Here is a 115,343-nt window from a genome sequence, read left to right on the forward strand (position 1 = left end):
ACATTCTCTTCTTTCTGCAGATGGTTTTCCAGATCTTCAAGCGAAACGCTGACCTGTTCGTACAGCTCGTTCAGTTCCGGATGTCTCTCTCCATGTGCTTTCTTCACTTTTTCTATCAGTTCCAGAAGTACCGGACCATTGTTTCTGATTCCTCGGTGATGTATCTTTAGTACATAGTCAATAAGCAGGTCGATAGGCCAGGAGGCAAACGGAATACCACCTTCCGAAACGGTGTTGTTATCATTTATGGCATTAATGACAGTATCTACGTCCACATTGGCTTTCTTGCACGCTTCATCCAAGGCAACTTGACCATGGCAGCAGAAATCTATTCCAAACTTATAAAACACACTCGCCGTAGCAAATCTTTCGGCTACTATATCTCCAACATTTCTCTTTCTTAAATCCATATTGCTTAGTTTTTTAATTGTTTGCTGCAAAGGTAAGGATAATAAGCCGGGCAAACCGTAACATTTGTTACGTGGCTACATAATAATGGTTAATTGATATTCTGACGTATGTTAATTGTCATTTTGACAAATTGTAATTATGGGTTTCTGTGAATGGCTGTTTTGTGTGTGATGGTTCGATTGAAACTGAAAAAACGTATTTATACGGTTTTGTGAATTGGTAAAATTGTATTTATTGTGCTTGAAATTGTATTATGTGTAAGCAATTTTGGTAGTTGTTGTGATAATAGTTTTTAAATAATGTATTTCTATTGTTATTATGATACTTTGTGCGTCTTCTTTTCTGTTGATGAAATAGAATGAAATTTCCTGTTTTGCAATAGATTTTCAAAGGTTTTGCAAGCCTTTTGAAAATGCTTTGACATTCAAATTAAGACGTCAAGGCGTTTTGGTTGGAATTCCTTGTCGTTTTCTCTTGATTTTTGGGATGGGTGAGTGTTAATTTGTTTTTATGAATTTAAGGATATTATGGATTTTAGTTGATGATTTGTTAAGTATTTGTGTTGGTGGGCTTAACTTTTCTTTCCAGAATGATGATTGTTCTGATTTATAAAGTAAGAGATAATCGTGGATTTATGATAAAAAGTAATATTAAAAGAACTTTGGCTGTCTAAATGTTGAGAAACTGGTATCTCAAAGATAAAGGATGAGTTAAGGAGAAATGGCTCCGGTGCCGTTGTAATTGAGACAAACGAAGAGAAAAGTTACTTTATGATTGAGATACTTTGTAGAGAGGGAAGAAGCATATATTAAGAAGTTGAAATAGTCTATGAAACTAAAAACCTATAATGAGTTATTGTTTTTCAACAAATAATATTATTTTTGCTGTTAAAGGTAGTAATTGTAGAAAAACTAATGGTATGGATTTTAGTTCGATGAATAAAAATCAATTGATGATTTCTTTTTGTAGTCGTTCGAATCGTTTTGGGCTACAAATGTATTTGGATGAAGTGGAAAGAGAACCTCTTTGTTTGCACTGTGATAATATTATACAGGAAAAAGAAGAAATGGATCTTTTTATCATGACGAAAGCTAAAAAAGTTCATTTTATTCAAGAAAATGGTAGGACTATAGATCTTCCTCTTTCAGAATTTGATTATAACCGTGAAGAGGGATATTTGGAACATTCTTCTGAAAATATCGCAATTAATATTTTTAAGCCTCTTAATTGCTCATATACCTATACATATAATAGTCATGGAGAGATTGAAGACAGAAATCCTATTTATGATGTAGTTATTTATTAAGATATGACAAAAGTTGATGCAATAGAACAGGTTATGCTTGCCAATGGTGGTTCTGCAAGTCTTAGCCAAATATATGACCAGATAGAGAAATTTTATCCGACGGCAAAACAATCTGCTACTTGGGATGCAGGTATAAGAGGTGTTTTATATAGAGAATTAAGGCAAGGTTCACGTTTTAAAAAAATAGGATTAAGTATCTATGCTGTAAATGGTTATCAAGAGGAAAAAGTCCCTAAAATGACGGATAAAGTTCGGGCACACTCTTTTATGGAGGGAATATGTCTTGAACTTGGTAATGTACAGAAGTTTAAAACCTATACAGCTGATCCATCGATGCTTTATAGGGATAACACTCATTTATGTGACATAGCAACTTTGAGGCAACTGCCTGAATTCTCGTATCCTGAAATTGTTAAAGAAGCGAAGTTGGTAGATGTTCTTTGGATGAGTGACCGAAAACTCTCATTCCCTCAATATGCATTTGAGGTCGTAGATAGCATCGGTACTTTAGAAGGAGCATTTAAACGCTGTATGCAAATGCATAATTTTAGGACTCGCTTTTTTATCGTAGCTCCAGAGAAGCATAGGAAGAAATTTGAACAGACTATAGATTTGGAGATATATTATAAAGCAAAAGAACTTTTCTCTTTTATTAGTTATGATATGATGCTTGAAACGTATGATCATGTTGTGAATGGTGCAACTTCATTAAGCTGGTTATAATTATCTTTGCAGAATGGTCCCTCTCAAAAAAAATAATAATGAATCTGGCATAAGGTAATCTACAGTGTTGCAAAAATAGCCATCCGAATACGGGTGGCTTCTTTAATATTATTCGCAACAAAAAGCATAATCTTAAAACTTATTGAAAACTTGATTTGGATTGCTTGTATATGAATAATACTCTACTTCTATAAGTGATTTTTACATGTAATTATTATGAAAAAAAATTGAAGTAGTCTGTATATTTTGAAATCGAAGTTTAGTTGGTTCGTTATTTAATTTATCTTCATTTCTTTGTCTCTTTCACTGGTATAACGCAGGTTTATGCCAAAACCCCTATGCGATGAAAAAATATTTTTCAGGATAGTGGTATTAAATATATTGCAAAAACGAAATTCTTTGTCTATTTTGGGCACAGTCATAATCGATTGATTAAAATACCTTGTTTACTGTTTTTCACTTGCTAAACTTGATTAAATAAACTTATATGTTATTACAGTTACTGATTGTTTTGATTGCAATAATTATTGGAGCCAGGCTGGGAGGTATCGGCTTGGGAGTGATGGGTGGTATAGGTCTGGCCTTTCTGATATTTGTGTTTGGTCTTCAGCCTACGGCTCCTCCCATTGACGTAATGCTGATGATTGTGGCGGTTATTTCTGCGGCATCGTGTATGCAGGCAGCCGGTGGGCTGGACTATATGGTAAAGTTGGCCGAGAAGGTTCTGCGTAAAAATCCTTCGCATGTCACTATCTTGAGTCCGATTGTGACTTATCTCTTTACTTTCATTGCCGGGACAGGGCATGTGGCTTATTCTGTTCTTCCTGTAATAGCAGAAGTGGCGCGTGAGACCAAGATTCGTCCGGAACGTCCGTTGGGTATAGCTATCATAGCTTCGCAGCAGGCCATTACTGCCAGTCCTATTTCGGCGGCTACGGTGGCATTGTTGGGACTTTTGCCTGGTGTGACGCTTTTTGACATTATGGTTATTACGGTGCCGGCTACTCTGGTTGGTGTACTGGTAGGGGCGTTCTGCTCGATGAAAGTTGGTAAGGAACTGCTGGATGATCCTGAGTACCAACGTAGGGTGAAAGAGGGCCTTATCGGTGATGATAGCGTTAAGACGGCTGATGTGGCTAATGCGAATAAGGCTAAATGGTCTGTTATCATATTCTTGATGGCCACTTTGCTGATTGTGCTTTTCGGCTCTATCAGCGAGATGCGTCCTACGTTCATGGTAGAAGGAAAGGCGGTGATGATGGATATGCCGGCTATCATCGAAATCCTGATGCTGAGTGCAGCTGCACTGATTCTGCTCTTTTTGCGTATTGATGGTATCGAGGCTGTAAAAGGTAGTGTTTTCCCTGCAGGTATGCAGGCGGTGATTGCTATCTTCGGTATTGCCTGGATGGGTGAACTTTTATTAAAGGTAACATCGAACAGCTTACCGGCTCTATTGAAAGTATTGTTCAGAGTATGCCATGGCTGTTTGGGCTGGCTTTGTTTGTCATGTCTATTCTTCTTTACAGTCAGGCGGCTACTGTGCGTGCTATTGTTCCGTTAGGTTTGGCGTTGGGCATCTCGCCGTATCTTCTTATTGCAATGTTCCCTGCCGTAAACGGATATTTCTTTATTCCGAACTATCCTACTGTAGTGGCTGCCATAAACTTTGACCGTACCGGTACCACGGGCATCGGAAAGTATGTGTTGAACCATTCGTTCATGATGCCGGGACTGGTGGCTACGGGGGTGGCTATTACTACTGGTATGCTACTTGTTTCTGTCTTTTTCTGATAAGTGTCTGTATATCTCATTGCGAGGGTTGTCTATCATGAAACGGTGTATGGTGCAGGAGAGGGATTGTATTCAAATATTGATTAGGTCTTAAAGTTGGATATTAGTTACAGTGTAACGTGATAAAGTGTTTTTATTTTACTACATTTGTAGGAATAATATGTGTTTTTTAAGTAAGACATTATAATTTGAACATCACTGTAAATAATGTAGATTATGTATATACCACCGTTTACCGTTTCTTCAAAGGCCATTAATCTGATTGCTGAGATATCCTCAACTATAGAACGATATGCTATACGTATGGAGCAGTCGGATAGTCTCCGTTTACGGAAAGCCAATCGTATAAAAACAATTCACAGTTCATTGGCTATTGAAGGTAATAATCTGACAGAGAATCAGGTTCGTGATATAATAAACGGGAAGAATGTTGTGGCTCCACTTAAAGAAATTCAGGAAGTTAAGAATGCGATAGCAACATACGAATTATATCCTACGCTAAATCCTTTTTCTGTAGAGGACTTACTTAAAGCTCATGGGGTGATGATGCAGGCGTTAACAGGGGATGCGGGCAGATTTAGAGCAGGAGGTGTAGGTGTTTTCAGCGAAAAAGGATGTGTACACATGGCACCGCCGGCTGATAGGGTGCCAATGCTTGTTAATGATTTGTTTGAATGGCTTACTGAATCAACAGATCATTTGTTGATACGTTCATGTGTGTTTCATTATGAATTTGAGTTTATTCATCCGTTTAGTGATGGTAATGGGTGTATGGGTAGGTTGTGGCAGTCTCTTATTTTGGGCAGGTTGCATCCGTTATTTGAACATCTACCTGTAGAGAATATGGTATATGCAAATCAACAAGCTTATTATGATGCTATTACTGAAAGCTCACGGGTAGCTAATAGCTGTCCTTTTATAGATTTTATGCTGAATGAAATATTAAATGCTTTGAAAGCTCATAAGATTGAGAATGTAGTAGATGTCGGTATAAATGTCGGTATAAACGACGGTATAAATGTCGGTATAAACGAGCGGAACATATTGGCTATAATTGCTAATTCACCTAATGCTACGGTTAGGGATATGGCAGACTCATTGGGACTGTCGTTGAGGCAGTGTGAAAGGATTATTGCAGAAATGAAAAGGAAGAATCTTATCAAGAGAAAAGGGTCAAATAAGTCTGGTTTATGGGAGATAGTATAAAAGTAAAGCCGGTCATTCGGAAAATCCGAATAACCGGCTTATTTTTAAGTAGAGAATGTATGAAAAAACTAACTTTAAATGATTAAAGTAGTCTATCGGTATAACGCAGATATATGGAAAAACCCCTATACGGTGAAGAAAAAAATATCGGTCATGACAATTGTATGATAAAAAGAAGTATTTTTGCGCCCGAAATGATAAAGTGATAGGTAAAAAGTAATAAACTAGACAAAAGATTAAAAAAATAGTTCTTATGATAACATTAGACAGTATTTACAGGGCTTCGTTTGCTCTAAAGGATATAATAAGAAGAACAGATCTTATATATGCACCTCAGATAAATCCGGAAAGCCAGATATATCTTAAACCGGAAAATCTGCAATATACTGGTTCTTTCAAACTGAGGGGTGCTTGCTATAAAATAGCTTGTCTGACTGAAGAGGAGAAGAAGAAGGGGGTGATAGCATGTTCGGCGGGAAACCATGCTCAGGGTGTTGCTCTGGGTGCTACTAAGAATGGTATAGACTCGCTGATATGTCTGCCTGCAGGAGCTCCGATATCAAAGGTTGAGGCTACGAAGAGATATGGCGCGAAGGTTTGTCTTGTGCCGGGAGTGTATGATGACGCTTATCAGAAGGCTCTTGAACTGAAGGAAGAGAAGGGATATACGTTTATTCATCCGTTTGACGATGAGTATGTGATAGCCGGGCAGGGTACTATCGGTCTGGAACTGCTGAACCAGTTGCCTGATGTGGAGGCTGTGATTGTTCCTATTGGCGGTGGAGGTCTTATTTCGGGTGTGGCGTATGCTTTGAAATCTTTGAAGCCGGATGTAAAGGTTTACGGTGTACAGGCTCAGGGGGCGGCAAGTATGCTGCGCTCTATAGAAAAGGCGCATCGTGAGTGTCTGCCTTCTGTTTCGACTGTGGCTGACGGTATAGCGGTGAAGGAACCGGGAGAACATACGTTTGAGATCTGCAGCAAGTATGTTGACGGTATAGTGACTGTGACTGAGGATGAGATTTGCGCTGCCATTCTTGCATTAATGGAGCAGCAGAAACTTATCGCCGAAGGGGCGGGAGCTGTGGCTGTGGCGGCTGCGATGTTTAACAAGGTGCCTGTGGCTGGAAAGAAAACCATTTGTGTGGTGTCGGGAGGAAATATTGATGTTACTATCCTGAGCCGTGTAATCAACAGGGGTCTGGATATGTCTGGACGTACTTATACCGTGACACTTGACTTGCACGACAAACCGGGTGAACTGAAGGGAGTGGCGGAAATTATTGCAAATCTTGGAGGAAATATCATTTCCGTGCTTCATGAGAGAAACAACAATACAAGCAATGTTACTGCATGTTTCCTGCGTCTTGTGATGGAGACACGTAATGCAGAGCATATCGAGCTGATAAGAAGTGCCTTGCAGGAAGCGGGGTATTCTATTGTGGGATAAATGAATATTGGTAATACTGACATGAGCCGGCTATTCGTAAAAAGCGAATGACCGGCTCATGTGTTATAATAGGGGTTGTGAATATTATTCTTCACTCATGAATTTTTCAATGGCATATGCGGCACCGTCTTCTTCATTGGTGAGTGTGATGAAGTCTGCATTGTCTTTCACTACCTGCTGTGCATTGCCCATGGCTACACCCATGCCTGCGTATTTAATCATTGACAGGTCGTTGAAACCGTCGCCTATGGCTATCATCTCGTCTTTAGTCATGCCGAGTTCTTTCAGCAGTACGGCAAGTGACTGTGCCTTGTCTATTCCTTTAGGAACGAGTTCGAGGAAATATGGCTCGGAACGGAATACTCCCATGCGGTCTTTAAGATGTTCGTACATCTCTTTTTCAAGTTCGGCAAGGCGGGTCGGTTCGCCAACGATAAGGCATTTTGCTATCGGGTGTTTTACGGCCTCCAGGAAGTTGTCAACCTTCTTTATCTTCATTACATTGAGGATGGCTTCCTTCAGGACATATTCATCGTCGGGATGTTCGGTGAGGACGTACTCGCCATCGTATGTCACAATTGCGAAATTGTTGTCTTTGGCGCACTGGTAAAGATAGGGGAGGACATCGTGGTCGAGAAGATTCTTATACATGAGTTCGCCTGTTTTCCAGTCGATTATTTCGCCGCCGTTGTATGCCAGAATATAACCTTCGTATTTTGACAGTTGAAGTTTTTCTGCCAGAGGTGCTATGCCGTAGGTGGGGCGTCCTGAGGCAAGTACTATCTTGATTCCTTTCTCCTGGGCGCGAAGCAGGACTTCAAGTGTGTGAGGGGTTATTTCTTTTTTTGTGTTGGTGAGTGTACCGTCAAGGTCTAAAACGATGATTTTGTATTTCATAAAATGTTATTTGGTGTTTTGTTATAATGCTGATGCAAAGGTACTAAATTTGAGGCTAAAACAAAAAAAGCCCCGTACGAACTTTTGTACGGGGCATGGAATTAAGCTTGCTACAGTAGTGTTATATCATCCAATGTAAACATTTACGTTCAGAAATAATGTGTCATGCTGATCGCTGATGTCAAAATCAATCTTGTCTTCTCTGGCCAGCCAGCCAATTGCAGCATTTAAATCTCTGTCTGTTAAACCTGTTGCTGCCTTCAGCTGTTTGTAATCCCAATGTGCATTGTCTTTCAGTTTGTTCCAGACAATACCGGCATTTGCGCCGATTTGATACTTGTCCATTCTTGTTTTGTTTAATTTGTTATTAGATAGTAAGGTCTTGCCTTTGATTACAAATATACTCTTAATAATTATTAATAAAAATTATTGAGACTTTTTTATTGCTGAATGAGTGGGTTTTTAATGTTTTTTAAATGTATAGGGGAAAAGTATTACACAATGGTTTCCGGTCTAATTCGATTTTTACTAACTTTGCATATCATTTCAATATTGAATTATATGGTGAGAAACAAAATAAACTGGAGAGTGCCTAAAGGGGCAGAACTTACTGAACTGGACAAGAAGGTACTGTATTTTCAGAATAAAGGACATCTGGTCCCTTCAAGAAAACTTATAAAAACTCCTGAACAGATTGAGGGAATAAGACGCAGCGGTGTGATAAATACTGCTGTGCTTGATTTGGTGGCAAGTGAAATCAAGGCCGGCATGAGTACGGCTGAGATTGACAAGATGGTGTATGACTTTACGGTGTCGCATGGAGCCATACCTGCACCGCTCAATTATGAGGGATTTCCGAAAAGTGTATGTACTTCTATAAATGAGGTGGTGTGTCACGGTATTCCGTCGGAAGATGAGATATTGGAGGAGGGAGATATTATCAATGTGGATGTATCGACTATTCTCGACGGATATTACTCTGATGCTTCGCGTATGTTTATAATAGGTAAAACTTCGCCTGAAAAGGAGAAGCTTGTGAGGGTGGCAAAGGAGTGTCTGGAGATTGGTATGCAGGCTGCTACTCCTTTCGGTTTCGTGGGTGACATTGGTAACGCTATTGAGAAGCATGCCAAGAAGAACGGTTTCTCGGTGGTAAGGGATCTGTGCGGACACGGTGTGGGACTGGAATTCCACGAGGAACCGGACGTGGAGCATTTCGGTAAAAAAGGTACGGGAATGTTGCTGGTGCCGGGAATGGTGTTTACCATTGAGCCGATGATTAATATGGGTACGTATGAAGTATTTGTGGATGAGGAGGATGACTGGACTGTAGTTACTGAGGATGAACTTCCTTCGGCACAGTGGGAACATACTTTCCTTATGACGGAAAACGGATTGGAGATACTTACTTATTGATTTCAAACTTTATTATTATAGATTACAATGGATAATGTCGTTATATTAGGTATAGAGTCGTCGTGTGACGATACTTCGGCTGCCGTGATACGTGACGGTGTGTTGCTGTCGAGTGTGATTGCCAGCCAGGCTGTGCATGAAGCGTATGGTGGCGTGGTGCCTGAACTTGCTTCGAGAGCTCATCAGCAGAACATAGTGCCTGTGGTGCATGAGGCACTGAAAAGGGCAGGAGTGCAGAAGGAGGATTTGAGTGCGGTGGCTTTCACCCGCGGACCAGGACTTATGGGGTCGCTGTTGGTGGGTGTGTCTTTCGCTAAGGGGCTTGCCAGATCGCTTGACATTCCGATGGTGGAGGTCAATCACTTGCAGGGACATGTGCTGGCACATTTTATAAAGGAGTCCGGCGAGGATAATAATCAGCCTAAGTATCCTTTCCTGTGTCTGCTCGTTTCGGGTGGTAATTCGCAGATTATACGTGTGAATGCATACAATGATATGGAGGTTCTGGGGCAGACTATTGACGATGCTGCAGGCGAGGCTATTGACAAATGTTCGAAGGTTATGGGATTAGGATATCCGGGTGGCCCGATAATAGACAGACTGGCTAGACAGGGTAATGCTTCGGCATATACTTTCAGCAAGCCGCATATCCCGGGATATGATTATAGCTTCAGCGGACTGAAGACTTCTTTCCTGTATTCGTTGAGGGAATGGCTGAAGGATGATCCTGACTTTATAGAACATCATAAAGAGGATCTGGCCGCATCACTGGAAAAAACTATCGTGGATATTCTTATGGACAAGCTTCGTAAGGCTGTGAAGGATACGAGCATAAACGAGGTGGCTGTGGCTGGTGGAGTTTCGGCCAACAACGGATTGAGAAATGCTTTCCGCGAACATGCTGCAAAATATGGATGGAATATCTATATTCCGAAATTCGGCTATACTACGGATAATGCTGCCATGATTGCGATTACAGGATACTATAAATTCTTGGATAAGGATTTCTGCAGCATAGACAAGCCGGCTTATTCGAGAGTGACAATTAAATAGAACAATATAAAATATAAAGAGATTATGTCAGTAGAAGGTAAAATGTTAAGTCGAGATATAAGCGAGATTTTCTGGAGAGAGGAATTTTCGCTTGCAACTGCAGAAAGCTGTACAGCCGGTAATATAGCTGCTATTCTTACTGCTATTCCTGGAAGTTCAAAATTCTATAAAGGTGGAATCGTGGCTTACTCGAACGAGGCAAAACAGAATTTGCTTGGGGTGAGTGCCGAAACTCTGGAACAGTTCGGCGCGGTGAGCGAGGAAACAGTAGTGGAAATGGTGAAGGGAGCAATGAAGGCTTTCAATGCTGATTTTGCTGTAGCTACATCCGGTATTGCAGGACCTACAGGCGGTACTCCTGACAAACCGATTGGTACTGTCTGGATTGCTGCAGGCAACAAGGATAATGTGATAACAGAAAAAATCTGCGAAGACAATGGAAGAGAGCAAAATGTGCATAATGCAAGCATAAAAGCACTGTATTTATTGCGTGAATTGTGTCAAAATCAAGAAAATAACGAGGAAAAGTAGAATTTATTACTTAAAAGTTTGCATGTTTGAAATAAAAACGCTTACTTTGCACTCCGTTTTAAAGAATGAACGAATTGAAACTATAAAAACTAGATAGAAATGTCAAAAATTTGTCAAATTACCGGAAAGAAAGCCATGATTGGCAACAACGTTTCACACTCAAAGAGAAGAACTAAAAGAACTTTTGATGTGAACTTGTTTACAAAGAAATTCTACTATGTAGAACAAGATTGCTGGATTAGCCTGAACATCTGCGCTAACGGCTTGAGAGTTATTAACAAGAAAGGACTGGACGCTGCATTGAACGAAGCTGTAGCTAACGGTTACTGCGATTGGAAGAGTATCAAAATTATTGGTTAATTAAAAGGAGAGAAAGACTATGGCTAAGAAAGCTAAAGGTAACAGAGTACAGGTAATCCTTGAGTGCACAGAAATGAAGGAAAGTGGTTTGCCGGGAACTTCTCGCTATATCACTACAAAGAATAGAAAGAATACAACTGAAAGATTGGAGCTTAAGAAATATAACCCAATCTTGAAGAGAGTAACAGTACATAAAGAAATTAAATAATAAGAGTAAACCATGGCAAAGAAAACAGTCGCAACCCTTCAGACAGGTAAAGAAGGACGTTCTTATACTAAGGTTATCAAAATGGTTAAGTCACCTAAGACTGGTGCTTACATCTTTGACGAACAGATGGTTCCAAACGAAAAAGTTCAGGACTTCTTTAAGAAATAATTGTAGCATTACAGCTATTAAATGATATTTTGAAAGTTCCCGCCAATAATAAACGGCGGGAACTTTTTTTATATCTAAGAAATTAGTTATATCTTTGTGTCATAAATAGATAATTGTATAAGTATGGGAATTTTTAGCTTTTTCTCTAAAGAAAAGAAGGAAACTCTGGACAAGGGATTGTCTAAAACTAAAGAAAGTGTTTTCGGAAAAATAGCAAGGGCTGTTGCCGGAAAATCAAAGGTGGACGATGAAGTATTGGACAACCTTGAAGAAGTGTTGGTAACTTCGGATGTGGGTGTGGAGACTACCTTGAACATCATTAAACGTATAGAAACAAGGGTGGCAAAGGATAAGTACGTAAATACCCAGGAACTTAACAATATTCTTAGGGAGGAAATTGCGGCTCTGCTTACTGAAAACAATACGGTGGATGCTGAGGACTTTACTCTGCCTGCAGGAAAGAAACCATACGTGATAATGGTGGTGGGAGTGAACGGAGTAGGTAAGACTACAACCATCGGAAAACTGGCATATCAATTTAAAAAAGCTGGAAATACTGTGTATCTGGGTGCTGCCGATACCTTCCGTGCTGCTGCTGTTGAACAGCTGGATATTTGGGGCGAACGTGTAGGTGTGCCTGTGGTGAAACAGAAAATGGGAGCCGATCCTGCATCGGTGGCTTTTGATACTTTGAGTTCTGCTGTGGCTAATAATGCTGACGTAGTGATTATTGATACTGCAGGACGTCTGCATAACAAGGTGGGACTGATGAACGAGCTTACCAAGATTAAGAACGTGATGAAGAAGGTTGTGCCTGATGCTCCTCACGAGGTGTTGCTGGTACTTGACGGTTCTACAGGACAAAATGCTTTTGAACAGGCTAAACAGTTTACTTTGGCTACGGAGGTTAATGCGATGGCTATAACCAAACTTGACGGTACTGCCAAAGGTGGTGTGGTGATTGGTATATCTGACCAGTTTAAGATCCCTGTGAAATATATAGGTCTTGGTGAAGGTATTGAGGACTTGCAGGTGTTCCGTCGCCGTGAGTTTGTTGATTCGTTGTTTGGCTCTGAAGGAAAATAAATGAGAAAAAATACTATTGATATAATTACTCTTGGATGTTCCAAGAACCTGGTGGACTCTGAAAAACTGATGCGTCAGCTTGAAGCTAACGGTTACAAGGTGACACATGATGCGGAGAAGCCACATGGGGAGATAGCGGTGATTAATACTTGCGGATTTATCGGTGACGCGAAAGAGGAGTCCATTAATATGATTCTGGAGTTTTGCCAGGCAAAGGAAGAGGGAAAACTCAAAAAGCTTTATGTAATGGGATGCTTGTCTGAACGTTATCTTAGCGAACTGAAAGTGGAAATTCCGCAGGTGGATAAATTTTATGGTAAATTCAACTGGAATGAGTTGCTTGAGGATTTGGGCAAGGCTTATCATTCGGAATTTGCAATAGAAAGACATCTTACTACTCCTAAACATTATGCTTATCTGAAAATTTCCGAAGGTTGTGACAGAAAGTGTTCGTATTGCGCCATACCTATAATAACAGGAAGGCACGTGTCAAGACCGATGGAAGAAATTCTGGACGAGGTGAAATTGCTCGTATCGGAAGGTGTCAAGGAATTTCAGGTTATAGCTCAGGAACTTACTTATTATGGTGTTGATCTTTACAAGAAGCAGATGTTGCCGGAACTGATTGACAGAATGGCAAAAATTCCTGGGGTGGAATGGATACGTCTGCATTATGCATATCCTGCAAAATTCCCAAGAGAGTTGTTCCGCGTAATGAGGGAGAATGATAATGTTTGCAAGTATATGGACATTGCTTTGCAGCATATCAGTGACAATATGTTGTCGCGAATGAGAAGACACGTGACAAAAGAGGAAACTTACAGACTGATTGAGGAGTTCCGTAAAGAAGTGCCGGGAATACACTTGCGTACTACTCTTATGGTGGGACATCCCGGAGAAACTGAAGATGACTTCGAACAGTTGAAAGAATTCGTTAAGGTTGCCAAGTTTGACCGTATGGGAGCTTTTGCCTACTCTGAGGAGGAGGGTACTTTCTCGGCTGAAAATTATGATGATGATATACCGCAGGAGGTAAAACAGAAACGTCTGGATGAGCTGATGGCGTTACAGCAGGAGATTTCCGGAGAGTTGAGTCATCAGAAAATAGGAAAGACTTTCAAGGTTATAATCGACAGAAAAGAAGGTGACTACTATGTGGGAAGAACAGAGTTTGATTCTCCGGAGGTAGATCCAGAGGTTCTTATTAAAGACGATGGCAAGAGATTGAAGGAAGGCCATTTCTATAATGTCCTGATAGAAGATGCCGATGATTTCGACCTGTATGGGAGGATTGCGGAATGAATGAGAAGGAGTTTATAGATGCGTTGTCTGCAAAGACGGGGATTGATGATAAAAGGATTTCAAAACTGATGTCGTCTGTGGCAGACATCGTTTCTTCTAATTTGCAGGAAGGTAAGGATGTGACTATTCAGGGATTCGGCGTTTTTGAGACAAAGAAGAAGATGGAAAAAATTGAAGTCAATGCATCTACAGGCAAACGGATATTGTTCCCGCCAAAACTTCTTGTGGGTTTCAGACCTTCATCATTGTTGAAAGAAAGAATCAATTCGGTGCTAAACGGGTAATCAATGGAAGACAAACTTACGATTGAAAATCTTGCGGCTTTACTCGCTGCAAAAATGAATATGGAACAGTCAGATGCGGATGTATTTGTCTGTAGCTTTTTTGCCTTGATTGAAGAGGGACTGAAAAGAGACAAGTATGTGAAGATTAAGGGTTTGGGGACCTTTAAACTGATAACGGAAGCAGACAATGAGGGTAAGGTGGTTTTTATTCCTGATGCTGCGTTGAAGGAAGCTGTAAACAAACCGTTTTCTCATTTTCAGCCTGTAGAATTGAATAAAGGTGTTCATTTTGATGATATTGATGAAAATGAATCTTCTGAAGTCGGTGAGGTGGTGACGCCAAGTGAGCCGGAACCGGATGTGGCTTCGGAACAGTCGGATATTGCTAATGTGGCAGACCCGGATGCAGAGAATATTCCTTTAAATGTTGCGCCTGAGGCACCGGAACCATGTGAAGAAAAGGAGGAAATTCCTACGGAGAATACAGAAGGTAAACAACGTAGATGGTTTATGTCATGGTATATGTTTGCTGCGGTACTTCTGGCGGGTGTTGTTATTGGTGTAGGTGTGATGTGGGGTGTGTTTGCAGGAAGGAGCAATGACTCTGTGGAACGTAGTAATGACTTGAAGCAGTATGAAGAAAAGCCTGTTTCTGTGGCTCCTGTTGATTCTGTGGATACAGAAATGTCTGACAGCATTGAAACTGCTGAAGAAAATAATGCCGAAGATACAGTAGTTGTGCATAAGAAAGCTATTGACTCGATTATCGGTGTTGCCACAGATGATGTGTCGGAAATAAAATATCTGTCGGATGAGGTGGTTTATAAAATAAGCGGGACTTTGGACACTGTAACCATTGTGAAGGGAAGTACGTTGTCGAAAGTAGCATACAAATATTTCAGAAACAGAAAACTGTGGCCTTATATCGTAATGTATAATAAGGATGTGATAGATGATCCGAATAATGTGCCTATCGGTACTACATTGCGGATACCAAAACTTACTCCTGCGGATTAATCAGAGAATATAACAATTGAGTGGAACAGTATCAGTTGGAAAGTATCCATCATGATGCTGTTCTTTTGTTTTATATTTACGATTTGATTTTAAATTCGGCAGAATAAGATAAAAAAGACTTAAATAGATACATCTGTATGATTTTTTAATAAATATTAGTTGTGGCTGTTAACTTAAAAACGTAATTTTGGGTGCACTAAAAAGGGATTGACCTTGATTGGTGTGTAAAATATAGAGAATGAAATTAATAAAATAAACAAGAAATTATGGCTGAAGCTATTGATATTCGTGCATTGAACGAATTGATTGAACGCCAGAGTGCGTTCGTGACAAACCTGACGACAGGTATGGATCAGGTTATCGTGGGACAAAAACATTTGGTTGAATCATTGCTGATAGGATTGTTGGCTGACGGACATATATTGTTGGAAGGTGTGCCCGGTTTGGCAAAGACATTGGCTATCAAGACTATGGCATCGCTTATTGATTCTAAATACAGTCGTATCCAGTTTACTCCTGACTTGTTGCCTGCCGACGTTATCGGTACAATGATTTATAGTCAGAAGGACGAACAGTTCATCGCTAAAAAGGGACCTATCTTTGCCAACTTCGTATTGGCCGATGAAATTAACCGTGCTCCTGCAAAAGTACAGAGTGCTTTGCTTGAAGCTATGCAGGAACGTCAGGTGACATTGAGTAAGGAAACATTCCGCTTGCCGGAACCTTTCCTGGTTATGGCTACTCAGAACCCAATCGAGCAGGAAGGTACTTATCCGTTGCCTGAAGCACAGGTGGACCGTTTCATGCTGAAGGTTATCATAGATTATCCTAAACTTGAAGAGGAAAAGAAGATTATCCGTCAGAATATCTCGGGCGAGAAAGTGGAAATCAAGCCTCTTCTTAAAGCTGAGGATATAATGGAAGCCCGCAAAGTCGTAAGGCAGGTTTATCTGGATGAAAAGATTGAACAGTATATTGCCGATATCGTTTTTGCAACCCGTTATCCTGAAAAATATGATTTGAAGGAACTCAAGAGCCTTATCGGTTTCGGAGGATCTCCTCGTGCTTCCATCAACCTGGCTCTTGCTGCACGCAGCTATGCGTTTATCAAGCGTAGAGGTTATGTTATTCCTGAAGATGTTCGTGCAGTGGCTCACGATGTATTGCGCCACCGTATCGGTCTGACATACGAGGCTGAAGCTACAAACGTTACTTCGGACGAAATAGTAAGCAAGATACTTAATAAGGTTGAAGTGCCTTAATTAGAAAGAAACCTTTTTTGAAGAATGGAAACTACTGAATTATTAAAGCGTGTACGCCAGATAGAAATTAAGACCCGAGGACTGTCAAGCAATATATTTGCCGGACAGTATCATTCTGCCTTCAAGGGTAGGGGTATGGCTTTCTCCGAAGTGAGAGAGTATCAGTATGGCGATGATGTGCGTGACATCGACTGGAATGTAACAGCACGCTTTGACAAGCCATTCGTAAAGGTATTCGAAGAGGAACGCGAACTGACAGTGATGCTGCTTGTGGATGTATCGAACAGTCTTGATTTCGGTACGTCGAAGCAGATGAAAAAGGATATGGTGACGGAGATTGCTGCTACAATAGCTTTCTCCGCTATCCAGAATAACGATAAAATCGGTGTTATATTCTTTTCTGACAGAATAGAAAAGTTTATACCGCCTAAAAAAGGACGTAAACATATTCTGTATATCATACGCGAGCTGCTGGACTTTAAGCCGGAAAGTTCGCGCACAAATCTGCAATGCGCAATTGAATATCTTACGAATGTATTGAAAAAGCGTTGTACGGCGTTCATGTTGAGCGATTTTATTGATGACAATGATTTCAAGAATGCATTGACCGTGGCAAACAGAAAGCATGACGTGGTGGCTGTGCAAGTGTATGACAAACGTATGGAGGAACTGCCTGACGTAGGTCTGATGCTTGTGCGTGATGCCGAAACGGGGCATGAGGAATGGATTGACACTTCGTCTAAGTCGTTGAGAAAAACTCATCATGACTGGTGGGTGGAACGTCAGAAGAAACTTAACGATACGTTTAATCTGTGTAATGTGGATTCTGTATCTGTACGTACAGACCAGGATTATGTCAGGGCATTGCTGAATTTGTTTGCTAAAAGAAACTGATAATCAGATGAAGAAGATATTGTTTAATTATGGAAAAATGATGCTCGGCTCATTGTGTTTTGCCGCTTTTACCTTGTTCGGTTCGCAGGCAAGCGCACAACAGGTTACTGTAAGGGCCAGCATTGATTCATTGCAGCTGCTGGTGGGCGAACAGACTAAGGTGCATCTGGAAGTAAGTATGGATGCTGATAAAAAATTACGCCTGCCTGTGATAAAAGATACGTTGGTGAGGGGAGTGGAAGTACTTGACATAGCCAAGCCTGACACACAGAAGTTGAATGACGACAAAAGGTGGGTTATCACTCAGGAATATACTATTACTTCCTTTGACTCGGCTTTGTATTATCTTCCTCCATTGGAGGTTATGGTTGACGATGAAAAATATCGTTCTGAATCTTTAGCTCTCAAAGTCTATTCTATACCGGTGGATACTTTGCATCCTGATCAGTTCTTCGGACCGAAAACTGTTGTGGAAGTTCCTATCCAATGGGAGGATATAGATACAATGGTATATGCCTTTATCCTGATGTTGCTGTTCGGATTGGCATGTGTATTCTTTATTATAAGATATAGAGACAACAAACCTATAATAAAGATTATAAAGATTGAACCGAAATTGCCTCCTCATCAGGAAGCCATGAAGCATATCGAGGAAATCAAGGCTAACAAAAATGTGCAAAGGGAGGATCCTAAACAGTATTACACAGAGCTTACTGACGTGATACGTACTTACATAATGGAACGTTTTGGCTTTAATGCAATGGAGATGACATCGTCCGAAATAATTGAAAATCTGTTGCAGGTAAGGGATAAGGAATCGCTCAAAGACTTGAAATATCTTTTCGAAACAGCTGACTTGGTGAAGTTTGCCAAACATGCACCGATGATGAACGAGAATGATATGAACCTGGTAAATGCAGTGGATTTTATCAATGAAACCAAGCTGGAAGAAGATCCTAATGCGAAAAAAGAGCCTACGGAAATAAAAGTGGAAGAGAAACGTTCAAAACAAGGCCGTATAGCATTGATGTGCAGCATAGGACTGACTGGTGTTATTGCGGTAGTTGCTTTGTATGTAGGTGTGAAATGCATTATAGATCTCTTCTTTTAACGTATAAATGAATGAAGATATGATTTTTGCTAATATTGAATATCTGTTTTTACTGATTTTGCTTATACCGTACATAGTATGGTATGTGATGCGCAGGAAACGGACAGAGGCTACTCTTCAGGTATCTACCACACGAATGTATCAGAATGCGCCGAAAAGCTGGAAGGTCTATTTGATTCATGCTCCTTTTCTGCTCAGGCTGTGTACGTTTGTAATGATAGTGCTGGTGCTTGCAAGACCGCAAACTACTGATAATTGGCAGAACACAGAGATTGAAGGTATTGACATCATGCTGGCTGTGGATATTTCTACAAGTATGCTGGCTGAGGATTTGAAGCCTAACAGACTGGAGGCTGCAAAACAGGTGGCTGCCGAATTTATCAACGGAAGACCTAATGACAATATCGGTCTTACGATATTTGCGGGTGAGGCTTTTACGCAGTGTCCTCTTACTGTTGACCATGGAGTTCTGCTTAATTTGTTTCAGAGCGTAAGTTGCGAAATGATTTATCGCGGAATGATAGAAGACGGTACTGCTATCGGTATGGGGCTGGCGAATGCTGTTACAAGATTGAAAGACAGCAAGGCAAAATCAAAAGTCGTGATATTGTTGACGGACGGTGTGAACAACCGCGGTGAACTTTCTCCTCTTACTGCTGCAGAGATAGCCAAACAGTTTGGAGTGAGAGTATATACGATAGGTGTAGGAACCAACGGTACAGCTCCTTATCCTATGCAGACATATGCCGGTGTGCAATATATTCAGACACCTGTAGAAATAGATGAACAGACCTTGACGCAGATTGCAGCCGAAACTAACGGTAATTATTTCAGGGCTACTAGCAATTCCAAACTGAAGGAAGTTTATCAGGAGATAGATAAGTTGGAAAAAACAAAACTTAATGTGAAGGAATTCAGCAAAAGGGAAGAGGAATACGAGATTTTTGCTCTCGTGGCGTTCTTGTGTATCCTGCTTGAGCTGATTTTACGTAATACGGTTTTGAAGAAAATACCTTAAAAATGTTTTGCCATGTTTAGATTTGGAGAACCGATATATTTGTATTTTTTATTGATAATTCCTTTTTTGGTAGTATTTTATATATATACCAATTATAGGAGAAGGAAAAAGTTACGTCAGTACGGAGACCCGGAACTGATGGCACATCTGATGTCGAATGTTTCGAAATACAGACCTGACGTAAAGTTCTGGCTGGTGACAGCTGCGCTGGTTATGGTTATATTCATGCTGGCACGTCCTCAGTTTGGTTCCAAGATGGAGACGGTGAAACGTCAGGGTGTTGAAACTGTGGTTGCGTTGGATATTTCCAACTCAATGCTGGCTCAGGATGTTACACCAAGCCGACTGGAAAAGTCAAAGAAATTAGTGTCCAGACTTGTAGAAACATTCAATAATGATAAGGTCGCTATGATAGTTTTTGCTGGAGAGGCATTTACCCAGCTTCCTATAACAAGCGATTATATATCTGCAAAAATGTTTCTGGAAACAATATCTCCTTCTCTTATTACAACTCAGGGAACTGACATTCGTGGAGCCATCGACTTGGCTATGAAGAGTTTTACTCCGAATGAAGGTGTAGGACGTGCAATAGTTCTTATTACAGATGGTGAAAACCACGAAGGAGGAGCAGTGGAAGCTGCTCAGCAGGCTGCTGAGAAGGGCGTAAGAGTTTTTGTACTTGGAGTTGGTTCGCCTGACGGTTCACCTATTCCAGTAGAAGGAACAAATGATTTTCGTCGTGACAAGGATGGCAATGTGGTAGTGACAAAGCTGAACGAACAGATGTGTCAGGAGATTGCAAAAGCAGGTAATGGTATGTATGTTCGTGTAGATAATACAAACAATGCAGAGAGGGCTCTTAACGCTGAAATCAATAAGCTGGCAAAGGCTGATGTTGAGACTCAGGTATATACCGAATTCGACGAGCAGTTTGACGTACTGGCATGGCTGGCGTTGATTCTGCTTGCCGCAGACGTTATGTTGCTCAATAGGAAAAATCCTCTATTTAAGAATGTAAAACTTTTTAAACAGGATTGATTTATGTGGTGTAATAAAGTATATTTGATAGGGATAATGCTTCTGGGAGTTTCTGCTTCATATGCACAGAAGACTGACAGGGATTATCTTCGTAGCGGAAACAAGTTATATAATGACAGTCTGTTTGTAAAGGCTGAAGTAGATTACAGAAAGGCACTTGAGATTAATCCTAAATCTGCAGATGCAATGTTCAATCTGGGAAACTCGCTACTAATGCAGCAAAAAGGCAAGGAAGCTATGGAACAGTTTGAGGCTGCGGCACGTCTGGAGAAAGATAAGGAAAAGTTGGCTCATATATATCATAATATGGGGGTTATACTTCAATCGTCAAAGCAACTGCCGCAGTGTATAGAAGCTTATAAAGAGTCATTGCGTAATAATCCTAAGGATGATGAAACTCGTTACAATCTGGTACTTGCACAGAAACAGCTGAAAGACCAGCAGCAACAGCAAAATCAGGATCAGCAGAAAGAACAGAAGCAGGATCAGAAACAGGACGAGAAAGAACAGAACAAGGATCAGCAGGATCAACAGCAACAGCAGCAAAATCAAAATCAGCAACAGCAGCAACAGAACAAGGATGAAATGTCGAAAGAAAATGCCGAACAATTGCTGAGAGCTGCTATGCAAGACGAGAAAGACGTACAGGATAAAGTGAAGAAACAGATGCAGGTGAGCGGAAAGAAACTTGAGAAAGACTGGTAATCCTGTAACGAATTTCTATTGATATTTTAATAAGTGGAAAAACAATAATTTATATAATGATGAGAAAATATATTTTCTTGATATTGATGATTACTGCGTCACTCCACGTGTTTGCCAAGGAAGAAGTGACATTAAAAGCTTCTGCTCCTGAAGTAGTGGTAAACGGTGATCAGTTCAGACTTACATACACTGTGAATTCGCAGGATGTAAAGGATTTCCTTGCTCCGCAGGCTAAGGGTTTTGATGTCCTTATGGGACCTAGCCGTTCGCAGCAGAGTAGTACACAGATAATTAACGGCAAGGTGTCTTCCAGTCGTTCCATCACATATACATATATTCTGATGGCAGTGTCGGAAGGTACATTTAATATTCCGTCTGCAAGCATTGAAGTTGATGGTGAGAAGATTTTCTCTAATCCACTTACAATAAAGGTTCTTCCTAAGGATAAGGAAGATGCCAACTCTAACCAGAACCAGGGCAACAGTGGAATTTCATCAAGAAACCAGAAGTCGAACGGAAAGATTTCCGATAAGGATCTGTTTGTTCTGGCAACAGCAAGCAAGACTAAGGTTCACGAGCAGGAAGCCATATTGGTGACATACAAGGCTTATACTACGGTCGATCTTCGCCAGTTGCTTGGAAAGATGCCGGACCAGCAGGGATTTTACGTACAGGAAGTTGAACTTCCTGCACAGAAGACATTCAAGCTGGAACATTACAAAGGCAGAAACTATAATACTGTGGTTTACAGGCAGTATGTGATTTTCCCGCAAAAGTCAGGACGTCTTGAAATACCTGCTGTAACGTTTGACGCAGTCGTTGCTCAGAGAGTGGCTGTATCGGATGATCCTTTCGAAGCATTCTTCAACGGAGGCGGTTATGTGGAGGTTAACAAGAAGATTGTTGCACCGAAGGTGGTTATTAATGTAGATCCGCTTCCTGCCAAACCTGAAGGTTATTCGGGAGGTGTGGGTACTTTCACTATGAAATCGGAAATCAGTGCTACAGAGCTTAAAGCAAACGAAGCTGTTACTGTAAAACTGACAATAGAAGGTACAGGTAATATGAAACTGGTCAGCGCTCCGGAAGTTAAATTTCCGCATGATTTTGAAATATATGATCCGAAGATTGATGATAATTTCCAACTGACTGCAGACGGACTGAGCGGAACAAAGAAAATTGAATATCTGGCAATCCCACGTCATGCCGGAGAGTTTACAATTCCACCTGTAGAATTCAAATATTTTGATGTAAAGTCGGGAACTTATAAGACCTTGAAAACTGAGGCATATAATCTGAAGGTAGCCAAGGGTGAAGGTAATGCAGTCAACCAGCAGGTGATAGCTGACTTTACTAACAAGGAAAATGTCAAGGTATTGGGCACTGACATCTTGTTTATCAAAACAGGCGATTCAGCCTTGAGAGAAAAAGGAAAATATTTCTTCGGAACTACATCATATTATTTGTGGTATATCATACCTTTCGTGCTGTTTGTGGTATTCGTTGTGATATATAGGAAACAGGCTGTCGAGAATGCAAATGTTGCAAAGGTTAAGACAAAGAAGGCTAACAAGGTTGCTACAAAACGTATGAAGCTTGCCGGCAAGCTTCTTGCAGAAAGCAAGGTCAACGAATTCTATGATGAGGTATTGAAGGCTCTGTGGGGTTATATCAGCGATAAGTTGAATATTCCTGTTTCCAAGCTTTCCAGAGACAATATAGAGGCTGAGCTTTCAAGACAAGGTGTATCCGAAGATCTTATAAAGGAATTTATCTATGTCTTGTCGGAATGCGAGTTTGCTAGATATGCTCCGGGAAATCAGAACGAGACAATGGATAAAGTTTATTCGGCATCTGTCGAAGTGATAAGCAAAATGGAAAACAGTATTAAACGTTAAAACATATAGGAGAATTGATTATATGAATAAAGTGTATGTTTTTATATTGCTTCTAATAGGTTTTGTCTTTTCTGCCAACGCTTCGGTTAAGGAAGAAGCCGACAAAGCTTATCAGGAAAATGATTTTAAGACTGCGATTGAAAAGTACGAAGCAATTCTGAATGCCGGACAGGAATCGGCAGATGTGTATTATAATTTGGGAAACAGTTATTATAAGAACAAGAATATAGCAAAGGCAGTACTGAATTATGAACGTGCTTTACTGTTGTCTCCGGGAGACAATGACGTGAGATATAACCTTGAAATGGCCAAGAGCAAGACTATAGATAAGGTTACTCCAAAGAGTGAAGTATTCATAGTCACTTGGATAAACTCTATAAGAAATATTATGAGTGAGTCTGCTTGGAGTGTGTTTGCCATTTCATGTTTCATATTGTTCTTGTTGGGAACTTCAACCTATATTTTCGGTAAAAAAGTTGTCTTGAAGAAAATAGGCTTCTCATTGGCTGTTATATTCCTGCTGTTTACGGTTGCAGGAAATATGTTTGCCGATGCACAGAAGGACAGATTAGTGAACAGAACAGGAGCTATTGTAATGCAACCTACCGTAACAGTGAAAAGTACTCCTAACGAGAGTGGTACCGATCTGTTTGTCCTGCATGAAGGAACAAAGGTTTATATCAACGACAATACCATGAAGGGATGGAAGGAAGTAAGCCTTGAAGACGGTAACAGAGGATGGGTACCTACAGAAAGCATTGAGGTAATATAATGTTATAATATTTTCTAATATGGACATACAGCAATTGATAGATTTGGATAAGTTGATATTGATGAAACTCAATGGCAGTGATTCGATATTCTGGGATGGATTTATGTATATAGTGACAAGTACTAAGACATGGATCCCTGCAGCTGTCGCATTGCTGTATGTCATATTCAAGAACAACAAGTTCAAACACGGAATGCTGATTCTTTTAATGATAGCTTTGGTTATAGCGCTGGCCGACCAGACTTCATCAGGAATCTGCAAACCTTTTTTCGAACGTTTCCGCCCGACAAAGGACCCTGAGTTTATGTATATGGTGGATACGGTGAATAATTACAGGGCAGGCGGACTGTTTGGATTTATATCAAGTCATGCCGCAAATACATTTGCTGTTGCTATGTTCGTGTCCTTGCTTGTAAAGAATATAAAACTTGCGTTTATGATGTTCTTATGGGCTCTGATACCTACTTACTCGCGTGTCTATTTGGGAGTTCATTATCCCGGAGATGTATTTTTCGGTATGTTGGACGGACTGTTGTGTGGAGTTATAATATATTTCCTATATGTATTTATATCAAACAAGTTTATTTTCAAGCCTAAATTGATTTCAGCGCAATATACGGTGAGCGGATACGATGTGAAAAGTGTCGATGTGGTAGTGTTGGTACTGCTCCTTACATATTTTTTCGCTGTGGTTTACGGCATGATTATATCCAAAACGCTCTATTTCTGATATAAATTTGGGAAAGGTGATAAAATATCATGTTATCAAATAAAAAATATACATTTTTCTTGCTTGTCAAGTAAAAAATATATATATTTATCATCGAGATGAAAACCATATTGTCTAATTCTTAAAATATAGATTACTATGACAAGAACTATTACTTTTAATGAACTAAGAAACATTAAAGATTCTTTACCTGAAGGAAGTATGCATCGCATTGCCGATGAATTAAATATATCTGTAGAGACTGTCAGAAACTTTTTCGGAGGACAGAACTTCAAAGACGGTAAATGTGTGGGTATCCATCTGGAACCCGGTCCGGATGGCGGTTTGGTTATGCTTGACGATACTACGGTTCTGGAAAAAGCACTGGCTATCCTTAAAGAAGAGGCTGAAGCATAAATAGAGATAGCTATAATAGTTGTTCGAGATATGTTGAAAATAACTATTATAGCTATTTTTGTTTTTTAGCAGACGTACAATATATATGGGATTATCCGGCTATTAATTTATTTTTAACCTAAATCAGTCTTATTATGGAAGAAGAAAAACTCGTAACGCTTGCTATCTTGACTTATTCTAAAGCTCAGATATTGAAGAATGTACTGGAGAACGAAGGCATAGAGGCATATATACATAATGTAAATCTTATACAGCCTGTCATTTCTTCAGGCGTAAGAATACGAATAAAAGAGAGTGATTTGCCACGTGCCTTGAGTATTATAGAGAGTTCCGCATGGCTGGCAGAAGATGTGGTGAAAGAACATGTAAAGGAAACCGATAAGGAACGTAAAAAACCGGTAATTCTTGTTCCGGTGGATTTCTCTGCCAATTCGCTTAAAGCTTGTAAGTTCGGTCTGAATTTTGCGGCACAGATAAAAGTTGAAGTAGTGCTGATGCACGTTTATTTCAGTCCGGTATATATGCCGAGCCTGCAGTATGCTACTGAAGGATACGGAATGCCATACGAGGCTGAATTGGGAATAAAGAGCATGCTGGACAACGTCCATAACCGTTTGAAGGAGTTGACCGATACTATAGACAAACTTATGGCGGACGGGGAGATACCGGAGGTGAAATACACATGTCTGTTGAGGGAAGGTATTCCGGAAGAAGAAATCCTGGCATACGCACGCGAGGAATCGCCATTGATGATTGTGATGGGAACACGTGGAGAAAATATGACAGAGTACGGACTGATGGGAAGTGTGACGGCAGAAGTTATAGAACGCAGTCCTGTATTTGTATATTCCATTCCTGAGGAAGCCAAACTTATTAATTTCAAGGAAATCAATAAAGTGGCGTTTATTACAAACTTCGATCAGCGTGACTTGATTGCATTCGATTCTTTGATTACCACCTTCAAGGATTATAATTTTGAGATTTATTTCATACATCTCAATTCCAATGAAGAAAGACGTACATGGAATGAGATTAAGCTTTCTGGAATAAAGGAGTATTTCCACAAGCAATATCCTGATTTGAAGATTAATTACAGTCTGGTTACTGAGGACAGTTTCTTCAATAATCTGGATGATTATGTACGGGAAGAGAATATTGATGTGTTATGCGTATCCAACTATAAGAGAAATGTCTTTGCACGTCTGTTCAACCCAAGTATTGCAAAGAAAATGATATTCCACTCACGTACACCGATTTTGATCATCAAATAAATATTTGTAGTATAGAAGAAAGCGGTAGTTCCATTCTGTGTTGTGAAACTACCGCTTATATTATGAAATCATTTTCATAAGCATTTCGCGTTGGATTGAATATGAATTACTGTTTTGTTGCAGATACTTCAGCAGGAATAATCCGTTCTGTTTCAGCCTTGATTTCAGCAACAGCTTGTCATTGGCTGTTTCTTCCGAGAACAGTAAAAGGCTGACAGCTATCAGCTCAATTTTATCCATTCCGTTTTCTGATGTTGAATATTGTGATATAATTTCATCAGTGCTTATGTCCATAAGCTCTTTCGGACTTACTCCTAGCATCTCATGTGTATTGTATTCATATTTTTCCAACTCTTTGTTGTCAAGTCTTTTCTTTTTTATGATGGCAGTGACAATCATAGAGATTATCTCCTGTATCATTCTTATTATATAATCCTGTTTTATCATTTTTATGTGATACGAAAAGCCTTGTCACTTCAGTTTTATTTTCAGAATCTTACCGCTGTTGGCTGGTAAATCTGTTCCCACAGGTTTGGAAGACATGAAGTTTATCTTTTCTTCCTTGCCGCTTATCAGATCCTTTACTTTTATGTTTCCCATCTCAGGCATTCCAAGATAGTTGAATGCATGTTCAGGTATGTTTATTGCCACTCTCATGTTCATATCTCCAAAGTTTACGGCAATAAGCAGTACCTCATCTTCGCATTGTCTGAGGAAAGCATATTGTTTATGCTCGTCCATTTGCCATCCGTTTACGTTGGCATACATCAAATCGAAGAATTTTCCACGGGCGATACACTTTTCCTGATTGCAGATGTTCAGAAGCGTTTTGTAGAAGTTTCTTATACCTTTCTCCTTGGAATTAAGCAGGTGGGTATTAAATCTTCCGTGGTTAGTCCAGCGCCTTATGCTGTCAACGCTCCAATAGTCGAATATTGTTGTTCTTCCGTCTCTGCCGCTAAATCCTTCCGTATCCATTCCGCTTTCGCCAAGCTCCTGTCCGAAGTATATCATGACAGGGTTTGTATTCATGCATGCAGATACTATCATTCCCGGGAATGCTTTGTGCGGGTTTCCTGCAAAATAATCGGATGCAATACGCTGTTCATCGTGGTTTTCCAGGAAATTAAGCATGTGACTTTGAATGTCGTTCACACTTTGCCAGCAACCTGTTATGTTTGTTGCGGATGAGTTGCTGCATATTATGGATCTTAGTGTGTCGTACAGGCCTACCTTGTCGTATAAATAATCAAAGTGTCCGTTGTGTATATAATTTCTGTATTCCTGCGGATTGTAAACTTCGGCTATGAATATTATGTCAGGGAATTGTTCTTTGACTTGAGGAATGGCCCATCCCCAGAATTCGCAAGGGACCATTTCTGCCATGTCGCATCTGAAACCATCGATGTTCTTACCTGCCCAGAACAAAAGAATATCTTTCATTTTGTTCCATGTGTCAGGAATAGGTGAAAAATGGCAACCTGTGTTGTTGTAATAATCAACTCCGTAGTTAAGCTTTACAGTTTCATACCAGTCGTTTCTGTTAGGCCATGCATCAAACTTATTGTTTCCTGTCGCCTTTGCAGGCATTTCTGTATATCTGCCGGCTTCATGATCATAAAGGTCTATATCGCCTTTCAGTTCTTCTCCCGGAATGTAATAGAAATTGTTATTGGGATTGAATGACACAGATGTATCATCGTCCTCGCCAAGGTCTTTTACTCCAGCCGGTTTTGCCAATGATTTATACTGACGTGCCACGTGGTTAGGTACAAAATCAATAATCATTTTCATTCTGGCATTATGTGTACGTTCTACAAGAGCTTCAAACTCTTCCATCCTTTTATCCACATCCACAGCCAGGTCCGGATCAATGTCGTAATAATCCTTTATTGCATATGGCGAGCCGGCTTTTCCTTTTACTACTGCAGGGTGATCCTTGCGTATTCCGTACTTTGTATAGTCAGTTTGTGTGGCATGAGCTATGATGCCTGTGTACCAGATGTGAGTGACCCCAAGTCCTTTTATTTCAGAAAGGGCTTGTTCGGTAAAATAATCCAACTTTCCGCATCCGTTTTCTTCTATGCTTCCGTTGGTCTTGCTTGTTAGGGCCTGGTTGCCGAATAAGCGTGTAAAGACTTGATAAATGATGATTTTTTCTTCTGGATTCATAGAGTTATAGTTTAAATTAAAAAAAGAAGACACGTATCGTTTTCTACGATACGTGTCCGGTTTGTCGTGATATTATTCAATGCCGTGGGCATTAGCTTCTTTGTTGATCTTCTTGATCAATCCCTGAAGCACAGCACCCGGTCCGCATTCGATAAATTCGTCTGCTCCGTCGGCAATCATGTTCTGTACTGTTTGAGTCCATCTTACAGATGCAGTCAGCTGAGCCACAAGATTTGCTTTAATCTTTGCAGGGTCTGTATATGGTTTTGCGTCAACATTCTGGTAAACAGGACATTTTGGAGTGTGGAACTCTGTTGCATTGATTGCAGCTTCAAGTTCAACTTTTGCAGGATCCATGAGAGGAGAATGGAAGGCTCCACCTACTTTCAGTGGAAGTGCGCGTTTAGCTCCAGCTTCTTTCATAAGTTCACATGCCTTGTTGATACCTTCGATAGAACCGGAGATTACTATCTGTCCAGGGCAGTTATAGTTTGCAGCTACGCATACTTCACCTTCAGCAGCCACTTTTGCACATATTTCTTCTACTTTCTCGTCAGGCAAAGCAATGATTGCTGCCATAGTGGAAGGTTGTGCTTCGCATGCTTTCTGCATTGCCATAGCACGTGCATATACAAGTTTCAAACCGTCTTCGAACGAGAGAGCTCCTGCCGCTACGAGTGCAGAGAATTCTCCCAATGAGTGTCCTGCTGTCATTTCCGGCTTGAAATTTTCTCCCATGCATAATGCAGAGATTACTGAATGAAGGAATACGGCAGGCTGTGTAACTTTTGTCTGACGCAAGTCTTCATCTGTTCCGTTGAACATGATATCTGTGATACGATAACCTAAAATATCGTTTGCTTTTTCGAATAGTTCTTTGGCTAAAGCCGAATTTTCGTACAGGTCCTTGCCCATACCAACAAACTGGGCACCCTGTCCTGGAAATACAAATGCTTTCATGATTTTTCTATTTAATAATTAATAATCTTGTCGCAAAGTTAATGATTGTTTTTATATAACTACTCATTTTCAACGAAAATGTGCATAGGAACCGGCTTATGAAGGTGGTTTAATGGGCCGTGCCCTTTACCTATTTGTATGTCTTTTCCGTTCAATATGCCTTGATATACATATTCTTTGGCTTTTTCTACAGCTTCCTGCAATGTGTTTCCCAATGCCAGGTTTGTAGCTATGGCAGAAGATAGTGTGCATCCGGTGCCATGTGTGTTGTGGCTGTCAATCTTTTTGGAAGTGAACATGTATGGGGTATTGTCGTCTTTTATGCATAAAACGTCGCACATGTCGTTTCCGTTCAGATGTCCTCCTTTTATTAATACTGAGTGGCATCCGTAATTGATAATCTTCTTACCGGCTTCCACCATATCATCGGTATTCTCTATTTTATTTCCTGTCAGTACAATAGCCTCACTCAGGTTTGGAGTAATGATTGTTGACAACGGTATGAGTTCGTTTTTTATAGCCTCTATGGCCTCGTCTTCAATAAGCTTGCAGCCACTTGTTGACACCATTACCGGATCGAATACCACGAATTTTGGTTTGTGTTCTTTTATTGATAATGCTATGGCCTTAACAATTTCCACATCATTAATCATTCCAATTTTTATGGCTTCGGGCTTGATGTCGGTCATTACGGCGTCTATCTGTGATTTTACAAAATCGGCCGGTATAGGGTGTATTCCTGTCACTCCACATGTGTTTTGCACTGTTACGGCGGTAATGGCACTTGCGGCATAACACCCCAATGCTGATATTGTTTTTATGTCGGCTTGTATGCCGGCACCGCCACTGCAGTCGGAACCGGCAATCGTGAGTACTGTATGATATTTTTTCATTGTCATAATTTAGTTGTTACAGGAGACAAAGTTAAGAATTATTTCATTCAGTCAAAGAAACAGGTTTTCATTAATAAATATTTATCTGATAAAAAATCAGTAATGATTTTCCAATATGAGTGTTGTATTTTAATAAAAAACAGCTATTTTTGCGGTAATTATAAAAATATGTATTTTATGGATTTGAATGGAAACAATCATATTGTCATAATGGCAGGTGGAATAGGAAGCCGTTTTTGGCCTATGAGTAATAAGGAATTGCCTAAACAGTTCATTGATGTATTGGGTTGTGGACGTACTTTGATACAGCTCACAATGGACAGGTTTAAGGGAATATGTCCGCCCGAAAACGTCTGGGTGGTTACGTCTGCCAATTATGAATCTATCGTAAAGGAGCAATTGCCTGAAATTCCTTCATCACAGATTCTTCTTGAGCCTTGCCGTCGTAATACAGCTCCTTGTATTGCATATGTAAGCTGGAAAATAAAGTCAAAAAATCCGAAGGCGAATATTGTAGTTACACCTAGTGACCATATAGTAATGGATGTAAACGAATTCAGAAGGGTGATAACTTCTGCAATGAAATTTACATTATCATCAGATGCTATAGTTACTCTTGGTATGAAAGCTACACGTCCGGAAACCGGATATGGCTATATCGAGGCCGATCTGACTATGGCTTGCCCGTCTAATAAGGAAATATACAGAGTAGATGCATTCAAGGAAAAACCGGACCTGGAGACAGCCAACAGATATATACAGAAGAAGAATTTCTTCTGGAATGCCGGTATCTTTGTCTGGAATGTAAACACTATAGTAAACGCCATGCGTGTTTATCAGCCTGCACTGGGTAAAATATTCGAAAAGATGCTTCCTTATTATTTTACTGATAAAGAACAGGAAATGATTAATGAACTTTTCCCTATGTGTGAGAACATATCCATCGACTATGCTGTAATGGAAAAGGCTGACGAAATATATGTTTTCCCGGCATCGTTCGGATGGAGCGATCTTGGAACATGGGGCTCGCTGCATGAGAATTCAGCAAAGGATGCTTACGGCAACGTTTGTATAGGCGAAAACATAAAGATGTATGAATCACGTAATTGTGTAGTACATGCCACACAGGAGAAGAAAGTCGTGATACAGGGACTTGACGGATATATCGTGGCAGAGAAAAATGATACACTTCTTGTTTGCCGACTAAGCGAAGAGCAACGAATAAAAGAATTTTCGGAAGATTGACCAGAGCAATAATATAAAATTTGACCGGACTTGATGAAATAATCAAAAAGCCCGGTCTTTTTTGTGGTTATGAGTGATTGGTTATTGTGTTGTTTCTTATTTTATTGCTGCCAAAGCTGCTTCGTAGTTTGGCTCCTGTGTTATTTCAGGTACAAGTTCTGTGTAAACAATTTTGCCTTCAGGGTTAATTACCACTACAGAACGTGTCAGCAGGCCTTTCAGCGGACCGTCTGCAATCAGCACTCCGTATTCAGTGTCAAAATCAGAAGGATTTCTGAAGTCGGAAAGTGGAATAACATTTGCTATACCTTCTGTAGTGCAGAAACGTCCTTGTGCGAAAGGCAAATCTTTTGATATTGCCAGTACTACGGTGTTGTCCATGTTGGCTGCCATTTGGTTGAATTTTCTTACAGAAGTGGCGCAGACACCAGTGTCAAGGCTTGGGAAAATATTTAGAATTACAAACTTACCCTTTGTTTCTGATAGTTTGAATTGGCTTAAATCACCTTTTACCATTGTGAAATCCGGTGCTGTGATGCCGGTCTTTATAAATTCTCCCGCTAAATTAACGGTTGTTCCTTTGAATGCTGTTTTTGACATAATCTTGTTTTTTATATGTTATAACTAAATAACGGTTGCAGGATGGAAATTGTTCATCAAAATGAAAAAAACTTTTTATTTTATATTATTTCGTCTGTGATTGTGGTTATCTAATCATATTTGTCTTTTTTTATTATTCCTATTTTTTATAACTTTGCGCCGGAAATAAAATCATTAATAATTTATTTATGGAACGCAAATTAAAGGATTACGCAACACTTGTCTTGAAGGGGATGGGAATGGGTGCTGCCGATGTCGTGCCTGGAGTGTCAGGTGGTACTATAGCATTTATAGTTGGATTTTATGACGAGCTGATAAATTCTATCAAGAGTATTAACGTAAAAAATCTGAAACTTCTTTTCACGGGAAAGATTTCTGAATTCTGGAAAGGAATAAACGGAAATTTCCTTATTTCTATAATATTGGGTGTCGGAATAAGTATTTTCTCATTGGCAAAGCTTATCACATGGCTGCTCACTGATCATCCTATATTGGTATGGTCGTTTTTCTTTGGTCTGGTACTTGCTTCCACATGGTTTGTTTCAAAGGACATAAAGGAATGGAACTGGAAAACCATTCTTTCTTTTGTGATAGGTGCTGGTATAGCTTACTACATCACTGTTGCAACTCCTGCCGAGACACCAACCAATTATCTTTTCATATTCCTTTGTGGGGCAATTGCCATATGTGCCATGATTTTGCCGGGAATATCCGGAAGCTTTATCCTGGTTCTCCTTGGTAAGTATTTCTACATAATGGAGGCAGTGAAGACATTGGATATCGTTATATTGGCAATTTTCGGTATAGGCGCATTCATCGGTATAACATCTTTCTCCAGAGTTTTATCGTATGCATTGAAAAACTTCAGAAATGTAACCCTTTCAGTTCTTACAGGCTTTATGCTCGGTTCGCTTAATAAAGTATGGCCATGGAAAAGGGTAGTGGAGTTTTATACTGACAGTCATGGAGTGGCTAAACCATTGATAGAGGAGAATATAGCTCCTAATCAGTTCGTAGTAGAGGCTGTGGTTCTTATGATTGTAGGATTCTTCTTGGTGTATTTCCTTGAGAAACTGTCTTCAAAGAAACAGGTTGAGGCATAATGGGAATTTGTTGGAACGCTAGTTCCTGATGAAATTTTTCAGGCATGGTAAATTAATACATACCATGCCTGATTTTTTTATAATTATACAATTTATCATTTTGACAAAATGATAAATTTGTTTTTTGAGAATTGAAATTTAACGTACCAAGGTAAGAGGCAGCTTGAAAAATCGTACTGTAATGCCTTTGATGTGAGTTGAAAAGTCAGCTTTAATGGCGATTATCTTGCGATTTGTACTGCTTTGTTATTTGTACTTATATGATCTGTTCTTTTATAATCGCTAATACATGTCTTTATGATAATCTGAAAATGATGCTGGCTTTTCTTGAAATAGAATTGAATTTATCAAATTTCCGCCGACTGTATATAGCTCTTGGGAAAAATAATAAAACGTTTCGGCGTTTCAGATAATATTTCAAGGCGTTTATATTGAAATGTCCTCATGTTTTTCTGTAGCTTATGACAATATCTAATGTTAAAATGTTGCGGTTGTTTAACTGAGCGTTTGTTTTAACTGTGTATTTTGATAAGTATTAATATGGATAATTTAACATTACACCTCTATTTTAGGCTATTCTTAGGGCGCTTGTGTCGCTTTTTCTGTTAAATCTATGACATTATGAGTTGATGTAGCATGAAATATGATGATATGTGATATTCGTATTAAAGAAAAGGAGTTTATTTTTGATTATGAGTATAATATAAATATGTATTACATATGTAACTTATTATGTTTTATTCAGTATTCAGACAGCTTTCTTTGCAAAAAATGTTTGGATTTTTTGATTTTCTGTTTGTTTTCTCTATCTTTGCATCAAATTAAGTTAAACTTATATGATGATGAAACAGCTTTTAACTCCTGATTGTATTTTTGAGTCTAGTTGGGAAGTGTGTAATAAAGTTGGAGGCATTTACACCGTCTTATCTACAAGAGCCAAGACATTACAGGAAGCATTTGGGGATAAGATTTTTTTCATAGGACCGGATGTATGGTTGGGAAAAGAAAATCCTTTGTTTGTTGAGGATGAAAAACTACTCAAAGACTGGCGTGAACATGCTTTGAGCTTTGATAAATTAAGTTTGAGAATTGGACGATGGAATATTCCTGGAAATCCTATCGCTATTCTAGTCGATTTTGCTCCTTTCTTTGAGCAAAAGAATGAAATCTATACCCAGGCATGGTTTGATTATCAGGTTGACTCCCTGCATGCTTATGGCGATTATGACGAGGCTTCAATGTTTTCGTATGCCGCAGGTAAGGTGGTCGAAAGTTATTACAGATTCTTTCTTGATGATAGCAAGAAAGTGGTATATCAGGCCCATGAATGGATGACAGGTTTGGGAGCATTGTACGTTCAGAAGCATGTTCCGGAAATAGCCACAATTTTTACCACTCATGCCACTTCCATAGGACGTTCTATAGCCGGAAACAATAAACCTTTGTATGACTATCTGTTTGCTTATAATGGTGATCAAATGGCCAGAGAACTTAATATAGAGTCGAAACACTCTATTGAAAAGCAGACTGCACATCATGTGGATTGCTTCACTACTGTAAGCGAAATAACTAATAATGAATGTAAAGAACTGCTTGAAAAACCTGCTGACGTTGTTCTTATGAATGGTTTTGAGGATGATTTTGTGCCTCAGGGACGCTCTTTCACCGCTAAACGAAAAAAAGCAAGACAGGTAATGCTGAACCTTGCAAACAAACTGCTTGGTACTTCACTGGGTGATGATACTCTTATAATAGGTACCAGCGGAAGATATGAATTCAAGAATAAAGGAATCAATGTTTTCCTTGAAACTCTAAATCGTCTGACAAGAGACAAGAATCTTAAAAAGGAAGTCCTGGCCTTTATAAATGTTCCTGGATGGGTTGGCGATGCCAGACAGGATCTTATCGACAGATTAAAAAGCAAGGAAAATTTCAATACTCCGCTTGAAGTTCCATTCGTTACACATTGGTTGCATAATATGAGTCACGACCAGGTGTTGGATATGCTCAAATACCTTAATATGTCGAATTCGGCAGATTCTAAGGTTAAGGTTATTTTCGTACCATGTTATCTTGACGGAAAAGACGGCATACTGAACATGACGTATTATGATCTGATTTTGGGTAATGACCTTAGCGTATATCCTTCATATTACGAACCATGGGGCTATACTCCTCTGGAGAGTGTGGCATTCAAAGTACCTACCATTACTTCCGACCTTGCTGGTTTCGGATTGTGGGTTAATTCGGTAGTGGGGCACAATGGAGAATTAGCCGACGGAGTGAAGGTGATACACCGTACTGATTATAATTATTCTGAAGTGGCCGATGCCATAAAAGATACTATTAGCGAATTCTCGTCTTTGGATCAGAAACAGATAGACAAGATACGCAAGAATGCTGCCGCTATAGCTGAAAAAGCGTTATGGAAGCATTTTATTAAATATTATTATGAAGCATATGATGTAGCTTTGCGAAATGCTTCTGCCAGATTAGAGAGAAATAAATAGAATTAATAATATTAAGTATTTGAGAGATATGAAAATTAAAACAAATTATGCTAATGCTCCTGTATGGAAAGAGGTTACAGTAAAATCTCGTATTCCTGATTCTTTGAAAATGTTACAGGAAATGGCCCGCAACATTTGGTGGTCATGGAATTATGAAGCAACAGATATGTTTAAGTCTCTTGATCCTGAATTATGGAGTGTAGTAGGACAGAACCCTGTTGCCTTTTTGGAACGTTTAAGTTATGAAAAACTCGAAGCTATTTCTACAGACAAGAAGGCTTTGGATAATATAAATAAAGTATATAAGAAATTTACCGACTATATGAGTGTTGCTCCTAACAAGGAACGTCCTTCAGTGGCTTACTTCTGTATGGAGTACGGTATGACACATGTATTGAAAATATATTCTGGCGGTCTTGGTATCTTGGCCGGTGACTATCTGAAAGAAGCATCTGACAGCAATGTTGATATGTGTGCCGTAGGTTTCTTGTACCGTTATGGTTATTTTACGCAGAGCTTGTCAATGGATGGACAGCAGATAGCAAATTATGAAGCACAGAACTTCGGTAGCCTTCCTTTGGATCGTGTAATCGGTGAAGATGGCAAGCCATTGGTTGTTGATGTTCCTTATCTTGACTATTATGTACACGCGTATGTGTGGAGAGTGAATGTCGGCCGTGTGCCATTGTATTTGCTTGATACGGACAATGAAATGAACAGCGAGTTTGACCGTCCTATTACTCATCAGCTTTATGGTGGTGACTGGGAAAACCGTTTGAAACAGGAAATACTTCTTGGTATAGGTGGTGTATTGCTATTGAAGAAACTTGGCATAAAGAAAGATATTTACCATTGCAACGAAGGGCATGCCGCTTTGTGCAACGTACAGCGTCTGTGCGATTTCGTAGAAAGTGGTATGACATTCGAACAGGCACTTGAAGTGGTACGTGCTTCTTCATTATATACAGTACATACTCCGGTTCCTGCAGGCCATGACTATTTCGATGAAGGTTTGTTCGGCAAGTATATGGGAGGATATCCTCAGCGCATGGGTATTACATGGCAGGATTTAATGGACCTCGGTCGTATCAATCCGGGTGACAATAACGAACGCTTCTGCATGTCCACATTTGCATGTAACACATGTCAGGAAGTAAACGGCGTCAGCTGGTTGCACGGAAAAGTATCCCAAGAAATGTTCTCCGGTATATGGAAAGGATATTTCCCCGAAGAAAATCATGTGGGATATGTCACAAACGGTGTACACTTCCCGACATGGTGCGCTTCTGAATGGCAGAAACTTTACAATAAATATTTCGATGCAAACTTCTTGAATGACCAGTCTAATCCTAAGATTTGGGAAACGATATACAATGTTCCTGATGAGGAAATCTGGAATACTCGTGTGGCATTGAAGAATAAACTTATAGATTATATACGTAATCAGTTCCGCGATACATGGTTGAAGAACCAGCGTGATCCTTCACGTGTAGTTTCATTGATGGATAAAATTAATCCTAATGCGTTGTTGATTGGTTTTGCCCGTCGTTTCGCCACTTACAAACGTGCCCACTTGTTGTTTACAGACCTTGACCGTCTGGCTAAGATTGTAAACAATCCTAACTATCCGGTACAGTTCTTGTTCGCAGGAAAAGCCCATCCGCATGATGGTGCAGGTCAGGGATTGATTAAGAAAATCGTGGAAATCTCTAACCGTCCTGAGTTCCTTGGAAAGATTATCTTCCTCGAAAACTATGATATGAAACTTGCGCGCCGTCTTGTTTCAGGTGTCGATATTTGGATGAATACTCCTACGCGTCCTCTTGAAGCATCCGGTACGTCTGGTGAAAAAGCTTTGATGAATGGTGTCGTAAACTTCTCTGTACTCGATGGATGGTGGCTTGAGGGTTACCGTGAAGGTGCAGGATGGGCGTTGACGGAAAAACGTACTTATCAGAATCAGGAACATCAGGATCAGTTGGATGCTGCCACTATATACAGTATTCTTGAAACTGAAATCCTTCCATTGTACTATGCTCGCAACAAGAAAGGATACTCTGAAGGATGGGTTAGGACAATCAAGAACTCTATTGCACAGGTTGCTCCTCACTATACAATGAAACGTCAGCTTGATGATTATTATTCTAAGTTCTATACTAAAGAAGCTAACCGTTACAAGATGCTTGCTGCAAACGATTATGCCAAGGCTAAGGAAATCGCTGCATGGAAAGAAGATGTTGTATCTAAGTGGGATTCAATTCAGGTTGTTTCCTTGAACAAGGAAGAAGAACTTCGCGAAGGCAATGTAGAGAGCGGTAAGGACTATACTATCACTTGCGTTGTTGACGAAAAGGGATTGAAGGATGCGGTAGGTATCGAACTCGTAGTAACTTACAAGAATGCAGAAGGCAAGGAATACATCTATTCTGTAACTCCTATGGAAGTTGTGAAAGTAGAAGGTGACTTGTACACATTCAAGCTTACTCACAGTCTGTCAAACGCAGGAAGCTTCAAGGTTTCATACCGTATGTATCCAAAGAATCCTGATCTGGCACATCGTCAGGATTTGTGCTACGTACGTTGGTTCAATGAATAATTAATACATTATATTAATTAATATCGCCAATCATGTCGGTCTGGAGGTCTTTTATAAGATTTTCAGACCGATTTTTTTATATTTTGTGTTTTTACCCTTATTTTTGTAGAAATACGATATTAATCAGACTGTATATGAAGATACTTGTAGTAGAAGACGATAAAGACTTGATGGAAATAATAACCAAGTCGCTTGAAAAGGAGAGATATGTGGTGTCGCAAGCTCCCGATTACCGGACGGCATTAATGAAGGCGGGTGATTATGATTACGACTGTATCCTGCTTGACATAATGCTTCCTGATGGAAACGGTCTTGATCTTCTGACTGAACTTCAGGAAATGGGTAAGAAAGCCAATGTGATAATACTTTCGGCCAAGGACTCTATAGAGGATAAGGTGAAGGGGCTTGACTTGGGTGCCGACGATTATCTTCCCAAGCCTTTTCATCTGGCAGAGCTTCATGCACGCATCAAGAGTCTGCTAAGGAGAAACATGAGAGAAGGGGAAAAGAAAATTGTCTTCGGCAATATTGAAATCCAGCCTGAAAAGTTTGAAGTCCAGGTAGGAGGTAAGCCTATAGAACTTAATCGCAAGGAATACGACATCCTGGTATATTTCATGCTCCGGCCTAACAGACTGGTGAATAAAAGCACTTTGGCTGAATCCGTTTGGGGAGATCATATTGACCAGGTGGATAATTTCGACTTTATTTATGCTCAGATAAAGAATCTTAGGAAAAGGCTTAAGAATGCCGGTTCCACTCCCGAGCTGAAAGCTGTTTATGGTATAGGATATAAATTCGTATTGGAATGAAACTGTTTCACAATGTGATGCTGCATATTTCAATAGCATCGGCGATTATAATGGCAGCGTGGGCTGTTTTCTTCTACTGGGCCATAGTAGATGAAGTGAATGATGAGGTGGACGATTCGTTAGACGATTATACGGAGAACCTTATCATTAGGGTACTTAATGGCGAGAAAATGCCTTCACTGAATAATGGCTCAAACAATCAGTATTATATGTACGACATCAGCGAGGAGTATGCTAATACTTATCCATGGATTACGTACAGAGACGAAATGGTGTATATTGACGAAAAGCTGGAGTATGAGCCTGCGAGGATATTGGTAACGATATTCAAGACTGATGATGGTTATAAGGAACTAGTAGTATATACGCCTACGATAGACAAGCTAGACCTTCAGAAGGCTATCTTGGGGTGGATAATTGCACTTTATATAGGTATATTTCTGACGCTTCTGCTTCTGAATGTATGGATATTCAGGCGTAATATGAAACCTCTGTATGTACTATTGTCATGGTTCAACAAATATAAGATAGGTAATGACTGTGCTCCGCTGAGGAATAAGTCCGATATTACCGAATTCAAGAAGCTGTATCGTGCGGTGACAATGTCTGTAGAGAGAAACGAGAAACTCTATGAACAGCAAAAAGTTTTTATCGGGAATGCGTCACACGAGATGCAGACACCATTGGCGATATGCCTGAACAGGCTGGAAATGCTTATGGAGGATGATAATCTGACGGAAAAGCAGATGGAAGAGATTGCGAAGACTCACCAGACTTTGGAAAATATTACGCGTATGAACAAATCATTGTTGCTGCTGTGCAAGATAGAGAACGGACAGTATGCAGATGTAAAGGAAATATGCGTCAATTCCCTTCTGGAGCAGTATATTGAAACTTTCGGTGAGATTTACGGGTATAAGAACATAAATGTCGTATATTCTCCCGAATCAACTTTCATGTTAGAGATGAATGAATCTTTGTCTGTAATGATGGTAACGAATCTTCTGAAAAATGCGTTTGTGCATAATGTAGATGGAGGAGATATTGTGGTGAAAGTATCGGGAAGAGGATTTAGTGTGGCCAGCAGTGGTGATATGGCATTGGATTCATCGCAGATATTTACACGTTTCTATCAGGGAAGCAAGAAGGAAGGTTCCACCGGACTTGGCCTGGCATTGGTAAATACTATATGCAAGGCAGCCGGACTCAAAATATCGTACGATTTCAATGAGAAAATGCACATTTTCAGCATTTCAAAATAAAAAAATACACTAAAAGTCGAAAAAAGCTGATTTTTCCAGAATCTTTTCAGTATTGTGTATAATCTTTGCAATATAAAATTAACCACAGTACTAACAATTAAAATTTTAAGGTTATGAAAAAGGTAATATTTTTATTCGTTTGTTTGTTCACAATGTCAATGGTTGTTGTAGCCGATACAGATAAACCTATCCAGATAGGTCAGCTTCCGTTAAAGGCCCAGACTTTTATCTCTAATTATTTCAAAGATTCAAAAGTTGCCATGGCAAAGCAGGAAACAGATTTGTTCTATAAGAGTTTCGATGTGATTTTCACTTCGGGCGACAAATTGGAATTTGATAAGTCTGGCGATTGGACTGAAGTGAAATGTATCAAGAACGGTGTCCCATCACAGATAGTTCCAAAGGAAATCATTGATTACGTCAATACAAACTATCCAAATGAGAAGATCCTTCAGATTGAAAGAAACTCAAGAGAATATGAAATCAAGCTTTCCAACAGATGGGAAATCAAATTCGACAAGCAGTTCAGAGTAATTGATATTGATGATTGATAATATATCAATAAAAACAATAAAAGCAGGGTAATATTCCTGCTTTTATTGTTTTTATAATAAACATTGAAGAAATTTCAGTATTTTTGAGATTATAATAAATACATTTTGAGAAACAGGGACATCAACATTATTTCCATGAATTGTTTGGATATGAAGGACAAAATATTTCACTTTTTAGAAAATAACCTTATTGGCAAAGAACTGGTTACCGATGCGGTTGTATACACACTTGCAAATGGGAAACTGGAAGGAATATACAACGACCAAATGATATTTTCCAATTTGGTAAGAACTGCAAACGGCTTTAAGTTTAATATGACAACCATAACCCATGAACTGATTTATAATTTAGATAAAAAAGGTGTGAGAACCACTATAGCCAAAGACTACACAGGTACAAGTGTTTTTTGCTATGAACTGGCTGTGCGGAAAAGTACAAATCAATTGACAGGTTACATGCATTGTGTTTCTACGACAGTTCAAAACCAAACGATGGAAGCAGTTGTATGTGGTATATTTGATGTCATCTTTAATGGTAAGGAACTCAGTTGGCGAGAAAATCAATTACTGTATAGGGATAATCCTATAGAAGAAGACAAATACAAGCCTGTAGCTTTCGATTCTAAAGTTCGTATTTATCTTAATGAAGGGAAAGTCGTATATGAGTATCTTCCTACACTTTGGGATGTCAATCCGAGAACATTGGAAAAAAGATTATCCAAAGATGATTATCCTCCATATATATCAAAAGAGGTATAAATACAACATAAAAATATTATTCTAAGTAGGTAATTAGGTAACAATCTGCGAATCCATTTTACTGGGAGGCCAACATTGCAAAATGCAAATTGAAATAACAAATAATGGAAATTCATAATTTACTGGATGTCAAATCAAGAACCGAGCTGCGTGAATGGCTAATACAGAACCACAAAACGGAGAAAGAATGCTGGGTAGTCGTGAAACGTGGAAGACCTACAGATGACAATACTTTTTGGTATATCGATGCTGTAGAAGAAGCCCTATGCTTCGGTTGGATAGACAGTACTACAAAGAAAATAGCAGATGATGTAACAGCCCAGAAGCTTTGTCCACGAAAGCCACGAAGCAATTGGTCCGAACTCAACAAAGAGAGATGCCGCAGAATGGAACGGTTAGGACTGATGACCGATGCCGGAAGAGCCGTTTTACCGGATATGTCGCCTAATGGCTTTACCATAGATAAGGATATATTACAGAGGCTGCTATCCGACCCTGTAGTGTGGAACAACTTCTGCCAATTCCCTGATTTATATAAGCGTATCAGGATTGATACTATCCAAATCAAGAGGAATCAGCCCGAACTTTTTGAAAGTCGCCTGAACAAATTCATAGAAAATACCCGAAAAGGACTTCTTTATGGAGAATGGAATGACAATGGAAGATTATAGACGTATTCACTTATAGCTTTTCATTTTAACTTGTATTATTAATGATAGGAAACATATGATATATAAGTGGTGTCAAAAACTGGTGTCAATTTGAATACATTAACACAAATGTAAAAATCTATACCTGATGGCTTGTAGCGTGCTTTTCAATTGTAAATCAACAAAATAGCCCCAACTTTTTTCAAGTTGAGGTTACTCCAAATGCCTTTAGAAAGGCTATAAATAGGGTTTAAATTATTCCCTTCGATTATTTTATTCTTCTTATAGTTAAACATACTACGTTTATTATAAGAGTTTTAACTATATTGCAAAATGCTTATTGGATGAAAAGGTATTAGAGCCCGAATTTCTCATAATCTATATCTCCACCAGGATATTTTCCATGCATCCCATCAGTCATAGCATCCCAACTGTCTTCTTCTGTCCAATATATATCATCTTCTTCATCTTCACTTTTATCAATTATAATTTCTATTTCTTCTAATTTATTACCTAATTTGTCGACTTTTATATATTTATTATTTTGTATAATGTATGCAAAACCATTCTTGAAACATGTTTGGAAATTTCCATTAAATGTAAATTGTTTTTCTCCGTTGAAATTTATAAATCCTTTTTCTGAGTTAAGTTTATATCCTATAAGTCCATCACCTATATATTGTGGAAATAATTGTATTTTTATTGGTAATATTGTAGGTATTAGGATTATTTTTTCACTCATATGATACAATCCAACATGTTCATCTTTTATTATATAGAAATATTCTTTATTAAGCTGAATGATATTTGTATATTCAAAAGGTATTATTGTATTTAGGTAATTATTTCTTAATACTACTCCAACTTTATTGCTTTCATTTTTTGCAATGATAAAATCTCCCTTAAATTCTAATTTTTGATATATAGGCGGTATTATATTTATGCCATTAAAATCTATTGCTGTATATTTGCCCTTATATTTAAGAATAAAAACTTTTTCATAAATATTGTATTCTTCAAATTTATATTCTTTGGTCAATCTTAGCCATAATTTTTTCTTTGGCAGATAAAGAATAATTATTGATTCATTTTCAATTTGTGTATAAATATGAGATTCATTTAAATTTAATCTTATATCATCGTAAACAGCTTCAAGGAAAGTATTTCCATTAGAACTGACAACACCCAATTTCCCATTTTTTGATAATCCAATTGCTAAATTATTTTTGAAATGTGTTATAGCTATATATTCTTCAAATTCTATTATTGTTTGTTTGTTTAATCCGTTTTCTTTGGTGTTTATAATATTTATAGGAACTCCACTATGATTAATTAGAAAATTAAAATATTTTCTATCATCATTGTAAGCTTTTAAAGGGTTTCTTAATGAGACACTGTAAGCCTTATCACTATATGTTGACATGTATGTAAATTGACATTTTATTACCTCCTCAAAATTATTATTTATACATCCATACATATTTTGTCCATTAATACAGCTAATAAATCGTCTAAGACCATAACATTCTTCTTCTATAAATTTAACGTCATATAAGCAATGATTATCTATATCAATTAAATAGTATTTATTATCTATTATATAGATTTTTCTGGTATGTTCTATATTCATAATGCTAAATTTTCTTTATTCTTTTGTACGGTACTAATATCTATATTACATAATGATGCCGTATTACGGATTGAATATTCTTTTTTGAGTAATGTTATAATTTCTTTGTATTCCTCTTTTTTCTGTTCTTTTGTCTTAATACTTTCAACTTTTCTTACCAGTTTATCACCTTTGGCAATGTATTGTGTTCTACCAATAAATTGTTTTTTCTGCATGAATAGGTTATTTTATTATCTATAAGTATTTTCACAACTTCCAGCATTTCTATCTAAACGGCTAAGTTTTTCCAATTTCACGTCTATTTTTTAATTCAGTATTCTTTATTAATAAGTTCACCCGTGTATATGTATGCACGTTCATTATTAATTGTGCAAGATAACTAAATCTGTGATTTTCCACTTTTTATTGGCTTCAAATTGAAGTTAATTCTTAGTTTTGTGTTACTATCTATAGTTAACATGCTTATAGTGTTTTATTGTTATAATGCAAACGTAAATAAAAGAAAATTAAAAAACAAAATCCTGAGATAAAATTTTTTCTTCCACTAAATTACAGGATTATTTCCATCAGGAAAAATATCAATATTAAAGACTGGTGTCAAAAACTGGTGTCAATTTAAATACATTAACATAAGTATAAAAATATGTGTCAGGTGGTTCGTGGCATGCTTTTCAACTGTATATCAACAAAATAGCCCCAACTTTTTTCAAGTTGAGGCTACTCCAAATGCCTTTAGAAAGGCTATAAATAGGGTTTAAATTACTCCCATTCGATTGTTGCAGGTGGTTTTGAAGAGATATCGTAGCAAACGCGGTTTACGCCTTTTACTTTGTTGATGATATCATTTGAAACCTTTGCCATGAACTCGTATGGAAGATGAGCCCAGTCGGCAGTCATCGCATCCGTACTTGTTACGGCACGCAATGCAACGGCACGTTCGTAAGTACGTTCGTCACCCATTACACCTACGCTCTGTACAGGCAACAGGATAACACCTGCCTGCCATACCTGATGGTACAATGATGTTTCGTTTCCTTCTGCATCCTTAGTCTTCCAGTCACGCAATCCCTGAATGAAGATGTCGTCTGCATCCTGAAGGATACGTACTTTCTCGCGAGTGATGTCGCCAAGGATACGTACAGCCAAACCTGGACCAGGGAAAGGATGACGAGTAATAAGATGTTCAGGCATTCCAAGTTCTCTACCAACACGGCGAACTTCGTCCTTGAACAACAGACGCAATGGCTCGCAAAGTTTCAAGTTCATCTTTTCAGGCAGACCACCTACGTTGTGGTGACTCTTGATTACTGTACCTGTGATAGAAAGAGACTCGATGCAGTCAGGATAGATAGTACCCTGAGCCAACCATTTAACGTCCTGTATCTTGTGAGCTTCTTCGTCGAATACGTCGATGAAGCCTTTACCTATAATCTTACGTTTGCGTTCTGGTTCTGTAACACCTGCCAGTTCGCTGAAGAATTTTTCGCTTGCATCAACGCCGATAACGTTAAGACCGAGGCATTCATAGTCGTGAAGTACGTTCTTGAATTCGTTCTTACGCAACATACCGTGGTCAACGAAGATACATGTCAAGTTCTTGCCGATAGCCTTGTTAAGAAGAACAGCTGCTACTGATGAGTCAACACCACCGCTCAAACCAAGTACCACCTTGTCATCGCCAAGCTGTGCCTTGAGTTCGGCTACTGTAGTTTCGATGAATGAAGCTGCGCTCCAGTCCTGCTTACCGCCGCAGATGTCAACTACGAAGTTTTTCAAGAGCAGAGTACCGTCTTCCGAGTGGAATACTTCAGGATGGAACTGTACTCCCCAAAGCTTTTCGTTCTTTGCCTGATAAGCTGCTACTGCTACCTTGTCGGTAGAAGCTATGATTTCGAAGTTTTCAGGTATTGCTGTGATTGTGTCGCCATGACTCATCCATACTTGTGAATTCTCGCGGATTCCTTTGAGAAGAGGATTCTGATGGTCGAACTTAGCCAGGTGTGCACGTCCGTATTCGCGTGTGTTGGCTGGTTCTACCTTACCTCCATTGGTGTATGCCATGAACTGTGCGCCATAGCATATACCCAAGATAGGATATTTGCCACGGATGTCAGTAAGGTCAACCTTAAAGGCCTTTTCATCATAAACAGAGAATGGACTACCTGAAAGGATTACACCAATAACAGACGGGTCATTGTGTGGGAACTTGTTGTAGGGAACAATCTCGCAATACATGTTCAGTTCGCGGACACGGCGACCGATGAGCTGTGTAGTCTGTGAACCGAAGTCGAGAATAATAATCTTTTCCTGCATATAAGTTTATTGGTTAAAATAATAACTTTGCAAAGTTAATAAAAAGTAGGGATATTGTTTTTATAAAAGCACAATAAAATGTTTTTATAGACTGATAATACCCAATTGTTCATCAAACTTTTCCTTCCAGCCACGCGTCTATCATCTGTCTGGCTATACTGAGTTTCTTCGGAATTTCCGGCATATTGTCGCGCGAATAGAATTCTCCGGCGCTGAGCTCCTCGTCCTGAAGCTTTATTGTACCGCTTTCATAGTCGGCAATGAACCCAATCATTATACCGCTCGGATAGGGCCATGGCTGGCTCCCGAAGTATCTCAGATTTTTAATTTTCAGTTCTGTTTCCTCCATTACTTCACGTCGGATACACTCTTCCAGTGTCTCACCTGCCTCAAGAAATCCTGCTACCAGACCTTTGTATTGTCCTCTGAAATTCTTTGCATGTACCAGAAGCACTTTGTCTTCTTTTTTTATGAGAACTATCACTGCTGGTGATATGCGCGGATAGAATTCCTGACGGCATTCAGGGCAACGCTTGGCGATAGGAGAGACCTGTACTGTGGGAACTCCACACATGGGGCAGTAACGGCTGTTCTTGTCCCAATTCAGTATCTGTGATGCTTTGCCTGCTCTGTAATATTCTTCGAATGGAAGTACGTCGTAAGATGCTCTCAAATCTTTCATCATCATTTCGCTGTCTTCGTTGCCCGGAACTGGCGAATATATGGCATATGCTTTTGCTGTGTGTCCATAGATTTCTCCTATGGTATGTACTGTACTGCCTACCGGTACAGCTACGGGTGCTTCCTGTCCGTATGGTATATGGTATTTCCCTTCGGAATCTTTTACTATCAATAATTGTCCTGAGTTGAATACAAACCAACCGAAAATTTCTTTTTCTTCCATGTTCAGCAATCTCCCAAATTAACTTTTTCAAACTTGTAACCCATTCTTTTGAGCTGTATTGCTGCTCCAGTCCTGTACATAACCCTTACGGCACGTGCGAAAACATGAAAAGCCGTAGGACTCTGTGGCTCTATCTGTTCGCGTCTTATAATGTCAATTGCTTTTTGTGCACATCTTCTTATTATTTCCTCAATGTTTTTGGCATCTTCGCTTTCCAGAGGAATACCTATAATGTCTCTTATAAGGTGTTCGTCCATATCGTCAAATCCTTGTTCGCCGTAATAATCCTTGTATTTGGCTTTTGAGATAGTATTCCAATCTATATCCCATCCGAAAGCTACTGCCATTCCCAGATATGCAGCCCAAGCTACCGAAACTGTAGGATAGTCTTGGATTTGTTCTACTGCATCTGCTATATACTCTGAGGCCAATACCTGCCAATAATCGTCTATGTCGTCTGTGGCAAGCAGCGTTCCGTCAAGAAATTTATAGTTGGTACAAAGCCTCAAGATTTCCTGCTGTAGCTTGTCTTCAAAATTGTCTAGATATTCTTTTAATTCCATGATTTATAATTTTTGTACGATATTCGTAAAAACGGACAAATATATGCAATTAAACAGTCAAATGCTTTATTAAAACTACTTTTTTATGTAAAACGTATTTATAAAATTTGTTTTGCACGAAATAAAATGACAACTTTAGGTAATAAAAATCAATATGTAATGTTAGGAGCAGTGATAGGAGATATTGCAGGTTCTGTATATGAATTTGACAATACAAAAGATTATGATTTCGAAATGTTTCCTCCTGGAAGTAATTTTACGGATGATACGGTGATGACCATGGCAGTTGCGGAATGGGCTATGCAGAATGATGTAAATGCTGACAAGGAAATTCAAACCGGGCTGTTGGAGAAAATAATAGTTGACGTGGCAAAAGACGTTCCATGTCCTATGGGGGGATATGGAGCTGGATTTCATACATGGCTTTTTCATCCGGAAAGGTTGATAGATTATCGTACCGGTAAGCGTGCATCCGGACGTTGTCCGTACAATTCATGGGGAAACGGTTCTGCCATGCGAACTTCAGCAATAGGCTGGCTGTATGATGATATGGATACTACATTGAAAGTGGCTGAAACAGGTGCTGCCATAACCCATAATCATCCTGAAGGAATAAAAGGAGCGCAAGTTGTGTCGGCCGCTATTTTTATGGCTAGGAACGGAGCTTCAAAAGATGATATAAAAGAAATTATCAGTGCGAAATTTAATTACAATCTTGATTTGTCATGGGATAGTTTACATCAAAATTACGGTTGGGATTCAAGTTGTCAGGGTACAGTGCCTCAGGCTATCGTCTCCTTTCTTGCAAGTGATGATTTTGAGAGTGCCATACGCAGGGCAATATCAATAGGAGGTGACAGTGACACTTTGGCCTGTATCACCGGCAGTATTGCCGAGGCTTATTATAAGGATATCCCGGAGTATATGGTTTCTAAGGCAAAGAGTTTACTTCCTGTAAGATTTACGAAGGTGTTGGAAATGATGGGAGAGAGGGGATATTATTCCGTTTGGTAGTCATAAAATCCCTGTTGGTGGATTAAGTTTTACTATTGCCAGGCGATTTCATATTTTTGTGAATAGAATAAAATTCAAAAAATATTCACTATGATAAAAAAGAAAATTTTGGCAATAGCATTTGCAATCATGCTGTCTGCATCATGGAATATTTCTGCTGCAGCCTCTGTTTATGATGAGCCGCAGAAAACTGAGCAGAAGAAAGAAATTCCTAATCCGGAGAAAGAGGCAAAGAAAAGAACTGATGAAATGGACAGGCTTTTGAGCCTTTCAGAGAAACAGTACAAAAAGATTTACAAACTTTATTTGAAGGAAGAAAAGGAGAAGGTTGAGAAAATGTTCAGTCGCAGTGGAGGACGGCCACCGATGAATGGTGGAAGACCTCCTATGGGTATGGGACAACCTCCTGTGGGCGGTGGATTTCCTCCTATGAGTGGTAATCATCCAGGCTTTGGAGAAGGCGGTCCGATGATGCCACCTGAGCATATCAAAGAAAAAATGGCTGAAGAGATGAGGAAACGTGAAGAAAAGATGCTTAAAAAGATACGTAAGATTCTTGACGATGAACAATATGAGAAATGGCTTGAGATGAAGCCTAAAGCTCCGGGAAAACCGCTTCCTGGTGCTGACAGACCTAAACCTCAGGATTTATAATCCTGCAGGTTTAGCTCAGCCAATTGTCGGTTTATATCGTTGTCTTTCTTTATGTTCTCATCGTGCATTCCCAGTATGGAATATTTACATTCACCACAGATGTCGATACCGATAATTCTGCCATGCTTGAGCAGTATTGACAGCAGGCGTTTAAGCTCTGTCATTGTTGCTTTTCCCTGATCCCAGTTCGTTACATCTTCCTCTGGATTGAGCACATCCTTGTCTATTGAAATGTATATAGGGAGATCAAAATGCATCTCGTAGAAACGTTGCCATGCATCATGGTCTTCCAGTTGCGATTCCTTGAATTCTATCAGTTTGTCCGTATATCTGCTGTCTATCTTTTTCAGAAGTTCGTCTGAAGTTCCTATCAGGATAACTTTTTTCAGATGTTTATTCGTATCGATAGATGATTTAACCCACGAGCCGCATGTCAGCAGTTCATCGAACAGGGAAGGTTGCATGTCAGGATGATGGTCGAACACTACGAGTATGAAATCTTCCCGAATTTTGTCTGTAAAAAACTTTGATATATAATGGTAATTCCCTGAGTCGATGAAATGAATTCCTTGCGGAGGCAGATCCTTTATCCGATTACATATTTCTTCGGATGCTTCATTGTCGCAAAAGCAGTTTGCCCCGGATATATCTGTGCAGTTTATCCATTTTATTTTTTCATCTTTATAGAATGACTCTTCTGTATATACATTCGAGAAATTTAATATTACAATATCGTGTTCCATATTCATTGATATTTTAATTGTAGCCTTTCTGCAAGTAAATTATTCTTTTATTCTTTGCTTTATCTCCAAAGGTACTGAAAAATCGGCTATGGTGTTCTTCTTTAAGAATAATTGTACAAAAAACAATTATAAAATGTTCTTATGTTTTAAAACATAAGATGTAACTTTGCAGCAGAATTTAAAATATAAGAATATTCATTGATAAATAGATAGAAATAAAATTATGAAGAAGAGTCTTATAGCACTGGCTTTCGGTACTTTGGCATTAGGAATGGCGGAGTTTGCCATGATGGGTATATTGCCGTATGTGGCTTCCGATTTTGGAATAAGCATATCCGAGGCAGGTCATCTTATTTCTGCCTATGCACTTGGTGTGTGCTTCGGTGCACCGGTATTGGTTCTTGCACGGAAGAAGTCACTCAAGCATTTGCTTATGGCATTGGTTTCGCTGATAATAGTTGGAAATCTTTGTGCATCTATGGCACCTAATTACTGGGTTATGATGATTGGGCGTTTCATCTCAGGTTTGCCTCATGGAGCTTATTTCGGAGTGGCTTCTATTGTGGCTTCCAAGCTTGCAGATAAAGGCAAAAGCTCGGAGGCAGTTTCCATAATGATAGCCGGAATGACTGTAGCCAATCTGTTCGGTGTACCGCTTGGTACATCATTGAGCCATCTTATCTCGTGGCGTTCCACATTCCTTTTTGTAGGTCTTTGGGGTATAATCGTTTTCTATTATATATGGCGATGGGTTCCGGTGGTAGAAGGCTTGCAGGATGTAGGTTTTAAGGGACAGTTCCGGTTTCTCCGTACTCCGGCTCCGTGGCTTATTCTAGGTGCTACAGCTCTGGGAAATGGCGGTGTGTTCTGCTGGTACAGCTATATCAGTCCGCTGCTGACTAATGTTTCCGGTTTCTCGGAAAGCAGTATGACGGCTTTGATGGTGCTTGCCGGCTTTGGTATGGTAGTGGGAAATCTCATAAGCGGACGAATGTCCGACCGTTATACACCTGGGCGGGTTCTGATGATTGCTCAAGGTGGTATATGTTTGATATTGCTTGCTATCTTCTTTTTATCACCTAATCCTTGGCTTTCAGTTTCGCTTATGTTTCTATGTACAGCCGGACTGTTTGCAGTATCCAGTCCGGAGCAATTGTTGATAATACGAGTGGCTCCGGGAGGAGAGATGCTTGGAGGTGCATGCATCCAGATAGCATTCAATTTTGGTAATGCCGTGGGAGCATACGCAGGAGGCCTTGCGGTGACTAACGGTTTCCAATATGCGGCTCTTGTAGGAGTGCCGTTTGCTATGGTAGGTTTCATACTGGCTGTGATATTCTACAAGCGGTATCAGGTGAGGTACGAGGTAAAGTGATAATATAAAATTACCAATGTACTAATCTGTTATAATAAAATTTCTTTGGATATTTTTTATCTTTGCGACGATAAAACTGCCGAGGTGACATTAAGCAGGAGCAAATTTGTATTAATCTAATTAACGTATCAACTATGTACACAGTAATTAAAAGGATGGAAATTTCAGCCTCACATTCGCTACAGCTGTCTTACCAGAGCAAATGCGAGAAGCTTCATGGTCACAACTGGATTATAACCGTTTATTGCCGCTCGAAAGAGCTTGACGAAAACGGTATGGTGGTAGATTTTACTCATATCAAGCAGGCTGTGGAAAAGCAGCTGGACCATAATAACTTGAATGACGTACTGTCTTTTAATCCTACGGCAGAAAATATTGCCTTCTGGGTTTGCAATCAGGTTCCACATTGTTTCAGGGTAGAAGTAAAAGAATCGGAAGGTAATACGGCTATCTATGAGAAAGATTAACGAAATTTTCTACAGCTTGCAGGGTGAAGGGTTTCATACGGGAACCCCTGCTGTGTTTGTCCGTTTCTCGGGATGCAATCTGAAGTGCAGCTTTTGCGATACGCATCATGAAGATGGCAGGATGATGTCGGATGATGAAATTATAGCGGAAGTATGCAAATATCCATGCCGGATGGTGATTCTTACTGGTGGAGAACCAGGACTTTGGATTGACGGCAAGCTGACTGCTGCCTTACATGCGGCAGGGAAATATGTTGCGATAGAAACTAATGGCACTTGTATTTTGCCGGAGGATATAGACTGGGTTACCTGTTCTCCTAAGGAGGGAGCCATACTTAAAGTATCACGTATTGATGAAGTGAAAGTGGTATATGTAGGTCAGGATGTGTATGAATATCTGAAACTGCCAGCAAGGCATTTCTTTCTGCAACCATGTTCAGGACAAAATACCAATGATGTAATATCCTACATAAAGGAACATCCACAGTGGCGATTAAGTCTTCAGACACATAAACTGATAGATATTCCATAATATATTATAAAAAAAAGAGGCATTCAAAATAGTGAAAAGTCCCGGCCTGAATACGAATATGAACGAATCGTATAAGGTCGGGACTAATTATATCTGATGATAATGGTTATTCTGAGTAACTTAGTACGAGCATTGTTTCAGAATAGTTAGGCTTGTTTACTTTATCAGGATGTTTGTATTTGATGACTGATATGCGTCCGTTTTCATCTTTCTCGTATGATATTTCTATTGCCTCATAACCGGATTCGGTCGCTCTTGATGCTTTTCCTTCACCATCTGAAATTTCTGTCTCATAGTAATAGTAGTATTTAGTTTGCAGATTTTTTGATTGTTTACCCATTTTCGTGATTATAGCTGTGTAATCAGGTTCAGGATATGAGCCGTCGCACATAAGCTGATTGAGGTCGAATATATCATTATTCAGTTCTTCTCCATATTCTGCTTTCATCCATGACTCTCCGGACTCATCATCCTTCATTTCTGAAAGATTGCCATCATTCCATATGAAGGTACTGTTTGATGGTCCGTCGTTGTTTCCGTCGTTATTCTTTTGGAAGAAATAGTAGGTTGCCAGATGACCTTCGCTGTCATATGTATATTCGTTTGTGACATCGGATGTGTGTTTGTCGTTAATATATATTTCCCCTAATGCAGAGACTACATATCCTTGCTCGTTTGTTTGAATATTCCAATTTTCCAGTCTTTTTGTATTGTTGGATGAGCTACCTTGATGTTCTGACTTTTCGTTTGATTCTATTTTAAGTGTCTTGGTATCGGGGTCGTACGAATAGTCTTGTTTGAATGTGTATGTGGAATAGTTTTCGTAGGAACCTTCTGATATAGTCTTTACTAATATTCCATCTTTGTATTGTAAGGAAGTTTCGTATAATTTTACTTTCTCGTTACTGTTATATTTTATTCCGTAAGCTGTTATTTGTGTTATCATAGCTTTGCCTTGATCGATATTTCCGTCTCCTTCGGTACTGCTGCTTTGCCTTACTGTGATAGTGATAGTTGTGTCTCCACAAGTAATTGTGATTGTGGCAGTACGATCCTCGCCGGTAGCATTTTTGCTCATCGTAATGTTGATTACCTGATTTTTACCTGCTTTTCCTGACTTAGGATTGATGTCAATCCAGCTTTCATCAGCACGGCTTGTTGTAGAGACAGATGCATTCCAGTCGTTTTGTGCCTCAAAGTGTATGGTTCCATTGCTTTCGCCGGAATTAAAAACTTGGTTAAGTTCTTCCGGGTTACTTACGGTAATGTTCGATGGAGTGTTTTCTCCATTCTCACAACTGCTTATCGCAATGCAAATCATAAGCAGATAAAAGATGCTTGTAATTAATTTTTTCATAAATGATAATATTATTGGTTTTTACAAAAATACTACTTTTACGATTGTGCAAACATCACGTAAAACAGTGATTTTTTGTTTTCACATAATGGAATTTTTGTTTTAATGGTCAATAATGAGATAATAACACAAATTTTTTTGGTGCTCTTTTATGTGCCAATTGATTTGCAGAAGTGAAAAACATTACTTCATTCACTATATAAATCACATTTTTTCCGTAAGTTTGTACCTGTTTTTCAAGATTAACGATATGAGAAAATATCTTACACTAATTTTAATATTCATTGCCGGGCTTTCTGTCACGGCGTCAGCACAAAAGAGAAATCAGGCTTACGAGGACTATATAAGGAAGTATAGGGGAATAGCCGTTGATGAAATGAAGAAGTATCATATTCCTGCAAGTATCACTCTGGCCCAGGGATTGCTTGAGTCTGGGGCGGGAAGGAGTACTCTGGCCAGGAAGTCCAACAATCATTTCGGTATAAAATGCGGCCGTTCGTGGGACGGGCGTACGGTGCGTCATGATGACGACCGTCGCAACGAGTGTTTCCGTGCTTACAGGCATGCCAAGGAATCGTATGAAGACCATTCGAAATTCCTGCGAACAGGAGCCAGATATGCTTTCCTTTTCAGATTGAAGATAACAGACTACAAAGGATGGGCGCGCGGATTGAAGAAAGCAGGATATGCAACAGATCCTAAGTATGCCGACAGACTGATTAATATAATTGAACTTTATGATCTTGACCAATACGATCGTAAGGGTGGACTGGAATGGGCTGAGAAGGTAACTAATCCTCATCAACCTTATCTGGCAAACGAAATGCTTTATATTATTGCACGCAGAGGTGATACATTTAAGTCATTGTCCGATGAATTTGATATCAGCAGTCGCAAGCTCCGCAAATATAATGAATTGCCTAAGGACTATACATTCCGTGGTGGTGAAGTTGTTTATCTGGAAGAGAAACGAAAGAAGGCTACTAAGGATCATATAGTATATGTAGTAAAATCTGGCGATTCCATGTATTCCATATCGCAGATGTTCGGTATAAAGCTGAAATATCTTTATAAGATGAACAAGATGGATGAAGATGCTCCTGCGCCTAAGGTGGGCGATATTCTCCGATTGAGATAAAATCTAGACATTAAAGAATAAATCCGCTTCTCTGAGAAAAAATGCAGGGAAGCGGATTTATTCTTTTTATTTGATATATGTTATTCGTGATGATATGGACCATTGTTCAGGATAGTCATAGCCCTGTATAGCTGTTCCACGAATATGAGGCGTATCATCTGATGAGAGAATGTCATTTTCGACAGAGAAATCTTTTCTTGAGCTGCTGCATATACCGATGGAGCAAATCCATAGGGACCACCTATGATGAATACCAGACGTTTGTTCACGGTATGCATTTTCTTCTCAACCCAGTCGGCAAACTCAATTGAGCGGAATTCTTTACCGTGTTCATCCAGCAGTACCACTACGTCGCCCGGCTGTATGGCTTTCAGAATCAGTTCACCTTCTTTCTCCTTTTGTTGCTCCATGCTAAGGCTCTTGGTGTTCTTCAGTTCGGGGATAACTTCCATGTCGAACGAAGTATAGTGTTTGGTTCTCTCCACATAGTCGTTTATGGCAGTGATGTAGTGTTTTTCCACTGTCTTGCCTACTACAAGTAATATAAATTTCATATTCGTTTTCTGTTTTTATAAATTACGGCTTTGCAAAGATACGAATAATCTATACCTTTTCATAAGATAGATGCGTCTCAGCAAAAAAAACAAGTAAACTTGTTTTTCTGCATTCTACTTTCATTATCTTTGCATTATAATTCAATAAATCTGTAACATTATGGACGAAAAAGTAGTAAAAGATCTGATAGATCGCCTTATAGACCTGTCTTTCGCTGAAGATATAGGTGATGGCGACCATACAACACTCTCATGTATCCCTGCTGATGCAATGGGTAAGTCAAAACTTCTTATAAAGGAAGAAGGTATCCTGGCAGGTATTGAAATAGCAAAGGAAGTGTTCAACCGTTTTGACCCTACAATGAAGGTTGAGGTTTTCATCAACGATGGAGCGCACGTTAAGCCGGGCGATGTTGCCATGGTAGTGGAAGGAAAAGTTCAGTCTTTGCTTCAGACAGAGCGTCTGATGCTGAACATCATGCAGCGTATGAGTGGTATTGCTACTATGACAAACAAGTATGTGAAACGTTTGGAAGGTACAAAGACCCGCGTACTTGATACAAGAAAGACAACTCCTGGTATGCGTATCCTTGAAAAGATGGCTGTGAAGATTGGTGGTGGTGTGAACCATCGTATAGGTTTGTTCGATATGATTCTGTTGAAAGACAATCATGTGGATTTTGCCGGAGGTATCGACAAGGCTATCAACCGTGCAAAAGAATATTGCAAGGCTAAAGGCAAGGACTTGAAGATTGAAATCGAGGTTCGTAACTTCGACGAGCTTCAGCAGGTTCTTGATCTTGGAGGTGTTGACCGCATTATGCTTGACAACTTCACTCCTGAGAATACACGCAAGGCTGTGGAAATGGTTGGCGGAAGATATGAAATCGAATCATCAGGCGGTATCACATTCGATACTCTTCGCGATTATGCTGAATGTGGAGTTGATTTTATTTCTGTTGGTGCCCTTACACACTCTGTAAAGGGACTCGATATGAGTTTTAAAGCATGCTGATTATGATTAGGAAAATAATTTTATTAAGTTTTATACTCGCTGCCGGTACGGGCGCTTCGGCACAAGACTGGAAGTCTGTTCTTGGAGGAGTGGTAAATAAGGTGGAAGAAACAGTTTCAAAGGTAAACGAAAGCGTTTCTATCGTTGGAACATGGAAATATACCGCTCCTGACTGTAAGTTTGAGAGTGATGATTTGCTGTCAAAGGCCGGAGGAGAACTTGCGGCAAAGAAAGTTGAGGAGCAGATGAGCAATTATCTGTCTAAACTCGGATTTAATGAAAATACTGTATATGTGTTCAATGCCGACAGTACATATACTTCTACAGTTGCTGGACGTTCTGTAAGCGGTACTTACAGCTACAACAAGGATACAAAAGAAGTTACATTGAAAACAAAAATCGGGTTAAAGATGACTGCCCAGGTTTCTACTTCACTCCTTAACGGAGGCTCAATGAGTTTGCTTTTCAAGGCAGACAAGCTGATGTCGCTGGCACAGACCGTTACCGGAGCTATTGCCGGAAAATCATCGAATGCTACTGTCAGTACGTTGAATACAGTGCTGTCTCAGTATGATGGATTATTGCTCGGATTTGAAATGAAGAAACAGTAATTTTTTTCTTTACGGATAAAATGAAAAGGGGCGAAATCGATTTGTTTCGGTTTCGCCCCTTTACTGTGTGTATATTAGTCTTATTTTACTTTCTCAATGGCGGTTTTCTTCAATCCTCTGATTATAAAGTAAAGCCCCAGAATTATAAACGGAATACTTAATACCTGTCCCATATCTATTGTCATGTTGTTTTCAAAATCCACTTGTCTTTCTTTTATGAATTCCACAAAGAAACGGAAAGTAAATATTGAGAATATACAGATGCCAAAGTATAGTCCGTCTTTATATGATTTTATCTTGCTCTGTATGTACCACATTATTCCGAAGATTATGAAGTAAGCAATCGCTTCGTATAGTTGTGCCGGATGTCTTGGCTGATTGTCCACCTGCTCGAAAATGAAACCGAACGGAAGTGAAGTAGGCATACCTATAATCTCGGAATTCATCAGATTGGCTATTCTGATAAAACCGGCTGCCAGTGGAGCTGCCATCGCTATTACATCAAGTATCTGCATATATGTTATTTTTGTTTTCTTGCAGAAAAGATATAAAGTGAACATAAGTCCTATGGTACCTCCGTGGCTCGCAAGACCGGCATATCCGGTGAACTTCCAACTTCCGTCAGGGAGGAATTTTATTGGGAGAACCATTTCCAGAAGATGGTCAGAGTAGTATGCGAAGTCGTAGAACAGACAGTGTCCCAGACGAGCTCCTATGAATATACCTAGAAATGAATAAACAAACAGTCTGTTATAATCATCTTCTGACCATTTTCTTTTGTTGAATATTTTGTGTACAACAATACTTGCAGAAACAATGGCGATAATCCAGAATACGCTGTACCATCTGAGACTGAATCCCCCAAGAGTGAATATTACCGGGTCAAGATTCCAGTTTATATACATTAGATTCATAATTGCAGTCTGTTATTTCGCATATTTCTTTATCAGGTCTTCTGCCACTGTATCGCCCAGTTCTTTTGCCTTATTCAGGTTTTCCAGTCCCTTTTTCTTGTCTTTACCTTTAACCTGACAGTAGCCGAGCATGCGGTAAGCGTCTGCATTTTTAGGCTCCAGCGAAACAGCTTTTTCTAATGCGGCGATAGCCTCGTCAGTCTGGTTAAGACGGATATGTACACTGCCTTTCTCTGTCCAATATCCGGCATTCGACGGCTCCAGTTCTACGGCTTTGTTGATGTCGTTTATTGCCTGCTGATACATGCGGCATTGCATTTCTGCCTGTTGGCGTATGACATAAAATTCGGCAGATACCTGTCCCAGCATTGCGTCATAGAATGAATTATAGTCCAATACGGCTTCGCGATACATCTTTGCATCCGATTTTATTCGGGCACGTTCAAAAAGGTATGGAGCGGCATCTTTTCCGTATGGTGTGTTGTAGTATGCTACAGCACTGTCCATCAGGGCTATGATTCCTTTTTTGTCGGCGTTTTCTACTAGTTCTCTAGCTTTAGCTGCTGAATAGAAAGTTGCGGCTGAGGCTAGGGGAGTCTTACATACATTTTCGTATGCAGTTGCCGCATTGTCATAGTCTTTCATTGCAAAATATATGTCTCCCTGAACCTGATAATACAACCCTTCGCCGGAAACGGACAAAGCCTGGTTTATTTCGTCGAGCGCTCTTTTTAAAGTCCAGTCTGCTTTTTCCAATTTTTTGGCGTTGCTTGCGTTGTAATTGTATATCAGTTTAGCTATGCTGTAATGTGCTTCAGCTTTATTTTCTGCTACATCTACAGTCTTTTTCAGGTTTTCCTCAACATTATTTATTAAGTCTTCGGAATTTTTGTCCATATAGTAAGTGGCGCGCCTCAGATATCCTTCCATATTGTTTGGATACATATTTATGAAGTCATTCAGTATGGAAAGATATTCTTCTGCTTCAAGCTGTGACGACATCATGTAAAGGAATACCAATGCCTGGGATTCGTCTTCGGGCAGACCTTTCTTAATTTTTATGGATTTCAGTGTCGCATCACTGCCTGAGAGGGCATTGATTGACAGACTTTTTGCAAAGTTAATTCCCAAAGCATAACTTTTCTGGTCTTCGCTGTCAGAATTTCTTTGAATCATACCTATCACTTCTCCGTTCTCGTTCATTACAGGACAACTGACATCTTTGGCTCCTGTACTCATTGACAGTGTATAATAGAAAGAATTATTTCCTATAGAGTCAACGTTTTGTATTGTACCTGAAATCCCGTTTATTGAGTTTTGTGTTGAGTAAGGCATTATATAGACCTTCTCGTTTTCCTTTCCTTGTGTGGTAGCAGGGATCAGTGACTCCTGTTTCTTTGGTGTTTCTGTCTTGAATCGTACCACGTCGTACATGTCGTTAGCTCCCAGAATCAGAGTAACAGGCAGTTCCTTTCCGTCTGATGTTACTACTACAGCTCTGTGGGCTCCTTTAAACAGACTATAGTCCGATACTCCTGTTCCTTCAGAATCGATATAAAAACCGTTTCCGGTATTTAATATTTTATTGTCTGCGTTGTATGTGATAACTGAGAAAACGGCTTTTCGTGCTTTCTTTGACCATTTAGGTAATTCCTGTGCCCATAAGCCACTTATACCCATGGCACATATTGTAATAAAAATTGTTTTCCTCATGATATTGTCCGGTATTATTATTCTTCAGTAGAGAAACCACGTTGTTTGATGGCTTCGTATATAAGGATTCCTGCTGCTACAGATACGTTGAGTGATTCTATTGTACCGAACAGAGGTATTTTAATCCATTCGTCGCAGAGAGCGAGATGTTCGTAAGGCACACCGGTGTCTTCTGCTCCCATTATTATACATGTAGGTTTTGTGTAGTCGCCTTTAGTGTAGTCATAATCACCTTTTTCTGTAGCAGCTACAATGCTGAAGCCACTGTCTTTCAGAAATTTTATGGTATTTGTGATGTTGCTTTCGCGACAAACAGGTATTGTGTGGAGTGCTCCCGCAGAGGTCTTGATGGCATCAGCATTTACGCTCACACTATTCTTTGACGGTATGATAATGGCATCCACACCGGCACATTCGCATGTACGTGCTATTGCACCGAAGTTACGTACATCTGTAAGTCCGTCAAGGAGTATTATCAGAGGATTTTTACCCTGCTCGAAAAGGAAAGGTACTATATCTTCCGTTTTCTGATATGTGATAGGAGAGATGAAAGCCACCACTCCCTGATGGTTTTTGCGTGTTATCTTGTTTATTCTTTCCACCGGTACTCTCTGTACTGGTATCTGTGTATCTTTCAATGCAGCAAAAAGCTCTTTCGACAAATCACTCTGGATGTCTTTCTTTACCAGAATTTTGTCAATTTCTTTTCCTGCCTGTATCGCTTCAATTACGGCTCTTACACCGAATATCATTTCATTTTTTTCAATCATATCTGTATGTCTAATTTTTTAAATTCAATAATGGATTAAAGTCCGAGCAAAGACCTGGCATTGTTTCTTGCAGCCTCTGTCATTGTAGAACCACTAAGCATATTTGCTATTTCGTCTATACGTTCCTCGTCTGTGAGGCGTATGATATGGCTGTTTGTTCCGGTTTCGGTGTCTTCCTTATATACTTTGTAGTGTGCATTGCCTCTGGCCGCTATCTGTGGCAGGTGTGTGATGCTCAGTACCTGTCTGTTCTGTCGTCCCATATCCTGCATTATCAGTGCCATTTTCTCTGCAATGGAACCTGATACACCTGTATCAATCTCATCGAAGATTATTGTCGGAAGTTTCACTGCTCCGGCTATCATGGCTTTCAGTGAAAGCATCACTCTGGCAATTTCACCGCCGGAAGCTATGGAAGCCACATTCTGCAATGTTCCGTTCTTGTTGGCAGAGAACAGGAAGTTCACTGCATCCAGACCGTTAATATCCGGCTCTTTTTTTCTGCATATCTCTACTGCAAATTTCACATTAGGCATTCCTAGCGGAATCAGCAGTGACTCCATCTGTGACTGGATTTTACCTGCGCTTTCCGTACGCAAGGCTGTCAGGACTTCTGCTTTACGTATTACACTGGCGTACAATTTTTTCTTTTTGTTTTCCAGTTCGGAAATACGTTCGTCAGATGATGTTATCATGTCGAGTTGTTGCCTGTAGTTCTCGGCTATCTCGATAAGTTCCGTATCAGTCTTTACATGATGTTTCTGCATCATCGAGTATATCATGTTGAGGCGGGAATTTACGAAGTCAAGTCTTGAAGGATTGAATTCTATTGCTTCCTGTGCGTCCTCCATGTCGTGCGAGATGTCTTTTATCTCAATGTAGCAGCTTTCAAGTCTTTCTTTCCATTCATTGGCTTTTGCAAACACTTTGCAAAACGTTTGCAAAGTGTTAATACTGTCCTTGATAAGCGTTACGCATCCTCCTTCGTCGCTGCCTATATTTTGAGCCGAGCGGTAAAGTCCTGCCTTTATGTCTTCTGCATGGGTCAGGGTTTCTGCTTCCTGCTCAAGCTCGGCTACTTCGCCTTCTTTCAGTTCCGCTTCATCAAGCTGCTGGAGTTGGAATCGGATATAGTCTTCTTCTTTTCTTGTCTCCTCGGCTTGTCTGATACATTCATCCAGTTCGCGGCTTACTTTCCTGTATTCATTGTATTCGTTCTGATAGTCAGTCAGTTCTTTGATGTCCTGAGCTAGAATATCCAGAATATTCAGCTGAAAGCCTTCCTTGTTTATTAATAGGTTCTGGTGCTGGCTGTGTACGTCAATCAGCTTCTCTCCAAGCACTTTCATCTGCGACAACGATGCAGGAGTATCATTTATGAAAGCCCTGCTTTTCCCGTTTATGTTTACTTCGCGGCGGATTATACATTCTTCGCTGTCGTATTCAATGTCGTTTGCCTTGAAGAACTCTTCCATACCGTATGATGCTATGCTGAATTTCGCTTCCACGATACATTTCGTGGCCCCGTTGCGTATAGCCTTTACGTCTGCCCTTTGTCCTAACAGAAGGCCGATTGCACCAAGAATGATTGATTTTCCGGCTCCCGTTTCTCCGGTGATAACGGAAAATCCGGGTTCGAAAGTTATATCAAGTTTATCAATAAGTGCGTAGTTCTGGATGAATATAGACTGTAGCATGATTATAATATTTCTGCCAAATGGTTAATTATGTCTGTAGCCACTTCTTTCTTATTTTTTAGCGGGAATTCGATTACGTTCTCCTTGTCGATGATGGTAATCTTGTTTGTATCATGTCTGAAACCAGCTCCCTTGTCGTTCAGTGAGTTAAGAACGATGAAGTCAAGATTTTTTCTTTCCAGCTTGCTTTTGGCATGTTCCATTTCATCGTTTGTTTCAAGTGCAAATCCCACCATTACCTGATTGTCTTTCTTTATTTTTCCCAGTGCAGCAGCTATGTCCTGCGTAGGTTTCAGCTTAATTATCAGGTCGTCTTTTTCGCGCTTTATTTTTTGTTCAGCCTTTGTTTCAGGAGTGAAGTCAGCTACTGCCGCACACAGTATTGCTGCATCGCTTGAACCGAACTCCTTTGTAGCTGCCTGATACATTTCATCTGCACTCTCTACACTGATTGTTCTGATGTTAGGATGCTTTGCCGTAATGCTTACAGGTCCGCTGATAAGGGTAACTTCGGCTCCTCTTTCCGCACAGCATTCAGCCAGGGCGTAACCCATTTTGCCTGAAGAGTAGTTACCGATAAATCTTACAGGGTCAATCTTTTCGTAAGTAGGACCGGCGGTAATCATCACCTTCTTTCCGGCTAGATCTGACTTTTTTGCGAAGAAATCCTCCAGTACGGCAACGATGTTTTCCGGTTCTTCCATTCTTCCTTTGCCTACAAGATGGCTTGCCAGTTCACCTTCGCCCGGTTCGATGATAATGTTTCCGTATGACCTCAGTGTGTCAAGATTTTTTTGTGTTGACGGGTGTGCAAACATATCAAGATCCATTGCCGGTGCCACGAATACCGGTGCTTTCATCGACAGGTATGTGGTGATAAGCATATTGTCGGCAATGCCGTTTGCCATTTTCCCTATAGTAGATGCAGTGGCAGGAGCTATCAGCATTGCGTCTGCCCACAGTCCGAGGTCAACGTGGCTGTGCCATGTTCCATCCCTGCGAGCAAAGAACTCGCTAATGACTGGTTTGCTTGTTATGGTGGACAGTGTAAGTGATGTGATAAACTCTTTCCCTGCAGGAGTTATAACGATTTGTACTTCGGCACCCTTCTTTATCAAGGCTCTGGCAAGTACTGCTGCCTTATATGCGGCAATACTTCCAGTGATGCCAAGTACTATTTTTTTACCTTTCATCATAAATGTTTCATTTTAACATTCCGGTTTCTCTCAGTCTGATTTTTGTAAGCACATTCTTTGTGTTCAGCGCGAAATCACCGTTCATAATCCATCCGTAATATCCGATGTCTTTCTTCATTACTTCGGCTACCGGCATGCCTTTATATTTACCGAAATTGAATACTTCCACTCCGTTGTCATCATATACTATTCTTCCTGCAAAATCTACGTTTTTCGAATAGCTTGAATATTCCGACAGGAAGTTGATATCATTCTGAAGAGTGTCCTGATACATATCCAACTGAGCTTTAAGAACTTCGTAAGTGGCTCTTGTGTCCGCTTCAGCAGTGTGGGCGTCTTCAAGGTTCTTTCCGCAATAGAACTTGTATGCGGCCGACAGGGTGCGCTGTTCCAACTTGTGGTAGATTACCTGTACATCTACAAATTTTCTCTTTGTAAGATCAAGATCGATGCCGGCTCTGAGGAATTCCTCTACGAGAACAGGAACATCAAATCTGTTGGAATTGAATCCTGCTATATCCGCACCTTCGAAGTCTTTTGCTATGTTGGTAGCCACTTCCTTGAAAGTAGGGCAGTCTGCCACATCCTCGTCTGTTATGCCGTGGATGGCAGTCGATGCTTCCGGAATATGCATTTCCGGATTTATTCTCATTGTCTTGCTTTCTTCGTTTCCGTTTGGATATACTTTCAGATAGCAGATCTCCACTATTCTGTCGCTTGTTATATTGGTTCCTGTAGTTTCCAGGTCGAAGAAAACTATAGGGTTTTTAAGATTAAGTTTCATTATGGGAAAAATTAGTCGTTAAGCATCATAGGCATGAGCAGCATAAGCAGGTCTTCGTTTTCTTCCTGTTCTTCAGGAACTATAAGTCCGGCTCTTGATGGATCAGCCAATTCGATAATTACATTCTGCGATGAGATATTATTCAGAATATCAATCAGGAAAGACGATTTGAAACCTATGCTCATGTCTTTTCCGTCGTACTGGCATGTAAGAGTTTCTTCTGCAGAAGTAGAGAAGTCGATATCCTGAGCAGAAATAGTCATGCTGTTTTCTTTCAGACTGAGTTTAATCAAGCTGCTTGCCTGAGAAGAGAATACTGACACACGTTTAAGTGCGCTTATGAAGATAGCACGGTCAACTATTGCCTTGTGAGGATTGTTCTGTGGAATAACAGAATTGTAGTTAGGATAACGTCCTTCGATGAGACGGCAAGTCATCTGATAGTTCTCCATTGTGAACATTGCGTTCTTGTCGTCGAAGCAAATCTGTACATCGCCCTGTTCCTTAGGAAGTATGTTCTTGAGTATGTTCGACGGCTTTTTAGGAAGAATGAAGGCAGCTTTTTCATTGCCTGTAGAAGAGAATGATTTATTACGTACCAGTTTATGACCGTCTGATGAAACCAAAGTTACGTCCTGCTGGCTAATATCGAAATATATACCGTTCATCACAGGTCTCAACTCATCGTCGGCAGTAGCGAAGATACATCTGTTGATTCCTGTAAGCATAACATCGGCAGCCATTGTCAGATTGACAACTTCACTTCCCATCTGTTTTGGCAATGGATATTCGTCGCCGTTCTGTGCCATCATGTTGTATTTACCGTTAGGGTATTTTACGGTAATTTCCATTGTGTCTGTATTTATATTGAAATTCAATGGCTGTTCAGGATTTTCCTTTAAGGCTTCAAGAATTGTTTTTGATGAGATGGCAAATTTGCCTTCGCCTTCGTATTCGCTGACTTCAATGCTTGTTGACAGTGTAGTCTCGCTGTCCGAAGCTGTCATTGTTATGGTTCCATCGTTTAGTTCTATCAGGATACAGTCCAGAATAGGAAGAGAGTTTTTTGAATTGATAACACGGCTGATAGCCTGTAAATGGCTGAATAATGTTGTGCTTGAAACTAAAAATCTCATGATTGATGTTATATTTAATTGTTTTTTAATTATTATTTCTGCTTAAATTTCTTTACAGGAAAACGATAAATAATCGAATGCCAAAGTTACAAAAAAAGATTATTTGACTAAAGCAATTGCCTGATAAAAATGCTTTCGTCCGGAGAAAAAATATTGTAAAAAATTAGTTCACTTCTAGGGAAAAGAGTAATTTCGTGACCAAAATCAAATAGAAAATTATTATGGAAATAACAGGAAAAATTATTGCTGTTCTTGAACCGCGCGGTGGAGTGTCAAAAACAGGCAATCCTTGGAAAGTTCAGGAGTATGTTTTGGAAACTAACGAGCAGTATCCTCGTAAGATGTGTTTTGATGTGTTTGGTGAAGATAAAATCCAGCAGTTCAACATACAGGCAGGTGAAGAACTTACAGTTTCGTTCGATATAGATGCCCGCGAATGGCAGGGCAGATGGTTTAACAGTATCAGAGCATGGAAAGTGGAAAGACCATCCCAGAATGCGGGTATGCAGCCACTGCCTGCTGATTATTCTTTCCCTCCGGTATCATCGGCTCCGGTGCCTCCAGCTGACTTCTCGGCAACTGACGAAAAGGACGATCTGCCTTTCTGATATTTGGAAATAAAAAGAAGCAATTTCATTAGGAAGTTGTAAGAAGTTATTGCAATTGCTTTAGTTCTTTTTTCTAACTTCTTTACTTTCTTCTTTCATGAAAAAATAAAAACAGCCATATCGCATTTCTTTTTGAAACATTGCGATATGGCTGTTTTCTTTTTTTGTATTTTGTGATTATGAATTCATGCTGAGCAGGAATTCTTCGTTGTCTTTAGTTTTTTCAAGTCTGTCTTTTACGAAGTCCATTGCTTCAACAGGGTTCATGTCTGACAGGTATTTGCGCAGAATCCACATTCTGTCAAGAGTTGTCTTGTCAAGCAGCAGGTCGTCGCGGCGTGTACTTGATGCCACAATGTTTACTGCAGGGAATATACGCTTGTTGCTGAGGTTTCTGTCAAGCTGCAATTCCATGTTACCTGTACCCTTGAATTCTTCGAAGATAACTTCATCCATCTTGGAACCTGTATCAATAAGGGCAGTTGCAATGATTGTGAGCGAACCGCCACCTTCGATGTTACGTGCTGCTCCGAAGAAGCGTTTTGGCTTGTGGAGTGCGTTTGCATCCACACCGCCCGACAATACCTTGCCTGATGCCGGAGATACAGTGTTGTATGCACGTGCAAGACGTGTGATAGAGTCGAGGAATATCACTACGTCGTGGCCGCTTTCAACCATACGTTTAGCTTTTTCCAGTACTATACCTGCAATCTTTACATGGCGTTCTGCCGGTTCGTCGAAAGTAGAGGCAATCACTTCGGCTTTAACGCTGCGTGCCATGTCTGTAACTTCTTCAGGACGTTCGTCGATAAGAAGCATTATCATATATACTTCAGGATGATTTTCTGCAATGGCATTTGCTATATCCTTCATTAGGATAGTCTTACCTGTCTTAGGCTGTGCCACGATAAGTGCACGCTGACCTTTTCCGATAGGGGAGAACATGTCAACTACACGTGCCGACAGATTATCATTATATCCCTTGCAGAGTTTGAACTTTTCGTCAGGGAACAATGGTGTCAGATGGTCGAAAGGAATACGGTCGCGCACCAGTGCAGGATCGGCACCGTTTATCTTGTTTACCTTTACTAGCGGGAAGTATTTTTCACCTTCTTTGGCCGGGCGGATTGTTCCTTCTACAACGTCACCTGTTTTAAGACTGAATGTCTTGATTTGTGACTGTGATACATAAATATCATCCGGTGAAGAAAGGTAGTTGTAGTCCGAAGAACGTAAGAACCCATATCCGTCGGGCATTATTTCGAGAACACCCGAACCTGTTATAATATCTTCAAAATCGTATATTTTTTCTACAGGTTTTGCAGGTTGCTGCTGTTCCTGTTCCTGTGCTGCAGGAGCGTTGTTTTCAGACTCTGGCTGTACGGCTCCTGGAGTAGGCAGCTTTATTTGTTGAACAGCAGGAAGTTGTGCGTTCTGTTGTGCGCTTTCAGATTGTGCTGCGTCATTCTGCTGTTTGTTCTGCTGCTTGTTGTTCTGTTGTGGTTTATTGTTCTGAGCCTTGTTTGGCTGCTGTTTCTTGTTGTTCTTTTTCTGTTTCTGCTGGAACTTGTTTTCCTGCTGCGGAATAACAGGTGGTTCAACCTTTGTGGCTTCGAATTTGCCAAGCAGTTCTGTAGGGATTTCAAATTTCTCAGAAGGTAAATCTTCTATTGGAATAAAATCATCGCCGCTGTTAAGGTCGAGTGGAGGAAGTTCCATGTCATCGTCCATAAATACAGGAACCGGTATCTCTTTCTCGGCTGTTTTCTCAGCTTTGTTTTCGTTTGTTTCTTTTGTATCGGCTTGATTGTTGGAAGAAGCATCTTTTGTGTTTTTGTTCTTTGAACCAGGTTTTCTGCCTCGTTTTGCTTTTGGCTTTTCCTGTTCGTTTTCAGATGCTGGTGTAATGTTTTCGCTTGTATTGTTTTGTGGAACTTCTGTGTTCTCTTTTGAAATTGCTTTTGTCTGTATTGCAGGCGAATCAGCTTCCAGTTTTAAAGCTTTGTCTTTAGTGGCTGTATAAACTTTGCTGCCTTCTTTCTTTACGCTGATTCTAGCTCTTTTTTTTGTTTGCCCATCGCCAGTCTTCTCTGCATTTGCTTTTTGTGAAGCACTTTTTATGGCCTGTTCGTCAAGAATTTTGTAAACAAGCTCCTCTTTTTTTAATGTGCTGGTTTTCTTTAGACCCAACTCTTTGGCTATCTGTTGCAATTCGGACAGGTCTTTTTCATTTAATTGTATGATATTATACATAAGTGTGTGTATAAATTGTTATATTATAGTAATATTTATATTCAAAAAACAATATACTTATTACGAATATACATATATGAAGAGATGTATATACCTAACAAGAGTATAATTCAAAATAAATGTACTACGTTAAAATGATAAATTGATTTTGATTAGGAAATTGTGTTGCATTTGTCGTGAAGTATTGACGACATAGCTTTTGTCGAGTACAAAAATACTACTTTTTATTGTGTTTACAAAGTTTTTGTATGTTTTTTGTTTGATTGGTACATGAAAATCGGAATTTTGTTCTAATTTAGCAGACCGAAAATTGAAAATTAAATTTTATACATTTATGAAGAAAGTTATTTTTACAGAAAAGGCACCTGCAGCAATTGGCCCATACAGTCAGGCAATAGAAGCTAACGGCATGGTTTTTATGTCAGGTCAGATTCCGGTAAATCCTGCAACCGGTGTTTTCGTTGAAGGTGGAATAGTAGAACAGACAACTCAGGTATTTGAGAATATTAAGAATGTTTTGGCCGAGGCCGGACTTACTACAGCTAATGTAGTCAAGACTACTGTCTTTTTGGCAGACATGTCTATGTTTGCAGAAATGAATGCTGTATATGCAAAATATTTTGACGGCGCATTTCCGGCACGTTCGGCAGTTGCTGTAAAAGAATTGCCAAAAGGTGCTTTGGTTGAGATTGAATGTATAGCTGTGAGATAAAAGCGATATTCGTCAAATTGAAAAAGCCTTGTCATTCAGTTTGGAACGACAAGGCTTTTTGATTAAAATGACAGTTCATTCTTTTTATTCTGCCATTTTTATTATAATTTCATTATCTCCTTCTGCCGAGATAATGATTCCTGCTCCGCTTTCCGGTTCATTATTCATTAAGAATTCTGCAAGTTTGTCTTCGATATTGTTCTGAATGGCTCTTTTGATAGGGCGGGCTCCATAATTGATGTCTTCGCCTTTTTGTGCGATGATGTTCTTGGCCTCATCCGTGATGGAAATGGAGTATCCCATTCTTTCCACTCTCTTGAAAAGTTCTTTCAATTCAATATCAGTTATTTTTATCAAATCATTCCTGTCTAATTGTTTGAACGGGATGATATCGTCAAGACGATTGATGAATTCCGGCGCAAAAGTCTTTTCCAGCGCTTTTTTGATTATAGCGTTGGAATATTCTTCGTTGTCGTTATGGCTTATAGCGTTAAAGCCTATTCCTTTTCCGAAATCCTTTAGCTGACGGCTGCCTACGTTTGATGTCATTATAATGACAGTGTTTTTAAAATCCACGGTTCTTCCTGTGTTGTCCGTAAGCCTTCCTTCATCCATTATCTGCAAAAGGAAATTGAATACATCGTGGTGAGCTTTCTCTATTTCGTCAAGGAGCACTATTGAATATGGTTTTCTTCTTACTTTTTCTGTAAGCTGTCCGCCTTCATCGTATCCTATATATCCCGGAGGCGCTCCGACCATTCTTGAAACGGCGTATTTCTCCATATATTCGCTCATGTCAATTCTTATTATAGAATCCTTTGAACCGAATAATTCCTCTGCGAGTATTTTTGCCAGATATGTCTTTCCGACTCCAGTAGGACCTGTAAATAGGAATGTGCCTATAGGCTTGTTCGGGTCTTTCAGTCCTACACGGCTTCTTTTGATGGCTTTTACAAGCTTTTCTACGGCTTCATTCTGTCCGATTACTTTTGTCATGAGCACATCTTGCATAGCGCGCAACTTGTTGGCTTCCGACGACTCAACTTTTTTAAGAGGAATTCCTGACATTAGTGAAATTATTTCCTCGATATGGCTTTTATCTACGATTTCGCGATTCTCCTTGAGCTTGTCGGTCCATTCCTTTTTCATTCTTTCCAGTTCGGTCTGAAGCATTTTCTCCTTGTCACGAAGTCCTGCCGCCATTTCAAAGTTCTGTAGTTTGATGGCCTCGTTCTTGTGTTCCTTGGTTTCTTCTATCAGTCTTTCCTGTTCTTCTATTTCTTTAGGAACGCATACGTTCATAAGATGAATCCTTGAACCGGCTTCGTCTATTGCGTCAATTGCCTTGTCGGGGAAGAACCTGTCTGAAATATACCTGTCGGTAAGTTCTACGCATGCTCTTATTGCCTCATCCGTATATGTTACATTATGAAAATCCTCATATTGTTCTTTGATATTCATGAGGATTTGCAATGTCTCTTCTTTTGTGGTAGGCTCGACAGTGACTTTCTGGAATCTTCTTTCAAGTGCACCGTCTTTTTCTATCGATTTTCTGTATTCATCAAGTGTGGTCGCGCCTATACATTGCATTTCGCCTCTTGCCAATGAAGGTTTCAGTATGTTTGCGGCATCCATTGATCCTGCGGCTGAACCTGCACCGATAATGGTGTGAATTTCATCGATGAATAATATTACGTTCGGATTGTTCTTGGCCTCCTTTATTACTCCTATTATTCTTTCCTCGAACTCGCCTCTGTATTTTGTTCCTGCCACAAGCGATGTGAGGTCAAGGTTTATGATTGTCTTGTCGAAAAGTGTTCTCGGAACTTTCTTTTCAACTATTCTTGAAGCCAATCCTTCTACTATGGCTGACTTTCCGACTCCGGGCTCACCTATCAGCACAGGGTTGTTCTTCTTTCTTCTGCAAAGAATCTGGGCTACGCGCTCTATCTCTTTTTCGCGTCCCACAACCTTGTCAAGCTTGCCTTCTGCTGCGGCTTTTGTCAAGTCGGTGCCATATTTGTTCAGCAATACAAGATTCTTGTCTCCGTTGTCTGGCTTACCCTTTTTTGTCTGCGATGTGTAGTCGTTGCCTGAATGAGGGAATGAATCGTTGCTGCCGAATCTGTTTCCGTCTCTTCTCTCAATTCCGTCATCTTCTTCGCTTTCATCAAAATTTAAGCCGGATGTAGGGACAGGAGTTGTTGTATCCGATATTCTTCCTTTGATTTTTTCGTATGTTATATTGTTTTGTTTCAATATTTGTGCTGCATTGTTCTTCTCTTCTTTCATAATACCTAATAATATATGTTCTGAACCCATTGAATCTTTGTCCTCTAGTTTGGACTCCAGAAAGCATAGCCTTAAAACTCTGGTGGATTGCTCGTCAAAGTTCAAGTCTTTTAATTCCGTTTTGGGTAGGTTGATATTGTCATTGACCAGTCTTTCTTCCAGCTCTTTTCTGATTTTCTTTAAATCAGCATACAAGCTGCATATTATTTTTGCTGCGTTGCTTTCTTCATTTCTTATTATTCCTAATAAAATATGTTCAGGCTTTATGCATGCGGCATCAGTTCTCGCAGCTTCTTCTTTGCTGTATTTTATAACATCTGTAGCTTCTTTAGTGTATGATTTTCCGTTCATCTTATTGCTAGTTTTCACCTTAAATGTTTGATTGTATGGCTAGTTTATTGGTGCCTGTGTCTGCTTATAGCCCTCAAATCTTTATAGTTCCGGCAAATATATTTGTTTTTTATTCTTACAACAAATTATGTGCCATTTTTCTTGTTCTGAATAATTGTCTTGTTTTGTCAGTAATTGAGTAAAAATGTTTAATATGGTACATATTTTTTCATAAAAAGTTTCGTATATCGTCTAAAAGTAGTACTTTAGCATGGTTTTTCGTAAACCGAAAGAGATGTATAATTAATATTTGTTTAAATGCAAGAACAAGACAGAATTATAAAAATTAACATCGAAGAGGAAATGAAGTCGTCGTACATCGATTACTCAATGTCTGTAATCGTGGCGCGCGCCCTCCCTGATGTAAGAGATGGTTTCAAACCTGTACATCGCCGTATTCTCTACGGAATGATGGAACTGGGAAATACTTCGGACAAACCTTATAAGAAATCTGCCAGAATAGTTGGTGAGGTACTTGGTAAATACCATCCTCATGGCGACTCTTCAGTGTATGGTGCATTGGTACGTATGGCACAGGATTGGGCTATGCGATATCCTTTGGTTGACGGACAGGGTAACTTCGGATCTGTCGATGGTGACAGCCCTGCAGCAATGCGTTATACTGAGGCCAGACTGAAGAAGATAGGCGAGGAGATGATGCAGGATTTGTACAAGGAGACTGTAGATTTCCAGAACAACTTCGATGACACTCTTCAGGAACCTACCGTTATGCCTACACGCATTCCGAACTTGCTCGTGAACGGTGCTTCAGGTATTGCCGTAGGTATGGCAACTAATATGCCGACACACAATCTGGCCGAGGTTATTGACGGCTGTGTGGCATATATCGACAATAATGATATAGATGTCGATGGACTGATGCAATATATCAAGGCTCCTGATTTCCCTACAGGCGGATATATATATGGTGTAAGTGGAGTAAGAGATGCTTATCAGACAGGTCGCGGACGTGTGGTTATGCGTGCGAAGACCGAAATCGAAACTCACACCAATCATGACAAGATTATCGTAAACGAAATCCCTTATAACGTAAACAAGAAAGAACTTATCGAGCATATCGCTTCGCTTGTAAACGAGAAGAAGATTGAAGGTATCTCATACGTGAACGATGAGTCCGACCGTGAAGGTATGCGTATCGTTATAGACGTGAAGCGTGATGCCAATGCAAGTGTCGTTCTGAACAAACTGTTCAAGATGACTGCTTTGCAGACTTCTTTCGGTGTGAACAACATCGCTTTGGTTAAGGGACGTCCTCGTCTGCTCAATCTTAAGGATCTGATCAGACTGTTCGTTGAACACAGACACGAGGTGGTTATCCGCCGTACACAGTACGACTTGCGTAAGGCTCAGGAACGTGCACACATTCTTGAAGGACTTATCATCGCTTCGGACAATATCGACGAGGTAATCAGAATCATACGTGCTGCAAAAACTCCTAACGAGGCTGTAACTAACCTGATGGCTCGTTTCGAACTTAGCGAAATCCAGGCACGTGCTATAGTAGAAATGCGTCTGCGTCAGCTGACCGGACTTTTGCAGGAACAGCTTCATGCGGAATATGAAGAGATAATGAAGCAGATTGCTTATTATCAGGAAATCCTTTCAAACGATGAACTCTGTATGAAAGTCATCAAGGACGAACTGATAGAAGTTAAGGAAAAGTACGGTGACAAGCGTCGTTCGGAAATAGTTTATGCTTCGGAAGAATTCAATCCGGAAGATTTCTATGCTGACGAACAGATGGTAATCACTATATCTCATCTGGGATATATCAAACGTACTCCATTGGCTGATTTCCATGCTCAGAACAGAGGCGGTGTAGGCTCTAAGGGTAGTGAAACACGCGATGAGGACTTCATCGAACATATCTATCCGGCTACAATGCACAATACTATGCTGTTCTTTACACAGAAAGGTAAGTGCTACTGGCTGAAGGTTTATGAAATTCCTGAAGGAAACAAGACATCAAAGGGACGTGCAATACAGAATCTTTTGAATATAGATGCCGATGATGCCGTAACAGCTTACTTGCGTGTCAAGAACCTTAATGACAAGGAATTCATCAACAGTCATTACGTATTGTTCTGCACTAAGCAGGGTGTAATAAAGAAAACACTCCTTGAACAGTATTCACGTCCACGTCAGAATGGTGTGAACGCTATTACTATCCGCGAAGACGACAGAGTGATAGAAGTTCGTATGACTAACGGTAATAATGAAATTGTTATAGCAAACCGTAACGGACGTGCCATACGTTTCCACGAAAGTGCCGTACGCGAAATGGGACGTACTGCTACCGGTGTACGTGGTATTACTCTTGACGAAGACGGACAGGATGAAGTTATAGGAATGATTTGCATTAAGGATCCTGAAAAGGAAACTATAATGGTGGTTTCTGAAAACGGTTATGGTAAACGTTCTGACATCGAGGACTACCGCAAGACAAACCGTGGCGGTAAAGGTGTCAAGACATTGAACATTACCGATAAGACAGGCTCACTTGTTGCAATCAAATCTGTGACTGACGAAAATGACCTGATGATTATAAACAAGTCGGGTATAACAATCCGTGTGAAGGTTTCTGATTTCCGTATTATGGGACGTGCTACTCAGGGTGTAAAACTTATAGACCTTGAAAAACGTAATGACAGTATCGGTTCTGTATGTAAGGTTACATCTCAGGCTGAGGAAGAGGCTGTCGAGGGTAGTGCTTCACAGGAAGGTGAAATGGATAATAATACAAATGAACCCCAAGAAGATAATAATCAAAACAATTGACTTACTAAAATTTAAAACATTATGAAAAAAGTATTACTAACTGCAGCCGTGTTGTTTACTACATGCGCAGTATCAGCACAGACTAGTGTTGTAAAAGAAGCGAAATCTTCTAAGAGTGATCCTGTAAAGGCTGCTCAGATTATTGAACCTGCATTGAGCGATCCTACAACAGCCAATGATCCTGAAACATGGAAACTTGCCGGTGATTTCCAGAAGGCTATCTACGATGACGAGAATATGAAACTTTATCTCCCGGGTGGACAGGCTGATACAGCTAAATTATACAATAGTTTGGCTAAAATGTTCGAATATTACATGAAATGTGATGAAGTTGAACAGGCAAAAGTGGCAAGTGGTGAATTGAAGAAGCCAAAATTGAGAAAGAAATTGGCCAAGACATTGGTTTCTGTACGTCCTAATTTGACAAATGCAGGTTCTGATGCTTATAATGCAGGAAACTATAGTGCCGCATTGAAATTCTTTGGAACATACTGCGATGCTGCAACAGCTCCTATCTTTGCAGATATGAAAGAAGTAAAGAATGATACACTTGTTCCACTTATCGCAAACTATGCTACATTGGCTGCTAACTCATTGAAAGACAATGCCGCTGTTATCAAGTATGCAGAAATGGGTAAGAACCATAAGGAAGAAGGTTACAGAGCATTGATGTGTCTTGCTGAAGTTTATAAGTCAGACGAAGCTAAGGACTCTGTAAAATGGCTTGCTACTATCAAAGAAGGTGTTGAAAAATTCCCAGCACAGGAATATTTCGTTGGTAACCTTATGGACAACTACATCCAGAAAGGTCAGGTAAAAGAAGCTTTGGCTGAAATAGACGGTATCATAGCAAATAATCCTTCTGCTTACTTCTTGTATGTAAAGGGTGTACTTCAGTATGAAAACAAAGACTACGAAGGAGCAATAGCTACATTGCAGCAGATTGTTGACAAGAACGACGGTTTCGTGGCAGAAGCATATTCCAAGATGGGCGACTGCTACTTCTTCCCTGGTCAGGATATAGAAGAAGCTAACTCTCAGCTTGCTATGGACGATCCTAAATATGCAGAAGGTGAAGCTAAGATTAAAGAGCTTTATGCAAAGGCATTGCCTTACTATGAAAAGGCTAAAGAATTGGCTCCTGATAACAAAGCTTTGTGGGGTCAGTATATGTTGAGAATCTACTGGAAGCTTAACAGAGCTGAGTATGAGTCTCTTGAAAAAGAACTTGGATATTAATCTGATAGTTTGATAAAAATAAAAAATCCTGGTCTGTATTTCAGATCAGGATTTTTTGGTTTTATATATATCAGAACTTGAAACTTAAACTTCCGTATGGAAGACAATTTTCTGATAAATGTACAGAATAGAAGTCAACTATATCTTCCTCGGGTGGATTGCCAAGCAGATTGTAAAGACCGCATCTGAGAAGTAGCAATTTGTCTCCGAAATCCTTCTTGAATGTATATCCTACGTCAATTCTGTAGTTGAATTCTCCACGTCTTTGCCTGAAGCCCAAATCCTTGTCGCTTTCAAACCAGTTGTCCGATGTCTTGATTCTTCCCGATTTTGTTATACATCCTATAGACAGGCTTGACGATTTGCTTATCTTGTATGACAGGGCTCCTGCTCCATAGTGTGGCATATCATACAAAGAAGGAAGTTTGCCCAGGCTCTTGTATTCATCGAACCATTCACGGCTCCTTGAATAAGTATATGACAGTTGCATAGTCCATCTTCTGTACATATAATAGAGGAACATTTTAATTCCGTAACTGTCTCCGTTACCCACCATTATATAGTTGTTCCAGTTATCGTTTTCTACTATTGCATCCGGTTTCAGGGCTACGATATTCCGTCTTGTCTTATAATATGCAGATGTTTCTAATTTTCCTCTGTCGCTGTCGAAATTCTTTTTCCAGCCAATCTCATAATGTTCCGATGAGCGCGGTTTAAATCCTTCTATGCTCGGCATTCTGAAATCTGTCGGTAGAGAAATACCATTGAAACTGATGTAATGATAGAACTGCTCCATTTTAGAGAAATTCAGGTATATAAGGTCATTCTTACCAGGTGTAAAGTTCAATGCAAAACGAGGCTGTATGCTGTAATAATTTCGGAAGTTTACAGGATTGTATGCAATGAAATGTACTCCTACACGTGTTGTAAGGTTATTTGTTACTCTGATATAATTGTCGTAGTACAGAGAATACTGGTTAATGGCCTCATTCTGCTTCTTGATGTTTTCTCCGAAAGCTGTCATCTCATACATCTCGTGCGAGTACTTGAATCCCCAACGGGTAGAGTATATGTTTTCCGGACTGTAAGTAAATTCAGTATTGAAATTTATTGTCTTTATTCCGTTGCTTATTTCATTGTTAGACGCATTGTTTTCTGTTTGATTAAAGGAATCTCCATTATTCCAATCGTCATTCCAATTGTCTTCCCATCCGCTGTCAGGGTCCATATCATCTTCAAAGTCGTCACCCAAACCAAAACCAAGTACATCGGCGTTTGCACGGCTCATGTGTGACGAATAGTAGGCAGATGTGGTATTACCAAGTTTTCCCCACATTCCGTTATAAGTGGCCTTGTATATCTGGTTATTCCATTTCACTACAGGTATGGCTTCTTCTGTGTATAGGGGAAATCTGAACTCGTCGAATGTATTATATGCAAAGAACTTTAAGGAACTGTTTTCCGACATATAGTATGACAGTTTTGCCGTATAGTCGAACGAGTAGTGGTTCAGTCTGTTTTCCTCCGATAAAAGTTCGTCGAAGAAATCCATCCAGCTTCTTCTTACACTCACCAGATACGACAGCTTGTTTTTTATTATTGGCCCTTCCAGTGTAAGCGATGCGGCAGGCATGTCGATAGAGAAAGTACGTGTATGCCTGTTCTTGTTTCCGTCTTTAAGATTGAATTCCGTGACCGATGAAAGTCCGCCTTCCAGACGGGTGGGGAAGAAGCCCTTGTGGAAGACAATATTCTTTATGACGTCGCCATTGAATTGTGGAAGCAGAGCGTTGACGTGTCCCGGATGAAACACAGGCACACCGTCGAGCAGGATTATGTTCTCGTCATAACTTCCGCCGTCCACCATAAAATTGTTTCCCGTAGGAGTGCCGGTCACTCCGGGCAGTATCCATATTTGCGAAAACAGGTCGTTTCCGCTGAATGACAGCATGCCTGATGGAGTAATCTCTGCCAGTTCCGCATCATTTCTGATAGACCTGACCGTAACCTCGTCAACCTCAAACAGAGCCGGCTTGAGATTCATGTCCAGTCTTTTCCTGCTATACAGATGCAGAGCTGTAGAGAATTTCTCATATCCCATATAGCTTATTTCAATGGTATATTCCCCTTCTGTAAGGTTCAGCCGGTAGTTGCCGTTCTCGTCGCTTGTGGAGTAAATCTTCCTGCCGTCCGTACCTGACGCCATTATGATTGCCCCATACAGTTTCTCGGATGTTGATTCGTCGGCTATCGTTCCGCTTACGGAGAATTCCCTTTTTGCATCAATGCGTATCGCGATTTTCCTTCCGGGCATTTCCGTAATGCTGTATCTGTAGTCTTTAAGAATAATGTCCAGCAGTTGGGCTACCGACATGGTGGCGGACTGTCTCACGGTGCATCTCCTTTCCATGTCTATAGCTTGGTTGAACGAAATCGATATTCCCTTTTGTTTCTCGATATAGCTGAACCATTGAAGCACAGAAGCCGATGAGGCTCTAACGAATAGAACCTCATCGGTCAGTTTATTGTCGTCTGATGAACAAATGTTTTCCTTAATACCTCCTGCAGTTATGTCGGTTGATGTTTCATTTACAGATGCTTCCGTGTTGGGAAAAGCATCTCCTGCATGAGCCATTGCCGACAGCAGTAGCAGGACTTTCATTGATTGATGTATCATCCGGCTATGAATGCTTGGTTAATATAATCGGTAATGCTTTCCGGCTTCCAGAATTTCGTATTTGCAGCTGCACAGGAAAGCCAGTTCCATTATTATTGCCTCCGTATCGGCAGTGTCAATCCTGCTTGTTATCTTGTTATTCCGTAGTTCCTTGCTCACCTCAATTTTCACTCCCGTGGTCTGTTCTATCTTTTCCACCACTTCCATTATTCCCGCATTCTCGAACGACAGGACTTTAGGTTTCTCTTCGAACACCTCATACGGATTCTCTATCTTACCTGTCTTTAGAGTGTTGTTTTCAAGTTCCGCCTTCTGGTTGGCTTTTATTATTACCTTGCTGTCCTCCGATTCTACGCTTACCACACCGGTCTTTACATATACGCTTGAGCTTTCAGCTTTAGTGGCATCAACCAGAAACGATGTTCCCAGCACTTCCACCATAAGGTTTTCTGACTGTACTTTGAAAGCCCTTCCGTGCATCTTCCTCACATTGAAGAAAGCCTTTCCATTTAGAGCTACCTCCCTTGCCGAGTTCATACCTCCCGTTCTATATCTCACGTTTGCATTAGGATATAGAGTCACCGACGAACTGTCCGGCAGATAAATCATCATCTTCTCTGCAGTGTTGTTGGCAAACAGCTGTTCATTGTTGTTATCCCTGTTGCTCATAAAGAATGAGATTGATATTACTACTATTACAAGGACCGAAGCTGCCGCATAGAAAACCGACATGCCCAATGACTTCTTCTTGTTCTTGTTTATTGAGATACTCATTGCCGGTTTCTTTGCCGACGTCTTGTTTATATGCTCTTCTATTCTGGCCCATGCTTTTGCTGTTCCGAATTCGGGAGCCTTCTTTGGCGATATAAGTTTTACCAGCCTGTTGTATTCGTCGGCATGCGTAGCTATCCATTCCTGAATATCATTCTTTTCCGAGTCCGACATTACCTCGCCTGTGATATATTTAGCCAGTAATTCGTTGATATATTCTTCTGTATGTTTCATCTCTATATGTTGTTTGAAATGATTGATATGATTAAAGTGATAATAACCGCGATAGTGAACGAACATGTGGCTGCAAACTCTCTGAGCAGTTTGATGGCTTTACCCATCTGATTTTCCACTGTCTTTTCCGATAATGACAACAACTCCGCAATTTCCCTGTATTTCATGCCTTTAAGCTTTGAAAGTAGGAAAATTTCCTTACATTTTGGCGGGAGTACAGCCAGAGCCTCCGATAAAAGTTCCTCAGGTGATTTCCTGTCAGTGTCCAGTGTATCCTCATCCGGAAGGTGTGCTCCGGCAGATGGAGCGTCTTCTATCGAAACAGTGTAAGAGCATTTTTTTCTGAGAAACGAGATACAGGCATTTTTTACAGCTGTAGTGATGTAGGCTGCAAATTCCTTGTCCGGAAGAGCGTCCTTACCTTTATCCCATATATTTATGAACAGTTCCTGAACTATGTCTTCCGAATCGTCAGCATCGGAAACATATTCGTATGCTATGCTGCATAGTCTTGGATAGTGTTCGTTAAACCTGGACTTGAAGATTTCTTTTCTGTCGGTGTTCATTACTGATGTATTTAGTTTTTGTGGTTATTAAGGCATATATATTTGATGGCATTTTTACAAATATACTGTTTCCGTGCCTAAATAACAATTATTGTCATATATATTTATGTAATTTGTATGTTCTCCACACGCTCGTGTGGAGTTCTCATCACGTTCGTGTGGAGCTCTCGACACGTCCGTGTGGAGTACTCGACACGTTCGTGTGGAGATAACTGTTTCAGCTCGATGTTTTCTGATTTGTCTCATGCTTTTATAATTAAGCAGGTAATTAATCCTTTTCCTTTGTTGCTTTCACTTCAATAACGCAGATTTATGTAAAAACCCCTATGTGGGAAGAGAAAATAATCAGAGTCCGGTGATTTATTACATAAAATCCGATGTGTATAGTGCCGGAATATTCTTATTTTTGCAGGAAATTTTTGTAAAATGAGAAAGATAACCCACTATATTCTGTACATTCTGATTGCTTTTACAGTCCTTTTGAATATTCGATGCAGCGGAAACGGCAAAGAGAAAACACTGCTTCCGGAACTGGTTCATGCGGAGTCCGTGATGTTTGACCATCCGGACAGTGCGCTTCATATTCTGGAGGACATGCCGATGCCTTCAGCACGCCGGGATAAGGAGAACCATGCGCTGTGGTGTCTGTTGTTGACACAGGCGCAGTACAAACGGATGATGAAAATCCCTTCAGATTCACTTGTGAGAATTGCATACGATTATTACAAGCCAACAAACAATGCCCGTAGAAAGGCGATAGCAGCCCTATATATGGGTTGTATAAATTATGATCTTGGGAATATAGAAGAAGCGATGCAGTATTATCTGGCAGCTAAGACAGAAGTGGATAAGACTGATGATTATAAGACCGGATATCTGATAATGTCTTCTTTAACAAATCTCTATTTATTCCGTGATTTTGCTGATTATGCACTTGATGCTTGTATGAAGGCATACGATTATGCTGTGAAAGATTCTAACAATCGCTATCAGATGACATCTTTAGGATTGTTGGCCAGATGTTATTGCATATCAAATGAATTTCCAAAAGCAATAGAAACCTATCAGAAAACTGCTGCAAAAGCTGTTGAACTCGGATTTGAAAACAATGAATATTATTATTCAATACAAAAAGAAATTGCTTTGGTTTATACGAACAGTTGGAAGTTTGAAAAGTCATTGGAAATTCTAAAAGCATTACCTAAGATGTATCAGCCATCATTGCTGATTGGTACAAATTATTTAATGCTAAATCAGTATGATTCTGCATATTTCTATTTGAACAAGGACTTAAATACGGATAATGTTTATACCAAAAAATCCATATATAAAGCTCTGTATCAATTGGGTGATACGCCTGAATACCGTAAATATCTGAAGACCTATTGCGATTCACTTCTTTTCTATACCGACTCTGTCATGTCCTTGGATAAAGGCAAGGAAATCATCGCCTATAAGGAGAAGTATGACCATCAGAAACTCATCACTGAGCAACAGCGTCTGAAGCTGGAGAAGGCAGATGCGCAGCGTATGCTGTTCATCATCACGATATGCCTGATTGTAGTTATAGCTGTTGTAGCATATTTTTACCAGAAACGTCTTGTCCGTAAGGAAACTACTATCCGCAAACAGTCGGAACAGCTACAGGACTACATGCTTCAACTGCACGAATACGAGACACGGCTCATGCAGAACAACCGCTATATGGACGAGCTGCAGGAGCAGATATCACGTCAGGAAGTTAATGCTGAAGATATAGATTCATATCGTGAACAGATAGACAGTCTTCAGTCAGAGAATAGCAGGCTGTCTGAAAATATAAACACTCTGCAACAGCATATTGTCGAATATACCTCTAAACTTGACAAGGCCCGCCGTGATACGGAGAAATTCCGTAGTATATCAGAAGAGAACCTTAACCTGAAGCAGCGTGAACGTATGCTTGCCGACTATGTTGTGGACAATGACAGATTGGTTAAGGAACTTAGAGAGAAATGCCGTGTTCTTGATGATAAGGAATGGGAGACTCTGGAGCAAATGTGCGAAAGTACGTACGGCAATTTCGTGAGCCGTATGCAGAGTATCTGTCTGACACTTACAAAGCAGGAGCTTCATCTTTGTATCCTGATCAAGCTCCGTTTCAGCAACACTCAGATGTCGGAGATATTCGGTGTCAGTGTCTCTTCTGTATCCCAAAAGAAGTTCCGTCTGAAAAAGCATTTGAGTGATTCGTTGGAAGGCGGTCTTTCTGAGGATATGACACTCGACAGGTGGGTGGCAGAGTTCTGAAAAAAGAAAATGTAGAGATTGACATAATCGTATAATATGGCATAATACGCATATAATCAGTGTATTATGCCGTATTTTGTTAATGGCTAAATGTAGAGATACTTTTTAAATGGTGTATTGTTATATGTTCTAATTTTGCATTCGGAGATATAAACCATGAGCAATAATAACCTAAAAAGTATCTTTATAATGAAAGCGATTAAAACTTTTCTATTTACATCTTTGTTGGTCTTCTTGCCTGTAATTCTATCCGCGCAGACCGTAAGCGGAAAACTGGTTGACGAGAAGAACCAACCTTTATCATACGCCAATGTGGTGCTTCTGTCCTTGCCGGATTCTGCTTTTGTTAGCGGAACTATCAGCGGTGAGGACGGATCTTTCACATTGGAGGCAACATCGGAAAACCAGATAGTGAAAATATCTTCTATCGGATATAAGACCGTATGTAAGCCGGTATCTCCGGCAAATATTGGTATTGTACAGCTTGTTTCGGATGCACAGATGCTTGGTGAAGTGGTGGTAAAGGGTGATTTGCCTAAAACACGCGTTAAGGGTGATGCCATGGTCACTGAAGTAAAGAATAGCAAACTGTCTTATGCCGGTACAGCCAATGATGTATTGCGCAAATTGCCTGGTGTGGCAGATGTAGGCAACGGTTTGCAAGTATTAGGGCGAGGAACACCGGAGTATTATATAAACGGACGCAAGGTACGTGACCTTTCAGAACTTGACCAGTTATCCAGTACCAGTATTCGGAATGTGGAGGTCGTGATGAACCCAGGTGCTCGTTACGATGCATCTGTGAAGGCTGTTATACGTATTAATACACAAAAACCGGCAGGTGAGGGTTTTGGCTTTGACAATCGTTTAATGGGAGATTACAACAAGAAAGCGGGATGGCTGGACCAGTTCAACTTTAATTACCGAAAGAATAACTTTGATTTGTTTGGCCTTTTGTTTTATTCTGACAGCTACTACTGGAAGACTCATCAGGCCGTTCAGGATACTTATCTGGATAAACACTGGAAACAGGAAAGTCTTACAGATGTGGAAAGCCGGAGCAGGACATTTACCGGTAGGTTGGGTATGAATTATGTGTTTAATAACAATCATTCGTTGGGCGCATATTATCGTATCTCAAGGCAACCGTATTACAAAAATTATATGGATGTATATACCGATGTATTCAGTAATGGAACGGATTATGAATCTTCTGACAACTCTTCCGTCGGCTCTAATGATTATACCAAACATACTCTTGATTTGTATTATAACGGCAATGCCGGTAACTGGCAAATTGATGTGGATGGTAATGCCATCTGGCAGACAACTGATGCGGACAATCTGGCAAATGAGCAGATAAATGCCATGGACGGAACCAACTCTGTCCGCAATGTAACTACATACAGTGACACTGAATATGAATTTTATGCTGCCAAGGTTGTATTGTCACGCCCTTTATGGGGAGGTAATTTCTCTGTTGGTGCAGAATATGGATATATGAACAGAAACATGGACTATCGTAATCCCGAAGGTATCATATCCGACAGTAAAGATGAAATTAATGAGAACAACGCTTCTGCCTATGCAGAATACAGCAAGGCATTTGGCAAAGTAAACGCTCAGCTGGGCATCCGATACGAGTACGATGATTTTGATTATTATGTAAATGATGAACATCAGAAAGATCAGAGTAAGGTTTACCACAATGTGTTTCCTTCGGCATCGCTTTTCTTTCCACTTGGAAAAACACAGGTTATGTTGCAGTACAGATCGGAGATACAGCGTCCGCGTTACTCACAACTGAGCAGCCAGGTGGTATATATCAATCGTTATACTTATGAAGGCGGAAACCCGTTGTTGAGACCAGTCATGACAAACTCACTAAACTTAGGTGTATCCTACAGATGGTTGTCTGGGCGTGCAGGATACCAGCATGTTAAAGATGATATCTTTAATACAAGTTATCCATACTCAAGCGAAGATCCTACCATCGCATTGATAAGCCAGAACAATTCACCCGCTTATGACATGCTGTTTGTCGCTATAACTGCTGCTACTACCATAGGTAAATGGTCGCCTTCCTGGACAGCCAGCTTGAACAAGCAATGGCTGGAGGTGGAAAGCCCTGAAGGTAACATTAATCTGAACAAGCCATTGTTTATGCTTAACTGGGATAACAGTCTTGAATTGCCTATGGGCTTTCTTCTAAACATGGGTGTCAGATGGATGAGTACAGGCGATATGCAGAATACCAGATTGGACGAACAGAGTTGGTCGGTAAACGGAAGCTTGCATAAATCTATCATGAATGGCAGAATGAGTTTTCTGCTTCAGGCCAATGACATCTTTAATACTCAAAAACAATACGGAACTTTATATTCTGGAGAGGTGCGTACTATCAAGATGTATAACGACCCAAATGCACGTAGTGTCAGCCTGACTGTCCGCTATAAGTTTAATACAACCAAAAGTAAGTACAAAGGAACAGGAGCAGGGGAGAGCCAGAAGAATCGTATGTAAGAGTAAAAAATGTAAGTACCACAGATATATTGTTATAATTAGCAGAATATTAGACTCTTTTTTACAAAAAAAATGGAGGATAGAATCCGTATTAGATTATAAACACTATATTTGCGATATTAGCTGTTTTGAATGATAATCCAGTACAAAAAATTGAGTTAATTAAAGTATTATGAAAACAAAAAATCTATTTGGAATAATGATATTGTTCCTGTTAACATTTACCATTATTAGCTGTAATAAAGAGGAAGAGGGCTTTTCTAAAGAAGAAATACAACAGATGCTATTCGACATGAAAGGAACCTATCATGGCACTGTACAAGTAGACTATTATCAAGGTTCAAGTATAACAGAACTTCAGAATGCAATAGCTGTTTCACGCGATTCACTCAAATTCAATATGTCATTATTACCATATGTAGAACTGATTTCAGATGAAGGCCTGACGGAGCGCCTGCGTGAAATTGGAGAGGTGGAAGTTGTTGCTGGTTATGATTTTCATCAGAGTGACGGTTGGAATATAAATTTTGGATTGCGACCTAAGGATGTCGACGTATTAGGCGGTTATGGAGCACCTCCTTCTATTCGGATTGTTTTTGCTCAGACTTTTGGTGGGGACGCTGAAGTAGGACATAATTTCATAATGTTTAATATCTCTCCTCTGGAATTATGGGTTGATGGAAAGAAATATGAAGATTTTCCACGTTTAGTTTACCACTTTAGAGGTAATTATGAATAGTAAAAAGTAATGTAAATACAGAATTATAAATTTCAAATACAATGAATCCAATATTATACATAAATTGGGATATAGATCCTGTTATATTTAGTCTTGGTCCGGTTAAGATTCAATATTATGGTTTGATTTTTGTTACTGGACTTGTCTTATGTTATTACATAATTGGCCATATATACAAGAAGGAGAAGATTTATACTCCTGATGCAATGGAGAAACTTTTTATATATGCTGTTATTGGTATTTTCGGAGGTGCAAGACTTGGTCACTGTCTATTTTATGACTTTGAATATTTTTCTTCTCATATAATTGAAATATTTATACCATTTAGAGAAAATGCTAATGGAGTTTACGAGTTTATAGGATACAAAGGATTGGCAAGCCACGGAGGTGCAATAGGTTTGTTCATTGCCATGTTATTATACTCACGGAAGATTCATATTCCATTCCCGAAGATAATAGACATCATAGCTATCTTGGCTCCATTAGGGGGAGCTTTTATAAGAATCTCAAATTTAATGAACTCTGAAATTATTGGACGTCCGACAGATTTGCCATGGGCTTTTATATTCAGATACGTTGACGATTTACCAAGACATCCTTCACAGCTTTATGAGTCAATAAGCTATTTTATTATTTTCCTGATAGCTTATTCTCTATACAAATATAAAAGACAGTTGTTTAAAGTCGGAAGTTATTTCTATTTTGGCTTTAGTATTTTTGCCATTTTTCTCATGAGATTTCTTTTAGAATACACAAAGGAAAATCAAAAAGGTTTCGAAGATTCGATGTTTTTCAATATGGGACAAGTTTTGAGTATCCCTTTTATTGTATTAGGTCTATACCTAATTTTGCGTAGTTATATACAGTCATCCAAAAGATAACTATAACAAATAAGATAACCGATAAACAGTGCAGAAAATAAGAGTTATTGCAAAACTATAAACTACTATAATCAAAGTAACATGAAAACAAAGAATTTATTTGGAATACTGATGCTGTTCCTGTTTACATTTGCCTCTATCAGTTGTGATAAAGATGATATGACAGACAAAGTAGAAACAATAAAAATGTATGTGTCTGCGGAAACTGATACTTATATTCCTTGGGGAAGCGATACTCCAGTAGAATGTATGCTTATTAAAGAAGAAGGAAATTCAAGCTATTCAAAACTTCCCTTAAATGGCATAGAAGGATTTGTATATAAGAAAGGTTTTGAATACACTCTTAAGGTTGAAAAAACGACTTTAGCAAATCCACCTGCTGATGATAGCGATGTCAGATACAAACTGATAGAGATTATAACAGAACAAGAAAAATAAAGATAATGAATATAAATAAAAGCGGCTAAGATTGAGCTTAGTCGCTTATATTTTATCTATCTCATTATCATCTGCACTATCCATCTGCAGGTAACGACCTACGATCTTCAAGAATTTGTTAGTACTGTGTAGACTGGGTAACTGTTACGCAAAATCATTTATGGCTAAACCTTTTATTGCAATCTTTACATATATAATTGGCATTGGAAATTTTTCCGAAAAATGCAATTACAAGAAACGAAATGAACATAGACAATGCTATATAATCCGCAATAGTTGATCTGAGGCCAAAATCATTTGCCCAAACAAGATAAATCCCCGGAATAAGAATAAGAAAGATGCACAATAATGTTATAGCAGTTCCATATTTATTACTTACGGCTATAGCTGATACATTGTAGCTTCCACATTTAGGGCACCAGATATAAGATTTATTTCTCTTGTCAACAATAGGATTTATTATCTCAACTGCCTTTTCATAGTCTTTCTCAAAAACATATATCGCAATACCGGTAATAGGACCATAAGCACCAGGCCTTTGGTCTTGCCCCTCATCATGCTGGCGAGAAACGATATTATTTTCAACAAGCAAATCTGTAATCTCGTCCGCATAAATAGTAGTATCACATTTTATAAGAAGTTTTTCATTCATATTACATTCATTATGGTTATTGCATGACTCTCAGAATTCAGTAATACTTCTCTAATTTACTGCCCAGTCGCTAATTGTGCCGGTTTCAGAAGAGAATGATGCTCCGATCTTATATACTTTGCGGCTATTGGTTGCATATTCACGCGCATATCCTTTTTCCTCTATCTGCTGAAGTGCCTCTTGGGCCGTACCGTCCAGTTTGAACTCAAAGATATATACATAGTCCGATGTTTCCACTATGCAGTCCACACGTCCCTGGCTCTGCACCTTCTCGGCATAAACAGTATAAACACTCACCAGACGCATAATGAGGTAGAAGGTGTTATTCAGTTGGTTGCAGATATGACGAAGCCACCATTGTAAGGAATCCGCCTTTTACTTCATTGTTCGGGAAATCAAGAAGGAAGGTATTGAAATCTCTGTCGTATGCCTTTATTGTAAGATATCCGCTTTGATATATCATAGGCAAAGGGCGTTCCACGTCTGCCTTGTAATCAATAAATTCCGCCGGAGTGTAATACTTTCCAGTAAATTCGTTCATCCTCTCATGCGAATGGTTAAGCAGGCGAATAAGATATGTGGGAGTTCCTGTGCTGAACCAATAGTCTTTGATACGTTTGGCGTCAAGAGCATTCAACAAGCTGAAAGGATTATAAATGTCTGTCAGTTTATCGCTGAAGTGGTAACCATCGTATTGTCTCTTCAGCAGTTTATACATTTCTTCCGGTGTACACTGATACTCAACGGCCATTTGCAATACAGGTTCAGTAAAATATTTTACGATTTCCTCCTGAGTAATACCGCACAGGGCTTCATAACGTACATCCATACTTATATCTTTAGCTTGATTGAAACCGCTGAATATACTTTCTTGGGAATATTTTGTAACCCCTGTCAACAAAACGAATTGCAAATGCTTGTCCGCTCCCTTAAACACGGAATAAAAAGCTTTCAGAATGTTTCGGTGTTTATCCTCCAGATTGGTATCCACATCCAGTACATCAAGCATAGGTTTGTCGTATTCATCTACAAGTACCACAGCGCGTCGGCCTGTCTGAAGATGAGCGGCCTCGAGAACCTTTATAAAGCGGTCTCCAAGACCCAATTCATTTTCACGTATAGGCAGATTGTACTTCTGTTCCCATTCAGTAAGATAAAAATTAAGTTTTTTCTCCAGTTCTCCTGAGTTTGTGAAATTAGTCGCATTGAAATCCACATGGAAAACGGGATACTCGTTCCATTCCGTCTCCATCTTTTCTATGGCAAGACCACGAAACAGTTCCTTACGTCCTGAATAATAGTTTTCCAGAGTAGAAACAAGTAGGCTCTTTCCGAACCGTCTTGGTCGACTGAGAAAATAAATGCTTCCATTATGTGTAAGGTCATAAATAATGTCAGTTTTATCGACATATATATAACCTTCTTGAATAATGCGTTCAAAACTTTGGATACCAATTGGAAATTTCATAACCTGATTCTTTTTGTACTTTACACAAAGGTAAATAAAAAATTGGACTTTTGCGTCATTAATTAATAGGTCTTTTCCCTTATTTTAATACTCAATATAATCAAGTATCCCCTGAATATAAGCTATAGTCACTCCATAATTGGTCATAGGAATATTCTGTTCCTTGGCTTTTGCAACGCGGTTCATCATAAACTTCCTGTTGAACATGCATGCACCGCAATGGATAATCAGGTCGTAGCCATCAAGATTTTCCGGAAAGTCGTGTCCTGATACAATATCTATATGTATGTCATTGCCAAACCTTTTTCGGAGCATGGCTGGGATTTTTTCACGGCCAATATCCTCTGTGAGTGGGGCATGGGTGCATGCTTCGGCTATAAGGACTTTTGAATTGTTGTTCAGTTTGCCTATCGTACGTGCACCTTCCACAAAATAGTCTATATCGCCCTTGTGCTTGGCAAAGAGTACTGAGAACGATGTCAGTATGCTTTCCTTTGGCTTCAGTTCGAAAACGGTCTTGAATACCTGTGAGTCTGTGATGATAAGTTTCGGTGGATTTACCATCGCTTTGAGCATTGCTTCCAGCTTGTCTGTAGTGCAGCTCATTACAAGGCATTTCTTGTCAAGAAGTTCACGCAGGGTTTGAACTTGTGGGAGAATTAGTCTGCCTTTCGGAGCCTGAATGTCCTGTGGCATGACCAACAGTACGGTATCGTTTTCGCCGGCAAGATTTCCTATTATACTATTGTCGGAAGAGTTGTCAGGTTGGTTTTCTATCAGCGCTTTTCTTATCTCGTCGATGCCTTCCTTTGTCAGCGTACTTGCTATGACAGGTTTGGAACCGCATTTCTTTTCTATGGCAAGGGCTGTTTCTGTCTTGTTATCCAGAATGTCTACCTTATTTAGTACCCATATCACCGGTGTATTCTTTGCGGTGAGTACTTTCTGCCATCGAAGTTCTTCTTCGATATTATCGTCTGTGCAGACCATAATAGCTATGTCAGTGCGTTCCGTAGCCTTTAATGTCTGCTTTACTCTCAGATTTCCAAGCTCTCCTTCATCATCAAATCCGGCTGTGTCTATAAATACACACGGGCCTATGCCGTGTATTTCCATCGATTTATATACAGGGTCGGTGGTAGTTCCGGCTACGTCCGAAACTACTGAAACTTCCTGTCCTGTGATGGCATTTATCAACGATGATTTTCCACTGTTTCTTTTACCGAAAAGTGCTATATGTGTGCGGTTTGATCTTGGAGTATCTTGCAATGACATATTATTATGGTTATTTAAGCTGTAGTTATATTATCAGAATCTGAAGTCGCGTTTTCCTTCGCCAATGTATTTCAGATTCTCTATTGCACGTCTCTTTATTGCAGGATTAGGAATCTTTTCCATCTGCTCACGTATCATCTTCGTACCGAGGGCTTTTGTCTCAGGAGAGGCGTAATCTTCCAAATATTCCTGTAGAGTCATAAGCGCGTTTGGCGAGCAGCAGTTGGCTATCTGTCCTGTTTTTACCAATGACATGAAGCGGTCGCCTGTACGTCCTTCGCGATAGCAAGCAGTGCAGAAGCTTGGAATGTATCCGAGTTTCAGCAGCCATGACACTATCTCGTCCAGTGTACGGTTGTCGCTGATATCGAACTGTGAAGAGTTTTCTTCTGGTGTCTCTTCTACGGCATATCCGCCTACACTTGTACGCGAGCCGCCGCTGATTTGTGAGATACCGAGTTCAAGAACCTTCTCTCGCGATTTCTGCGATTCGCGTGTAGAGATAATCATTCCCGTGTATGGCACAGCTATACGGATGATGGCTACAATCTTCTGGAATATCTCGTCGGAGATAGCATTTTCGAAGTCTGCGGCATTTATATCGTCGGCAGAACATATTCGCGGTACGCTAATAGTGTGAGGGCCAACTCCATAAGTGGCTTCCAGATGTTCCGCGTGCATCAGCAGTCCGGTGAAATCGTACTTATAGGTATTCAGGCCGAACAGAACACCGAGTCCTACATCGTCTATTCCACCTTCCATCGCTCTGTCCATTGCCTCTGTGTGATAAGCATAATTGCTTTTAGGGCCACGCGGATGAAGTTTCTCATAATTCTCCTTATGATATGTTTCCTGGAAAAGAATGTATGTACCTATTCCTGCCTCGTGAAGCTTTCTGTAGTTCTCTACAGTTGTGGCAGCGATATTTACGTTTACACGGCGTATGGCTCCGTTCTTATGCTTTATTCCGTATATTGTCTTGATGGATTCAAGGATATATTCTATCGGATTGTGTAGCGGATCTTCGCCGGCTTCAAGTGCCAGACGCTTGTGCCCCATATTCTGAAGTGCTATGACTTCGCGTTCTATATCTTCCTGACTGAGTTTCTTGCGGGCTATAGTCTTGTTCTTGATATGGTAAGGACAATACACACAGCTGTTTACGCAATAGTTTGAAAGATACAACGGGGCAAACATCACTATTCTGTTGCCATAGAACTTCTGCTTGATTTCTTTTGCCAGGCTGAATATCTCTTCCAGCAGTTCCGGGTCGTTACATTCAAGCAGCAGTGCGGCTTCACGGTGACTGATACCTTTGCAAGCTCTTGCTTTTTCAATTATGGATGATATGAGTTCTCTGTTTCCAGCATTCTCTTCCGCATATTTCAATGTGTCAAGAATTTCATCATGGCTGATAAATTCTTCAGCCTTTTTTGAATCGGCTCTGTACATAATTATATTTTTTAGAAGTTATAGTGGTTAAAGGAGTTATGAAAGTTAAAGAATTAACTTCTCTTATTCAACATAATCTCCTCGACCGTAGTCAATAGTATAACCAATGGCACTAAGCTTTTGTTCAAGAAAAGCCAGACCTTCTGCTGCTTCGGCACCCATTGATGCCTTATTGTTGTACAGCGAATACTTGCTTCTTTCCTGTGGAGGAGAGAGATTTGGCATCACTACATTTGCACCTGCCAGTATTCCTCTTTCGCGTCCGTCGGGGGCGAGTGAAGCCAATGCCGTTGTTGACGGTATGAGTGCGTGTGGATGCATAAGTCTGAATATTGACAACAGGAGTAGGGTAGTGCGTATGCTGCCAGCGCTTTTATCAGCAAATGGAGTGTCACTGTGCGGTATGAAAGGGCCTATTCCTATCATCTGTGGCTTGAATTCGCCGATGAACAGAATATCTTCAATGATATTGTCTGTGGTCTGTCCCGGACTGCCGACCATAATGCCTGTACCTGTCTGATAGCCTATCTCCTTCAGATTCTTAAGACATTGCAGCCTGTTTTGCAGTGACATCGTTTCGGGATGCAACAATGAATAATGATGAGGATTGTGAGTCTCATGACGTAGCAGATATCTGTTGGCTCCGGCTTCATAGAACATCTTGTATGCTTCGTATGATTTTTCTCCCAATGACAGTGTTATGGCAGCGTCCGGATATTCCCGGCGTATGGACGATACAACGTCTGCTATTCTTTCGTCGGTCATATAGTTGTCTTCGCCACCCTGGAGTACAAAAGTACGGAACCCCAGCCTGTAGCCTTCGTCACAGCATTGCAGTATAGTTTCCTTGTCTAGTCTGTATCTTTCCACATTCCTGTTGCTACGGCGTATTCCGCAGTAAAGGCAGTCGTTGTGACAGCAGTTTCCAACCTCTATAAGTCCGCGCACGAAAATCCTGTTGCCGAACACTTTCTGTGTTTCGGAGCGTGCAATGCTGTTTATCAGTTCAAGACTGTCGTCATCGCAGTCATCCAATAATATACGAAATTCATCGGAAGAAAGTGTTTTCTCCCGATGAAGTCGCTCTATAAGTTTTCTCATATATATATGTGATATGAAAAATCTTTATTTATTCTTCTTCCTTGTAGTTCTCGTATTTCAGAGGACGTTTCAGCAAATCCTGATTAAGCTGTCTTTTGCCTGAAAGAGGATCGTTGAATGAACTTGGACCTGTGATACATCCTTCAGGGCAGGCCATCATTTCGATGAACTGTGCGTCAACTTTACCAGTCTTGGCGTATGCTCTGAGAACACCGATATTCTTCTTGTTGAAATCCGAAATCTGCATAATCTTAATGCCGTTTGCCTTTTCACCCAGGTAAGCTTTTACAGCTCCTGCCACACCTCCGGCCTGTGCAAATCCGTGAGCCTCGCATACAGATTCTTTGGCTACCTTGTATGGAGAAACTTCCTTCAGGTCGATTCCCATACCTTTGATAACTGAGCTTATTTCCTCGAAAGTCATCACATAATCTACGCATTCATCGCGCTGTGCTTCTTTTCTCTTGGCGATACATGGACCTATGAATACCACTTTAGCATCAGGATATTTCTTCTTTGCGATGCGTGATGCGTAGTACATTGGAGAACCTGTAGTAGAAACGTATGGTTTCATTGCAGGTATGTGCTTGTTTACAAGTTCTATATATGAAGGACAGCATGAAGTAGTCATAAACGTCTGTCCTTCAGCAATCTTTTCAAGAAGTTCGTGGGCTTCATTGCTTGTGGTCTGCATAGCTCCTTCAGCTACTTCGATAACATCGGCAAAACCAATCTGCTTTAATGCTCCATATACTTCATCTATTTTAGCATCAAACTGTCCGAGTATTGATGGGGCAGGGATGGCAATCACCTGTTTTCCTGCACGTATCTCTTCAAGAACATCGAACACCTGTGAAATCTCGAATATGGCACCGAAAGGACATGCGTTAAGACATTTTCCACAATAGATACATTTGCTTTCGTCGATATGCTCTATGTTGTGTTCATCCTTGCTGATAGCCTTTACAGGACATGCTTCCTCGCATGGTACAGGAATATATACGATAGCATGATAAGGACAGCTCTTATGACAGATACCGCAGCTTATACAAGTGTCGTGGTCAATACGTGCCTGACCTGTTTTCTTGTCGAAATGTACAGCACCTTTAGGGCAGTTCATGTAGCAGCTTCTTGCCACACAACCTCTACACAGGTTACTTACTTCATAGTTTACCTGAACGCATGATGAACAAGCCTCGTCTATCACGCAAAGAATGTTTTCCTTGATTTTTCCGTGTCTTTCAAGTGCCTTGCGTGCATATTCAGACAGCGGTGTAAGTTCGTCTGTCTCGTCGGACATATCCCATCCCAACAGAGGGAGTGACTTGTATTTTGTCACCGCACGTTCCTTGTGGATACAGCAACGTCCTACAGGCTGAGAACGTCTTGGACTGAATTCCAATGGAATACGGTCGATTTTTTCAATTAACTGTTTCTCCTTCCACAAAGCTACCAGATTTTCAAGCAGTTTGTGTCTCACAATCATTACGTTGTTGGTAAATGCCATAAGTAAAAAAGTAGTGTGATGTTAGTTAAAAATATAGTTTATTATTCATTATCCTCTTCTGCACCGCGCAGAATAAGAGTAGTAGCGCCTAGAGTGAAAATACTTCCTTCTTCGATTATAACTCTTTCTTTAGGCCCCAGGATTTCATTCATGTGGAATGTTCCTGTAATACTGTCGTTATCCCTTAATGTATATATTAATTTTCCTTGCTTGTTTCTTTTTACGTTGATTATGCAATGTCTGCGGTCCATGCTCGGATCGTTTGTTTCTATGGCTATATCAACATCTGTTCCCTTGCATCTGCGTCCTATCACGTTATCGCCTTCATGCAGAGGCAATACCTGTTTGTATGCAAAAGTGTTTTCAATAACCACTACATTGCCAAAATCCTTTGTTCCTTCCTTTTCGTCTATGATTTCTTCGCGACGTGTTGCTGCATTAAGCTTGGTACGTCCCAAACGTATGCTGAACTGTTTCTTACACTCGGGGCAGATGAAAACCAATGACTGTCCTTCTTCATACTTGGTTTCATCAAACTGGATGTAATTGTCGCATTTAGGACATCTTACTCTTTTCATTCCTTAAAAATTAATCATTTGGATTTATTCAGTAACCACGCTGTCTTGAACTGTTCGTCTTTTCTCAGTTCATTTATCTTTTCGTATGCTTTTGACTTGTCTGTATAGCGGTATAATGCTATACGGTAACGGTTGTCTGATGTCAGGATAGTAGCTTCTTCGTATCCCTGTTTCTTGAATTTGGCTAGCTCTTTTTCCGCATCCTGCATGGTTTGCAGACTCGATACGATAACGAACAGACCCTTATTTTGCGCAGAATTGCTTTTCTGTACTTCTTTTGTACCTTTAGTTTCAGCCTTAACTGCTTCAGTCTTTACAACCTCTTTCTTTGCGACAGCAGGTAATGCCTTTACTTCTTTAGAAGCTTTAGGCTCGGCTTTTTCCACCTTTACACTTTTAACAGCAACAGGACGTAAAGTGTTCACATTGTTTCGTCTGTTTGTAGCATTATTCTGCTTGATATCCTTTGTCTTAAGCGATGTTGTTGCCATTGACTTGCTTCTGATGGCATCAAGCATGGTTTCTGCTCCTAAAGATGCATAGCTTGAATTATCGAGATAAGTGTTCTCTACCGGAACAGAGAGTACAAAGAATAATATAACAGCAGCGGCAATTCCTACAGCATGCTCTGCCATACGCTTAATGATATGACGTTGTTTTGCCTTTTCTTTACTGTCTTCTTCGCGAGAAGGTACTGTTTCTATTATTATACGCGGTTCTACAGCGGTTTCCTTGACCGGTTTCAACTCAGAAAGAGGAGAAATTGAGAAACTGCCCAAACCATACAGACTCGGACTGAAGAAAGCATTCTGATATGGTTCAAAACCATATACTCCTGCCATGGTATAATATAGTGTTCCTATATTTTCAAGTTCTGCCTGTCCGTTTTTATATAATGAATCTTTTATTTGAGATACTACACTCTCTATCTTCCTGCTTGCGTCGGGAAAGTCAGTGTCGTAGGCTTGCATGTATGACTGTGCCAATAAACCGTCGTTTATTATAAGCTGCGGATTGAAACCGATAGTCCTTACCGGCGGGCAAAATACATTTGCAGAATCCTTGAACTCTGCAGCTTTATTGTGTGCAATGAAACCTCCCAGACCGGGAACTATTACACAGTCATTTTCCAGTAAAAGTACTTCTATATGTCTTGCTAGCTCTTTCATACTGCAAAATTATAATTTTTTTAGAAGACCGTACACGTTTTGAGGATAAATTTGTGCTTAAAACGGACTATTTTCTAAATAGTCAACTTTCAGGCTAATAAATCAAAACCATGTTCAGACTACGTTTACTGAACGTTTCCTGAACGCCCGGTGAACGTGTCCTAAAAGGTTTTTCAGCTCTGAATTTTACTCATCAGCACTTCTGCCAGTTCTGTCTGTTCTGCATCCTGTGCAAGTTTAATTCCTTCTTTCATTGTTTCTATGCCTTCTTTTGTAGTGAAGAAAGCATTGAAACGGCGGAGAGTCTGAATTTGCGGAATAGCGAAGTTTCTTGGCTCAGGATTGTGCGGACATAATGCAGAGAGTTGTTCCGCATCAATCTTCTCGTCGAGCATATCTCTGAAAAGATTTTTGTATGGCAGACTGAACTTGTTGGCCAAAGGCTTGAAAGTGACATGATACAGATTCTTCAGAGTTGTACGTCCGTTCTTGTCATGATAATTTACCTGTATTGGCTGATATGTACAGATTGCCATCAGTAAAGAATCGGCAACGGCAGAAGCGGAATCCTCGTCTTCCATATTGCATATTATTTCCTCACCGTCGAAAGGACTGTCCAGACCTTCCATTTTTGTCACCGCTGAATTTTCCAGATAAAGGATTTCGTCAGTGATAATTTCCTTTCCTTCTATTCCCCAATCAAACAGTCCTGTCCTAAGTTGGAAATGTCTGGACTGGTAGATATACTGGTTTCCTATTGTTGTTGTGACGCGGATATAATCATATTTCTGTGTTAAAGAGACTATTTCCTTTTGCATATTCTCTTTCATCGCTTCCTCGTCATCAGTTATATCGTCTGATTCCTTATCGATGGAAGTTTCAGCAGCCGGAAGTACTTCATTTTCTTCTTCATTAACAGGTGGTACTTCCTCTGTCGTTTGAGCTGTAAGGCTGAGATTTGCTATTTCACTTTCCAGGGTTTTCACTTTTTCGGAGAGGGTAGTGTTCTCTTCTTTCTCCTTATTATATAACTCTTTGAGTGATGCTATTTCCTTTTCACGGCTTTCTATTTCTTTGTTTAAGTTGTCTTTCTCTGCAATGTGAAGTTCATTTGCTGATTTTAACTCATTGCTCAGACTCTCTTTTTCCGCTTTGTGGCTTTCTTTGAGAGAATCTAATTCTTTGCTTAGCGTTTCAAGCTCTTTACTGAGATTTTCTTTCTCCTTGTTAAGAGCCTTTTTCTCCTTGCTGAGAACTTCCTTTTCTTTATTCAGAGTCTCATTTTCCTTTCCAAGTTCTTCATTCTTTTTGTCAAGGTTTTCCTTTTCGATGCCGAGAACATTCTTTTCTTGCAAGAGACTTTCCTTCTCATTACAAAGATTTTCTTTCTCTTTGATCAGTGCTTCTTTTTCTGTATTCAGTCCGGCAATAACCTTTTGCAGATTTTCAATTTCTCCGCTCATCTTTTCTGATTCAAAGGAAATTTTGCTTGTCTCTTCCTTATGCTTTTCGGAATTTTCTTTTGCGGATTTCTCCAGTTCCTCTTTTTCTTTGACTAAAGTCTCGTATTTTTCTTTGAGCGCTTTCAGCTCATCAGCCACCAACTCATATTCGCTGTTGTGATTTTCCTTTTCGGCTTGATGAAGTTCATGAAGCGATTCCAGCTCTTTGTTGAGGCTTTCTTTTTCAGAAAGATGACGCTCTTTGATTGATTTCAGTTCATTGTTGACTGCCTCATTCTCATTGCTGAGCGTCTCCTTTTCTTTGCTGATAGTCTCCAGTTCTTTAGCAAGATTTTCTTTTTCTGTGCCAAGAGTTTCCTTTTCCTTACAGAGTGTTTCTTTTTCTTTTTCGAGAATATCTTTCTCTGCATTCAATCTTTCTATGACCTTCTGCAGATTTCCGATCTCCCCGGACATCTTTTCAGATTCCAGGGAAACCTTATCTGTTTCTTCTTTAAACTTTTCAGAATTTTCCTTGATGGCGTTTTCAAGATTATCTTTCTCCATGACCAGGGCCTCGTACTTTTCCTTAAGCTCATTGAGCTCGTCGGATACCACCCCACATTCATTGCTGAGACTTTCTTTTTTCTTCTTGTACTTGTCGTTGAGGACGTTATATTCCCTTGATGTACTTCTCAACAGTTCAGACAGTCTTCTGTTTTCAAGCCTAAGTCTGGTAAGTTCGGTACTTTGAGCCTCAATGTCAAGCCCATATAATGCTTTAAAGATTTTAAGTGCAAGTTTACCCATGTCATGTATGATTTATCAATCTCTGAATCGTTTTGTCAGTTCTCCAAATTCGTCAATTCTACGGTCTCTAAGGAACGGCCACCAACGGCGTACGTTCTCGCTGCGGTTCATGTCTATATCTACTATGATATTTTCTTCCTTCATATTGTCAGCCTGGGCGATTATCTCTCCCTGCGGACCTGCCACGAAGCTGTTTCCCCAGAACTGGATACCGTTGGTCTGGCCTGAAGGATCAGGCTCGTGTCCTACACGGTTTACTGCGATTACAGGCAGTCCGTTTGCCACAGCATGACCTCTCTGCACTGTAACCCATGCACCGAGCTGACGAAGTTTCTCTTCCTGTGTGTCAGTACTTTCCCAGCCTATGGCAGTAGGATAGATGAGCAGTTCTGCTCCCTTGAGCGCCATCATGCGGGCTCCTTCCGGATACCATTGGTCCCAGCATACCTGTACACCGAGTTTTCCTACTGAGGTCTGAATCGGCTCGAAACCTATATCGCCCGGAGTGAAATAGAATTTTTCGTAATAAGCAGGATCGTCCGGAATATGCATCTTGCGGTATTTGCCTGCTATGCTTCCGTCCTTTTCGAACACTACGGCTGTGTTGTGATATAGACCTGCCGCACGGCGTTCGAACAGTGATGTTACAAGAACTATACCGTATGCCGCTGCTATTTCGCTATAAAATCCTGTTGAAGGGCCTGGTATAGGTTCTGCAAGGTCGAACAGTCTTGTGTCTTCTGTCTGGCAGAAGTAAAGTGAGTTGTGCAATTCCTGCAATACTACTAGTTGTGCTCCGGCTTTTGCCAGTGAAGCTATATTTCTGTGAAGTTTTTCCAAGTTATATTTGATATCTCCTGTGCATGACTGCTGGACGATACCTACTCTTATTATTCTGCTCATGTCTGTTAAATTATAATGTTGATGTTTTTATCCTTTGAATACTGATTCTGGATATTGCATTGTAACGCAATGCAATGATCCGTGCTGTTTGATGAGGGCATTACAGTCTATGCCTACGATTTCTCTTCCCGGGAAAGCCTGCGCCAGAACTCTTGCCGCTTCTTTGTCATTTTCAGGCTGACCGTAAGTAGGGTATAGCACAGCATCATTCATTATCAGGAAGTTCGCGTAAGTGGCTGGAAGTCTGTAGCCGTCCTCGTCATAGATAGCTTCAGGCATAGGCAGAGGAAGCAGTCTGTATGGTTTGCCGTCGAGTGTAGTGAATGATTCTAGCTGCTTTTCCATAGCCTGCAGGGCGCTGTAATGCTCGTCGTCGGGATTGCTGCATTTTACGTATGCTATTGTGTCGTCCGGACAAAGTCTTGCAAGGGTATCAACATGGCTGTCAGTGTCGTCGCCCGCCAGATAACCATAGTCCAGCCAGAGAATCTGCTGAAGACTGAAAGCATCTTTCAGATAGTCTTCTATCTCATGGCGCGACATTGTATCGTTTCTGTTTGGTGCCAGCAGGCAAAGCGATGTGGTGAGGAGCGTACCTTTTCCGTCGCTTTCAATGGAACCGCCTTCCAGAACGAAGTCACGCTTGTTTATATAGTCACCGTTCAGAATGTGCTTGCCGAAAAGCTTGCTGTTGATAAGGTTATCCTTGTCGGCAGCGAATTTCATACCCCATCCGTTGAAACAGAAATCAAGCAGTTGAGGGTCGCCATGTTTGTCTTTCAGTGTAATGAATGCGTGGTCTCTTGCCCAAGTGTCGTTAGTCTTGCACTGAAAGAACGTGATATTCTCTTTATATGGAAAATCTTTGAGTGCCTCCGGGAATTCCGGTGCAACAAGTAGGAGAGGTTGTCTTGATGCAATCTCTGTAGCGAGATTTACAAAACACTTTTCCACTTCTTCCAACATATAAGCCCAATCTGTATTGATGTGTGGCCATGTCAGCTGTATATAACTCTGTTTGTCCCATTCTGACGGGAGCGAAAGATTACTGTTCATTATTCTTATATTGTTTTTATGTGTATTCATTTCTTGTTCTCCGACATTTTCTTCTTTCTGTACAATCGGAAATTGCTTACCCAGTCAATAAGCTCGTCCCAACGGGTGAAATCCTTTTTATAGATAAGACCTATACCCTGCGTGGTGAGCGTTGATTTAGTGAAGTATCTGTCGTTCGTCTGGTTATATCCTCTCAATCGGAAGTCGCCGTTTTTGGTTAATAGCCAGATCGCTTCGAAATCGCCTACAAAGTTAGTATTTCTCAGCGTATTTTCCTTATATCCGAAGTTTCCGTTTATAATAAGTCTGTTGTTCAGAAGTCTTCCGCTCAGTATGGCTTCAGCCTCAACGTCTGTCCAACCGTTCTGACCTGTAGTAAGGTTTGTTCCAAGGTTCCAGTTCTGGCTGTCGATAACCTGCGAGAGCATATTGTTAAGCTGTCCTGACAATGTGCTGAATGCCAGCGAGCTAGTAGCGTCGGACTGTCCGCTCTGTGCGGCATAATCGTATGTATAGAATTTGCCAACTCCAAGCAGATAGATAATCTGTGTTGTCATCTGTTCCGGTGTGCTGGTCAGACTCTTCACTACTTGTCTGTCCTCTTCGTTTACTGTAGGCAACTCTATGTCGAAACTTAAATTTGGCGATGTCAACAGTCCCGAAAGGTTTACTATACAGTTCACCCTGATATTGCCCCTGGTGGATGTTGCATCCGCAATAAGGTCGTTCAATGATGCTGAAGGGACAGTGTAAACAGCCTGTACGTTCAGGTTCGCTGCCTTAGGGTCTCCATTGAAAGAAACGCTGCCTCCCTGTCTGAGGACAAAATCTTTCCTTATGATGTTCTGCATACTCAGCTTGTAGATACCTTCCGATATGTTGTAATTGCCGAATATCTGGAAATTACCTTTGTTGAAGAAGTTTATTCTCAAACTTCCTGTACCCTTCGCAGAGATGTAATCACCTGAAGCCGGATCCATTATAATTTTCATGTCGGCCTGTGCGGACGGTTCAATCTGTAGGTTTATTCTTATGTCTTGTGGAACTGCATTATCTTCATCAGTGTTCTGTTCGTTCAAATAATGATACAGTTCGGTATGTATTTCTTCCTGTCTTCGCTTTGGTGTTCTATCCACGAAAGTAATGAACTGCTTGCTTATGGCTTCAGTGGCCGTTCCTAGTACATAGACAAAAGAAGTCTTGTCTTCGGCCCTTACATTTCCGTCAACCACAAGTCCAGTATTCTCATTTCCTCTAATAGTAGTTCTTCCCGAAGCATAGATATTTCCGTAGAAAGGGAATTCCGGAGTTTCACTGTCTGAGCTGAAAACCATCATGTTATTTGTGTCGAACTGGAACATATAACTGAGGTGTTTGAGCTTTTGATGTCTTAAATATCCGTTTGCTACGCCTGAATTGCCTTCGCTGTCGGTCAGTTTTATATCCTTGAACAGAAATTCACCTGAGTTTATTATTACCGAATCGGCTTTGGCTTCGAATCTGCTGTTCAGTACATTTACTTTCATTCCAATTTCAGCCTTGGCTCTGCCTTCCAGGTCAAGTCCCTTGAACGGACCGAACAGTCGTACATTGCCGTACGCCTTTCCATGTATGTCGCTGAAAATATCTTTTATAAAATGCTGAAGGAAAGCCAAGTCTGTACCTCCGGCATTGATGTCCAGGTCAAGTCCTTTCTCCTTTGGCGATATATAGCCTTTTACGCCGGTAAATACTCCGTCCGACTTACGTATATCCGCATCGAGCAGTATTCTGCCTTTGTCGTTATCAAAACCGCCTTTTATATCAGCTTCCCCCAATAACGCCTCGTTCAGTGAGAAATTACCTACTTTGAGGTTGGCGTCAAGCAAAGGTTTCTTCAGCACATTTGAGACAAAGACTTTACCGCTTGCGTTCCCCTCGAATTTTACCGCATGGAATTGTATCATGTCCATTATGTACAGCAGATTTACGTTCTGAAGATCGACAATACAGGAATCTGCTTCGGTTGTACCCAGACGGCCGTTGATTTTTACATACTGTTTGCCATGTTCGAAAAGGAAGTTTGAGATGTCTATGCTGTCCTTGTCGATACTTATGTTCGACTTGTGTATGTTCCATATAGTGTCGTTAAGTACGATCTGGCTTGGTTTCAATTCAATGTCCGTATGCAGTTTGCCGTTATTGGCATTCTTCGAGAATATTGTATATGCAGAAACCTTTCCGCTATATGTAACGTTGGTGTTGTTTCCCCAAAATACGTTTGTAGCAAGCGTGTCGTTATATGCTATAGCATTCAGGCTTAAATTCACCATAGCACCTTTGTTCATCAGCAAGTTGGATCTTACATGGCAATGAAGGTCTTTCTGAGGGTTTTCGAACAGTAATGTGGTCGATTCGTATTTCTTGTTGTTGTATATGATTTCCGGAATATTGGCATTTATATAAACCTTTGTCTTGCTGTCGTCTATATATCCGTTGATAGTGGCCGGCATACTCATGTCGATTGGCAACTTCATGACTTTATGCAGAAAGTCTGAGTTGTCAATATTAAACTTGAGTGTAAAGTTATTGTCAGTTTTTTGTTTGATAATCTTGTTGTCTTCCTGGAAGAATGACGGAATATATCTGTGGGCCACCTTTACAACGCTCGAGGTAATGGTCTTGTATGAATAATTACCATTAATCTCGCCGTTCATGAAATCAGACTCTATCCTGACAGTTTTGCCATTCTCGTTTTTATTGGCCATAAGTCTGAAATATGGCAGAAAGTAATTGTTTTCCGTATCTTCCGAAGCACACATCAAACTGTCGATACTGATATTTCCTTCTATATCGTCAAGAGATTTACCATTAAAATCCGCCAAAAGATTTAAGGAATATGTGGTGTTGACATATTTTTTGCTAAGTTTCAGTTTGTCAGGTCTGAAATCCCTTAATCCTGCCGTAAGTTTAAATACAGGAGTTTCTTCAGCCGTGGAAAATTTACCGTCGATGTTTAATTTAATGTTTTCATCGTTTATGGCAATATGTCCGTCGAAACCGCCAGGAGTATATCTACCGTTCAGTATGATATTATGATAAGTATATCCTTTCACATCCAGGTATTTTATTTCCCCTTTTACATGTGATTCCGGCTTGTTATCCATATACGTAAGTCCATTCAAAGTCAAATTGAATGCTGCATTACCAAGCAGATTGTCTTTTTCTACAAGCTTACCCAAATTCAGTTCTTGTGAATATACTTTACCGGAATATGACCTTCTTTTATTGACCGAGTCTCTGTTCATGAAGAACTGCGATTGTATATTGCCTAGTGGGGTGTATATGGTAACTCTGTTTTCTATCTTGTCCGGTGTACCTTTTATTTTTCCGGAAACGCTTGCCGATGCGATTCTTTGGACTATACCGGGCATATTGTTGTTTCCGTTGATGTTATGGAAAATCCACTTTGCCCCTTTTTCGCTTACGTCAATTTTCTTGATGTCAATATCAAAATTGGTGTTTGCTGTGTCGCTGGCAAGGACAAGGTCGCCTCCCAATAACAGATTTACCGATCTGTCGTTTGAGAAGATGTTCAGGTTTCTTATACTATGGATAGTATTTTTGTTTGTCAACATGGCATTTATGTTGACGGTATCATTGAAGTTTTTTAGTGCCGGTATCAGCGGTTTTACGTCAGAAGGTACGATTTTGGCCGACAGGTCGCACATATAGTTGATGTCTGAAATCTGTTTGATTTGCATCATGTTGTCAAAATCTGCTTTCAGGCTGTCTATGCGTATGTTGCTGTTAGGAAGTAAAAGCTCGAAATCATCAATACGCAGGTTGTTTTTATTTCCTATGGCCTTGAAAGACAGTTTCTTCAGTGTCAGACCTGATTTCTCTGCCATACTTATACGTTTGACATGAATATTCAGCGAGTCCCGTGATAACGCTTTCAATGAAATATTAGCAGATATATTTTTTACAGAAACATGCGAAGGGTTGAACTTTACGTCAGTTTCATCCTCTGAAAGGATATTAAAATTGACGCTACTTCTTCTTACGAGTATTGAATTTATTCTTAAATCAATTATTTTCTTCTCTTTGTCCTTATCCTTGCTGGCGAATAAATCGGTAATGAATTTGATATTCAAGTCGGACTGTTTGTCTTTCTTGACAAGATTAAAGTCCGATCCGAAGAGTTGGATACTGTTTATGCTGATTTTACCTCTTAAAATAGCCTGTATATCGAATTTGGCTGAAAATCTGGCTATATTGACAATATTGCTGCAATCTTTATCGTATATCTCAAGGTCGTTTATTATGATTCTGTTGAGCAGACCTAAATCTATATTTCCGATTTTTACTTCCGTATGCAGTATTTTTGTCAGTTCGCGAACTGCAATAGCACTGATACTTTGCTGAACGAAAGGAATATTAAGCAAAGCTATCAATCCGAAATATATGACCATCATTGATATGATAATGGTTCTGAATGTATGTTTTAGCAGTGTGAACTTTCTCATTATAATGTGTAAATCAGTACAAAAATACAAATATCATGCTTAATACACCCATAAAAGCTAATGATATTTCAGAAATTTTGCAAAAAAAACGGAATATCATTGTCTTTTTTATGTGAATAAGAGAAAATATTCAGACCTTTGCACGGGTTTTTATTCAGGTTTAAAATTAAGATTGTTTTTGAGGATGAAAAAATTGACAACTTATCCCTCTCCATTTTTCTCTATTTTGCCAATTGCCATATTGGTGGTCTTGTTGTATTTCACTATCGGAAGTTTCGGATCTGATGCTCTTTCAGGTGCCAGTCAGGTTTGTCTGCTTATTGCTACAGCCATTTGTGCAGCAATAGGAATGACAGGTTATGGCATAAAATGGAAAGACATTGAACATGCCATAGTGAATAATATAGCAGGAGTGAGTTCGGCTCTTATCATACTGCTGATTATTGGAGCTTTGTCTGCCGCATGGATGCTCAGTGGAGTAGTGCCTACATTGATTTATTATGGTGTGCAACTTATACATCCGAGTCTTTTCCTGGCATCATGTTGTGTTATTTGTGCGATAGTGTCTGTTATGACGGGAAGCTCGTGGACTACTATTGCAACCATAGGTATTGCATTGATGGGAATAGGAAAGGCTCAGGGCTTTGAAGAAGGCTGGATAGCAGGCGCTATTATTTCAGGAGCTTATTTTGGTGACAAGGTATCTCCTTTGTCCGATACTACTATTCTTGCGTCATCGGTTACGGATACTCCGCTTTTCACTCATATCAGGTATCTGATGATAACTACGGTGCCTTCGATAACGATAGCACTTATAATATTCCTGATTGCAGGTTTCAATCATGGAGTAGGAAGCACAGCAGAGATGACAGAATTTGCAAATGGTCTGGCCGACAGGTTTAATATTTCATTGTGGCTGTTGCTGGTACCGGTTGTGACCGGAATACTTATAGCCAAGAAAGTTCCGTCTATCATCACGCTGTTTATTTCGGCTACTATGGCAGTTGTGTTTATGCTCATATTCCAGATGGATAACGTGATAGAACTGGCAGGCGGAAGCAGCGATGTGAGATCTATATTCAAGACTACTTTGCAGACATTGTTCACTTCGTCAAGTCTTCAGGCAGAGACATCGCAGCTTACTGAGCTTATTGCCACCAGAGGTATGGGCGGCATGATGAACACTATTTGGCTGATAATCTGTGCCATGTGTCTGGGAGGCGCCATGACCGCTTGCGGAATGCTGGCAAGTATTACAGGAATGTTTGTGAAATTCACACGTAAGCTTACAGGTATGGTGGCTTCTACGGTAGGTTCGGGTATTTTCCTTAATCTGGCTACTGCCGACCAGTATATATCCATCATTCTTGTGGGAAATATGTTCAGGGATATATACAAGAACAACGGTTATGAAAGCCGTTTGCTTAGCCGTACAACAGAGGATGCCGTTACGGTGACATCAGTGCTGGTGCCGTGGAACACTTGCGGAATGACTCAGGCCACTATCTTGGGTGTGCCTACGCTGGTGTATCTGCCATACGCATTCTTCAATTATATCAGTCCGTTGATGAGCATTTTTGTTTCGGCTATAGGATATAAGATATTCCGTGTGAAGAAAGACTAATCAAATTTTTTTTGATATAAGTGGTAGAAGGTGGGCTTCGGTCCACCTTTTTATGTTTGCTATGGCATTGTCCGGTTTCACCGCCTCTTCTGTAGGCATATCGTCAGGTGTAATGCTATACACCTTGTCAAATCCTTCGGAAAGCAGCTTCTCGCAGTCGTCAGTACGTCCGGCTATCATCCATACAGGAACGTTGTGTTTCTGTGAATGTCTCAGTATTCGTTCCGGCAGTTTCCCCATCAGGGTTTGACTATCTGCGTGTCCTTCGCCTGTGATAACCATATCGGCTCCGTTTAGGAGGCTGTCAAAATCCGTAAGTTCAAGCAACAGATCGGCACCCGACTTGAAAGTGGCATTGAAATATTGCAGGAAAGCATATCCTAATCCTCCTGCCGCACCTGCTCCGGGCTCGTTTGATTTGTCTTCTCCAATGAGGCTGGCAGATGCCTCTGCAAACTCCTTCGCTCTTCTGTCAAGTTCTATTACCATTTCCTCTGTGGCGCCCTTCTGTGGTGCAAAGATATATGCAGCTCCGTTATTTCCGCATAACGGATTTCGTACGTCGCTTGCCAGTGTGAAGCGGCAGTCGCTCATTTCTTTGTCTATAATCTCTTTTACATTTCTTCCGTATGGAAAACTGTCTGAAATTGCTTTTAGCATTCCTCTGCCAGCATCGCTGGTGCCGCTTCCTCCAAGGCCGATAATGAAATCCCTGCAACCTGCATGTAAGGCATGTATTATCAGCTCGCCAACACCGTAGGTGGTTGCTATCATCGGATTACGTTCTTCTTTTGACATAAGTGTCAGTCCGCATGCCTTAGCTGTTTCTATTACAGCCGTACCGTCAGGTGTTATTCCGTACTGTGCAGTTATTGGGCGCATTAGCGGGTCGTGAACTATAGATTCAACTATTTTATCGTTCATGGCAGATATGAATGCTTCAAGCATACCTTCTCCTCCGTCAGACATTGGAATTTTATGTATCTCAACTTCTTTTGATTTTAGAGAAGAGAAAACGATGTCTTCAACTTCTTCCGATGTGAGACAACCTTTGAATGAATCTATGGCGAGGATTATTTTCATGTTTGTACAAATATTGCAATTCAGATACAAATTTATTGAATTAAGTCCGAATATCAATATTGAAACAGAATGTTATTTTGTCAATTTGACATTTTGATAAATTGAACGGCTGTGGTTGCGAAAATTGCTGATTGATATATGAGGCTTGAGAATTTTAAAATCTCGATAAACTTTAGCTGTTGTATTAGTAGTAAAATGTTATTGATAATATAAAATTCCATTCGTTTTGATGTAATATTAAGCTTAATTATATTGATGTGTTGTTGCTAACCTTGTGTTTTCTACTTTATGATATTATTTATTGTTACTACGAACTAGAACTTTAACTGCATATTATTTGTATTATTATTAGTACCAGTTCTTCATGTGAAAACGCTTTGTCTTTTCAGTTGGAATGACAAGACATTTTATCTTGAATGGGCTGTCGTTTTTCCTGTTGATAATAGATTTTCTGAAGAAGAGAAAGGTTAATTGTAGCTTCAAATTTAACACTTTTGCCTTGTAAATGTGTGATATAATAAACTAAAAACGGCATGCCGTTTTAGGTTTTATTCCAGATGCAATGATTTTGCGTGTTTGTAAGTAATAAATTCTTTAATATTGTTTGCATAATGTTCTATAAATACCCCATATTGCTATCATTGTGATAAAAGAACTATTTAAGCAGGGCTTTAAGTGACTGTTCGGGTATTCCTGGTAATATCTTCCTGAAGTGTTCCAATATTTTGTCGTAAGACTCTTGAGGTGTTCTGTCCGGGTGGTATTTTCCAAACAAAGCTTCAGGTGTGGTGAGTAAAGACCAACCCCAACCATATTCTCTGCCATGCTTGTCCTGAGGATAAATGAAATCCTCTGTTACTATATATCCGCCCATTTCCAGTCTGGTGATATAGGCATCAAATTTGCTGCGCATTTTCGGACCGGTAAATCCGCATGCATGTCGCAGTTCGCGTGTGATGAGGCTGCCTTCTGTTCTCAGAATATCCAGTATTGTATCTTCTATACTTCCTTCCTCTGGATATGGATAAATACTCCTTCTATAATTGCAAAAATCAGGCCACCATTCACGACTGATAAATGCAGCCTTGCTTTTGAAAAATTTGCCGTATGCGCAACCGCTTTCCTGCAAAATCGAACCTTTCCACTCCCAAAGCGGCCATTCCCATCCTCCGTCAGGCAAACGGTTGTATTGGCAATCTTCGTCCACAATCTCATCTGCCGACCAATCTGTAATACCCATCGGTAGGAGTGGGAGAAATCCTATTTCGTTGATATAGTCTATCAATTCCGGGCAAGAGTGTATGAGTTCTTTTTTCATATATGTAGGTCTTTAATAATCAATGTTTATGATTATTGCAAAAGTATATAAAAAGACGGACCTTTAATATGCTTTTGCAAATTACATAATATATGGATACCATATTTTTGTATGATATCACCTAATATTGAACAATCGACTAAAGAATAGCATATGGATAGTGTAGTAGTACGTAAAATGCCGTATTTTGCCATTCAGATTATTGTGCACACAGATAGTGAAGACAAAACTTTTTTCATATAAGTCTTTATATCATTAACATTATTCTGTTTGCCTCCTTGGTGAATATTTCCGGAAAGCGGCAGATGACTGCGTAAACTTGTTTGCTAGTTACAGGTAGGTTGTCTTTTCGTATATGTAATCCTGAACGGTTTATAGCTTCCGCTATCTGATCGGTAGTCATACCACCTTTCCGTTTTGTCAATATATATACGATGGCCTCCTCAATCTTCATAATGCGTCTAGTCCCCACATGTCGTTTAGCATTGAGATGGCTGAATGTGAACGGAACACTTTCTCACGGAAAGAGATTATACCGTCTTTTGAAACCTTGTCCTCGAATGAATTGACCAGAAAATCAGCTTCAAGCAGAATGCGATGGTCTATGGATATAACATCCGTGTATGTGTGATGGTGGGCTATCAGCCAGCATATTCTTTCTCTTTGACTTTCATTGAAACCGGACACTTCTTTCAGAATCTTTCTGGCTTCATCCGGACCAAGTTCCTCCTGATGTTTTCCGCAGCAGTTTCCAAATCTCGCTTCAGCAGCATGAATACCTATGTCATGGAGAATGGCTGCGGCTTCAAGAACAAAAAGTTCATCCGCTCCAAGTCCTTCTTCGATACCTATAGTACGTGCGAAATTATGTACTTTTACCAGATGCTGAATACGTGGTACGTCTCCACAATCATATTTTATCATTGCCCTCATCAGACGGGCCAAAGTAGTTTGTTCTGTCATAATATTACTAATTTTTGAAATAAATAATCTGTATTGGATATCTGTGTCATTATCGTTTTGTAACTGTAATCATGAATGTTACAGCTACGATAGCGATGGATATTCCTAAAATAATGTTTGTAGTAAGCGGCTCATCAAACATAAAAGTGCCAACTACGATTGCTGTTATAGGTTCGAATACACCGAGAACAGATGCCTTTGTCGCACCGATGTTGCGTGAGGCGATGGCTAAAGTAGCAGTCGAAACAATTGTCGGCAGAATTGCCAGGCCTATAAGGTTGAACCAGTCTGTCCATGCAGTGATTCCTGCTGTTATAGCGATACCGGAGAATATGATTTTTCCAATGAATACAATCGCTCCCACTGTAAGAGTATAGAATGTAAGTAATGTATTTGAAATTCCTGCAATCGCCTTATTACGGTTGATTATGATGATGAAAAGTGCGTAAACCAATGCAGATGCTATAGAAAGCAGTATGCCTATAGGGTTAATAGTCTGTGTGCCGTCACTTTGTGCCATAATGACTACTCCTCCAAATGTGGCTACAATGGCAAGCCATACCGGCCATGACGGAACTACCTTCAAGAATACCATTATGATTGCCACAAGAACAGGGTAGAGAAATACAAGTGTGGTAGCCAGTCCTGACGCAATATATTCGTATGCCTCGAAGAGGAATACACTGCTCGATGTGTAAAGTAGTCCGAGAATAAATAATATACCAATCTGCTTACATGAAATTTTGAAGCTTTGTTTACGTATCATCAGGAATAAACCTAGAATAAGAACCGCAAAAAAGTATCTGAAGAAAAGTATAGATTCTGTTGCGGTACCGTTTTTCATCAGTGGAACCGCGAACAATGGATTTAATCCGTAGGTTATACCGGTAATAATTCCTGCCGGATAGCCTATAATGGCATTTTTGCTTAGTTTCTTCATGTGTTGGTTATATGTAATTGTTATCGGGGTGCAAAATTAATCAATCATATATCTGTGAACAAATTATTTTCTGTAAATGTATCTTGCCAAACCGTAGATGTACCTTCTGAATCCGGGACGGTATCTGAGCAGACGGTCGAACCATTTCAGATGATGGCTTGTAATACGCACGGCCCATCCTACATAGTACATTGCGAATAATGTACCTACCCCAATGATGTGCCATTGCCATTTTCCGAAGAATATATAGCAGAAGATAATGCCTAGAAGAACTAGTGAGATATCTACCGCTATCTTAATCTTTGGAAACTCGATACCGGTTACTTTGCTGATGGCTACAGGAAAACCTTCGCCAGGCATGGTTACACTGCCGCATCTGACCTCTAGTGCGACACCTATAGCCAGAATCGTGCATCCGGCGAATTGTGCTATGGCTTTCTCAAAAAAAGCTGTTGGTTGCAACCATGAAATAATATGCATGTTCAAGTCTATCAGCATGCCGAATACGAATCCTACCAACAACTGAAACAGTTGGACCGGATTGAACTGTCGTCGGAGTACTCCTACTTGTCCAACCACCAGCAGGGCGTTCATTATGAAAGTATATTGTCCGATTGTAAGTGCCGGAGTAAGCCCGTCTGTTCCGGCATCATAAAATGCATATGGCAGAACGCTGATAACACTGGCTCCTAACATACTTTTTACGCAAAGGGAAATTCCTAGAGTCATTATGTACAAGGCTATAAAAAGAAGTACATGTTGCCAAACAAAGGATATAATTTTATCTTTTCTCGTCATTTTAAATATATTTTTATTACTTGAAAAATTCGTGTGCAAAAGTACTAAAAGCCTATAAATGGTGAATATAAAAACAGCAAATAAAAAGATATGAAAAAAAACTTTGCCGGTGAATACTCAAATACGATAATCCGTATCTTTGCACGACTTTTAAAGGTAAGAAGAAAACAATGGATGCAATCGTTACACAGATGATTATTCTGTTTATTTTGGTAATCATCGGTTATTATCTGAGTAAGAAAAAAATGATGGATGCGGATTTTGACCGCAAACTTTCTGGACTGGTTATCAATGTGACTTGTCCGAGTCTGATACTTTCGTCGGTGATGGGTGACACACTCCCTGCTAAGGAAAAGATTCTTCCTTTGCTCGTGGTAGGTTTTGCTACATATGTTATTCTCATTGGACTGGCTTTTCTGCTTCCACGCTATTTGCCTGTCAAATCATCCGACCGAGGCATTTATAGTTTTATGCTGGCATTTGGTAATGTAGGTTTTATAGGATATCCTATTGTGGCTTCAATTTTCGGAGCCAGTGCGGTATTCTATGCAAGTATTCTTAATTTTCCAAGTACTCTATTGATATTTGTGTTCGGGACATTGTTCATATCCGGCGGTCAGGGAAAAATGCGTTTTGACTGGCGTACTCTCTATTGTCCTGCCATGATTGCATCATATCTTTCTATTCTGATTGTGGTAACCGGCTGGGTACCACCACGTGTAATCAGCACTCCATTCATACTGCTTGGAAATGTGACTGTACCTGCAGCATTACTCATTATAGGCTCGTCAATTGCGCGTGTGCCTGTCCGTCGTATGTTTGGCAATACGGCTATTTACATTATGTCTGTTCTGCGTCTGATGCTTGTTCCGCTTCTAATTCTGTATTTATCGCGTCTATGTAGAATAGACGAAACCATAGCCAATATAAATGTTGTGCTTGCAGCTATGCCTGTTGCTTCGTATGGCACCTTGTTTTGTATCCAGTATCAGAAAGGGGAAGTAATTATGGCCGAAGGCACATTTCTTACGACCTTACTCTCAGTGCTGAGTATTCCGCTGCTGACGATGTTTCTGTAGGTGTAAACTAAACTTCTCAAATACAAAATATTTCATCTGCAAAATTTATCTTGTCCGTAATTCCATATGTATAGATTTAGGTTGTCAATGTAAAATTAGAACATTTTATTTGATACTTTGTTACTCGTTCTACTGCTAGTAACAAATCATTAACCCAATATACAAACAAAAGAAAAAACAGCAAATAAAAAAATAAATATTTGCTGTCTTTTTTATGCCTTTATATTAGTGTGATTAATTACTTTTTCTTATTTGTTTTCAGTAACAAAATAAGGCTTCACTTTCCGATGCAACATGTAGATGTAATTGATAATCAAAAACTTATATTTTAAACGGTAGAAAAGTATTTTTTAGGTCATAATGGGTTGTTTTTGAACCTGAATTTACTGTTCCTACGTTTATTCTTCAACATAAAATTAGAGCCGTGGAAAATCTAAATTTTCCAACTGAAGTTCACCAGTTTTCTGTCTACTTACAAAGGTACAAATAAAACGTGAGTTCTTCGCCAAGTATGTCAACTAAATGCTAGAGGATTTCACTTGATTCTGTTTGCAGAACAAAGGGAAAATAATTGATTCTTTTCCCTTTATTTGGCTTTACTTTAATAAATACATATATGTGTATGAGTATAAAGTAAAGTGATATTTTGGAGAAGTATATTTTATGGTTGTAATCATTGGTTGATTTGTGAAATAAGAATTATTATAATTTCTATTTCTTAAAATTGCAAATTATCGATGTTTTTTTTAAATAGAATCGCATTTTTGTGATTTTATTTTATATTTTTGTATTACCAATATAATTACAGTATGATACAGGAAATAAAAATAAAGAACTTCTTGTCTTTCAGAGATGAAGTAGTATTTAGCTTCGAGGCATCAAATGATAAATTTGCAGAAGATTGTCAAGTAGTAACGTTGGGCGATTCAGCCCAAACTCGCCTGTTACGCCTTGGCGTTGTGTATGGTTATAATGCATCAGGGAAGAGCAACTTACTTAATGCATTTGGTTTTCTCAGTTATTTTTGGGATCATGATCCAAGTTCTGCTGATTCAGGAACTAAAATTCGTCCATTTCGTCTCAATTCATCTTCCCCAAAAGAACCCACTAAGTTTGAATTGATTTTTTTTGTGAAGGACACAAAATATTATTATCAATTGGAGCTGGACTCTAAGAATGTTATTCTTGAGAAACTTTCTTATTATAAGAGTACTCAGCCCATTATGCTATTTGAGAGAGTGATGCGTAATGGCCAGTCAGAAGTTATGTTTAATAATCAAAATGGAGATAAGGTAACATCTGTCATCAAAGATAAAATAACAGTAGAATGTTTGAAGAACATATCGTTTTTTGTCGCACGGGATAAAGCAAACGCTAATCTTCCTTTAATAGATGCTGCAAAAGCATGGTTGAGGAAACATATAATGAATTTGGTTGAGCCTCGGATAGATTTGACGGGGTATGCTCAAAGAAAAACTTCTAATGATAACTCATTAGTCAAATATCTGCTGGCCTTTTTGCAAGCAGCTGACTTTAACGTAACTAATATCACGACGGATATGATTACAGAAAAATTATCAGAAGATGCTCTGAAATTTATTATAGATCATAATGCTGTCCCAGATGATGAACGTGAACGCTTAATATCTGAAAAATCATACAAAAGACTAATGACAACTTTTGAACATACTGTAGAAGATGAGACAGGTAAAAAATCATATAATTTCTCATTGAACGAAGAATCACTTGGGACCTTGAAGACCTTTGGTATAGAGACAGCTTTATATCAAGCTGTTCAAAATAATGCTTTCCTACCTATTGATGAGATTGAAAACTCATTGCATCCTATGCTACTTGAAAAAATATTGTATGAGTACTTAAGAATACCATCAAGAAGTCAAGTTATAGTAACTACACATAATGATGGTCTGTTGGATTTGGTCAGTGATTTGATCCGTAAAGATTCCATTTGGTTTACAGAGAAAGACAAAGCTGGCGTAACCGACTTGTATAAATTGACTGATTTTAAGGGTGTAAATCGTATTGCATCTATACGGGAGGCATATAGAAATAAACGTTTTGGAGCTACAATGGGAGATGGAAAATAGAAAACTGAAAGAGCCAGAGCAAGCGCATTATTTTGCACCAGTTGCTCAAGTTGGTGATATAGAAGAAGGAACAAAAGAAATGTCTCCTTTGTATCCTTTTGTGGTAAGTGGCGGAAAAAATACTGAAAGGTATTATTTCACTCATGTCAGTGCAATTTCAAATAAGTATAAATTTAATATTCGTCCTAAATATTTTGGAGATGAGTCTTCTTATACAGATGTATTTCCCAAAAGAATTGCTGAAATACTATCTAAGAATGTAGATGCCAAAATCTTTTGTGTGTTTGATATGGATACCGTAGTGAGCGATGGGCTACAAGATAAACATGCAGATTTCGTAGCTGCTTTTAAATCAGTAATAAATAGTGGTCAAGTCGTATTATGTGAAAGTATGCCTTCGTTTGAGTTTTGGCTATTGCTACATTTTACAGATTATGAAGGATTATTAAAGAATTATTCAAAAGTCTCAAACGTGTTAGCTCCTTATCTCAAACCTTATTTTAACAATGCAACTGTGCCTTTTAAGAAATTGATAAAGAAAGAAAAGTACTTAAAAAACCCAGATTGGGTAAGGCTTTTGCTTGACGAAGATCGA

At 39.8% G+C, this 115,343-nt stretch carries 99 protein-coding genes and 3 pseudogenes (2 of these 102 cut by a window edge); 56 read left to right on the top strand and 46 right to left on the bottom strand.

Annotated elements, in window-relative coordinates:
- A protein-coding gene (gene ric / locus OCV82_RS00220; RefSeq protein ID WP_154042541.1) for an iron-sulfur cluster repair di-iron protein crosses the window boundary here: on the bottom strand, positions 1 to 410 show its 5' portion. It extends 307 nt beyond the left edge of the window; only the first 410 of its 717 coding nucleotides appear in the window; its start codon is at positions 408 to 410; its stop codon lies beyond the left edge, outside the window.
- A gap of 920 nt (positions 411 to 1,330) precedes the next feature.
- Here ric and OCV82_RS00225 point away from each other — a divergent pair.
- The 5 genes and pseudogenes from OCV82_RS00225 (at position 1,331) to ilvA (ending at position 6,890) form a co-directional block, all read left to right on the top strand.
- Complete coding sequence (locus OCV82_RS00225; protein ID WP_154042542.1) at positions 1,331 to 1,717, top strand: hypothetical protein; 387 nt, start codon at positions 1,331 to 1,333, stop codon at positions 1,715 to 1,717.
- A gap of 3 nt (positions 1,718 to 1,720) precedes the next feature.
- Positions 1,721 to 2,440, top strand: a complete 720-nt coding sequence (locus OCV82_RS00230; RefSeq protein WP_154042543.1) for a hypothetical protein — start codon at positions 1,721 to 1,723, stop codon at positions 2,438 to 2,440.
- A 487-nt stretch (positions 2,441 to 2,927) separates the two neighbouring features.
- Positions 2,928 to 4,234 (top strand): annotated as a pseudogene (locus OCV82_RS00235) (anaerobic C4-dicarboxylate transporter family protein).
- 216 nt (positions 4,235 to 4,450) lie between these two features.
- Positions 4,451 to 5,440, top strand: a complete 990-nt coding sequence (locus tag OCV82_RS00240; protein WP_154042544.1) for a Fic family protein — start codon at positions 4,451 to 4,453, stop codon at positions 5,438 to 5,440.
- A 253-nt stretch (positions 5,441 to 5,693) separates the two neighbouring features.
- Positions 5,694 to 6,890: a threonine ammonia-lyase gene (gene ilvA / locus OCV82_RS00245; RefSeq protein ID WP_154042545.1), complete on the top strand. Its 1,197-nt coding sequence runs from the start codon at positions 5,694 to 5,696 to the stop codon at positions 6,888 to 6,890.
- Between the two features lie 84 nt (positions 6,891 to 6,974).
- On the opposite strand, the gene OCV82_RS00250 is transcribed toward ilvA, so the two are convergent.
- Together OCV82_RS00250 and OCV82_RS00255 are read right to left on the bottom strand one after the other, a co-directional pair.
- Positions 6,975 to 7,787 carry a Cof-type HAD-IIB family hydrolase gene (locus OCV82_RS00250; RefSeq protein WP_154042546.1) on the bottom strand — a complete coding sequence of 271 codons (813 nt, stop codon included), beginning with the start codon at positions 7,785 to 7,787 and terminating at the stop codon, positions 6,975 to 6,977.
- A 126-nt stretch (positions 7,788 to 7,913) separates the two neighbouring features.
- Positions 7,914 to 8,132 (bottom strand): winged helix-turn-helix domain-containing protein, encoded by a 219-nt coding sequence (locus tag OCV82_RS00255; RefSeq protein ID WP_154042547.1) that lies wholly within the window; start codon positions 8,130 to 8,132, stop codon positions 7,914 to 7,916.
- A 216-nt stretch (positions 8,133 to 8,348) separates the two neighbouring features.
- Between OCV82_RS00255 and map the strand changes: the two genes are divergently transcribed.
- The 21 genes from map (at position 8,349) to OCV82_RS00360 (ending at position 26,307) form a co-directional block, all read left to right on the top strand.
- On the top strand, positions 8,349 to 9,203 hold the full coding sequence (gene map, locus OCV82_RS00260; protein WP_154042548.1) for a type I methionyl aminopeptidase: 855 nt from the start codon (positions 8,349 to 8,351) through the stop codon (positions 9,201 to 9,203).
- A gap of 27 nt (positions 9,204 to 9,230) precedes the next feature.
- On the top strand, positions 9,231 to 10,256 hold the full coding sequence (tsaD, locus tag OCV82_RS00265) for a tRNA (adenosine(37)-N6)-threonylcarbamoyltransferase complex transferase subunit TsaD (RefSeq protein ID WP_154042549.1): 1,026 nt from the start codon (positions 9,231 to 9,233) through the stop codon (positions 10,254 to 10,256).
- A 24-nt stretch (positions 10,257 to 10,280) separates the two neighbouring features.
- The gene (locus OCV82_RS00270) at positions 10,281 to 10,787 is read left to right on the top strand and encodes a CinA family protein (protein ID WP_154042550.1); all 507 of its coding nucleotides are present in this window, start codon (positions 10,281 to 10,283) and stop codon (positions 10,785 to 10,787) included.
- Between the two features lie 99 nt (positions 10,788 to 10,886).
- Positions 10,887 to 11,147 (top strand): 50S ribosomal protein L28, encoded by a 261-nt coding sequence (gene rpmB, locus OCV82_RS00275; protein WP_154042551.1) that lies wholly within the window; start codon positions 10,887 to 10,889, stop codon positions 11,145 to 11,147.
- Positions 11,148 to 11,166: 19 nt separating this feature from the next.
- A complete protein-coding gene (gene rpmG, locus OCV82_RS00280; RefSeq protein WP_154042552.1) occupies positions 11,167 to 11,355 on the top strand; it encodes a 50S ribosomal protein L33 in 189 nt (62 codons plus the stop codon).
- 12 nt (positions 11,356 to 11,367) lie between these two features.
- Positions 11,368 to 11,523, top strand: coding sequence for a DUF4295 domain-containing protein (locus tag OCV82_RS00285; protein ID WP_005841293.1), 156 nt, complete (start codon positions 11,368 to 11,370; stop codon positions 11,521 to 11,523).
- Between the two features lie 123 nt (positions 11,524 to 11,646).
- A complete protein-coding gene (gene ftsY, locus OCV82_RS00290) occupies positions 11,647 to 12,609 on the top strand; it encodes a signal recognition particle-docking protein FtsY (protein WP_154042553.1) in 963 nt (320 codons plus the stop codon).
- On the top strand, positions 12,610 to 13,911 hold the full coding sequence (rimO, locus tag OCV82_RS00295; protein ID WP_154042554.1) for a 30S ribosomal protein S12 methylthiotransferase RimO: 1,302 nt from the start codon (positions 12,610 to 12,612) through the stop codon (positions 13,909 to 13,911).
- Positions 13,908 to 14,195 (top strand): HU family DNA-binding protein, encoded by a 288-nt coding sequence (locus tag OCV82_RS00300; RefSeq protein ID WP_154042555.1) that lies wholly within the window; start codon positions 13,908 to 13,910, stop codon positions 14,193 to 14,195. Before rimO ends, OCV82_RS00300 begins: the two co-directional genes overlap by 4 nt.
- A gap of 3 nt (positions 14,196 to 14,198) precedes the next feature.
- Entirely contained in the window at positions 14,199 to 15,212 is a 1,014-nt protein-coding gene (locus tag OCV82_RS00305; protein ID WP_154042556.1) for an HU family DNA-binding protein, read from the top strand.
- A gap of 266 nt (positions 15,213 to 15,478) precedes the next feature.
- Positions 15,479 to 16,474, top strand: a complete 996-nt coding sequence (locus OCV82_RS00310; protein ID WP_154042557.1) for an AAA family ATPase — start codon at positions 15,479 to 15,481, stop codon at positions 16,472 to 16,474.
- 24 nt (positions 16,475 to 16,498) lie between these two features.
- Entirely contained in the window at positions 16,499 to 17,368 is an 870-nt protein-coding gene (locus tag OCV82_RS00315; RefSeq protein WP_154042558.1) for a DUF58 domain-containing protein, read from the top strand.
- Between the two features lie 40 nt (positions 17,369 to 17,408).
- The gene (locus OCV82_RS00320) at positions 17,409 to 18,479 is read left to right on the top strand and encodes a BatD family protein (protein WP_262542857.1); all 1,071 of its coding nucleotides are present in this window, start codon (positions 17,409 to 17,411) and stop codon (positions 18,477 to 18,479) included.
- 19 nt (positions 18,480 to 18,498) lie between these two features.
- A complete protein-coding gene (locus OCV82_RS00325; protein ID WP_154042559.1) occupies positions 18,499 to 19,497 on the top strand; it encodes a vWA domain-containing protein in 999 nt (332 codons plus the stop codon).
- Between the two features lie 12 nt (positions 19,498 to 19,509).
- Positions 19,510 to 20,535 carry a vWA domain-containing protein gene (locus OCV82_RS00330; protein WP_154042560.1) on the top strand — a complete coding sequence of 342 codons (1,026 nt, stop codon included), beginning with the start codon at positions 19,510 to 19,512 and terminating at the stop codon, positions 20,533 to 20,535.
- A 3-nt stretch (positions 20,536 to 20,538) separates the two neighbouring features.
- A complete protein-coding gene (locus tag OCV82_RS00335) occupies positions 20,539 to 21,240 on the top strand; it encodes a tetratricopeptide repeat protein (RefSeq protein WP_262542709.1) in 702 nt (233 codons plus the stop codon).
- A 59-nt stretch (positions 21,241 to 21,299) separates the two neighbouring features.
- Positions 21,300 to 23,138: a BatD family protein gene (locus OCV82_RS00340; protein ID WP_154043053.1), complete on the top strand. Its 1,839-nt coding sequence runs from the start codon at positions 21,300 to 21,302 to the stop codon at positions 23,136 to 23,138.
- 22 nt (positions 23,139 to 23,160) lie between these two features.
- Positions 23,161 to 23,910 carry a tetratricopeptide repeat protein gene (locus OCV82_RS00345; protein ID WP_154042561.1) on the top strand — a complete coding sequence of 250 codons (750 nt, stop codon included), beginning with the start codon at positions 23,161 to 23,163 and terminating at the stop codon, positions 23,908 to 23,910.
- 19 nt (positions 23,911 to 23,929) lie between these two features.
- Complete coding sequence (locus OCV82_RS00350) at positions 23,930 to 24,640, top strand: phosphatase PAP2 family protein (protein WP_154042562.1); 711 nt, start codon at positions 23,930 to 23,932, stop codon at positions 24,638 to 24,640.
- 138 nt (positions 24,641 to 24,778) lie between these two features.
- Positions 24,779 to 25,036: a DNA-binding protein gene (locus OCV82_RS00355; protein WP_154042563.1), complete on the top strand. Its 258-nt coding sequence runs from the start codon at positions 24,779 to 24,781 to the stop codon at positions 25,034 to 25,036.
- A gap of 134 nt (positions 25,037 to 25,170) precedes the next feature.
- The gene (locus OCV82_RS00360; protein ID WP_154042564.1) at positions 25,171 to 26,307 is read left to right on the top strand and encodes a universal stress protein; all 1,137 of its coding nucleotides are present in this window, start codon (positions 25,171 to 25,173) and stop codon (positions 26,305 to 26,307) included.
- A 60-nt stretch (positions 26,308 to 26,367) separates the two neighbouring features.
- Here the strand turns inward: OCV82_RS00360 and OCV82_RS00365 are convergent, their stop codons facing one another.
- The 4 genes from OCV82_RS00365 to thiD all read right to left on the bottom strand — a co-directional run bounded on the left by OCV82_RS00365 (position 26,368) and on the right by thiD (position 30,332).
- Positions 26,368 to 26,754, bottom strand: a complete 387-nt coding sequence (locus OCV82_RS00365) for a hypothetical protein (protein ID WP_154042565.1) — start codon at positions 26,752 to 26,754, stop codon at positions 26,368 to 26,370.
- A 24-nt stretch (positions 26,755 to 26,778) separates the two neighbouring features.
- Complete coding sequence (locus OCV82_RS00370) at positions 26,779 to 28,479, bottom strand: alpha-amylase family glycosyl hydrolase (protein WP_154042566.1); 1,701 nt, start codon at positions 28,477 to 28,479, stop codon at positions 26,779 to 26,781.
- A gap of 72 nt (positions 28,480 to 28,551) precedes the next feature.
- Complete coding sequence (gene fabD, locus OCV82_RS00375; RefSeq protein ID WP_154042567.1) at positions 28,552 to 29,439, bottom strand: ACP S-malonyltransferase; 888 nt, start codon at positions 29,437 to 29,439, stop codon at positions 28,552 to 28,554.
- 59 nt (positions 29,440 to 29,498) lie between these two features.
- Positions 29,499 to 30,332, bottom strand: coding sequence for a bifunctional hydroxymethylpyrimidine kinase/phosphomethylpyrimidine kinase (thiD, locus tag OCV82_RS00380; RefSeq protein WP_154043054.1), 834 nt, complete (start codon positions 30,330 to 30,332; stop codon positions 29,499 to 29,501).
- Between the two features lie 177 nt (positions 30,333 to 30,509).
- Between thiD and OCV82_RS00385 the strand changes: the two genes are divergently transcribed.
- On the top strand, positions 30,510 to 31,577 hold the full coding sequence (locus tag OCV82_RS00385) for a mannose-1-phosphate guanylyltransferase (protein WP_154042568.1): 1,068 nt from the start codon (positions 30,510 to 30,512) through the stop codon (positions 31,575 to 31,577).
- Positions 31,578 to 31,673: 96 nt separating this feature from the next.
- On the opposite strand, the gene tpx is transcribed toward OCV82_RS00385, so the two are convergent.
- The gene (gene tpx / locus OCV82_RS00390; RefSeq protein WP_154042569.1) at positions 31,674 to 32,177 is read right to left on the bottom strand and encodes a thiol peroxidase; all 504 of its coding nucleotides are present in this window, start codon (positions 32,175 to 32,177) and stop codon (positions 31,674 to 31,676) included.
- Positions 32,178 to 32,365: 188 nt separating this feature from the next.
- Here tpx and OCV82_RS00395 point away from each other — a divergent pair, with 188 nt between their 5' ends.
- From OCV82_RS00395 to OCV82_RS00430, 8 genes are all read left to right on the top strand, one after another.
- Positions 32,366 to 33,280, top strand: coding sequence for a DUF368 domain-containing protein (locus tag OCV82_RS00395; protein WP_154042570.1), 915 nt, complete (start codon positions 32,366 to 32,368; stop codon positions 33,278 to 33,280).
- Positions 33,281 to 34,119: 839 nt separating this feature from the next.
- Positions 34,120 to 35,790: a glycogen/starch synthase gene (locus OCV82_RS00400; RefSeq protein WP_154043055.1), complete on the top strand. Its 1,671-nt coding sequence runs from the start codon at positions 34,120 to 34,122 to the stop codon at positions 35,788 to 35,790.
- Between the two features lie 28 nt (positions 35,791 to 35,818).
- Positions 35,819 to 38,386, top strand: coding sequence for an alpha-glucan family phosphorylase (gene glgP, locus OCV82_RS00405; RefSeq protein ID WP_154042571.1), 2,568 nt, complete (start codon positions 35,819 to 35,821; stop codon positions 38,384 to 38,386).
- A gap of 134 nt (positions 38,387 to 38,520) precedes the next feature.
- Positions 38,521 to 39,198, top strand: coding sequence for a response regulator transcription factor (locus OCV82_RS00410; protein ID WP_154042572.1), 678 nt, complete (start codon positions 38,521 to 38,523; stop codon positions 39,196 to 39,198).
- Positions 39,195 to 40,460, top strand: a complete 1,266-nt coding sequence (locus OCV82_RS00415; protein ID WP_154042573.1) for a sensor histidine kinase — start codon at positions 39,195 to 39,197, stop codon at positions 40,458 to 40,460. Before OCV82_RS00410 ends, OCV82_RS00415 begins: the two co-directional genes overlap by 4 nt.
- A gap of 113 nt (positions 40,461 to 40,573) precedes the next feature.
- Positions 40,574 to 41,011, top strand: a complete 438-nt coding sequence (locus OCV82_RS00420; protein ID WP_154042574.1) for a PepSY-like domain-containing protein — start codon at positions 40,574 to 40,576, stop codon at positions 41,009 to 41,011.
- 153 nt (positions 41,012 to 41,164) lie between these two features.
- Positions 41,165 to 41,773, top strand: coding sequence for a hypothetical protein (locus OCV82_RS00425; RefSeq protein ID WP_154042575.1), 609 nt, complete (start codon positions 41,165 to 41,167; stop codon positions 41,771 to 41,773).
- Between the two features lie 104 nt (positions 41,774 to 41,877).
- Positions 41,878 to 42,444, top strand: a complete 567-nt coding sequence (locus tag OCV82_RS00430; protein ID WP_154042576.1) for a YdeI/OmpD-associated family protein — start codon at positions 41,878 to 41,880, stop codon at positions 42,442 to 42,444.
- 334 nt (positions 42,445 to 42,778) lie between these two features.
- Here the strand turns inward: OCV82_RS00430 and OCV82_RS00435 are convergent, their stop codons facing one another.
- The 5 genes and pseudogenes from OCV82_RS00435 to OCV82_RS00455 all read right to left on the bottom strand — a co-directional run bounded on the left by OCV82_RS00435 (position 42,779) and on the right by OCV82_RS00455 (position 47,833).
- The gene (locus OCV82_RS00435) at positions 42,779 to 44,053 is read right to left on the bottom strand and encodes a WG repeat-containing protein (RefSeq protein ID WP_154042577.1); all 1,275 of its coding nucleotides are present in this window, start codon (positions 44,051 to 44,053) and stop codon (positions 42,779 to 42,781) included.
- A pseudogene (locus tag OCV82_RS00440) lies at positions 44,050 to 44,247 on the bottom strand (recombinase family protein); the annotation flags it as partial. The pseudogene OCV82_RS00440 and the gene OCV82_RS00435, both read right to left, overlap by 4 nt.
- A gap of 565 nt (positions 44,248 to 44,812) precedes the next feature.
- Positions 44,813 to 46,366, bottom strand: coding sequence for a glutamine-hydrolyzing GMP synthase (guaA, locus tag OCV82_RS00445; protein ID WP_154042579.1), 1,554 nt, complete (start codon positions 46,364 to 46,366; stop codon positions 44,813 to 44,815).
- A gap of 112 nt (positions 46,367 to 46,478) precedes the next feature.
- Positions 46,479 to 47,270: an NAD(+) diphosphatase gene (nudC, locus tag OCV82_RS00450; protein WP_154042580.1), complete on the bottom strand. Its 792-nt coding sequence runs from the start codon at positions 47,268 to 47,270 to the stop codon at positions 46,479 to 46,481.
- A gap of 2 nt (positions 47,271 to 47,272) precedes the next feature.
- Positions 47,273 to 47,833 carry a hypothetical protein gene (locus OCV82_RS00455; protein ID WP_154042581.1) on the bottom strand — a complete coding sequence of 187 codons (561 nt, stop codon included), beginning with the start codon at positions 47,831 to 47,833 and terminating at the stop codon, positions 47,273 to 47,275.
- 159 nt (positions 47,834 to 47,992) lie between these two features.
- Between OCV82_RS00455 and OCV82_RS00460 the strand changes: the two genes are divergently transcribed.
- Positions 47,993 to 48,847, top strand: a complete 855-nt coding sequence (locus OCV82_RS00460; RefSeq protein WP_154042582.1) for an ADP-ribosylglycohydrolase family protein — start codon at positions 47,993 to 47,995, stop codon at positions 48,845 to 48,847.
- 90 nt (positions 48,848 to 48,937) lie between these two features.
- The gene (locus tag OCV82_RS00465) at positions 48,938 to 49,501 is read left to right on the top strand and encodes a DUF4890 domain-containing protein (RefSeq protein WP_154042583.1); all 564 of its coding nucleotides are present in this window, start codon (positions 48,938 to 48,940) and stop codon (positions 49,499 to 49,501) included.
- Here OCV82_RS00465 and OCV82_RS00470 read toward each other — a convergent pair.
- Positions 49,489 to 50,244, bottom strand: a complete 756-nt coding sequence (locus OCV82_RS00470) for an arginase family protein (RefSeq protein ID WP_262542710.1) — start codon at positions 50,242 to 50,244, stop codon at positions 49,489 to 49,491. The two genes, OCV82_RS00465 and OCV82_RS00470, sit on opposite strands and share 13 nt — an antisense overlap.
- 223 nt (positions 50,245 to 50,467) lie before the next feature.
- Here OCV82_RS00470 and araJ point away from each other — a divergent pair, with 223 nt between their 5' ends.
- The 3 genes from araJ to OCV82_RS00485 all read left to right on the top strand — a co-directional run bounded on the left by araJ (position 50,468) and on the right by OCV82_RS00485 (position 52,618).
- The gene (gene araJ, locus OCV82_RS00475; protein WP_154042585.1) at positions 50,468 to 51,619 is read left to right on the top strand and encodes an MFS transporter AraJ; all 1,152 of its coding nucleotides are present in this window, start codon (positions 50,468 to 50,470) and stop codon (positions 51,617 to 51,619) included.
- A 134-nt stretch (positions 51,620 to 51,753) separates the two neighbouring features.
- Positions 51,754 to 52,086: a 6-pyruvoyl trahydropterin synthase family protein gene (locus OCV82_RS00480; RefSeq protein WP_154042586.1), complete on the top strand. Its 333-nt coding sequence runs from the start codon at positions 51,754 to 51,756 to the stop codon at positions 52,084 to 52,086.
- Positions 52,073 to 52,618 (top strand): 7-carboxy-7-deazaguanine synthase QueE, encoded by a 546-nt coding sequence (locus tag OCV82_RS00485; RefSeq protein WP_154042587.1) that lies wholly within the window; start codon positions 52,073 to 52,075, stop codon positions 52,616 to 52,618. Before OCV82_RS00480 ends, OCV82_RS00485 begins: the two co-directional genes overlap by 14 nt.
- Before the next feature lie 106 nt (positions 52,619 to 52,724).
- Here OCV82_RS00485 and OCV82_RS00490 read toward each other — a convergent pair whose 3' ends face one another.
- Positions 52,725 to 53,975 (bottom strand): BACON domain-containing protein, encoded by a 1,251-nt coding sequence (locus OCV82_RS00490; protein WP_154042588.1) that lies wholly within the window; start codon positions 53,973 to 53,975, stop codon positions 52,725 to 52,727.
- A gap of 250 nt (positions 53,976 to 54,225) precedes the next feature.
- Here OCV82_RS00490 and OCV82_RS00495 point away from each other — a divergent pair, with 250 nt between their 5' ends.
- A complete protein-coding gene (locus OCV82_RS00495; protein WP_154042589.1) occupies positions 54,226 to 55,113 on the top strand; it encodes a glucosaminidase domain-containing protein in 888 nt (295 codons plus the stop codon).
- Between the two features lie 80 nt (positions 55,114 to 55,193).
- Here the strand turns inward: OCV82_RS00495 and rlmH are convergent, their stop codons facing one another.
- Positions 55,194 to 55,667: a 23S rRNA (pseudouridine(1915)-N(3))-methyltransferase RlmH gene (rlmH, locus tag OCV82_RS00500; protein WP_154042590.1), complete on the bottom strand. Its 474-nt coding sequence runs from the start codon at positions 55,665 to 55,667 to the stop codon at positions 55,194 to 55,196.
- Between the two features lie 160 nt (positions 55,668 to 55,827).
- On the opposite strand from rlmH, the gene nadC reads away from it, so the two are divergent.
- Together nadC and OCV82_RS00510 are read left to right on the top strand one after the other, a co-directional pair.
- A complete protein-coding gene (gene nadC / locus OCV82_RS00505) occupies positions 55,828 to 56,682 on the top strand; it encodes a carboxylating nicotinate-nucleotide diphosphorylase (RefSeq protein ID WP_154042591.1) in 855 nt (284 codons plus the stop codon).
- Positions 56,683 to 56,684: 2 nt separating this feature from the next.
- Entirely contained in the window at positions 56,685 to 57,293 is a 609-nt protein-coding gene (locus OCV82_RS00510) for a DUF4923 family protein (RefSeq protein WP_239467476.1), read from the top strand.
- An 80-nt stretch (positions 57,294 to 57,373) separates the two neighbouring features.
- Here the strand turns inward: OCV82_RS00510 and lgt (OCV82_RS00515) are convergent, their stop codons facing one another.
- The 7 genes from lgt (OCV82_RS00515) to dnaN are packed head-to-tail and all read right to left on the bottom strand — an operon-like array spanning position 57,374 to position 65,503.
- On the bottom strand, positions 57,374 to 58,207 hold the full coding sequence (gene lgt / locus OCV82_RS00515; RefSeq protein WP_154042593.1) for a prolipoprotein diacylglyceryl transferase: 834 nt from the start codon (positions 58,205 to 58,207) through the stop codon (positions 57,374 to 57,376).
- A 12-nt stretch (positions 58,208 to 58,219) separates the two neighbouring features.
- Complete coding sequence (locus OCV82_RS00520; protein ID WP_154042594.1) at positions 58,220 to 59,920, bottom strand: tetratricopeptide repeat protein; 1,701 nt, start codon at positions 59,918 to 59,920, stop codon at positions 58,220 to 58,222.
- Positions 59,921 to 59,937: 17 nt separating this feature from the next.
- A complete protein-coding gene (gene rlmB, locus OCV82_RS00525) occupies positions 59,938 to 60,690 on the bottom strand; it encodes a 23S rRNA (guanosine(2251)-2'-O)-methyltransferase RlmB (RefSeq protein WP_154042595.1) in 753 nt (250 codons plus the stop codon).
- A gap of 35 nt (positions 60,691 to 60,725) precedes the next feature.
- The gene (gene recN, locus OCV82_RS00530; protein WP_154042596.1) at positions 60,726 to 62,387 is read right to left on the bottom strand and encodes a DNA repair protein RecN; all 1,662 of its coding nucleotides are present in this window, start codon (positions 62,385 to 62,387) and stop codon (positions 60,726 to 60,728) included.
- A gap of 2 nt (positions 62,388 to 62,389) precedes the next feature.
- A complete protein-coding gene (gene coaBC / locus OCV82_RS00535; protein WP_154043056.1) occupies positions 62,390 to 63,580 on the bottom strand; it encodes a bifunctional phosphopantothenoylcysteine decarboxylase/phosphopantothenate--cysteine ligase CoaBC in 1,191 nt (396 codons plus the stop codon).
- A 10-nt stretch (positions 63,581 to 63,590) separates the two neighbouring features.
- Positions 63,591 to 64,367, bottom strand: coding sequence for a 3'-5' exonuclease (locus OCV82_RS00540; RefSeq protein ID WP_154042597.1), 777 nt, complete (start codon positions 64,365 to 64,367; stop codon positions 63,591 to 63,593).
- Between the two features lie 11 nt (positions 64,368 to 64,378).
- A complete protein-coding gene (gene dnaN / locus OCV82_RS00545) occupies positions 64,379 to 65,503 on the bottom strand; it encodes a DNA polymerase III subunit beta (protein WP_154042598.1) in 1,125 nt (374 codons plus the stop codon).
- A gap of 221 nt (positions 65,504 to 65,724) precedes the next feature.
- Here dnaN and OCV82_RS00550 point away from each other — a divergent pair, with 221 nt between their 5' ends.
- Positions 65,725 to 66,111: a DUF3127 domain-containing protein gene (locus OCV82_RS00550; protein WP_154042599.1), complete on the top strand. Its 387-nt coding sequence runs from the start codon at positions 65,725 to 65,727 to the stop codon at positions 66,109 to 66,111.
- A 177-nt stretch (positions 66,112 to 66,288) separates the two neighbouring features.
- Here OCV82_RS00550 and rho read toward each other — a convergent pair whose 3' ends face one another.
- The gene (gene rho, locus OCV82_RS00555; protein ID WP_154042600.1) at positions 66,289 to 68,364 is read right to left on the bottom strand and encodes a transcription termination factor Rho; all 2,076 of its coding nucleotides are present in this window, start codon (positions 68,362 to 68,364) and stop codon (positions 66,289 to 66,291) included.
- Positions 68,365 to 68,698: 334 nt separating this feature from the next.
- Here rho and OCV82_RS00560 point away from each other — a divergent pair, with 334 nt between their 5' ends.
- Positions 68,699 to 69,076, top strand: coding sequence for a RidA family protein (locus OCV82_RS00560; RefSeq protein ID WP_154042601.1), 378 nt, complete (start codon positions 68,699 to 68,701; stop codon positions 69,074 to 69,076).
- A gap of 84 nt (positions 69,077 to 69,160) precedes the next feature.
- Here the strand turns inward: OCV82_RS00560 and OCV82_RS00565 are convergent, their stop codons facing one another.
- The gene (locus OCV82_RS00565; RefSeq protein ID WP_154042602.1) at positions 69,161 to 71,719 is read right to left on the bottom strand and encodes an ATP-dependent Clp protease ATP-binding subunit; all 2,559 of its coding nucleotides are present in this window, start codon (positions 71,717 to 71,719) and stop codon (positions 69,161 to 69,163) included.
- A 297-nt stretch (positions 71,720 to 72,016) separates the two neighbouring features.
- Here OCV82_RS00565 and gyrA point away from each other — a divergent pair, with 297 nt between their 5' ends.
- Complete coding sequence (gene gyrA / locus OCV82_RS00570; protein ID WP_154042603.1) at positions 72,017 to 74,557, top strand: DNA gyrase subunit A; 2,541 nt, start codon at positions 72,017 to 72,019, stop codon at positions 74,555 to 74,557.
- A gap of 21 nt (positions 74,558 to 74,578) precedes the next feature.
- Positions 74,579 to 75,796, top strand: a complete 1,218-nt coding sequence (locus tag OCV82_RS00575) for a tetratricopeptide repeat protein (protein ID WP_154042604.1) — start codon at positions 74,579 to 74,581, stop codon at positions 75,794 to 75,796.
- A gap of 70 nt (positions 75,797 to 75,866) precedes the next feature.
- Here the strand turns inward: OCV82_RS00575 and OCV82_RS00580 are convergent, their stop codons facing one another.
- The 3 genes from OCV82_RS00580 to OCV82_RS00590 are packed head-to-tail and all read right to left on the bottom strand — an operon-like array spanning position 75,867 to position 80,044.
- Positions 75,867 to 78,473: a TonB-dependent receptor gene (locus tag OCV82_RS00580; RefSeq protein ID WP_154042605.1), complete on the bottom strand. Its 2,607-nt coding sequence runs from the start codon at positions 78,471 to 78,473 to the stop codon at positions 75,867 to 75,869.
- 18 nt (positions 78,474 to 78,491) lie between these two features.
- Complete coding sequence (locus tag OCV82_RS00585; protein ID WP_262542711.1) at positions 78,492 to 79,478, bottom strand: FecR family protein; 987 nt, start codon at positions 79,476 to 79,478, stop codon at positions 78,492 to 78,494.
- Between the two features lie 2 nt (positions 79,479 to 79,480).
- A complete protein-coding gene (locus OCV82_RS00590; RefSeq protein ID WP_154042607.1) occupies positions 79,481 to 80,044 on the bottom strand; it encodes an RNA polymerase sigma-70 factor in 564 nt (187 codons plus the stop codon).
- A 426-nt stretch (positions 80,045 to 80,470) separates the two neighbouring features.
- Here OCV82_RS00590 and OCV82_RS00595 point away from each other — a divergent pair, with 426 nt between their 5' ends.
- The 5 genes from OCV82_RS00595 (at position 80,471) to OCV82_RS00615 (ending at position 86,914) form a co-directional block, all read left to right on the top strand.
- Positions 80,471 to 82,333 carry a coiled-coil domain-containing protein gene (locus OCV82_RS00595; protein ID WP_154042608.1) on the top strand — a complete coding sequence of 621 codons (1,863 nt, stop codon included), beginning with the start codon at positions 80,471 to 80,473 and terminating at the stop codon, positions 82,331 to 82,333.
- A 189-nt stretch (positions 82,334 to 82,522) separates the two neighbouring features.
- Positions 82,523 to 84,856, top strand: a complete 2,334-nt coding sequence (locus tag OCV82_RS00600; RefSeq protein ID WP_154042609.1) for an outer membrane beta-barrel family protein — start codon at positions 82,523 to 82,525, stop codon at positions 84,854 to 84,856.
- 172 nt (positions 84,857 to 85,028) lie between these two features.
- Positions 85,029 to 85,595, top strand: a complete 567-nt coding sequence (locus OCV82_RS00605; protein ID WP_154042610.1) for a DUF4840 domain-containing protein — start codon at positions 85,029 to 85,031, stop codon at positions 85,593 to 85,595.
- A gap of 41 nt (positions 85,596 to 85,636) precedes the next feature.
- The gene (gene lgt / locus OCV82_RS00610; RefSeq protein WP_154042611.1) at positions 85,637 to 86,476 is read left to right on the top strand and encodes a prolipoprotein diacylglyceryl transferase; all 840 of its coding nucleotides are present in this window, start codon (positions 85,637 to 85,639) and stop codon (positions 86,474 to 86,476) included.
- A gap of 81 nt (positions 86,477 to 86,557) precedes the next feature.
- Complete coding sequence (locus OCV82_RS00615) at positions 86,558 to 86,914, top strand: DUF4377 domain-containing protein (RefSeq protein ID WP_154043057.1); 357 nt, start codon at positions 86,558 to 86,560, stop codon at positions 86,912 to 86,914.
- Between the two features lie 154 nt (positions 86,915 to 87,068).
- Here OCV82_RS00615 and OCV82_RS00620 read toward each other — a convergent pair whose 3' ends face one another.
- The 12 genes and pseudogenes from OCV82_RS00620 to OCV82_RS00675 form a co-directional block, all read right to left on the bottom strand.
- Positions 87,069 to 87,566, bottom strand: coding sequence for a putative signal transducing protein (locus OCV82_RS00620; RefSeq protein ID WP_154042612.1), 498 nt, complete (start codon positions 87,564 to 87,566; stop codon positions 87,069 to 87,071).
- A 51-nt stretch (positions 87,567 to 87,617) separates the two neighbouring features.
- Positions 87,618 to 89,034, bottom strand: a pseudogene (locus OCV82_RS00625) (AAA family ATPase).
- Positions 89,035 to 89,118: 84 nt separating this feature from the next.
- Positions 89,119 to 90,309: a [FeFe] hydrogenase H-cluster maturation GTPase HydF gene (hydF, locus tag OCV82_RS00630; protein WP_154042613.1), complete on the bottom strand. Its 1,191-nt coding sequence runs from the start codon at positions 90,307 to 90,309 to the stop codon at positions 89,119 to 89,121.
- A 33-nt stretch (positions 90,310 to 90,342) separates the two neighbouring features.
- Entirely contained in the window at positions 90,343 to 91,761 is a 1,419-nt protein-coding gene (hydG, locus tag OCV82_RS00635) for a [FeFe] hydrogenase H-cluster radical SAM maturase HydG (RefSeq protein WP_154042614.1), read from the bottom strand.
- Between the two features lie 63 nt (positions 91,762 to 91,824).
- Entirely contained in the window at positions 91,825 to 92,862 is a 1,038-nt protein-coding gene (gene hydE, locus OCV82_RS00640) for a [FeFe] hydrogenase H-cluster radical SAM maturase HydE (RefSeq protein ID WP_154042615.1), read from the bottom strand.
- Positions 92,863 to 92,890: 28 nt separating this feature from the next.
- Entirely contained in the window at positions 92,891 to 94,369 is a 1,479-nt protein-coding gene (locus tag OCV82_RS00645) for a 4Fe-4S dicluster domain-containing protein (protein ID WP_154042616.1), read from the bottom strand.
- Positions 94,370 to 94,410: 41 nt separating this feature from the next.
- A complete protein-coding gene (locus tag OCV82_RS00650; RefSeq protein WP_154042617.1) occupies positions 94,411 to 94,947 on the bottom strand; it encodes an FHA domain-containing protein in 537 nt (178 codons plus the stop codon).
- Positions 94,948 to 94,961: 14 nt separating this feature from the next.
- Complete coding sequence (locus OCV82_RS00655; RefSeq protein WP_154042618.1) at positions 94,962 to 96,116, bottom strand: HU domain-containing protein; 1,155 nt, start codon at positions 96,114 to 96,116, stop codon at positions 94,962 to 94,964.
- A 173-nt stretch (positions 96,117 to 96,289) separates the two neighbouring features.
- Positions 96,290 to 98,368 carry a hypothetical protein gene (locus tag OCV82_RS00660; RefSeq protein WP_154042619.1) on the bottom strand — a complete coding sequence of 693 codons (2,079 nt, stop codon included), beginning with the start codon at positions 98,366 to 98,368 and terminating at the stop codon, positions 96,290 to 96,292.
- A gap of 15 nt (positions 98,369 to 98,383) precedes the next feature.
- Positions 98,384 to 99,271 carry a carbon-nitrogen hydrolase gene (locus OCV82_RS00665; RefSeq protein ID WP_154042620.1) on the bottom strand — a complete coding sequence of 296 codons (888 nt, stop codon included), beginning with the start codon at positions 99,269 to 99,271 and terminating at the stop codon, positions 98,384 to 98,386.
- Positions 99,272 to 99,298: 27 nt separating this feature from the next.
- Positions 99,299 to 100,327, bottom strand: coding sequence for an agmatine deiminase family protein (locus OCV82_RS00670; protein ID WP_154042621.1), 1,029 nt, complete (start codon positions 100,325 to 100,327; stop codon positions 99,299 to 99,301).
- Between the two features lie 26 nt (positions 100,328 to 100,353).
- Positions 100,354 to 104,835, bottom strand: a complete 4,482-nt coding sequence (locus tag OCV82_RS00675) for a translocation/assembly module TamB domain-containing protein (protein ID WP_154042622.1) — start codon at positions 104,833 to 104,835, stop codon at positions 100,354 to 100,356.
- 184 nt (positions 104,836 to 105,019) lie between these two features.
- Here OCV82_RS00675 and OCV82_RS00680 point away from each other — a divergent pair, with 184 nt between their 5' ends.
- Complete coding sequence (locus tag OCV82_RS00680) at positions 105,020 to 106,459, top strand: Na+/H+ antiporter NhaC family protein (RefSeq protein WP_154042623.1); 1,440 nt, start codon at positions 105,020 to 105,022, stop codon at positions 106,457 to 106,459.
- On the opposite strand, the gene OCV82_RS00685 is transcribed toward OCV82_RS00680, so the two are convergent.
- The 6 genes from OCV82_RS00685 to OCV82_RS00710 all read right to left on the bottom strand — a co-directional run bounded on the left by OCV82_RS00685 (position 106,460) and on the right by OCV82_RS00710 (position 111,561).
- Positions 106,460 to 107,542, bottom strand: coding sequence for a glycerate kinase family protein (locus tag OCV82_RS00685; protein ID WP_154042624.1), 1,083 nt, complete (start codon positions 107,540 to 107,542; stop codon positions 106,460 to 106,462). It lies immediately after the preceding gene.
- Positions 107,543 to 108,197: 655 nt separating this feature from the next.
- Entirely contained in the window at positions 108,198 to 108,860 is a 663-nt protein-coding gene (locus OCV82_RS00690; RefSeq protein WP_154042625.1) for an AlkZ-related protein, read from the bottom strand.
- A 247-nt stretch (positions 108,861 to 109,107) separates the two neighbouring features.
- Positions 109,108 to 109,314, bottom strand: coding sequence for a hypothetical protein (locus OCV82_RS00695; RefSeq protein ID WP_154042626.1), 207 nt, complete (start codon positions 109,312 to 109,314; stop codon positions 109,108 to 109,110).
- Positions 109,311 to 109,823, bottom strand: coding sequence for an HD domain-containing protein (locus tag OCV82_RS00700; RefSeq protein WP_235340244.1), 513 nt, complete (start codon positions 109,821 to 109,823; stop codon positions 109,311 to 109,313). The genes OCV82_RS00695 and OCV82_RS00700 overlap by 4 nt, the downstream gene beginning before the upstream one ends.
- Before the next feature lie 49 nt (positions 109,824 to 109,872).
- The gene (locus tag OCV82_RS00705) at positions 109,873 to 110,763 is read right to left on the bottom strand and encodes an EamA family transporter (RefSeq protein ID WP_154042628.1); all 891 of its coding nucleotides are present in this window, start codon (positions 110,761 to 110,763) and stop codon (positions 109,873 to 109,875) included.
- Between the two features lie 63 nt (positions 110,764 to 110,826).
- Positions 110,827 to 111,561 (bottom strand): YczE/YyaS/YitT family protein, encoded by a 735-nt coding sequence (locus OCV82_RS00710; protein ID WP_154042629.1) that lies wholly within the window; start codon positions 111,559 to 111,561, stop codon positions 110,827 to 110,829.
- Between the two features lie 170 nt (positions 111,562 to 111,731).
- Here OCV82_RS00710 and OCV82_RS00715 point away from each other — a divergent pair, with 170 nt between their 5' ends.
- The 3 genes from OCV82_RS00715 to OCV82_RS00725 form a co-directional block, all read left to right on the top strand.
- Positions 111,732 to 112,640, top strand: a complete 909-nt coding sequence (locus OCV82_RS00715) for an AEC family transporter (protein ID WP_154042630.1) — start codon at positions 111,732 to 111,734, stop codon at positions 112,638 to 112,640.
- Between the two features lie 809 nt (positions 112,641 to 113,449).
- Positions 113,450 to 114,748: an AAA family ATPase gene (locus tag OCV82_RS00720; protein ID WP_154042631.1), complete on the top strand. Its 1,299-nt coding sequence runs from the start codon at positions 113,450 to 113,452 to the stop codon at positions 114,746 to 114,748.
- Positions 114,738 to 115,343 carry the 5' portion of an RloB family protein gene (locus OCV82_RS00725; protein ID WP_154042632.1) on the top strand. The gene runs 99 nt beyond the window's last position, so only the first 606 of its 705 coding nucleotides appear in the window; the start codon lies at positions 114,738 to 114,740; its stop codon lies off the right edge, out of view. Before OCV82_RS00720 ends, OCV82_RS00725 begins: the two co-directional genes overlap by 11 nt.

This window comes from Bacteroides cellulolyticus, assembly GCF_025567135.1.
GTDB classification, from domain to species: domain Bacteria; phylum Bacteroidota; class Bacteroidia; order Bacteroidales; family Bacteroidaceae; genus Phocaeicola; species Phocaeicola cellulolyticus.

What these genes read in the sequence shown, in the direction of transcription:
- OCV82_RS00225 (WP_154042542.1), top strand. Translation starts at nt 1,331, where the DNA reads ATGGATTTTAGTTCGATGAATAAAAATCAATTGATGATTTCTTTTTGT.
- OCV82_RS00230 (WP_154042543.1), top strand. Translation starts at nt 1,721, where the DNA reads ATGACAAAAGTTGATGCAATAGAACAGGTTATGCTTGCCAATGGTGGT.
- OCV82_RS00240 (WP_154042544.1), top strand. Translation starts at nt 4,451, where the DNA reads ATGTATATACCACCGTTTACCGTTTCTTCAAAGGCCATTAATCTGATT.
- ilvA (WP_154042545.1), top strand. Translation starts at nt 5,694, where the DNA reads ATGATAACATTAGACAGTATTTACAGGGCTTCGTTTGCTCTAAAGGAT.
- OCV82_RS00250 (WP_154042546.1), bottom strand. Translation starts at nt 7,787, where the DNA reads ATGAAATACAAAATCATCGTTTTAGACCTTGACGGTACACTCACCAAC.
- OCV82_RS00255 (WP_154042547.1), bottom strand. Translation starts at nt 8,132, where the DNA reads ATGGACAAGTATCAAATCGGCGCAAATGCCGGTATTGTCTGGAACAAA.
- map (WP_154042548.1), top strand. Translation starts at nt 8,349, where the DNA reads ATGGTGAGAAACAAAATAAACTGGAGAGTGCCTAAAGGGGCAGAACTT.
- tsaD (WP_154042549.1), top strand. Translation starts at nt 9,231, where the DNA reads ATGGATAATGTCGTTATATTAGGTATAGAGTCGTCGTGTGACGATACT.
- OCV82_RS00270 (WP_154042550.1), top strand. Translation starts at nt 10,281, where the DNA reads ATGTCAGTAGAAGGTAAAATGTTAAGTCGAGATATAAGCGAGATTTTC.
- rpmB (WP_154042551.1), top strand. Translation starts at nt 10,887, where the DNA reads ATGTCAAAAATTTGTCAAATTACCGGAAAGAAAGCCATGATTGGCAAC.
- rpmG (WP_154042552.1), top strand. Translation starts at nt 11,167, where the DNA reads ATGGCTAAGAAAGCTAAAGGTAACAGAGTACAGGTAATCCTTGAGTGC.
- OCV82_RS00285 (WP_005841293.1), top strand. Translation starts at nt 11,368, where the DNA reads ATGGCAAAGAAAACAGTCGCAACCCTTCAGACAGGTAAAGAAGGACGT.
- ftsY (WP_154042553.1), top strand. Translation starts at nt 11,647, where the DNA reads ATGGGAATTTTTAGCTTTTTCTCTAAAGAAAAGAAGGAAACTCTGGAC.
- rimO (WP_154042554.1), top strand. Translation starts at nt 12,610, where the DNA reads ATGAGAAAAAATACTATTGATATAATTACTCTTGGATGTTCCAAGAAC.
- OCV82_RS00300 (WP_154042555.1), top strand. Translation starts at nt 13,908, where the DNA reads ATGAATGAGAAGGAGTTTATAGATGCGTTGTCTGCAAAGACGGGGATT.
- OCV82_RS00305 (WP_154042556.1), top strand. Translation starts at nt 14,199, where the DNA reads ATGGAAGACAAACTTACGATTGAAAATCTTGCGGCTTTACTCGCTGCA.
- OCV82_RS00310 (WP_154042557.1), top strand. Translation starts at nt 15,479, where the DNA reads ATGGCTGAAGCTATTGATATTCGTGCATTGAACGAATTGATTGAACGC.
- OCV82_RS00315 (WP_154042558.1), top strand. Translation starts at nt 16,499, where the DNA reads ATGGAAACTACTGAATTATTAAAGCGTGTACGCCAGATAGAAATTAAG.
- OCV82_RS00320 (WP_262542857.1), top strand. Translation starts at nt 17,409, where the DNA reads ATGCTCGGCTCATTGTGTTTTGCCGCTTTTACCTTGTTCGGTTCGCAG.
- OCV82_RS00325 (WP_154042559.1), top strand. Translation starts at nt 18,499, where the DNA reads ATGATTTTTGCTAATATTGAATATCTGTTTTTACTGATTTTGCTTATA.
- OCV82_RS00330 (WP_154042560.1), top strand. Translation starts at nt 19,510, where the DNA reads ATGTTTAGATTTGGAGAACCGATATATTTGTATTTTTTATTGATAATT.
- OCV82_RS00335 (WP_262542709.1), top strand. Translation starts at nt 20,539, where the DNA reads ATGTGGTGTAATAAAGTATATTTGATAGGGATAATGCTTCTGGGAGTT.
- OCV82_RS00340 (WP_154043053.1), top strand. Translation starts at nt 21,300, where the DNA reads ATGAGAAAATATATTTTCTTGATATTGATGATTACTGCGTCACTCCAC.
- OCV82_RS00345 (WP_154042561.1), top strand. Translation starts at nt 23,161, where the DNA reads ATGAATAAAGTGTATGTTTTTATATTGCTTCTAATAGGTTTTGTCTTT.
- OCV82_RS00350 (WP_154042562.1), top strand. Translation starts at nt 23,930, where the DNA reads ATGGACATACAGCAATTGATAGATTTGGATAAGTTGATATTGATGAAA.
- OCV82_RS00355 (WP_154042563.1), top strand. Translation starts at nt 24,779, where the DNA reads ATGACAAGAACTATTACTTTTAATGAACTAAGAAACATTAAAGATTCT.
- OCV82_RS00360 (WP_154042564.1), top strand. Translation starts at nt 25,171, where the DNA reads ATGGAAGAAGAAAAACTCGTAACGCTTGCTATCTTGACTTATTCTAAA.
- OCV82_RS00365 (WP_154042565.1), bottom strand. Translation starts at nt 26,754, where the DNA reads ATGATAAAACAGGATTATATAATAAGAATGATACAGGAGATAATCTCT.
- OCV82_RS00370 (WP_154042566.1), bottom strand. Translation starts at nt 28,479, where the DNA reads ATGAATCCAGAAGAAAAAATCATCATTTATCAAGTCTTTACACGCTTA.
- fabD (WP_154042567.1), bottom strand. Translation starts at nt 29,439, where the DNA reads ATGAAAGCATTTGTATTTCCAGGACAGGGTGCCCAGTTTGTTGGTATG.
- thiD (WP_154043054.1), bottom strand. Translation starts at nt 30,332, where the DNA reads ATGAAAAAATATCATACAGTACTCACGATTGCCGGTTCCGACTGCAGT.
- OCV82_RS00385 (WP_154042568.1), top strand. Translation starts at nt 30,510, where the DNA reads ATGGATTTGAATGGAAACAATCATATTGTCATAATGGCAGGTGGAATA.
- tpx (WP_154042569.1), bottom strand. Translation starts at nt 32,177, where the DNA reads ATGTCAAAAACAGCATTCAAAGGAACAACCGTTAATTTAGCGGGAGAA.
- OCV82_RS00395 (WP_154042570.1), top strand. Translation starts at nt 32,366, where the DNA reads ATGGAACGCAAATTAAAGGATTACGCAACACTTGTCTTGAAGGGGATG.
- OCV82_RS00400 (WP_154043055.1), top strand. Translation starts at nt 34,120, where the DNA reads ATGATGAAACAGCTTTTAACTCCTGATTGTATTTTTGAGTCTAGTTGG.
- glgP (WP_154042571.1), top strand. Translation starts at nt 35,819, where the DNA reads ATGAAAATTAAAACAAATTATGCTAATGCTCCTGTATGGAAAGAGGTT.
- OCV82_RS00410 (WP_154042572.1), top strand. Translation starts at nt 38,521, where the DNA reads ATGAAGATACTTGTAGTAGAAGACGATAAAGACTTGATGGAAATAATA.
- OCV82_RS00415 (WP_154042573.1), top strand. Translation starts at nt 39,195, where the DNA reads ATGAAACTGTTTCACAATGTGATGCTGCATATTTCAATAGCATCGGCG.
- OCV82_RS00420 (WP_154042574.1), top strand. Translation starts at nt 40,574, where the DNA reads ATGAAAAAGGTAATATTTTTATTCGTTTGTTTGTTCACAATGTCAATG.
- OCV82_RS00425 (WP_154042575.1), top strand. Translation starts at nt 41,165, where the DNA reads ATGAAGGACAAAATATTTCACTTTTTAGAAAATAACCTTATTGGCAAA.
- OCV82_RS00430 (WP_154042576.1), top strand. Translation starts at nt 41,878, where the DNA reads ATGGAAATTCATAATTTACTGGATGTCAAATCAAGAACCGAGCTGCGT.
- OCV82_RS00435 (WP_154042577.1), bottom strand. Translation starts at nt 44,053, where the DNA reads ATGAATATAGAACATACCAGAAAAATCTATATAATAGATAATAAATAC.
- guaA (WP_154042579.1), bottom strand. Translation starts at nt 46,366, where the DNA reads ATGCAGGAAAAGATTATTATTCTCGACTTCGGTTCACAGACTACACAG.
- nudC (WP_154042580.1), bottom strand. Translation starts at nt 47,270, where the DNA reads ATGGAAGAAAAAGAAATTTTCGGTTGGTTTGTATTCAACTCAGGACAA.
- OCV82_RS00455 (WP_154042581.1), bottom strand. Translation starts at nt 47,833, where the DNA reads ATGGAATTAAAAGAATATCTAGACAATTTTGAAGACAAGCTACAGCAG.
- OCV82_RS00460 (WP_154042582.1), top strand. Translation starts at nt 47,993, where the DNA reads ATGTTAGGAGCAGTGATAGGAGATATTGCAGGTTCTGTATATGAATTT.
- OCV82_RS00465 (WP_154042583.1), top strand. Translation starts at nt 48,938, where the DNA reads ATGATAAAAAAGAAAATTTTGGCAATAGCATTTGCAATCATGCTGTCT.
- OCV82_RS00470 (WP_262542710.1), bottom strand. Translation starts at nt 50,244, where the DNA reads ATGGAACACGATATTGTAATATTAAATTTCTCGAATGTATATACAGAA.
- araJ (WP_154042585.1), top strand. Translation starts at nt 50,468, where the DNA reads ATGAAGAAGAGTCTTATAGCACTGGCTTTCGGTACTTTGGCATTAGGA.
- OCV82_RS00480 (WP_154042586.1), top strand. Translation starts at nt 51,754, where the DNA reads ATGTACACAGTAATTAAAAGGATGGAAATTTCAGCCTCACATTCGCTA.
- OCV82_RS00485 (WP_154042587.1), top strand. Translation starts at nt 52,073, where the DNA reads ATGAGAAAGATTAACGAAATTTTCTACAGCTTGCAGGGTGAAGGGTTT.
- OCV82_RS00490 (WP_154042588.1), bottom strand. Translation starts at nt 53,975, where the DNA reads ATGAAAAAATTAATTACAAGCATCTTTTATCTGCTTATGATTTGCATT.
- OCV82_RS00495 (WP_154042589.1), top strand. Translation starts at nt 54,226, where the DNA reads ATGAGAAAATATCTTACACTAATTTTAATATTCATTGCCGGGCTTTCT.
- rlmH (WP_154042590.1), bottom strand. Translation starts at nt 55,667, where the DNA reads ATGAAATTTATATTACTTGTAGTAGGCAAGACAGTGGAAAAACACTAC.
- nadC (WP_154042591.1), top strand. Translation starts at nt 55,828, where the DNA reads ATGGACGAAAAAGTAGTAAAAGATCTGATAGATCGCCTTATAGACCTG.
- OCV82_RS00510 (WP_239467476.1), top strand. Translation starts at nt 56,685, where the DNA reads ATGATTAGGAAAATAATTTTATTAAGTTTTATACTCGCTGCCGGTACG.
- lgt (WP_154042593.1), bottom strand. Translation starts at nt 58,207, where the DNA reads ATGAATCTAATGTATATAAACTGGAATCTTGACCCGGTAATATTCACT.
- OCV82_RS00520 (WP_154042594.1), bottom strand. Translation starts at nt 59,920, where the DNA reads ATGAGGAAAACAATTTTTATTACAATATGTGCCATGGGTATAAGTGGC.
- rlmB (WP_154042595.1), bottom strand. Translation starts at nt 60,690, where the DNA reads ATGATTGAAAAAAATGAAATGATATTCGGTGTAAGAGCCGTAATTGAA.
- recN (WP_154042596.1), bottom strand. Translation starts at nt 62,387, where the DNA reads ATGCTACAGTCTATATTCATCCAGAACTACGCACTTATTGATAAACTT.
- coaBC (WP_154043056.1), bottom strand. Translation starts at nt 63,580, where the DNA reads ATGAAAGGTAAAAAAATAGTACTTGGCATCACTGGAAGTATTGCCGCA.
- OCV82_RS00540 (WP_154042597.1), bottom strand. Translation starts at nt 64,367, where the DNA reads ATGAAACTTAATCTTAAAAACCCTATAGTTTTCTTCGACCTGGAAACT.
- dnaN (WP_154042598.1), bottom strand. Translation starts at nt 65,503, where the DNA reads ATGAGATTTTTAGTTTCAAGCACAACATTATTCAGCCATTTACAGGCT.
- OCV82_RS00550 (WP_154042599.1), top strand. Translation starts at nt 65,725, where the DNA reads ATGGAAATAACAGGAAAAATTATTGCTGTTCTTGAACCGCGCGGTGGA.
- rho (WP_154042600.1), bottom strand. Translation starts at nt 68,364, where the DNA reads ATGTATAATATCATACAATTAAATGAAAAAGACCTGTCCGAATTGCAA.
- OCV82_RS00560 (WP_154042601.1), top strand. Translation starts at nt 68,699, where the DNA reads ATGAAGAAAGTTATTTTTACAGAAAAGGCACCTGCAGCAATTGGCCCA.
- OCV82_RS00565 (WP_154042602.1), bottom strand. Translation starts at nt 71,719, where the DNA reads ATGAACGGAAAATCATACACTAAAGAAGCTACAGATGTTATAAAATAC.
- gyrA (WP_154042603.1), top strand. Translation starts at nt 72,017, where the DNA reads ATGCAAGAACAAGACAGAATTATAAAAATTAACATCGAAGAGGAAATG.
- OCV82_RS00575 (WP_154042604.1), top strand. Translation starts at nt 74,579, where the DNA reads ATGAAAAAAGTATTACTAACTGCAGCCGTGTTGTTTACTACATGCGCA.
- OCV82_RS00580 (WP_154042605.1), bottom strand. Translation starts at nt 78,473, where the DNA reads ATGATACATCAATCAATGAAAGTCCTGCTACTGCTGTCGGCAATGGCT.
- OCV82_RS00585 (WP_262542711.1), bottom strand. Translation starts at nt 79,478, where the DNA reads ATGAAACATACAGAAGAATATATCAACGAATTACTGGCTAAATATATC.
- OCV82_RS00590 (WP_154042607.1), bottom strand. Translation starts at nt 80,044, where the DNA reads ATGAACACCGACAGAAAAGAAATCTTCAAGTCCAGGTTTAACGAACAC.
- OCV82_RS00595 (WP_154042608.1), top strand. Translation starts at nt 80,471, where the DNA reads ATGAGAAAGATAACCCACTATATTCTGTACATTCTGATTGCTTTTACA.
- OCV82_RS00600 (WP_154042609.1), top strand. Translation starts at nt 82,523, where the DNA reads ATGAAAGCGATTAAAACTTTTCTATTTACATCTTTGTTGGTCTTCTTG.
- OCV82_RS00605 (WP_154042610.1), top strand. Translation starts at nt 85,029, where the DNA reads ATGAAAACAAAAAATCTATTTGGAATAATGATATTGTTCCTGTTAACA.
- lgt (WP_154042611.1), top strand. Translation starts at nt 85,637, where the DNA reads ATGAATCCAATATTATACATAAATTGGGATATAGATCCTGTTATATTT.
- OCV82_RS00615 (WP_154043057.1), top strand. Translation starts at nt 86,558, where the DNA reads ATGAAAACAAAGAATTTATTTGGAATACTGATGCTGTTCCTGTTTACA.
- OCV82_RS00620 (WP_154042612.1), bottom strand. Translation starts at nt 87,566, where the DNA reads ATGAATGAAAAACTTCTTATAAAATGTGATACTACTATTTATGCGGAC.
- hydF (WP_154042613.1), bottom strand. Translation starts at nt 90,309, where the DNA reads ATGTCATTGCAAGATACTCCAAGATCAAACCGCACACATATAGCACTT.
- hydG (WP_154042614.1), bottom strand. Translation starts at nt 91,761, where the DNA reads ATGTACAGAGCCGATTCAAAAAAGGCTGAAGAATTTATCAGCCATGAT.
- hydE (WP_154042615.1), bottom strand. Translation starts at nt 92,862, where the DNA reads ATGAGAAAACTTATAGAGCGACTTCATCGGGAGAAAACACTTTCTTCC.
- OCV82_RS00645 (WP_154042616.1), bottom strand. Translation starts at nt 94,369, where the DNA reads ATGGCATTTACCAACAACGTAATGATTGTGAGACACAAACTGCTTGAA.
- OCV82_RS00650 (WP_154042617.1), bottom strand. Translation starts at nt 94,947, where the DNA reads ATGAAAAGAGTAAGATGTCCTAAATGCGACAATTACATCCAGTTTGAT.
- OCV82_RS00655 (WP_154042618.1), bottom strand. Translation starts at nt 96,116, where the DNA reads ATGAAAGAGCTAGCAAGACATATAGAAGTACTTTTACTGGAAAATGAC.
- OCV82_RS00660 (WP_154042619.1), bottom strand. Translation starts at nt 98,368, where the DNA reads ATGGGTAAACTTGCACTTAAAATCTTTAAAGCATTATATGGGCTTGAC.
- OCV82_RS00665 (WP_154042620.1), bottom strand. Translation starts at nt 99,271, where the DNA reads ATGAGCAGAATAATAAGAGTAGGTATCGTCCAGCAGTCATGCACAGGA.
- OCV82_RS00670 (WP_154042621.1), bottom strand. Translation starts at nt 100,327, where the DNA reads ATGAACAGTAATCTTTCGCTCCCGTCAGAATGGGACAAACAGAGTTAT.
- OCV82_RS00675 (WP_154042622.1), bottom strand. Translation starts at nt 104,835, where the DNA reads ATGAGAAAGTTCACACTGCTAAAACATACATTCAGAACCATTATCATA.
- OCV82_RS00680 (WP_154042623.1), top strand. Translation starts at nt 105,020, where the DNA reads ATGAAAAAATTGACAACTTATCCCTCTCCATTTTTCTCTATTTTGCCA.
- OCV82_RS00685 (WP_154042624.1), bottom strand. Translation starts at nt 107,542, where the DNA reads ATGAAAATAATCCTCGCCATAGATTCATTCAAAGGTTGTCTCACATCG.
- OCV82_RS00690 (WP_154042625.1), bottom strand. Translation starts at nt 108,860, where the DNA reads ATGAAAAAAGAACTCATACACTCTTGCCCGGAATTGATAGACTATATC.
- OCV82_RS00695 (WP_154042626.1), bottom strand. Translation starts at nt 109,314, where the DNA reads ATGAAGATTGAGGAGGCCATCGTATATATATTGACAAAACGGAAAGGT.
- OCV82_RS00700 (WP_235340244.1), bottom strand. Translation starts at nt 109,823, where the DNA reads ATGACAGAACAAACTACTTTGGCCCGTCTGATGAGGGCAATGATAAAA.
- OCV82_RS00705 (WP_154042628.1), bottom strand. Translation starts at nt 110,763, where the DNA reads ATGAAGAAACTAAGCAAAAATGCCATTATAGGCTATCCGGCAGGAATT.
- OCV82_RS00710 (WP_154042629.1), bottom strand. Translation starts at nt 111,561, where the DNA reads ATGACGAGAAAAGATAAAATTATATCCTTTGTTTGGCAACATGTACTT.
- OCV82_RS00715 (WP_154042630.1), top strand. Translation starts at nt 111,732, where the DNA reads ATGGATGCAATCGTTACACAGATGATTATTCTGTTTATTTTGGTAATC.
- OCV82_RS00720 (WP_154042631.1), top strand. Translation starts at nt 113,450, where the DNA reads ATGATACAGGAAATAAAAATAAAGAACTTCTTGTCTTTCAGAGATGAA.